Annotated in this window: 97 protein-coding genes, 6 tRNA genes and 5 pseudogenes (2 of these 108 only partly in view); 43 read left to right on the top strand and 65 right to left on the bottom strand. The window is 58.1% G+C overall.

Annotated features, from left to right (window positions below; translation table 11 throughout):
- Positions 1-714 carry the 3' portion of a dienelactone hydrolase family protein gene (locus ACOZK9_RS07930; protein ID WP_421555596.1) on the top strand. 15 nt of this gene lie to the left of the window's left edge, so only the last 714 of its 729 coding nucleotides appear in the window; its start codon lies beyond the left edge, outside the window; its stop codon occupies positions 712-714.
- Between the two features lie 115 nt (positions 715-829).
- Here the strand turns inward: ACOZK9_RS07930 and ACOZK9_RS07925 are convergent.
- The 6 genes and pseudogenes from ACOZK9_RS07925 to ACOZK9_RS07900 all read right to left on the bottom strand — a co-directional run.
- Positions 830-1,119 (bottom strand): annotated as a pseudogene (locus ACOZK9_RS07925) (OsmC family protein); the annotation flags it as partial.
- 219 nt (positions 1,120-1,338) lie between these two features.
- A complete protein-coding gene (gene fabB / locus ACOZK9_RS07920) occupies positions 1,339-2,559 on the bottom strand; it encodes a beta-ketoacyl-ACP synthase I (RefSeq protein ID WP_058411711.1) in 1,221 nt (406 codons plus the stop codon).
- Positions 2,560-2,570: 11 nt separating this feature from the next.
- Complete coding sequence (fabA, locus tag ACOZK9_RS07915) at positions 2,571-3,086, bottom strand: 3-hydroxyacyl-[acyl-carrier-protein] dehydratase FabA (RefSeq protein WP_003210552.1); 516 nt, start codon at positions 3,084-3,086, stop codon at positions 2,571-2,573.
- 249 nt (positions 3,087-3,335) lie between these two features.
- Positions 3,336-5,237, bottom strand: a complete 1,902-nt coding sequence (locus ACOZK9_RS07910; protein ID WP_058411710.1) for an ATP-binding protein — start codon at positions 5,235-5,237, stop codon at positions 3,336-3,338.
- Complete coding sequence (locus ACOZK9_RS07905; RefSeq protein WP_058411709.1) at positions 5,234-6,175, bottom strand: ABC transporter substrate-binding protein; 942 nt, start codon at positions 6,173-6,175, stop codon at positions 5,234-5,236. Before ACOZK9_RS07905 ends, ACOZK9_RS07910 begins: the two co-directional genes overlap by 4 nt.
- A 1-nt stretch (position 6,176) precedes the next feature.
- Positions 6,177-8,297, bottom strand: a complete 2,121-nt coding sequence (locus ACOZK9_RS07900) for a TonB-dependent receptor plug domain-containing protein (protein WP_341869427.1) — start codon at positions 8,295-8,297, stop codon at positions 6,177-6,179.
- Between the two features lie 195 nt (positions 8,298-8,492).
- On the opposite strand from ACOZK9_RS07900, the gene ACOZK9_RS07895 reads away from it, so the two are divergent.
- The 8 genes from ACOZK9_RS07895 to ACOZK9_RS07860 all read left to right on the top strand — a co-directional run bounded on the left by ACOZK9_RS07895 (position 8,493) and on the right by ACOZK9_RS07860 (position 14,657).
- Positions 8,493-9,518, top strand: a complete 1,026-nt coding sequence (locus tag ACOZK9_RS07895; RefSeq protein WP_058411707.1) for an NAD(P)H-dependent glycerol-3-phosphate dehydrogenase — start codon at positions 8,493-8,495, stop codon at positions 9,516-9,518.
- A 10-nt stretch (positions 9,519-9,528) separates the two neighbouring features.
- Positions 9,529-9,876 (top strand): DUF4389 domain-containing protein, encoded by a 348-nt coding sequence (locus tag ACOZK9_RS07890; protein ID WP_421555595.1) that lies wholly within the window; start codon positions 9,529-9,531, stop codon positions 9,874-9,876.
- Positions 9,873-10,331: a phosphohistidine phosphatase SixA gene (gene sixA, locus ACOZK9_RS07885; protein WP_058411705.1), complete on the top strand. Its 459-nt coding sequence runs from the start codon at positions 9,873-9,875 to the stop codon at positions 10,329-10,331. Before ACOZK9_RS07890 ends, sixA begins: the two co-directional genes overlap by 4 nt.
- A 70-nt stretch (positions 10,332-10,401) precedes the next feature.
- Positions 10,402-10,845 carry a hotdog fold thioesterase gene (locus tag ACOZK9_RS07880; RefSeq protein WP_421555594.1) on the top strand — a complete coding sequence of 148 codons (444 nt, stop codon included), beginning with the start codon at positions 10,402-10,404 and terminating at the stop codon, positions 10,843-10,845.
- 97 nt (positions 10,846-10,942) lie between these two features.
- Positions 10,943-11,746: an alpha/beta fold hydrolase gene (locus tag ACOZK9_RS07875; protein ID WP_152750649.1), complete on the top strand. Its 804-nt coding sequence runs from the start codon at positions 10,943-10,945 to the stop codon at positions 11,744-11,746.
- Entirely contained in the window at positions 11,743-12,597 is an 855-nt protein-coding gene (locus ACOZK9_RS07870; RefSeq protein WP_152750647.1) for an alpha/beta hydrolase, read from the top strand. Before ACOZK9_RS07875 ends, ACOZK9_RS07870 begins: the two co-directional genes overlap by 4 nt.
- 108 nt (positions 12,598-12,705) lie before the next feature.
- Complete coding sequence (locus ACOZK9_RS07865; protein WP_058411701.1) at positions 12,706-13,524, top strand: DUF4892 domain-containing protein; 819 nt, start codon at positions 12,706-12,708, stop codon at positions 13,522-13,524.
- Positions 13,525-13,595: 71 nt separating this feature from the next.
- Positions 13,596-14,657: an AI-2E family transporter gene (locus ACOZK9_RS07860; RefSeq protein ID WP_058411700.1), complete on the top strand. Its 1,062-nt coding sequence runs from the start codon at positions 13,596-13,598 to the stop codon at positions 14,655-14,657.
- On the opposite strand, the gene ACOZK9_RS07855 is transcribed toward ACOZK9_RS07860, so the two are convergent.
- Both ACOZK9_RS07855 and ACOZK9_RS07850 read right to left on the bottom strand, forming a co-directional pair.
- Positions 14,654-15,691 carry a sensor histidine kinase gene (locus tag ACOZK9_RS07855; RefSeq protein ID WP_058411699.1) on the bottom strand — a complete coding sequence of 346 codons (1,038 nt, stop codon included), beginning with the start codon at positions 15,689-15,691 and terminating at the stop codon, positions 14,654-14,656. The genes ACOZK9_RS07860 and ACOZK9_RS07855 overlap by 4 nt on opposite strands.
- Positions 15,691-16,455, bottom strand: a complete 765-nt coding sequence (locus tag ACOZK9_RS07850; RefSeq protein WP_058411778.1) for a response regulator — start codon at positions 16,453-16,455, stop codon at positions 15,691-15,693. The genes ACOZK9_RS07855 and ACOZK9_RS07850 overlap by 1 nt, the downstream gene beginning before the upstream one ends.
- A 259-nt stretch (positions 16,456-16,714) precedes the next feature.
- Here ACOZK9_RS07850 and pyrF point away from each other — a divergent pair, with 259 nt between their 5' ends.
- Complete coding sequence (gene pyrF, locus ACOZK9_RS07845; RefSeq protein WP_421555593.1) at positions 16,715-17,413, top strand: orotidine-5'-phosphate decarboxylase; 699 nt, start codon at positions 16,715-16,717, stop codon at positions 17,411-17,413.
- 182 nt (positions 17,414-17,595) lie between these two features.
- Here the strand turns inward: pyrF and ACOZK9_RS07840 are convergent, their stop codons facing one another.
- A complete protein-coding gene (locus ACOZK9_RS07840) occupies positions 17,596-18,600 on the bottom strand; it encodes an NADP-dependent oxidoreductase (protein WP_099239182.1) in 1,005 nt (334 codons plus the stop codon).
- Between the two features lie 227 nt (positions 18,601-18,827).
- Here ACOZK9_RS07840 and ACOZK9_RS07835 point away from each other — a divergent pair, with 227 nt between their 5' ends.
- The 3 genes and pseudogenes from ACOZK9_RS07835 (at position 18,828) to ACOZK9_RS07825 (ending at position 23,286) form a co-directional block, all read left to right on the top strand.
- Positions 18,828-19,589 carry an SDR family oxidoreductase gene (locus ACOZK9_RS07835; RefSeq protein ID WP_058411696.1) on the top strand — a complete coding sequence of 254 codons (762 nt, stop codon included), beginning with the start codon at positions 18,828-18,830 and terminating at the stop codon, positions 19,587-19,589.
- 202 nt (positions 19,590-19,791) lie between these two features.
- Positions 19,792-21,204, top strand: a complete 1,413-nt coding sequence (locus ACOZK9_RS07830; RefSeq protein WP_122249579.1) for an aminotransferase-like domain-containing protein — start codon at positions 19,792-19,794, stop codon at positions 21,202-21,204.
- A gap of 113 nt (positions 21,205-21,317) precedes the next feature.
- Positions 21,318-23,286 (top strand): annotated as a pseudogene (locus ACOZK9_RS07825) (methyl-accepting chemotaxis protein).
- A gap of 38 nt (positions 23,287-23,324) precedes the next feature.
- Here the strand turns inward: ACOZK9_RS07825 and ACOZK9_RS07820 are convergent.
- Both ACOZK9_RS07820 and ACOZK9_RS07815 read right to left on the bottom strand, forming a co-directional pair.
- Positions 23,325-24,137 (bottom strand): alpha/beta fold hydrolase, encoded by an 813-nt coding sequence (locus ACOZK9_RS07820; RefSeq protein WP_421555592.1) that lies wholly within the window; start codon positions 24,135-24,137, stop codon positions 23,325-23,327.
- Positions 24,138-24,251: 114 nt separating this feature from the next.
- Positions 24,252-25,022 (bottom strand): hypothetical protein, encoded by a 771-nt coding sequence (locus tag ACOZK9_RS07815; protein WP_058411692.1) that lies wholly within the window; start codon positions 25,020-25,022, stop codon positions 24,252-24,254.
- Between the two features lie 358 nt (positions 25,023-25,380).
- Between ACOZK9_RS07815 and ACOZK9_RS07810 the strand changes: the two genes are divergently transcribed.
- The 5 genes from ACOZK9_RS07810 to gltS all read left to right on the top strand — a co-directional run bounded on the left by ACOZK9_RS07810 (position 25,381) and on the right by gltS (position 27,205).
- A tRNA-Glu gene (locus ACOZK9_RS07810) sits at positions 25,381-25,456 on the top strand.
- Positions 25,457-25,459: 3 nt separating this feature from the next.
- Positions 25,460-25,535: transfer RNA gene (locus ACOZK9_RS07805), tRNA-Gly, on the top strand.
- A 105-nt stretch (positions 25,536-25,640) separates the two neighbouring features.
- A tRNA-Glu gene (locus ACOZK9_RS07800) sits at positions 25,641-25,716 on the top strand.
- A gap of 3 nt (positions 25,717-25,719) precedes the next feature.
- A tRNA-Gly gene (locus ACOZK9_RS07795) sits at positions 25,720-25,795 on the top strand.
- A gap of 198 nt (positions 25,796-25,993) precedes the next feature.
- On the top strand, positions 25,994-27,205 hold the full coding sequence (gene gltS, locus ACOZK9_RS07790) for a sodium/glutamate symporter (RefSeq protein ID WP_058411691.1): 1,212 nt from the start codon (positions 25,994-25,996) through the stop codon (positions 27,203-27,205).
- A 78-nt stretch (positions 27,206-27,283) separates the two neighbouring features.
- Here gltS and ACOZK9_RS07785 read toward each other — a convergent pair whose 3' ends face one another.
- The 6 genes from ACOZK9_RS07785 to ACOZK9_RS07760 all read right to left on the bottom strand — a co-directional run bounded on the left by ACOZK9_RS07785 (position 27,284) and on the right by ACOZK9_RS07760 (position 34,683).
- Complete coding sequence (locus ACOZK9_RS07785; protein ID WP_421555591.1) at positions 27,284-29,023, bottom strand: dipeptidase; 1,740 nt, start codon at positions 29,021-29,023, stop codon at positions 27,284-27,286.
- Positions 29,024-29,287: 264 nt separating this feature from the next.
- Complete coding sequence (locus ACOZK9_RS07780) at positions 29,288-30,505, bottom strand: phospholipase D-like domain-containing protein (RefSeq protein ID WP_421555590.1); 1,218 nt, start codon at positions 30,503-30,505, stop codon at positions 29,288-29,290.
- A 56-nt stretch (positions 30,506-30,561) separates the two neighbouring features.
- Entirely contained in the window at positions 30,562-31,209 is a 648-nt protein-coding gene (locus tag ACOZK9_RS07775; protein WP_421555589.1) for a MotA/TolQ/ExbB proton channel family protein, read from the bottom strand.
- 17 nt (positions 31,210-31,226) lie between these two features.
- Positions 31,227-33,506, bottom strand: coding sequence for a TonB-dependent receptor (locus ACOZK9_RS07770; RefSeq protein ID WP_152746589.1), 2,280 nt, complete (start codon positions 33,504-33,506; stop codon positions 31,227-31,229).
- Positions 33,507-33,529: 23 nt separating this feature from the next.
- Positions 33,530-34,273, bottom strand: a complete 744-nt coding sequence (locus ACOZK9_RS07765) for an energy transducer TonB family protein (protein ID WP_421555588.1) — start codon at positions 34,271-34,273, stop codon at positions 33,530-33,532.
- Between the two features lie 2 nt (positions 34,274-34,275).
- The gene (locus ACOZK9_RS07760; protein WP_005786670.1) at positions 34,276-34,683 is read right to left on the bottom strand and encodes an ExbD/TolR family protein; all 408 of its coding nucleotides are present in this window, start codon (positions 34,681-34,683) and stop codon (positions 34,276-34,278) included.
- Between the two features lie 190 nt (positions 34,684-34,873).
- Between ACOZK9_RS07760 and ACOZK9_RS07755 the strand changes: the two genes are divergently transcribed.
- Positions 34,874-35,428: a GNAT family N-acetyltransferase gene (locus ACOZK9_RS07755; protein ID WP_058413520.1), complete on the top strand. Its 555-nt coding sequence runs from the start codon at positions 34,874-34,876 to the stop codon at positions 35,426-35,428.
- Complete coding sequence (locus ACOZK9_RS07750; protein WP_421555587.1) at positions 35,425-36,999, top strand: alkaline phosphatase D family protein; 1,575 nt, start codon at positions 35,425-35,427, stop codon at positions 36,997-36,999. The genes ACOZK9_RS07755 and ACOZK9_RS07750 overlap by 4 nt, the downstream gene beginning before the upstream one ends.
- A 91-nt stretch (positions 37,000-37,090) precedes the next feature.
- Here ACOZK9_RS07750 and ACOZK9_RS07745 read toward each other — a convergent pair whose 3' ends face one another.
- Both ACOZK9_RS07745 and ACOZK9_RS07740 read right to left on the bottom strand, forming a co-directional pair.
- On the bottom strand, positions 37,091-37,498 hold the full coding sequence (locus ACOZK9_RS07745; RefSeq protein ID WP_058413522.1) for a PA2817 family protein: 408 nt from the start codon (positions 37,496-37,498) through the stop codon (positions 37,091-37,093).
- A 75-nt stretch (positions 37,499-37,573) separates the two neighbouring features.
- Positions 37,574-40,021, bottom strand: a complete 2,448-nt coding sequence (locus ACOZK9_RS07740) for an acyl-CoA dehydrogenase (protein ID WP_421555586.1) — start codon at positions 40,019-40,021, stop codon at positions 37,574-37,576.
- A 170-nt stretch (positions 40,022-40,191) separates the two neighbouring features.
- Between ACOZK9_RS07740 and ACOZK9_RS07735 the strand changes: the two are divergent.
- The 4 genes and pseudogenes from ACOZK9_RS07735 to ACOZK9_RS07720 all read left to right on the top strand — a co-directional run.
- Positions 40,192-40,350: pseudogene (locus ACOZK9_RS07735) on the top strand (hypothetical protein); the annotation flags it as partial.
- Between the two features lie 63 nt (positions 40,351-40,413).
- Entirely contained in the window at positions 40,414-41,031 is a 618-nt protein-coding gene (locus ACOZK9_RS07730) for a glutathione S-transferase family protein (RefSeq protein WP_421555585.1), read from the top strand.
- A 134-nt stretch (positions 41,032-41,165) separates the two neighbouring features.
- Positions 41,166-42,098, top strand: coding sequence for an ABC transporter ATP-binding protein (locus ACOZK9_RS07725; protein ID WP_058413525.1), 933 nt, complete (start codon positions 41,166-41,168; stop codon positions 42,096-42,098).
- Positions 42,095-42,874 carry an ABC transporter permease gene (locus ACOZK9_RS07720; RefSeq protein ID WP_099238269.1) on the top strand — a complete coding sequence of 260 codons (780 nt, stop codon included), beginning with the start codon at positions 42,095-42,097 and terminating at the stop codon, positions 42,872-42,874. Before ACOZK9_RS07725 ends, ACOZK9_RS07720 begins: the two co-directional genes overlap by 4 nt.
- Before the next feature lie 93 nt (positions 42,875-42,967).
- Here ACOZK9_RS07720 and ACOZK9_RS07715 read toward each other — a convergent pair whose 3' ends face one another.
- On the bottom strand, positions 42,968-43,513 hold the full coding sequence (locus ACOZK9_RS07715; RefSeq protein ID WP_421555584.1) for a TetR/AcrR family transcriptional regulator: 546 nt from the start codon (positions 43,511-43,513) through the stop codon (positions 42,968-42,970).
- 91 nt (positions 43,514-43,604) lie between these two features.
- On the opposite strand from ACOZK9_RS07715, the gene ACOZK9_RS07710 reads away from it, so the two are divergent.
- The 3 genes from ACOZK9_RS07710 to ACOZK9_RS07700 all read left to right on the top strand — a co-directional run bounded on the left by ACOZK9_RS07710 (position 43,605) and on the right by ACOZK9_RS07700 (position 48,012).
- The gene (locus ACOZK9_RS07710; protein ID WP_421555583.1) at positions 43,605-44,792 is read left to right on the top strand and encodes an MFS transporter; all 1,188 of its coding nucleotides are present in this window, start codon (positions 43,605-43,607) and stop codon (positions 44,790-44,792) included.
- 114 nt (positions 44,793-44,906) lie between these two features.
- Positions 44,907-46,055 (top strand): TDT family transporter, encoded by a 1,149-nt coding sequence (locus tag ACOZK9_RS07705; protein ID WP_421555582.1) that lies wholly within the window; start codon positions 44,907-44,909, stop codon positions 46,053-46,055.
- Positions 46,056-46,137: 82 nt separating this feature from the next.
- Complete coding sequence (locus ACOZK9_RS07700; RefSeq protein ID WP_421555581.1) at positions 46,138-48,012, top strand: MFS transporter; 1,875 nt, start codon at positions 46,138-46,140, stop codon at positions 48,010-48,012.
- A 108-nt stretch (positions 48,013-48,120) separates the two neighbouring features.
- Here ACOZK9_RS07700 and sugE read toward each other — a convergent pair whose 3' ends face one another.
- From sugE to rdgC, 3 genes are all read right to left on the bottom strand, one after another.
- Positions 48,121-48,435, bottom strand: coding sequence for a quaternary ammonium compound efflux SMR transporter SugE (gene sugE / locus ACOZK9_RS07695; protein ID WP_099238259.1), 315 nt, complete (start codon positions 48,433-48,435; stop codon positions 48,121-48,123).
- Positions 48,436-48,541: 106 nt separating this feature from the next.
- On the bottom strand, positions 48,542-49,507 hold the full coding sequence (locus ACOZK9_RS07690; RefSeq protein WP_058413532.1) for a bile acid:sodium symporter family protein: 966 nt from the start codon (positions 49,505-49,507) through the stop codon (positions 48,542-48,544).
- 83 nt (positions 49,508-49,590) lie between these two features.
- Positions 49,591-50,511, bottom strand: a complete 921-nt coding sequence (rdgC, locus tag ACOZK9_RS07685) for a recombination-associated protein RdgC (RefSeq protein WP_058413533.1) — start codon at positions 50,509-50,511, stop codon at positions 49,591-49,593.
- 159 nt (positions 50,512-50,670) lie between these two features.
- Here rdgC and ACOZK9_RS07680 point away from each other — a divergent pair.
- From ACOZK9_RS07680 to ACOZK9_RS07660, 5 genes are all read left to right on the top strand, one after another.
- Positions 50,671-50,746, top strand: a tRNA-Val gene (locus ACOZK9_RS07680).
- 19 nt (positions 50,747-50,765) lie between these two features.
- Positions 50,766-50,842, top strand: a tRNA-Asp gene (locus ACOZK9_RS07675).
- Positions 50,843-51,075: 233 nt separating this feature from the next.
- Positions 51,076-52,389: a tyrosine-type recombinase/integrase gene (locus ACOZK9_RS07670; RefSeq protein ID WP_054092853.1), complete on the top strand. Its 1,314-nt coding sequence runs from the start codon at positions 51,076-51,078 to the stop codon at positions 52,387-52,389.
- 607 nt (positions 52,390-52,996) lie between these two features.
- Entirely contained in the window at positions 52,997-55,165 is a 2,169-nt protein-coding gene (locus ACOZK9_RS07665; protein ID WP_421147787.1) for an nSTAND3 domain-containing NTPase, read from the top strand.
- Positions 55,152-59,204: an nSTAND3 domain-containing NTPase gene (locus ACOZK9_RS07660; protein WP_421555580.1), complete on the top strand. Its 4,053-nt coding sequence runs from the start codon at positions 55,152-55,154 to the stop codon at positions 59,202-59,204. Before ACOZK9_RS07665 ends, ACOZK9_RS07660 begins: the two co-directional genes overlap by 14 nt.
- A gap of 941 nt (positions 59,205-60,145) precedes the next feature.
- Here the strand turns inward: ACOZK9_RS07660 and ACOZK9_RS07655 are convergent.
- The 4 genes from ACOZK9_RS07655 to mobH form a co-directional block, all read right to left on the bottom strand.
- Positions 60,146-62,902: an AAA family ATPase gene (locus tag ACOZK9_RS07655; RefSeq protein ID WP_421555579.1), complete on the bottom strand. Its 2,757-nt coding sequence runs from the start codon at positions 62,900-62,902 to the stop codon at positions 60,146-60,148.
- Positions 62,895-63,464, bottom strand: coding sequence for a hypothetical protein (locus ACOZK9_RS07650; protein WP_421555578.1), 570 nt, complete (start codon positions 63,462-63,464; stop codon positions 62,895-62,897). The genes ACOZK9_RS07655 and ACOZK9_RS07650 overlap by 8 nt, the downstream gene beginning before the upstream one ends.
- Entirely contained in the window at positions 63,454-65,862 is a 2,409-nt protein-coding gene (locus ACOZK9_RS07645) for an ABC-three component system protein (RefSeq protein ID WP_421555577.1), read from the bottom strand. Before ACOZK9_RS07645 ends, ACOZK9_RS07650 begins: the two co-directional genes overlap by 11 nt.
- Before the next feature lie 666 nt (positions 65,863-66,528).
- A complete protein-coding gene (mobH, locus tag ACOZK9_RS07640) occupies positions 66,529-68,253 on the bottom strand; it encodes a MobH family relaxase (protein WP_421555576.1) in 1,725 nt (574 codons plus the stop codon).
- 218 nt (positions 68,254-68,471) lie between these two features.
- Between mobH and ACOZK9_RS07635 the strand changes: the two genes are divergently transcribed.
- On the top strand, positions 68,472-68,669 hold the full coding sequence (locus tag ACOZK9_RS07635) for a DUF7740 domain-containing protein (RefSeq protein ID WP_007901093.1): 198 nt from the start codon (positions 68,472-68,474) through the stop codon (positions 68,667-68,669).
- A 131-nt stretch (positions 68,670-68,800) separates the two neighbouring features.
- Here ACOZK9_RS07635 and ACOZK9_RS07630 read toward each other — a convergent pair whose 3' ends face one another.
- Both ACOZK9_RS07630 and ACOZK9_RS07625 read right to left on the bottom strand, forming a co-directional pair.
- Entirely contained in the window at positions 68,801-69,760 is a 960-nt protein-coding gene (locus tag ACOZK9_RS07630) for an ArdC family protein (protein WP_421555575.1), read from the bottom strand.
- A gap of 132 nt (positions 69,761-69,892) precedes the next feature.
- Positions 69,893-70,222 (bottom strand): hypothetical protein, encoded by a 330-nt coding sequence (locus tag ACOZK9_RS07625; protein WP_421555574.1) that lies wholly within the window; start codon positions 70,220-70,222, stop codon positions 69,893-69,895.
- Positions 70,223-70,662: 440 nt separating this feature from the next.
- Here ACOZK9_RS07625 and ACOZK9_RS07620 point away from each other — a divergent pair, with 440 nt between their 5' ends.
- The 3 genes from ACOZK9_RS07620 (at position 70,663) to ACOZK9_RS07610 (ending at position 72,547) form a co-directional block, all read left to right on the top strand.
- Complete coding sequence (locus ACOZK9_RS07620; RefSeq protein ID WP_011334428.1) at positions 70,663-71,394, top strand: hypothetical protein; 732 nt, start codon at positions 70,663-70,665, stop codon at positions 71,392-71,394.
- Entirely contained in the window at positions 71,394-71,984 is a 591-nt protein-coding gene (locus ACOZK9_RS07615) for a hypothetical protein (RefSeq protein ID WP_421555573.1), read from the top strand. Before ACOZK9_RS07620 ends, ACOZK9_RS07615 begins: the two co-directional genes overlap by 1 nt.
- A 179-nt stretch (positions 71,985-72,163) precedes the next feature.
- A complete protein-coding gene (locus tag ACOZK9_RS07610) occupies positions 72,164-72,547 on the top strand; it encodes a DUF3742 family protein (RefSeq protein WP_421555572.1) in 384 nt (127 codons plus the stop codon).
- Between the two features lie 9 nt (positions 72,548-72,556).
- Here the strand turns inward: ACOZK9_RS07610 and ACOZK9_RS07605 are convergent, their stop codons facing one another.
- The 5 genes from ACOZK9_RS07605 to ACOZK9_RS07585 form a co-directional block, all read right to left on the bottom strand.
- On the bottom strand, positions 72,557-74,101 hold the full coding sequence (locus tag ACOZK9_RS07605; protein ID WP_421555571.1) for a conjugal transfer protein TraG N-terminal domain-containing protein: 1,545 nt from the start codon (positions 74,099-74,101) through the stop codon (positions 72,557-72,559).
- A 10-nt stretch (positions 74,102-74,111) separates the two neighbouring features.
- Positions 74,112-74,420 (bottom strand): hypothetical protein, encoded by a 309-nt coding sequence (locus ACOZK9_RS07600; RefSeq protein WP_421555570.1) that lies wholly within the window; start codon positions 74,418-74,420, stop codon positions 74,112-74,114.
- Positions 74,421-74,423: 3 nt separating this feature from the next.
- Positions 74,424-75,770, bottom strand: a complete 1,347-nt coding sequence (locus tag ACOZK9_RS07595) for an integrating conjugative element protein (protein WP_421555569.1) — start codon at positions 75,768-75,770, stop codon at positions 74,424-74,426.
- A 32-nt stretch (positions 75,771-75,802) separates the two neighbouring features.
- A complete protein-coding gene (locus tag ACOZK9_RS07590; RefSeq protein ID WP_421555568.1) occupies positions 75,803-76,759 on the bottom strand; it encodes a TIGR03756 family integrating conjugative element protein in 957 nt (318 codons plus the stop codon).
- Positions 76,760-76,864: 105 nt separating this feature from the next.
- A complete protein-coding gene (locus tag ACOZK9_RS07585) occupies positions 76,865-77,119 on the bottom strand; it encodes a helix-turn-helix domain-containing protein (RefSeq protein ID WP_421555567.1) in 255 nt (84 codons plus the stop codon).
- 169 nt (positions 77,120-77,288) lie between these two features.
- Here ACOZK9_RS07585 and ACOZK9_RS07580 point away from each other — a divergent pair, with 169 nt between their 5' ends.
- Both ACOZK9_RS07580 and ACOZK9_RS07575 read left to right on the top strand, forming a co-directional pair.
- Entirely contained in the window at positions 77,289-77,561 is a 273-nt protein-coding gene (locus ACOZK9_RS07580) for a LasR-specific antiactivator QslA (protein ID WP_421555566.1), read from the top strand.
- A 249-nt stretch (positions 77,562-77,810) separates the two neighbouring features.
- A complete protein-coding gene (locus tag ACOZK9_RS07575; RefSeq protein ID WP_421555565.1) occupies positions 77,811-79,094 on the top strand; it encodes a hypothetical protein in 1,284 nt (427 codons plus the stop codon).
- A gap of 157 nt (positions 79,095-79,251) precedes the next feature.
- Here ACOZK9_RS07575 and ACOZK9_RS07570 read toward each other — a convergent pair whose 3' ends face one another.
- From ACOZK9_RS07570 to dhaL, 13 genes and pseudogenes are all read right to left on the bottom strand, one after another.
- A complete protein-coding gene (locus ACOZK9_RS07570; RefSeq protein WP_421555564.1) occupies positions 79,252-82,047 on the bottom strand; it encodes a conjugative transfer ATPase in 2,796 nt (931 codons plus the stop codon).
- Positions 82,047-82,463 carry a TIGR03751 family conjugal transfer lipoprotein gene (locus tag ACOZK9_RS07565; RefSeq protein ID WP_421555563.1) on the bottom strand — a complete coding sequence of 139 codons (417 nt, stop codon included), beginning with the start codon at positions 82,461-82,463 and terminating at the stop codon, positions 82,047-82,049. The genes ACOZK9_RS07570 and ACOZK9_RS07565 overlap by 1 nt, the downstream gene beginning before the upstream one ends.
- Positions 82,426-83,943, bottom strand: coding sequence for a TIGR03752 family integrating conjugative element protein (locus ACOZK9_RS07560; RefSeq protein ID WP_421555562.1), 1,518 nt, complete (start codon positions 83,941-83,943; stop codon positions 82,426-82,428). The genes ACOZK9_RS07565 and ACOZK9_RS07560 overlap by 38 nt, the downstream gene beginning before the upstream one ends.
- Positions 83,933-84,745, bottom strand: coding sequence for a TIGR03749 family integrating conjugative element protein (locus ACOZK9_RS07555; RefSeq protein ID WP_421555561.1), 813 nt, complete (start codon positions 84,743-84,745; stop codon positions 83,933-83,935). Before ACOZK9_RS07555 ends, ACOZK9_RS07560 begins: the two co-directional genes overlap by 11 nt.
- Entirely contained in the window at positions 84,742-85,383 is a 642-nt protein-coding gene (locus tag ACOZK9_RS07550; protein WP_126589263.1) for a PFL_4703 family integrating conjugative element protein, read from the bottom strand. The genes ACOZK9_RS07555 and ACOZK9_RS07550 overlap by 4 nt, the downstream gene beginning before the upstream one ends.
- A complete protein-coding gene (locus ACOZK9_RS07545; RefSeq protein WP_421555560.1) occupies positions 85,380-85,793 on the bottom strand; it encodes a TIGR03750 family conjugal transfer protein in 414 nt (137 codons plus the stop codon). The genes ACOZK9_RS07550 and ACOZK9_RS07545 overlap by 4 nt, the downstream gene beginning before the upstream one ends.
- A 7-nt stretch (positions 85,794-85,800) precedes the next feature.
- On the bottom strand, positions 85,801-86,172 hold the full coding sequence (locus tag ACOZK9_RS07540) for a TIGR03745 family integrating conjugative element membrane protein (protein ID WP_421555559.1): 372 nt from the start codon (positions 86,170-86,172) through the stop codon (positions 85,801-85,803).
- A gap of 17 nt (positions 86,173-86,189) precedes the next feature.
- The gene (locus ACOZK9_RS07535; protein WP_421555558.1) at positions 86,190-86,429 is read right to left on the bottom strand and encodes a TIGR03758 family integrating conjugative element protein; all 240 of its coding nucleotides are present in this window, start codon (positions 86,427-86,429) and stop codon (positions 86,190-86,192) included.
- Positions 86,426-86,761 carry an integrative conjugative element protein, RAQPRD family gene (locus ACOZK9_RS07530; RefSeq protein ID WP_421555557.1) on the bottom strand — a complete coding sequence of 112 codons (336 nt, stop codon included), beginning with the start codon at positions 86,759-86,761 and terminating at the stop codon, positions 86,426-86,428. Before ACOZK9_RS07530 ends, ACOZK9_RS07535 begins: the two co-directional genes overlap by 4 nt.
- A 198-nt stretch (positions 86,762-86,959) precedes the next feature.
- A pseudogene (gene eno, locus ACOZK9_RS07525) lies at positions 86,960-87,682 on the bottom strand (phosphopyruvate hydratase); the annotation flags it as partial.
- Positions 87,675-87,845, bottom strand: coding sequence for a hypothetical protein (locus tag ACOZK9_RS07520; RefSeq protein ID WP_421555556.1), 171 nt, complete (start codon positions 87,843-87,845; stop codon positions 87,675-87,677). The gene ACOZK9_RS07520 and the pseudogene eno, both read right to left, overlap by 8 nt.
- Positions 87,846-87,859: 14 nt before the next feature.
- Positions 87,860-89,308 (bottom strand): pyruvate kinase, encoded by a 1,449-nt coding sequence (gene pyk, locus ACOZK9_RS07515; RefSeq protein ID WP_421555555.1) that lies wholly within the window; start codon positions 89,306-89,308, stop codon positions 87,860-87,862.
- Positions 89,309-89,441: 133 nt separating this feature from the next.
- Positions 89,442-91,163, bottom strand: a complete 1,722-nt coding sequence (gene dhaL, locus ACOZK9_RS07510; protein ID WP_421555554.1) for a dihydroxyacetone kinase subunit DhaL — start codon at positions 91,161-91,163, stop codon at positions 89,442-89,444.
- 1,097 nt (positions 91,164-92,260) lie between these two features.
- Here dhaL and dhaK point away from each other — a divergent pair.
- The 5 genes and pseudogenes from dhaK (at position 92,261) to ACOZK9_RS07485 (ending at position 97,791) form a co-directional block, all read left to right on the top strand.
- The gene (gene dhaK / locus ACOZK9_RS07505) at positions 92,261-93,250 is read left to right on the top strand and encodes a dihydroxyacetone kinase subunit DhaK (RefSeq protein WP_421555553.1); all 990 of its coding nucleotides are present in this window, start codon (positions 92,261-92,263) and stop codon (positions 93,248-93,250) included.
- Between the two features lie 111 nt (positions 93,251-93,361).
- Positions 93,362-94,072 (top strand): MIP/aquaporin family protein, encoded by a 711-nt coding sequence (locus tag ACOZK9_RS07500; RefSeq protein ID WP_016974312.1) that lies wholly within the window; start codon positions 93,362-93,364, stop codon positions 94,070-94,072.
- Between the two features lie 255 nt (positions 94,073-94,327).
- On the top strand, positions 94,328-95,347 hold the full coding sequence (locus tag ACOZK9_RS07495) for a LacI family DNA-binding transcriptional regulator (protein WP_421555552.1): 1,020 nt from the start codon (positions 94,328-94,330) through the stop codon (positions 95,345-95,347).
- 440 nt (positions 95,348-95,787) lie between these two features.
- Positions 95,788-96,930, top strand: a pseudogene (locus ACOZK9_RS07490) (HAMP domain-containing protein); the annotation flags it as partial.
- Between the two features lie 15 nt (positions 96,931-96,945).
- Entirely contained in the window at positions 96,946-97,791 is an 846-nt protein-coding gene (locus ACOZK9_RS07485) for a methyl-accepting chemotaxis protein (RefSeq protein ID WP_421555627.1), read from the top strand.
- A gap of 1,088 nt (positions 97,792-98,879) precedes the next feature.
- Here the strand turns inward: ACOZK9_RS07485 and ACOZK9_RS07480 are convergent.
- The 18 genes from ACOZK9_RS07480 to ACOZK9_RS07395 all read right to left on the bottom strand — a co-directional run.
- Positions 98,880-99,611 (bottom strand): TIGR03747 family integrating conjugative element membrane protein, encoded by a 732-nt coding sequence (locus tag ACOZK9_RS07480; protein WP_421555551.1) that lies wholly within the window; start codon positions 99,609-99,611, stop codon positions 98,880-98,882.
- Between the two features lie 90 nt (positions 99,612-99,701).
- Entirely contained in the window at positions 99,702-101,807 is a 2,106-nt protein-coding gene (gene traD, locus ACOZK9_RS07475; protein ID WP_421555550.1) for a type IV conjugative transfer system coupling protein TraD, read from the bottom strand.
- Positions 101,808-101,815: 8 nt separating this feature from the next.
- Positions 101,816-102,331, bottom strand: coding sequence for an integrating conjugative element protein (locus tag ACOZK9_RS07470; protein WP_421555549.1), 516 nt, complete (start codon positions 102,329-102,331; stop codon positions 101,816-101,818).
- Positions 102,328-102,876, bottom strand: a complete 549-nt coding sequence (locus tag ACOZK9_RS07465; protein ID WP_421555548.1) for a lysozyme family protein — start codon at positions 102,874-102,876, stop codon at positions 102,328-102,330. The genes ACOZK9_RS07470 and ACOZK9_RS07465 overlap by 4 nt, the downstream gene beginning before the upstream one ends.
- Positions 102,858-103,577 carry a TIGR03759 family integrating conjugative element protein gene (locus tag ACOZK9_RS07460; protein WP_421555547.1) on the bottom strand — a complete coding sequence of 240 codons (720 nt, stop codon included), beginning with the start codon at positions 103,575-103,577 and terminating at the stop codon, positions 102,858-102,860. Before ACOZK9_RS07460 ends, ACOZK9_RS07465 begins: the two co-directional genes overlap by 19 nt.
- A 9-nt stretch (positions 103,578-103,586) precedes the next feature.
- Positions 103,587-104,258: a chemotaxis protein gene (locus ACOZK9_RS07455; protein WP_421555546.1), complete on the bottom strand. Its 672-nt coding sequence runs from the start codon at positions 104,256-104,258 to the stop codon at positions 103,587-103,589.
- Positions 104,255-104,797 carry a PFGI-1 class ICE element type IV pilus protein PilL2 gene (pilL2, locus tag ACOZK9_RS07450; protein WP_421555545.1) on the bottom strand — a complete coding sequence of 181 codons (543 nt, stop codon included), beginning with the start codon at positions 104,795-104,797 and terminating at the stop codon, positions 104,255-104,257. The genes ACOZK9_RS07455 and pilL2 overlap by 4 nt, the downstream gene beginning before the upstream one ends.
- A 106-nt stretch (positions 104,798-104,903) precedes the next feature.
- The gene (locus tag ACOZK9_RS07445; protein ID WP_421555544.1) at positions 104,904-105,641 is read right to left on the bottom strand and encodes a DUF5983 family protein; all 738 of its coding nucleotides are present in this window, start codon (positions 105,639-105,641) and stop codon (positions 104,904-104,906) included.
- Positions 105,642-105,693: 52 nt separating this feature from the next.
- Complete coding sequence (gene radC, locus ACOZK9_RS07440) at positions 105,694-106,188, bottom strand: RadC family protein (RefSeq protein WP_421555543.1); 495 nt, start codon at positions 106,186-106,188, stop codon at positions 105,694-105,696.
- A 100-nt stretch (positions 106,189-106,288) separates the two neighbouring features.
- Positions 106,289-106,546, bottom strand: coding sequence for a hypothetical protein (locus tag ACOZK9_RS07435; protein ID WP_421555542.1), 258 nt, complete (start codon positions 106,544-106,546; stop codon positions 106,289-106,291).
- A gap of 71 nt (positions 106,547-106,617) precedes the next feature.
- Positions 106,618-107,199 carry an STY4534 family ICE replication protein gene (locus tag ACOZK9_RS07430; protein ID WP_421555541.1) on the bottom strand — a complete coding sequence of 194 codons (582 nt, stop codon included), beginning with the start codon at positions 107,197-107,199 and terminating at the stop codon, positions 106,618-106,620.
- Between the two features lie 905 nt (positions 107,200-108,104).
- Entirely contained in the window at positions 108,105-110,072 is a 1,968-nt protein-coding gene (locus ACOZK9_RS07425) for a DNA topoisomerase III (RefSeq protein WP_421555540.1), read from the bottom strand.
- Positions 110,073-110,297: 225 nt separating this feature from the next.
- Positions 110,298-110,768 (bottom strand): single-stranded DNA-binding protein, encoded by a 471-nt coding sequence (locus ACOZK9_RS07420; protein WP_421555539.1) that lies wholly within the window; start codon positions 110,766-110,768, stop codon positions 110,298-110,300.
- Entirely contained in the window at positions 110,765-111,283 is a 519-nt protein-coding gene (locus ACOZK9_RS07415; RefSeq protein WP_421555538.1) for a DUF3158 family protein, read from the bottom strand. The genes ACOZK9_RS07420 and ACOZK9_RS07415 overlap by 4 nt, the downstream gene beginning before the upstream one ends.
- Positions 111,280-112,035 carry a PFL_4669 family integrating conjugative element protein gene (locus ACOZK9_RS07410; protein WP_421555537.1) on the bottom strand — a complete coding sequence of 252 codons (756 nt, stop codon included), beginning with the start codon at positions 112,033-112,035 and terminating at the stop codon, positions 111,280-111,282. The genes ACOZK9_RS07415 and ACOZK9_RS07410 overlap by 4 nt, the downstream gene beginning before the upstream one ends.
- 217 nt (positions 112,036-112,252) lie before the next feature.
- Positions 112,253-113,443 carry an STY4528 family pathogenicity island replication protein gene (locus ACOZK9_RS07405; protein WP_421555536.1) on the bottom strand — a complete coding sequence of 397 codons (1,191 nt, stop codon included), beginning with the start codon at positions 113,441-113,443 and terminating at the stop codon, positions 112,253-112,255.
- Complete coding sequence (locus tag ACOZK9_RS07400) at positions 113,440-113,988, bottom strand: DUF2857 domain-containing protein (RefSeq protein ID WP_421555535.1); 549 nt, start codon at positions 113,986-113,988, stop codon at positions 113,440-113,442. The genes ACOZK9_RS07405 and ACOZK9_RS07400 overlap by 4 nt, the downstream gene beginning before the upstream one ends.
- Positions 113,985-115,343: the 3' portion of a ParB family protein gene (locus ACOZK9_RS07395; protein WP_421555534.1), read on the bottom strand. 228 nt of this gene lie beyond the right edge of the window; 1,359 of the gene's 1,587 nt are visible here — the last part of the coding sequence; its start codon lies off the right edge, out of view; its stop codon occupies positions 113,985-113,987. Before ACOZK9_RS07395 ends, ACOZK9_RS07400 begins: the two co-directional genes overlap by 4 nt.

Genomic DNA, 115,343 nt, shown 5'->3' with positions numbered 1-115,343 from the left:
GTGCGTTCCGTGGTCTATCAGATTGATGGCCAGTCTTATGAAAGCCGCCTCGCGTTTGATGCCAGCCATAAAGGCCCGCTGCCTGGCCTGCTGATGGCACCGAACTGGATGGGTGTGAGCTCTGGCGCCGAAGAAATCGCCAAAAGTGTTGCCGCCAAGGGCTACGTGGTGCTGGTCGCCGACCTTTACGGGCAAACCGTGCGCCCCTCGAATGGCGATGAGGCGGGTGCTGCAATGATGCCGTTGAAGGACGACCGCGCGTTGCTGAACACACGCATGCAGGCCGCTTTTGAGCAACTGCAGGGCCAGACCGAAGCTGCCGTCGATACCTCGAAACTGGCGACCTTTGGTTTCTGCTTTGGCGGTTGCTGCTCGCTGGAACTCGCCCGTACCGGCGCACCGTTGAAGGTCGCCGTGTCGTTCCACGGTACGCTCGACACGCCAAACCCTGCGGATGCAAAGAACATCAAAGGTTCAGTGCTGGTGCTGCACGGCGCCTCCGATCCCTTGGTGCCAAAAGAACAACTGCCGGCGTTTGAAGATGAAATGAATGCGGCCGGTGTAGATTGGCAGTTGCTCAGCTACGGCGGTGCCGTGCACTCGTTTACCGACCCGCACGCCAATGTGCCAGGCAAGATGATGTACGACGCGAAGACCGCTGCACGGGCCTTCCAGTCGATGCATAACTTGCTGGATGAAGTGTTCAAGGGCTGATTTCAACGCCTGTTCCGGCCATAGCGCAGGCAAGTCAGCGCTATGGCTAACTGACAATTCCTGTTTGAGCGGCTTAGCGGCTGCCGAGCACAACCCGCTCGACGGCGCGTTGCCGCTATTGGCTGAACGCACCTTCGGACAGCTGCGTCTCGATGGTGATGTCTGCGGTGGTCATCAGCTTGTGCACCGGGCAGCGATCCGCCACACGGTGCAGTTCGTCGCGCTGTTCGTCGGTGAGCACGCCCTTGAGGGTCAGTTGAGCCTGTACTTGCCCTTTTGCTCCTCGGCGCTGTCGTGGGTGACCTCGACCGTCACGCCGGTGAGGGGGATGTCTTTCTTCTGGGCGTAGAGCTTGACGGTCAACGCCTTGCAGGACGCCAGCGCGGCATCGAGGCAGGATGAAGGTCTCGAAGTTATAGGGCAATCTGCCGCTTAAGTGTTCCGCGCTTTTGTGGGAGCGGGCTTGCTCGCGATGGCATCAACCTGGCAGGCCTGATAGACCGAGGCGCCTGCATCGCGAGCAAGCCCGCTCCCACAGTTGGGCGCATGGCTCCTCACACACCGGCCGCGCATAAAAAAGCCCCGAACCATTCGGGGCTTTTCACATGATCAACCTGCAGGGGTTTACTTGCCCTGCCAGCGTTTCAGTACCAGGGTGGCGTTGGTGCCACCGAAGCCGAAGCTGTTGCTCATCACGGTGTCGATTTTTACGTCTTCAACGGTCTTGGTCAGGATCGGCATATCGGCGACGACCGGGTCGATCTCTTCGATGTTGGCCGAACCGGCCATGAAGTTGCCTTCCATCATCAGCAGGCAGTAGATCGTCTCGTGAACGCCTGCGGCGCCCAGCGAGTGACCGGACAAGCTCTTGGTAGAGCTGATGGCCGGAGCCTTGTCGCCGAAGACCGCGCGCACGCCTTCCATTTCCTTGGCGTCGCCAACCGGAGTCGAGGTGCCGTGGGTGTTCAGGTAGTCGATTGGGGTGTCTACAGTCGACATCGCCATCTGCATGCAACGAATCGCGCCTTCACCGCTTGGCGCAACCATGTCGTAGCCGTCGGAAGTAGCGCCGTAACCGACGATTTCCGCGTAGATTTTGGCGCCACGGGCCAGCGCGTGTTCCAGCTCTTCGACCACGACCATACCGCCGCCGCCGGCGATGACAAAACCGTCACGCTGGGCGTCGTAAGCGCGCGAGGCCTTTTGCGGGGTTTCGTTGTACTGGGTGGACAGCGCGCCCATGGCGTCGAACAGGAACGACTGGCTCCAGTGTTCTTCTTCACCGCCGCCGGCAAACACGATGTCCTGCTTGCCCAACTGGATCTGCTCAACCGCGGTGCCGATGCAATGTGCACTGGTGGCGCAAGCGGAGGAGATCGAGTAGTTCACGCCCTTGATCTTGAACGGCGTGGCCAGGCAGGCCGAAACGGTGCTGCCCATGGTCCGCGTTACACGGTACGGGCCAACACGCTTCACGCCTTTTTCGCGCAGGATGTCCAGCGCTTCCATCTGGTTCAGGGTCGATGCGCCGCCGGAGCCGGCGATCAAGCCGGTGCGTACGTTCGATACCTGGTCTTCGCTCAGGCCGGAGTCGGCGATCGCGTCTTTCATGGCCAGGTAGGCATAAGCTGCTGCGTGGCCGACGAAGCGGAAGATCTTGCGATCAATCAGTTCTTCGAGGGGCAGGTCGATGGAGCCGGAAACCTGGCTACGCAGACCCATTTCGGCATATTCCGGGTTGAAGCGGATGCCAGGGCGACTTGCACGCAGGTTAGCGGTGACGGTCTCTTTGTCATTGCCCAGGCAAGAAACAATGCCCAGACCAGTGATAACGACGCGGCGCATGCGGATAACCCTTAAAAGTTGTCAGTGGAAGTAAATACGCCGACCCGAAGGCCTTCGGCAGTATAGATCTCGCGACCGTCGACAGTGACCGAACCGTCGGCGATGGCCAGGTTCAGCTTGCCCTTGAGGACGCGCTTGATTTGAATGTTGTAAGTGACTTTTTTGGCGGTCGGCAAGACCTGGCCAAAGAACTTCACTTCGCCCGAACCCAGGGCGCGACCGCGGCCTGGCAGGCCTTGCCAGCCCAGGTAGAAGCCGACCAGTTGCCACATGGCGTCGAGGCCCAGGCAGCCTGGCATCACCGGGTCACCTTCAAAATGGCAGGCGAAGAACCACAGGTCCGGGGTTATATCCAGCTCGGCGACCAATTCACCTTTGCCGTACTTGCCACCTTCTTCACTGATATGGGTGATGCGATCCACCATCAGCATATTCGGGGCGGGCAGTTGCGCGTTACCTGGGCCGAACAGCTCACCGCGACTGCAGCGCAGCAGGTCTTCCCGAGTAAAGGCGTTTTGTTTGGTCATGCGAGCTCCTCAATAATCCCATGCGGCAGGGTAGGGCAAATCTTCCCGAACCGAATGAAGCGTTCATGCCTCATGTCGGCAGCCTACACATAGACTATTGCGTTGTAGTGAAAGTCACAGCGTCAAGGCACTCAATGTACACTTGTTCACTGAAATTTTAAACCGGGCCTGTTTATCGGCCCGTTTGGGTGCCTAAGACTGCCGCACTTTCGCCTTTCACGCCAGTCGCAGTTGGTTAATGGCGCGGCGCTACTGCACCCATCGCTGCAGGATTTGCTGCAAATCCGTACGTTTGAACGGCTTGGCCAGGTAATCGTTCATTCCGGCTGCAAGGCACGCTTCGCGATCGCCCTGCAACGCGTTGGCGGTCAACGCGATGATGGGCAGGTCAGCGCAGCCGGGCAGTTGGCGAATCTGCCGGGTGGCTTCGTAGCCGTCGATCAACGGCAGGCGGCAGTCCATCAGAATCGCGGTAAAAATCAGGCTCTCGGCGCTGCGGATCGCCTCGGCGCCATCGGTCGCCAGGCTCACTTCAAAACCCAGGCTGCGCAGCATGGCTTCGACCACGGTGCGGTTGACCGGGTTGTCCTCCACCAACAGCACATGGCGGCCATCGCCAGCGCCGGTTTTGCCTTCGGCGTGCTGAACAATTGCCGGCAAACTGTGCTGATCAATCGCCAGCGGGATTTCCAGGGTAAACACCGAGCCGCGGCCTTCTTCACTCTGCGCGCGCAGTGTGCCGCCCATGCGTTCGGCCAGCGTGCGGGCGATGGGCAGCCCCAGGCCAGTGCCGCCGTAACGTCTTGAAATGGAACTGTCGGCCTGCTGAAACGCGTCGAACATCGAGTCCAGGCATTCGGCGGAAATGCCAATGCCGCTGTCGCGCACGGTGCAGGTAAACCACACCAATGCATGGTCCAGCGTCTGCCAGTGCGGCTCGACGGTGATCGTGCCGTGTTCGGTGAATTTGAGCGCGTTGCCGATCAGGTTCACCAGGATTTGCCGGATGCGCGTCGGGTCGCCCTGTACCCGCAGGGCGCTCATGCCCGGCGGGATCGGCAGTTCCAGCACCAGCCCGCGTTGCTGGGCGCTGTGCTGGAAGGCTTGGGCGCAACTGCTGATCAAGTCGGCGAGGTTGAACGAAATATGTTCCAGCTCCAGCGCCGCGCGCTCGATGCGTGAGAAGTCGAGAATGTCGTTGATCACCTTGAGCAAATGCTCGGTGGATTCGGAGGCGAGTGCCGCGTATTCGGTCTGCTCCTCGGTCATCTCGGTGGTTTCCAGCAGTTGCAACATGCCCAGCACGCCGTTCATGGGCGTGCGCAGCTCATGGCTCATCATCGCCAGAAAGTCCGACTTGGCATTGTTTGCGCGCTCGGCTTCTTCGCGGGTTTGAATCAACTGGGCCATGGCCTGCTGTTGTTCGCGGCTGGCGTGGTTGAGGCCTTCGGCAAGGTTATTGATATGGCGCGAGAGGTCGCCCAGCTCGGAGTCATCAACGATCGGCAGCGGTGTTTTGTAGTCACCTTGCTGGATGGCTTTTACTGCGTGGCCCATGGCGCTGATCGGCTGCGACAGGCTCGCGGCCAGGCGACGCGCGAGCAGGAAGGTGAACAGCAGCGCGAACAAGGCGAGGATGCCGGCTTTGAGCAGGATCTCTTGTTGGCGTTGGCTGAAGGCGTCGTTGGACATGCCGACGATGACCCGGCCCAAGTAATCCGCGCGCGGCACCTTCGGTTCGTTGAGGTTGTCCTGGAAAAAGTCGCTGCCCAACTGAATGTGTTGCAGGCGGATGGGGGCCTGGAACACTTTCACTGACAGTGAGCGGTCATGTTTTTCCGACGGTTGCTCGACATACACCAGAATGTTTTCAGCGCTGTCCTGAATTTCCAGGAAGCGCACGTGGGGCGTGGCCAACGTGGCGCGCAGCAGGCTTTCAAGCACGTCGTTGTTGCCGGATATCACCCCGTATTCAGTGGCGGGCGCGAGTTGGTTGGCGATCAGTTGGCCGGTGTGGTCCAGTTCCTGACGCAGGTCCTGCAGACGCACGAAGGTAAAGAAGCTGATCAACAGCAAGGTCAACAACAGCGCCGGGCCCAGCGTGATGAGCTGGGTGCGGGTGTTGATGTCCCAACGACGACGCAAGGTCATGGGCGTTTTTCTCCTTCGGCCAGTCGGGCGGCGACGGCGCTGTCGTCAACCTGTTCAATCCCCAATGAGCGCGCGACTTGGGGGTTGCCCACGACTTTGAAGTGTTCCGGGTACAGCGCGCGCGGCCAACTGGCCGGCGGGTGGTCGAGCAAGCGGTCGAGTACATTCAGCCAGTCGGCCTGGTCGCTGTAGGTGCTGGCCAGGCTGCCGGCTTTGACGAACCCGGCGTTGGGGCCAAACAGCGGCAGTTGCTGAGCGTAACTGCTGAGTAACAGGTTTTTCACGGTTTTTGGGTTGTACAGCCGCGGGTCGTCGAGCCCAAGCAACACGTCACTGTTTTTGAGCAGGTTTTGCAATGGCCGACTGTCATTAATGTTGTCCCAGAACTGCGGCACGATTTCCAACCCCATGGGCGCCGCATACCGGCGCAGCTCCTGCAGCAAGAATTCACTGTCGACGTCGTAGAGCACACCGATGCGCCGGGCCTGCGGCAAGACATTGGCGATCAGTTGCAATTGGCGCTCAAGCGGCGGGTCGCTCCACAACAGGCTGATTTTGGCCGGGTGCAGGCCGCCCAGCCGCTTGCGCGCTTGCAGGCGGCTGATGCGCAGCACCAGCGTGGGCGGGCCTTGAGTATCTTGCAGGCGCCAATCAAGGCCGGGCAGGTCCAGCAAGATCAGGCGCGTGTTGGCCGGCAACTGGCTCGGGGCTGGCAGGTCGTGGAGCGGGGTAAAGCTCACGCGGTCTTCGGGGCGCTGTTGGGCCAGCGCCTGGGCGAAGGCTTGCACGCCGGCAGCGTCTTCGGCGGCGGTCAGCAAAATGTCTGCGCCCCTGGCCGGCGCCGTCAGCAAGAGGCACATTGCCAGGCATGTGCGCAGCCCGCCGCGCCGCCAGAGCTTTAAAACAAACACAAAGGTCATCCGTGACTGATCGCCCATGTCAGAACTCTAACTCCGCACTGAAGTAGAGGACGTGGCGGCTGTCGTAATTGTTATCGGCCCAGGTGGTGGGCTGGTTATCCAGGCGTTGTTGCAACATGCCGGCCAGCTCCACGTTGGCTTTGCCCACGGCAATGCGCTTGGCCACGCGCAAGTCGACGCGTTCGAAGCGATATTGGTTGAGTGCGTCGTCGCCATAGTAGAACAACGCACTGGACCAGCCTCGGCCCCATTCTCGCAGCCAGCCGGCCGAGCCGCTGTTACGTGCGGTTTGCGCCTTGTCCAACGGGTTGCTGGACGTCGCATCGACGTAAGCATAGGTCAGCCGCAAGCGGTCAGCGCTGCTCATGCGCCAGTCGAACTGCGACTCGGCACCGGTAAACCGTGCGTTGTTGGCGTTGCTCGCGATGTATTGGTTGTTGCGCAGCGGCGAGCTGATCATGTCGGTGATTTCGTCGTAGAACAGTTTCACGTCGACATTCAGTCCAAGGTCGGCAAAGAAACCGTTGTAGCCCAGCTCTCTTGAGCGCATCAACTCTTTATCGAGATTGCCGGGGCCTCGTGTCACCACAAAATATTGCCCGGCGTTTTGCCCATAGGCCGGGGAGCTGAGATTGGTGACGCGATAGCTCCAGTTGACGTTGTTCTCGAACATGTCCGGCGAACGAATCGCTTCGGAATACACCGCGCGCAAGCCGTGACGCGGGTTGATCAGGTAGTTGACCGCCACCCGTGGTGTCAGCGAGTTGCCGCTCAACTTCGTGTCTTCGTACATGGCGCCGCCTTGCAGCAGCCAGTGCTCGCTGGCGCGCCACTCCAGGTGGCCGAACAAACGCCAGGTGGTGTCGTCGAGGGTGCCATTGAAATAAGTATCGGAGTCGGCGCGGTCGTAGCGGTAGTTCATGCCGCTGACCAGGCGCAGGCTGTCGGACAGGCTCAGGGTGTCCTGTACCTCGAGGTCGTAGCGGCTCTCGCGGGTGCTTTGGTCGATGTCGCCGCATACGCTTTGGTTGGCGCCGTCGCGCCACTGGTCCAGTACCTGGTTGCCCAGCGCTTGTTCAGTGGCGCTACCCGGTGGTGCAGTGGCTTGGCTGAAGGTGTCCATGTGCCGTGCAAGCAATTCGGCATAGTTGGGGTTGAGCTGCCACAGCTGGGTCAATTGCGGGCTGAACGAAACCTTGGCGTCACAGGCTTTCCAGATCTGCTGGCGGTTCCATTGCTGGGCTGAGCCTTGGATATACAGGCTGTGTTCGGGGTTAAGCTCGAAGTTCCAGCGCAACGAACCGGCGTAGTCCTTGGCGGCGACGTCGGAATTGGTACCGCCTTCGGTAATCCCGGCGAATACCGGCGTGTAGGTATAAGGGCGCTGATTGGTGCCTTCCTTGGCATTTAATTGCAAATCAATGCTCTGCTGCGCGTTCAGGGTTTGGCTCACCGCCAGGCTGAAGCGGCTGAGGCGGCGGCCGTCACGGCGGTCGGCGCCGACGGCATCGCTGTCAAACCCATCGTCCTGTTGCCCGGACAAGGAGAGGCGCAAGTCGCCGGTCTCCCAGCCCACGCCCTGGCTTGCATAGAAGTCGTTGATCCCGCGTTCGCCACGCACCACTTTTACCCGCGAGCCATGGCTGTTGGCCGGTGAGCGCGTGAGGATATTCACCACGGCCATTAATGCATTGGCGCCGTAGCTGACCGTGTTGGGGCCGCGAAACACCTCGATACGCTCGATGTCTTCCATGGCCACCGGAATATCGCTCCAGTCCACCGTCGCCAAGCCTGCGCGGTACACCGAACGCCCGTCGATCAACACTTGCATGCGCCGCGCGTCGCTGGCGCTGGTGCCGTGGTAGTTCACCGCGGCCTGGTTGCCGGTGGTGTAGCCGACCATCATTCCCGGCACCAGGCGCAGTAGCTCGGCGATGTCGCGTGCGCCGCTGGCCTTGATCAGCTCGCTGTCGATCACGGTCATGCTGCCGGGCACGGCTGCCGCCGATTGCTTGAGGCGGGTGGCGGTGAGCACTTGCGGCAGCGGCTGGCTGTCGAGAAACAGGTCATCAGCCTGCGCAGGTGCGCTGCACAACAGCATCAACCACAGAAAGGGGCGGGTAGGAGGGCCTGGGTACACGGCACGGCCTTGATAATTACGGATAGCCGCCCATGTTAACTGAGGTCAGGCCATTTGCCATTCACCGTACTGGCAATTAGTTCACAGAACGGTAGCATTTTCCGACAGGCGCGCGAATTGATACGGGGGCTGGCCGCAAGCGGGTCGCCCCGTATAATGCCGCCATCGTCACTGGTATGGATTAACGGATTGCATATGACTGAACAGCGCCCAATTGCGGTCCTTGGAGGCGGAAGTTTTGGTACCGCCGTGGCTAACCTGCTCGCTGAAAACGGGCATGCGGTGCGCCAGTGGATGCGCGATCCCGAGCAGGCCGAGGCGATTCGCGTGCACCGCGAAAACCCGCGTTACCTCAAAGGCATCAAGATTCACCCGGCGGTCGAGCCGGTGACGGACTTATTGGCCACGCTGACCGAATGCGACCTGTGCTTCGTTGCGCTGCCCTCCAGCGCCTTGCGTTCGGTGCTGGCACCGCACGCCGAACGGCTGGCGGGCAAGTTGCTGGTCAGCCTGACCAAAGGCATCGAGGCGCAGACCTTCAAGCTGATGAGCGAAATTCTCCAGGAGATCGCCCCTCTGGCGCGTATTGGTGTGCTGTCCGGGCCAAACCTGGCACGCGAGGTCGCCGAGCATGCGCTGACGGCCACCGTGGTCGCCAGTGAAGACGAGGCGCTGTGCGAGCGCGTTCAAGCGGTGCTGCACGGTCGCACGTTCCGGGTGTATGCCAGCAGCGATCGCTTCGGCGTCGAGTTGGGCGGGGCGCTGAAAAACGTCTACGCGATCATTGCCGGCATGGCCGTAGCCCTTGGCATGGGCGAAAACACCAAAAGCATGCTGATCACCCGTGCTCTGGCCGAGATGACCCGTTTTGCGGTTAACCAGGGCGCCAACCCGATGACGTTTCTGGGGCTGGCGGGCGTAGGCGATTTGATCGTGACCTGCTCGTCGCCAAAAAGCCGTAATTACCAAGTCGGTTTTGCCTTGGGCCAGGGCCTGAGCCTGGAAGACGCGGTGACGCGCCTGGGCGAAGTCGCCGAGGGCGTCAATACGCTTAAAGTGCTGAAGGCCAAGGCACAGGAAGTCGGCGTGTATATGCCGCTGGTCGCCGGGCTGCATGCGATTCTGTTTGAAGGGCGCACGCTGAACCAGGTCATCGAGTTGCTGATGCGCGCTGAACCGAAAACCGATGTCGACTTTATTTCCACCAGTGGTTTCAACTGAGGCACGCGTTATGAACGATCCGAAAGCAGCCCCCACATACGAGTCCATTTTGCTGCGTATCCTGTGGATGCTGGTGTTTGCCCTGGTGTGGCAGGTGGCGCAGTTCCTGCTAGGCGGGCTGGTGGTGGTGCAGTTGATTTATCGCCTGGTCTACAGCGCGCCGAACCTTGGCCTGATGAACTTCGGCGACAGCCTCAGCCAGTTCCTCGCGCAGATCGGCCGCTTCGGCAGCTTCCACACCGAACAAAAGCCTTGGCCATTCGCTGATTGGCCCACCCCGCGCGCACCCGAAGGCGAAGCCGCGCACAGCGTGCCACCGGCGCCGCACCCGGTGCGTGATGAGGAGCCAAAACTGTGAAGCTGTGGATTTTGCGCCACGGTGAGGCGCAGGCCCAGGCGCGCACCGACGCCGAGCGCAACCTGACCGAACACGGGCGCGGCGAAGTGTTACGCAGTGCCGCCCACCTCATCGGCCAGCCCATCAGCGCCATCCTCGCCAGCCCGTACGTGCGTGCGCAGCAGACCGCAGAGCTGGTGCGCGACGCGTTGGGCTTTGAACCAGCGATCAAAACCGTGCCTTGGCTGACGCCGGAGGGCAACCCGTTACAGGTGCTGGCACAGCTCGACACCGATGGCGCCGACGACAATGTGCTGCTGGTCAGCCATCAGCCCTTGGTCGGCAGCCTGATCAGCTTTTTGCAACACGGCCATCAACGTCAGCCGCAACCGATGCACACCGCCAGCCTGGCCGAACTGGAAGGGGACTTTCCGCTGGCGGGCCTGATGAGCCTGATCAGCGTAAAACACCCGTAGGCCAGCGCAGCCCACCCGCACAATTGTGTGGCAGGATTAGGTTCATCATAAAACCAGGAAGGACCTTCACATGAGCCTGTGGCGCACCCAACCGAATATCGAACAACTCAATGCCATGCAGAAAAACACCATTGGTGAGCTGCTCGATATTCGTTTTGAAAGCTTCGATGACCACTCCCTGACGGCCAGCATGGTGGTCGACGCCCGCACCCATCAACCTTACGGCCTGCTGCACGGTGGGGCGTCGGTGGTGCTGGCGGAAAGTGTCGGCTCAGTGGCGGCCTACCTGTGCGTTGATTCCAGCAAATTCTACTGCGTGGGGCTGGAGGTCAACGCCAACCACCTGCGCGGTGTGCGCAGCGGGCGGGTGACGGCGGTGGCGCGGGCGATCCACATCGGCCGCACCACGCAGGTATGGGATATTCGCCTGGCCAGCGACGACGGCAAAGCCAGTTGCGTGTCGCGCCTGACCGTCGCCGTGGTGCCGCTGGGCGAGAACCCTCCGGCACGATAGGCATGGCGTGAGTGTCATCATTCCTGGCAGTTACAGTCATTGCGGCGCTGCCTTGGCGTGGCGACAATCAACCTCTGTTCTTGTAGAGGGGTCCGGTATGTCGCAGCCCGTGTTTTTTGCCCACGCCAATGGCTTCCCTTCGGCCACCTACGGCAAGTTGTTTGCCGCCCTGGCGCCTGAGTTTAAAGTGGCTCACCTGCCGCAGCACGCTCACGACCCCAGGTTTCCGGTGGACGACAACTGGCAGAACCTGGTTGACGAGCTGATCCACCATCTAGAGCAGCAGCCGGAACCGGTGTGGGGCGTGGGCCATTCGCTCGGCGGCGTGTTGCATTTGCACGCGGCCATGCGTTGCCCGCAGCTCTACCGTGGCGTGGTGATGCTCGATTCGCCGGTGCTGACCCGCGCAGACCGCTGGCTGATTCGCGCCGCCAAGCGCTTCGGCTTTATCGATCGCCTGACGCCGGCCGGGCGCACCTTGGGCCGCCGCGAAGAGTTCGCTGACCTGGACACTGCGCGCAGCTACTTTGCCGGCAAGACGCTGTTTCGGGGTTTTGACCCGGAGTGTTTTGACGCGTACCTGCAACATGGCCTGCAACAAGTCGGCGACCGCCTGCGCCTGCGCTTTGATCCGGCCACCGAAATCAGCATCTACCGCGGCATACCGCACACCAGCCCCGGCCAGGTTCGCCAGTTGAAAGTGCCGCTGGCGGTGGTGCGCGGGCGCCAAAGCCGCGTGGTGATGCGGCACCATGTCAGTGGCGTCGGCCGCCTGCCGATGGGCGAGATGCTCACCTTGCCGGGTGGGCATATGTTCCCCCTCGAATGCCCTCAAGCCACCGCGACCCTGATCAAAGACCTGTTCTGCCGCTGGCAAGCCCGCGAGCGCAATTGCGCATGAGCGCGCCGGTCGAGGAAGTGCGCCTGAGCCTGGCGCATATCGAGTTGGCAGCGCACCTGTTTGGCCCCGAACAGGGTTTGCCGGTGATCGCCCTGCATGGCTGGCTCGACAACGCCAACAGCTTTGCACGGCTGGCGCCGAAACTGCAGGGTTTGCGCATCGTAGCGCTGGACCTGGCGGGCCATGGGCATTCTGCGCATCGTCCTGCCGGGGCGGGTTACGCCTTGTGGGACTACGTGCACGATGTGCTGCAAGTCGCCGAACAATTGGGCTGGAAACGTTTTGCATTACTTGGTCATTCGCTCGGCGCCATCGTCTCTTTGGTGTTGGCCGGTGCCTTGCCTGAGCGTGTCACGCACCTGGGATTAATTGATGGTGTGCTGCCGCCAACCGCCTCCGGCGACAGCGCGGCCGAGCGACTGGGCATGGCGTTACAAGCGCAATTGAACCTGCAGGGCAAGCGCAAACCGGTTTACAGCACGCTTGATGGTGCGGTTGAAGCGCGCATGAAAGGCCTGGTGGCGGTGAGCCGTGAAGCCGCCGAACTGCTGGCCCAGCGCGGTTTGATGCCGGTGCCGGGCGGTTATACCTGGCGCACGGACAGTCGCCTGACCCTGGCGTCGCCGATGCGTCTGACCGATGAACAAGCCATGGCGTTTGTGCGGCGAGTGGCTTGCCCGACGCAGTTGGTGGTCGCGGCTGACGGCATGCTGGCGAAACATCCCGAATTGCTTTCTCAACTACCCTTCACGGTGACCACGCTGCCAGGCGGCCATCATTTGCACCTGAACGATGAGCCCGGCGCAGCTCTTGTTGCAGACTGTTTCAATCGGTTCTTCTCCATGCCTTGACTTGGCGGGGTCAACTGCCGAGGCTGGGCGGATTGAAAGGGAGTCAACCATGCACGCGTTCAACATCAACACCGCAGCGACCTCCAATGGCCAAGGCTCAACGATCCGATGAGCCTGCGTAAAGGATGTATCCGTGCCCTCGGGCTGTGCTGTTTCAGCCCCTTGGTGTTCGCCGCCGATGTGCCGGGAAGCCAGGACCTGCCTGCCGTGGCCCGTCAGGTCGACGCGCAAATCGTCGATTACCGACCCGCTGAAGAAAAGGAACGCGTCTACCCGATGGGCGCGATTCGCAAGATCAGCGGCCAGTTGCGCTACGAAGGCCAGGCCACCGCGCGCGGCCAAGCCACTGCAATCACCTATGAACTGCCTGCCGAACACACCTCCAGCGCCGCGTTTACCGCCACGCGCGAGGCCTTGCAGGCCAAGGGCGCGCAGTTGTTGTTCTGGTGCCAGGCGCGTGATTGCGGCGAAAGCAGCCTGTGGGCCAATGAAGTGTTCGGCAATGCCAAGCTGGTCGGCGCCGACGGCCAGCAGGAGTACCTGTTGTTGCGCCTCGCCGCCCCGCAGGACAACTCACTGGTGGCGCTTTACGGCATCACCCGAGGCAATCGCCGCGCCTATCTGCATGTAGAGCAACTCGACGCCAGCGCACCGCTGGGGGATGTGTTGCCCACCTCGGCGACCTTGCTGCGTGAACTGAAAAGCACCGGTGAGCTGGACTTTCCGGCGCTGGGCAGCGCACCTGAGGCCAACTGGCTGACCCTGATTTCACGTGGCTTGAACCTTGACGCCACCTTGCGCGTCAGCTTGAGCGGGCCTGCGGCCGATGCCTGGCGCCAGGGCTTGATCGACAGCGGTGTGCGTGCCGCTCGCCTGGAAATCGGCAGCGGTGACGCTAAGGGTTTGCACCTGCATCTGATACGCTAACCGTAACAAGGCGAACGGACCCGCGCCGTTCGCCTAAGCTCTCTTCCTACAGCCTTCTCTCGAGATACCCGATGCTCAATAACGATCGCCTACTGGTGCAAATCCTGCTGCTGGTGTTGTTTGGTGCCAGCCTCTGGGTGATGGCGCCGTTTTGGTCGGCGCTGTTCTGGGGCGCGGTGCTGGCGTTTGCCAGTTGGCCGCTGATGCGCTTGCTGACCCGCTGGCTGGGCGGTCGCGAGTCCCTGGCGGCCGGCATCCTCACACTGTGCTGGATGTTGCTGGTGGCAGTGCCGCTGGTGTGGCTGGGGTTCAACCTGGCAGACCATGTACGTGACGCCGTGGGCCTGATCAAAGATGTTCAAGTCGACGGCCTGCCTGCTGCGCCGACCTGGCTGGGTTCGATCCCGTTTATCGGCGAGCGCCTGGTGGCGACGTGGGACAGCATCGACCAACAGGGCGCGGCGCTGATGGTCAGCATCAAGCCGTATTTGGGGCAGGTGGGTAATTGGCTGCTGGCGCGCAGCGCGCAGATCGGCGGCGGCATCCTGGAGCTAACGTTAAGCCTGGTGTTCGTGTTTTTCTTCTACCGTGACGGGCCACGCCTGGCGACATTTGTGCATCGCTTGCTGGAACGCCTGATCGGCGAACGTGCCGGTTACTACATCGAACTGGTGGCCGGTACGGTGCAGCGTGTGGTTAACGGCGTGATCGGTACAGCGGCCGCGCAAGCCGTGCTGGCGCTGATCGGCTTTTTGATCGCGGGCGTGCCGGGCGCGCTGGTGCTGGGCATCGTTACCTTCCTGCTCAGCCTGATCCCGATGGGCCCGCCGCTGGTGTGGATACCGGCGACGGCGTGGCTGGCCTGGAAGGGCGATTACACCTACGCGATATTTCTCGGGGTGTGGGGCACGTTCATCATCAGCGGCGTCGACAACGTACTCAAGCCGTACCTGATCAGCCGAGGCGGCAACTTGCCGCTGGTGATTGTGCTGTTGGGCGTGTTTGGCGGGCTGATCGCCTTCGGTTTTATCGGCCTGTTTATCGGCCCGACCTTGCTCGCGGTGGCGTACAGCTTGTTGACGGATTGGAGTGCAACCCAGGCTCAAGTGCGTCGCGACGACAAAACCGTTTAAGCCCTAGGCAGCCACACCACGGCGGTCAAACCGCCGCCTGGGGTTTCTTCAAGGCTCAGGCGGCCGCCAAGGCGCTCCACCGCGTCCTTGGCAATCGTCATGCCGAGGCCGACGCCGCCGGAGTTGCGGTTGCGTGAGCCTTCCAGGCGAAAGAACGGCTCGAACACCGCCTCACGTTTATCCGCCGCAATGCCGGGGCCGTGGTCGATTACCCGGATGACCAGCGCTTCGCGGCTGTCGCTCAACTCCACACGCGCCGTACCGGCGTAACGCAGCGCGTTGTCGATCAAGTTGTTGAGGCATGAACGCAGGGCCATTGGCTGCACCTGCAACGGCACGCAACTGCCGGCAAACTGCACGTCAGAGCCTTGGTCCTGGGCATTTTCGCTGAGCGATTCGACCAGCGCCTGCACGTCGAGCCAATGCCGGGTCTCGCTGGTGCGCTGTTCGTGCAGGTAGCTCAGGGTGGCGTCGAGCATGCTGATCATGTCGTTCAGGTCCTGGCGCATCTGGCCTTGCAGCTTGCTGTCTTCGATCTGTTCCAGGCGCAACTTCAGGCGTGACAGCGGGGTGCGCAGGTCATGCGAGACCGCGCCGAGCATGCGCGCGCGCTGGCTGACTTGTTCGCGAATACGCCGTTGCATCAGGTTGAAGGTCGACGCGGCCTGGCGCGCCTCGCGCGGCCCGGATTCATTCAGCGGCGGGCTGTCGAGGTCGAGGCTCAGGCGTTCGGCGGCTGCACTCAGGCGCTGGATCGGCCGGCTGAGCAGCTTGGCGCCATACCAGGCCGCAATAATCAGCGAAAAAAACTGGAACGTCAGCGGCACTATCGGGCCACCAAACCACGGGCGCCGGTGCTCCCTGTGCAGCGGCACCATCGAGCCATCCGGCTGCTCGATGAAGGTTTCCTGGCGTTGCGGCGGTGGCGGGTCGTAGTGGTGAAACCAGAAGAAGGCCAGTGCATGGGCCAACACAATGGCCAACAACAACACACCGAACAACCTGCCGAACAGCGTGTTGAAGGCGTTGCGCATCAGCCAATATCCCGCGCGTCGAACAGGTAACCTTCGCCGCGTACGGTTTTGATCAACTGCGGGGCTTTGGGGTCATCGCCCAGCTTCTGGCGCAGCCGCGAGACCAGCAAGTCGATGCTGCGATCAAACGCTTCGATGGAGCGGCCACGCGCGGCGTCGAGCAATTGCTCACGGCTCAACACGCGGCGCGGCCGTTCGATAAACACCCACAGCAAGCGGAACTCGGCGTTGGACAGCGGCACCACCAGGCCGTCGTCGGCCACCAACTGGCGCAACACGCTGTTGAGGCGCCAGTTGTCGAAGCGGATATTGGCGCGTTGCTCGGTACGGTCATCGCGCACCCGGCGCAGAATCGTCTGGATGCGTGCCACCAGTTCGCGCGGTTCGAACGGTTTGGACATATAGTCGTCGGCGCCCAGTTCCAGGCCGATGATCCGGTCGGTGGGTTCGCAACGCGCTGTGAGCATCAAAATCGGGATGTCCGATTCGCCGCGCAGCCAGCGGCACAGCGACAGGCCGTCTTCGCCCGGCAGCATCAGGTCGAGCACCACCACATCAAAGGTCTCGGCTTGCATGGCGTGGCGCATGGCGGTGCCATCGGTCACGCCGACGGCGAGAATATTGAAGCGCGCCAGGTAATCGATCAGCAGCTCGCGGATCGGCACATCGTCATCGACGATCAGCGCGCGGGTGTTCCAGCGCTTTTCATCGGCGATCACCGCGCCTTTTTGCTCGTCGTTCACAGAGACTGAAGAAGTATGCATAGTGCGATCATCTGCCTGGTTGTTGCTGTCAGCATAGGCGCCCAGCCCCATGGCTGGAAGTGCTGAACGGTGGGTCATGCGGGCGAGGCTAGCCTTGGGGCGTGTTGGGGGCATGTCGTGAATGTATCAGCTTTGAAACAATTACCCTGGATCACCGTTGTAGCGCGGTTGGTCAGTATTTACCGATCATCGGATCCCGCAATGGCGCGGCTTGCGCTACAATCCGCGCCGATTTCGACTTGCCTGAGAGCCCATTCCAATGTCCGTTTGCCAGACTCCTATCATCGTCGCCCTGGATTACCCCACTCGTGACGCCGCACTGAAGCTGGCTGACCAGTTGGACCCGAAGCTTTGCCGGGTCAAGGTCGGCAAGGAACTGTTCACCAGTTGCGCGGCAGAAATTGTCGGCACATTGCGTGACAAAGGTTTTGAGGTGTTCCTCGACCTGAAATTTCATGACATCCCGAATACCACGGCCATGGCGGTGAAAGCGGCGGCCGAGATGGGCGTGTGGATGGTCAATGTGCATTGCTCCGGTGGCTTGCGCATGATGAACGCCTGCCGTGAGGTGCTGGAGCAGCGCAGCGGGCCGAAGCCTTTGCTGATCGGTGTGACGGTGCTGACCAGCATGGAGCGCGAAGACTTGGCCGGTATCGGCTTGGATATTGAGCCTCAAGAGCAAGTTTTGCGGTTGGCGGCACTGGCACAAAAGGCTGGCCTGGATGGTCTGGTGTGTTCGGCGCTGGAGGCTGAGGCGTTGAAGACGGCGCATCCGTCGCTGCGACTGGTGACGCCGGGGATTCGCCCGGCGGGCAGCGCTGTGGATGATCAACGACGTATTTTGACGCCGCGTCAGGCGTTGGATGCGGGGTCGGATTATTTGGTGATCGGGCGTCCGATCAGCCAGGCGGCGGACCCTGCGAAGGCGTTGGCGGCGGTGGTTGCCGAGATTGCCTGATCGCTGAGTGTGTTGGTTGAATTGAATACACAGCAGATTTGCTTTTGCTTTTTGTGGGAGCGGGCTTGCTCGCGATGCAGGCGCCTCGGACCATCAGGCGTACCGGGTTGATGCCATCGCGAGCAAGCCCGCTCCCACACAAGCAGCTCCCATACTGGCCCGCCCTCGGTTTGAGTGAGCGGTTAAACCTTCAGCACCAGTTTCCCGAAGTTTTCACCGTTGAACAGCTTCATCAAGGTCTCCGGGAACGTCTCCAGGCCTTGCACGATGTCTTCCTTGCTCTTGAGCTTGCCCTGCGCCATCCACCCGGCCATCTCCTGCGCTGCCGCGGCAAAGTTCGCCGAGTGGTCCATCACCACAAACCCTTCCATGCGCGCGCGGTTAACCAGCAGCGACAAATAGTTAGCCGGGCCTTTGACCGCTTCTTTGTTGTTGTATTGGCTGATGGCACCGCAAATCACCACGCGGGCTTTAAGCGCCAGGCGGCTGAGCACAGCGTCGAGAATTTCGCCGCCGACGTTATCGAAATACACGTCCACGCCTTTGGGGCATTCGCGCTTGAGGGCGGCAGGCACGTCTTCGCTTTTGTAGTCGATGGCGGCGTCAAAGCCCAACTCATCCAGCAGGAACTTGCATTTGTCGGCGCCACCGGCAATCCCGACCACGCGGCAGCCTTTGATCTTGGCGATCTGCCCGGCAATGCTGCCCACCGCACCGGCGGCGCCGGAGATCACCACGGTTTCCCCGGCCTTGGGCGCGCCGGTGTCGAGCAAGGCAAAGTAGGCGGTCATGCCCGTCATGCCCAGGGCTGACAGGTAGCGCGGCAGCGGCGCAAGTGTCGGGTCGACCGTGTAGAAACCACGCGGTTCGCCGACAAAATAATCCTGCACGCCCAACGCGCCGTTGACGTAGTCGCCGACTGCGAATTTGGGGTTGTTCGAAGCAATCACTTTGCCCACGCCCAGCGCGCGCATCACTTCACCAAGGCCGACAGGTGGAATGTAGGATTTGCCTTCATTCATCCAGCCACGCATTGCCGGGTCCAGCGACAGGTATTCATTCTGCACCAGTACTTGCCCATCACCTGGCGTGCCCACCGGCACTTCCTGGTAGGTAAAGGTTTCCCGCGTGGCCGCGCCGACCGGGCGTTTGGCGAGCAGGAATTGGCGATTGGTCTGGGCAGTCATGGCAAGCACTCTTTATAAATGAACCTGAGTGATAGCCCTTCAGCGCGTTGAGGGCAAGGTTTTGCAACCGCTGCGAATGGCCGCCGATAGACGTGGCTGATAGTTGGCCGGGCGGCTTTATCACCGCGATCCATACGGTGCCCACCGGGCTTCTGATAGTGCTGACGCGCGTGCCCTCGCGTTGGCTAGACTCGGCCCACGGCTATTTCTTGCAGAGGACATCTCCCATGAGCATGACGTTTTCCGGCCAGGTCGCCCTGGTGACCGGCGCCGCCGCCGGTATTGGCCGCGCCACTGCGTTGGCGTTCGCCGCAGAAGGCTTGCAAGTCGTGGTCGCCGACCTGGACGCGGCGGGCGGCGAGGGCACGGTCGGGCTGATCCGCCAGGCCGGTGGCGAGGCTGCGTTTGTGCGCTGTGACGTCACGCTGGAAGCGGATGTGCAAGCGTTGATGGCCCAGACCGTCGCAGCCTTCGGTCGCTTGGACTATGCGTTTAACAATGCCGGTATCGAGATCGAGAAAGGCAAGCTGGCCGACGGCAGCCTCGACGAGTTCGACGCCATCATGGGCGTCAACGTCAAGGGCGTGTGGCTGTGCATGAAGTATCAGTTGCCGCTGCTGCTCGCCCAAGGCGGCGGGGCTATCGTCAATACCGCGTCGGTGGCAGGGCTGGGCGCCGCGCCGAAAATGAGTATTTATGCGGCGTCCAAGCATGCCGTGATCGGCCTGACCAAGTCGGCGGCCATCGAGTACGCGAAGAAAAAAATTCGCGTCAACGCGGTGTGCCCTGCGGTCATCGACACCGATATGTTCCGTCGGGCCTATGAAGCTGATCCGCGCAAGGCTGAGTTTGCCGCTGCGATGCACCCGGTTGGGCGCATTGGCAGCGTCGAGGAAGTCGCCAGTGCAGTGCTCTACCTGTGCAGCGACGGCGCCGCGTTCACCACCGGCCACGCGTTGGCGGTGGACGGTGGCGCGACGGCTATCTAGGACACCACGTCACGGCCTATTCGAAAAGGCGAGGGGCGTTGTGGGGCGTTTCCAGGGCTGGCAAAAGGCCGCGCGTGAATGTGTATCAGGAGGTAAATAAGTCAATAAAATCAATACTTTAATGGTTTTTACGGCCAGTTTTTACGGGCTTCTGTGCTTAACTGTTTTGGGTTGAATAACAGACAGTTGAAGTGAGTGGCTCATGGATTTAGGGATCGATCGACAAGCCCTTGTACCGGTGGTGCAGCAAATCGTCAGCGCGGTGGCGCAATGGATTCGCACAAGCGAGGCGAGCCCAGGCACGCGCTTGCCGTCTGTCCGTCAATTGGCCCTCGACAACCTGCTCAGCCAGTCCAGCGTGATCGAGGCCTGTGAACGGATGGTTGCGCAGGGGTTATTGGTGTCAAAACAAGGCTCGGTATTTGCCGTGGCCGAGCCGCGGGTTTCGCATGAAAGCCACTGGTATGAAGGCGCCGAGCTGGGCTGGGGCGTCTATGTCGACAGCCCGTTGGGCGAGTTGAACCTGGGCTGCGGCTGGTTGCCGGATGCGTGGCGCGAAAGCGATGACCTTTGTTATGCCATACGCGAAATCAGCCGCACCGACACTGCCGGCCTTTTCAACTACAGCACGCCGTTAGGGTTGCCGGCGTTGCGCGAGCAACTGCTCAAGCGGCTGACCCGGATCAAGGTGGCCACCAGCCTCGACCGCATCCTCACCACCCATGGCGCCAGCCACGCACAGGACTTGCTGATACGCACGCTGCTCAAGGCCGGTGATACGGTGGTGGTAGAGACGCCGGGGTACGCCAACCTCTATCGCCAGTTGGAGCGCCACGGCGTCAAGTTGCTGGAGGTTCCGCGCACCGTGGGCGGCCCGGATATTCCGGTGCTGGAGACGCTGCTGCAAAGCCATCGTCCCAAGTGCCTGTTCATCAATTGCCTGTACCACAACCCCACCGGCACCAGCCTGTGCCGTGCGGTGGCCGAGCGTCTTTTGCAACTGGCGCGCAGCGAAGACTTCCTGATCGTTGAAGAGGACGTTTACGGCGACTTGCAGCACGCCAGTTGCACGCGGCTTTCGGCGCTGCCGCATGATGACCGGGTGATCTATATTTCGAGCTTTTCCAAGACCCTCAGCAGTGCGTTGCGCGTGGGTTACCTCAGCGCCAGCACGGCCATCATCGCGCAACTGGTCAGCCTCAAAACACTCACTGGCATCGGCACTTCACGCTTCGCCGAAGCCGTGGTCGCCACGTTGCTGGCCAATGGCACCTACCGCAAGTGGGTACAGCGCCTGCGCAAGCGCCTGAACACGCAAATGGCGTTTACCTTGCAGGCGCTGGAGGATGAGGAATGGGAAGTCTTTGCTGTGCCTGCCGGCGGCATGTTTGTGTGGGCACGCCCTGGCGTGGGCGACCCCGCGCGGTTGCAGGCGTGCGCACGGCGACTCTGCGTTTTGTTGTCGCCGGGGGCGCTGTTCAGTCCCAAGGGCGAACACAGCCACTGGCTGCGGATTAATGTGGCGTATGCCGCCGATCAGCGTGCGCTGGCGCTGTTCCGCGCGCTGGGGCCAGCCAAATCGACCTCGACCATTCTGAAAACGACGGGAGTGTAGCTTTTTGCCATTATTGTGGCGCCAACGTCTTGTGTCGGTGGCCTGTGGTTGCGAATCTCGCGGCACGCAAATCAGGCTTGATGGCATCCGCCATTGCAAGAGGATTCCAGGCAATGATACCGGCCGTGCAACGACGTTTCGCCAACCTCGGTATGGCGAAAAAACTGGCCTTGGGTTTCGCCCTGGTGCTGCTGCTGACGGCCTTGGTGGCAGCCATTGGTGTGGGCTCCCTGGAAACCATTGGCCAGCGTTTCGAAGGCCTCAACGCGATGTCTTCGCTCAACAGCGGCCTGTTCAAGGTGCGCTTGATCGAACAGGATTACGCGCTGCACGCTGACCCCAAAGCCGTTGAGGCGCTGCATGCAAGCGTCGACGCCTTGGCCGCGCTGGCCGCCAGCCTGAAAGCCCAGTCGTCCGCCAATGTGCCAGTGATGAGCGAGGTTGAACAGGCGCTGGCAGCTTATCGCAAGGCGTTCGACGAGTTCGTCGAGCTCACCCAAGCCAAAGAGCTGGCGCTGGAAATGGCCAGTTGGTCGGTGTCCAGCGTCGCCAATAACCTTGACGTGTTGCAGGCCGGCCTCGCCGACGATGGCACCTATGCGCTCAAAGAAAGCCAGGGTAAAGACGGCGCCGAATTTATCCTGCAGTCGGGGCAGATCAGCCAGGTGTCGCGGTTGATGTTGCAAGCCATGAACCAAGCGCAGGTGCGCCTGGATCAAAGCCGCAAGGCTGATGCAGACGACGCCGGGCAAGGCAAGATCGAACAGGCTGACCAGGCGCTGGCTCAGGTTGGAACGACTGAAAACGTCGGTAACGGACGCGGGTTATCAGACTGTGCTCAACGAAGTGTCCGGGCACATCGCCGCGTTCAGCGAAAAACTCGGCGAATACACCGGGTTGCTGGCGCAGGAAAAAGGCGTCTACAAACAGCTGCATGAGCGTGCCGATCAAGTGGTCAGCCGGGTTAACCAGGCGTATGACGCCGAAGATCAGTCGATGCAGGTGCAACTGAAAGAAAGCGCGTTGTTGATTATTGGCTCGTCAGCCCTGGCGCTGTTGGTGGGCTTGATCGCGGCGTGGGTAATAACCCGCTTGATCGTGACGCCGCTGCGCAGTGTCATCGCAGTGGCGCAACAGATTGCGGACGGCGACCTGAGCGGGCGCATGCAGGTCAGTCGTGGTGATGAGATCGGCCAATTGATGCAGGCCATGCACCAGATGGGCAGCGGCCTCAGCCACATGGTCAGTGGGCTGCAGGCGGGAATCGAGCAATTGGCCAGTTCGGCGCATTCGTTGTCCAGCGTCACCGAACAAACCAATGCCGAAGTCAGCAGCCAGAAGGAGGAGACCGAGCAGGTCGCCACGGCGATGAACCAGATGACGGCCACCGTGCATGACGTGGCGCGCAACGCCGAACAGGCCGCGCAAGCCGCGCAGACAGCGGATCACAAAGTCGAAAGCGGCCAGCAGGTGGTGCGCCAGAGCTTGCAGCGCATTGAGCAGCTCGCTACTTCCAGCAGCAATGCCAGCGTCAGCATCGAAAGCCTGAGTGCAGAAATCCACAACATCGGCAGCGTGTTGAGCGTGATCAAAAGTGTGGCCGAACAGACCAATTTGCTCGCCCTTAACGCGGCGATCGAAGCGGCGCGCGCAGGCGAGCAAGGCCGTGGTTTTGCGGTGGTGGCCGACGAGGTGCGGGCGCTGGCCAAACGCACTCAGCAATCGACCGAGGAAATCGAGCAACTGGTGAGTACCTTGCGCGGCGCGGCGCAGTCGTCGGTGCAGCAGATCCAGCAGAGCGGCGAGCTGGTGAAACTGGCGGTCAGCGACGCGCTGGAAGCCGAGAGCGCGTTGGGCAGCATTGCCGCAGCGGTGTCACTGATCCAGCAGATGAACCAGCAGATAGCCGCAGCGGCCGAGCAGCAAAGCTCGGTCGCCGAAGAGATCAACCGCAGCGTCACCAGTATTCGCGCGAGCGCCGATCAATCGGCGTTGAGCATGCAGGGCAATGCCGCGTCGAGTATCAAGTTGGCGCAGTTGGGGGCGGAGCTCAAGGGCATGGTGGGGCACTTCCGCCTTTGATCGCCGCAACTGGCGACGATCAAAGGGCAGGGCGGCTATCAGGCGTTGTTGGCGAGGAACGTCAACAGCGCTTCGTTGACGAATTCCGGGTTCTCGCGGGAAGAGATGTGCCCTGCGTCGGGAATCAGGGTCAGGCCGCAACCAATCAGGTCCGCCATTTCTTTGGATTCGGCAGGTGGTCGTGGCTTGTCCTGCTCGCCGCACATGACCAGCGTGGTGTCGGGGTCCAGGTTCGGCAATTGGTCGAGGATGTCGGTGCGGCTGAATATCAGACGGCCCAGCGGCACCACGCTCTGCCGCAGGCGCTCTGCGGAAAAGGCCTGCAACGCCTTGCGATAGTCCTGGTACAGCGCCGATTGACGATCAATCTCGGGGCGGAAAAAGATCGGTGCGATCACATCCAGCAGCGACTCAGGGATAGTGCCGGCGTCTTCGATCATCTTGAACAGCGAGAAATAGTACTGCCGCGTAGGCTCGGGTTCGGCGCCGAGGTAGGTGTCCATCAGCACCAGGCTGTTGATGCGCTCAGGTGCCAGTAACGCCAGGCGTGCGCCCCACATGCCGCCGACCGACAAGCCGACCAAATTGATGTGCGCAAGGTCGAGGTGGTCCAGCAGCGCCAGGGTTTGGCGCGCCAAGTCATCCAGGGATCGGGTGTGAGCCGGCAGCGGGCCGGATTCGCCATGGCCCCACAGCTCGGGGGCGATCACCCGATACCGGTGCGACAAGGCTTCAATTTGCGGGGCCCACATCTCGCTGCCCCACAGGTAGCTCGAGCCCAGCACGACAACCGGGCCAGTGCCCTGGTCAACATAGTGCAGCGGTTGTCCATCAATCACGGCGACAGGCATAGCAGGCCTCTAACTTCATGGAGTGAGGTGCACTTTTTTACGCTAGTCGGCAGCGGGAGGATAGATGCAAAGTGATGGCATGTGGCGAGGTGGCTCGCCACACAAGGCGCGGGGTCAGTCGTAGATGGCTTTCTTTTTCCACTCGGCGTCGGCGTCGACCACCTTGAGGCCTTCGGTCAGTTCGTTGACTTCGTCTTCGACGGGCTCGCTGTTGGTCAGCACTGTGGAGTTGGCGCGTGCCAGTTGGTTCTCCAATAACTGCAATTGCGCACTGTAGAACACCGGCTCCGGCTGCTTGCGCAGGTACTGTACGCCGCGCTCAAACGCCAGACGTGCCTGGCCAGGCTGGCCTTGCACCAGGGCGTGTTGGCCCAGGTTGGTGAAGAATTCGATGTGCAACAGCACCAGGATATGCCGAATTTCCTTGATCCAGTGCTTGGCCTCATTGGCCGGCAGGAAACCGTCCTGGGCGGCGCGGGTGACTTGACCGTGCAGGGCTTCGAGCAAAAACCGCACATCCTTGGCCTTGGCTTCGGTCTGGATCGGCGCGGGCGGGTTGTTCACCGGAATCGATTCGCCTTGCGCGATCAGTGCATTCAACTCAGCAATACGCGCCTTGAGCGGTGCGCTGGATTTGTTGATGTTCAACAGTCGCTGATTAACGTTGAGTTCCAGGCGCGTCAACAACAGCTTGAGCTTGGTGGTCATTAACTGGCCAGGGAATGTCTCGGTGATTTCACCGCAGCGACGCAGCCGATCGTTAAGCTCGATCTCGGTGCGCTTCTTTTCCAGTTTGTTGTTTTCCACCACGTGGTTCATATAGCCAATGGCGATCAATATTACGATCCCGACTATTACCAGCAGGGTGATCATGAGTGGTGTCACCGGTGTGACCTCTTTATAGGGTTTGTGGTGGAGTGTAGTGACTGGGCCATCCGGCGGATAGAGTTGTTCGACCAGTTGCCCAGGTAGTTTCTTCTATATAGGTAATCATTGGCTCGATAGGTGCACATTGCCATCATTTGCCTGCGGCAACTATAGCGTCTTGTTGGACGCCAGAATATAGGCGCCAAAGCCCGGGCGGGCGGAATGCCCGTGCAGGCCGGTAAAGCTGGGCGAAGTCATTGATTTAAATAAATTTATCCATGGGGGTTGACGACCTTTAAATCCATCCATAGAATGCGCGCCACTTACAGCGTAAAGCACACAGCGAAACGCGGTAGGGAGTGAATGTTGTACGTGTGTCCCCTTCGTCTAGTGGCCTAGGACACCGCCCTTTCACGGCGGTAACAGGGGTTCGAGTCCCCTAGGGGACGCCATATGCGGGAATAGCTCAGTTGGTAGAGCACGACCTTGCCAAGGTCGGGGTCGCGAGTTCGAGTCTCGTTTCCCGCTCCAATTTTTAAGCAGTGTTGCCCTCGGGCGGCATTGAGTGAAACCAGGGTAACGTCTTCGGACGAGGCCTCTGGGCACTGAAATACACACCATGTGTTTCAGTAGCGTGTCCCCTTCGTCTAGTGGCCTAGGACACCGCCCTTTCACGGCGGTAACAGGGGTTCGAGTCCCCTAGGGGACGCCATTTGCGGGAATAGCTCAGTTGGTAGAGCACGACCTTGCCAAGGTCGGGGTCGCGAGTTCGAGTCTCGTTTCCCGCTCCATATTTAACGAAAACGCCGATCAGTGATGATCGGCGTTTTTGTGTGTGCGGCTTTTTCTCCCGGCGCGTAGGGCAGGTTGTGAAGTGCGTAGGAATTGTCTGTAGTTTCCTCTGAGTGTCGTCGAGTGGGTGTTTACCCGTTCAGCGACCTCTACTCTGGCCAGTCCTTTTGCCCTGTTCACTTCAGAGAACTGCCCAGATGCTTCAACTCGATTTTTATTCCACGCTGGTCGCCGCCTCTTTAGTGCTGTTGCTGGGGCGTTGGCTGGTGGCCCGAATCGGCTTTTTGCGGACTTACAGCATTCCAGAGCCGGTTGCCGGTGGTTTATTGGTTGCCGCGTCACTGCTTGTGTTGCGCGCAGTGGCGGGTATCGAAGTGCGATTCGACGCTTCATTGCAAACGCCATTAATGTTGGCGTTTTTTGCCTCCATCGGCCTGAATGCCGACTTTGCCAGCTTGAAAAAAGGCGGGCGTGTATTGGGTATGTTTCTGCTGGTCGTGACGGCGCTGCTGGTGTTGCAAAATGCCATGGGCATCGCGTTGGCCAAGGCCTTGGGGCTGGACCCATTGATGGGCTTGCTGGCCGGCTCCATCACCTTGTCGGGTGGGCACGGCACGGGCGCGGCGTGGGGCGCAGTGTTCAGTCAGAAGTATGGCGTGGCGTCGGCGTCTGAACTGGCAATTGCTTCGGCGACGTTTGGCTTGGTATTGGGCGGGTTGATTGGTGGTCCGGTCGCGCGCTTGCTGATCAAGCGTGTGCAGGTGCCGGCGATTGAGCAGGCGCAAGCGCGCCAGCCGGAAGGTTTTGAGCGGCCCGATCAGGAACGCACGATCACCGCGTTCTCGTTTATCGAGACGCTGGCGTTGCTTGCGATCAGCCTGCAGGTCGGCACCTGGCTGAGTGGTTTGATTCGGGGCACCGCGTTTGAGTTGCCGACCTTTGTGTGTGTGCTGTTCGTCGCGGTGCTGTTGCGCAACGGCCTGTCGGCGATGGGCTGGCGTCAGGTGTTTGAGCGTGAGGTGTCGTTGCTGGGCAATGTCAGCTTGTCGTTGTTTTTGGCGATCGCGTTAATGTCACTCAAGCTGTGGGACCTGGCGGCGCTGGCATTGCCGATTGTCATTCTGTTGGCTGCACAGGCGTTATTGATGGCCCTGTTCGCGATTTTCGTGACGTTTCGGGTGATGGGCAGCAACTATGATGCGGCGGTGCTGGCGGCAGGTCATTGCGGTTTCGGGTTGGGCGCCACGCCCACCGCGATTGCCAACATGCAGGCGGTGACTCAGCGCTTTGGCCCCTCGCAGATTGCCTTTCTGGTGGTGCCGATGGTCGGCGCGTTTTTTATCGACATCACCAATGCGGTGGTGATCAAGCTGTACCTGGCGCTGCCGTTCCTTGGCGCGGCAGGCTGATGCAGGTGATCAATGAAAACGCCGATCAGCGATGATCGGCGTTTTCATGCAGCGCGCAACAGCAGGCGCAATGGTTAGTCAGAGCGTCGGCAACTGCCCGACACGGCCCATCATTTCGGTGACGATCTGCAAATCGAGCAGGAACTGCTCGACGGTCTTGAACTCACCGTCGGTGTGCCCGGTGTACTTCACCTCCGGCCGCGCCAGGCCAAATTGCACACCGTTGGGCAGGTCATGCACGGAGGTGGCGCCGGCGGAGGTGCCGAACGTGTGTTGCATGCCGAGGTTTTCGCTGGCAACCGCCAACAAGGCTTTAACCCACTCACCTTCAGGGTTGCGGTACATCGGCGCCGCCACCGAGTAGGTGAAGTTCACCTCGATTTTGGAGGTTTTGTCCCAGGCGCTCAGCTTGTCGGCGATTTCGGTTTTGAGTGTCTCTGGGGACTTGCCCTTCGGCACGCGCAGGTTCACGGCCAACTTGAAGGCTTTGTCATCCTGCCCGACAAAGGTCAGCGAGGCGGTCAGCGGCCCCATGAATGCATCGGAGAAGCCCACGCCCAACTGGCCACCCAGGTAATCCAGGCCCCAGTTGTCGGACGCATAACGCGCGGCGTCGGTGATGTGGTTGTGCTTGAGCGCGATCTTGCCATCGACGCTGTGGATCAACCCGAGCATGCGCGCCACCGGGTTGACGCCCGATTGCGGCGCCGATGAATGCGCAGATACACCGGTGACCGTCAACGTGACGTCTTTGCCGACCACCTTGGCGGCCACCTCGAAATCGCCGCCATTGCGCTTGGCGTACTCGGCACCGGCAGTTTGCAAGCTGGCCGCCAGCTCGGCCGGTGTGTCGCTGACCAGCGTCGCGACTGACGCCGATGGAATCTGGTTGGTGGCCATGCCGCCCGTCATCGCGATGATTTCCGCGCCGTTACCGACGCCCTTGCGCACCGGGAAACTCGCCATAACGGTGCCGTAGCCTTTCTCGGCGATGACCACCGGGTAGCCGCCATCCAGCGCCAGGTTGTATTGCGGCGTGGGGTTGCGTTCGAAGTAGTAGGGGATCGCGTCGCCCATGGTTTCTTCGGTGGTGTCCACCAGCAGCTTGAAGTTACGCGCCAGCGGCAGCTTCTCTTCCTTGATCACCTTCATCGCGTACAGGGCAACCACGATGCCGTTCTTGTCATCCTCGGTGCCGCGGCCATACATGCGGTCGCCGATCAGCGTGACCTTGAAAGGGTCGAGCCGCGTACCGTCGTTCAGCACCCAGTTTTCCGGGGTTACCGGCACCACATCGGCGTGAGCGTGGATGCCGACCACTTCAGTGCCGCTGCCTTCCAGGGAAATTTCGTACACGCGGTTGTCGATGTTACGGAAGTTCAGGTTGAAGGCTTTGGCCAGGCTCTGAATCTTGTCGGCGATCTTGAGGAATTCCGGGTTTTTGTACTGCGGCAGGCCATCGATATTGAAGGTCGGGATTTCCACCAGTTCGCGCAGGGTTTCGAGGGCGGCTTTGCCGTACTTCACCCGCGTGTAAATGCCCAGTAGACGATTGATTTCGTTCTGCTGGTCGGCGGTCAGGGTTTGATGGGCGAGAAAGGCGCTGATGGCCGGTCCCGCGTCGCCGGTTTTGCCCAGGTCGCCCTTGGCCAGAGCGCCGAGGAAACCGCGAAAATCAGTGACCGAGGTATCGCTGAAATGTTTGACGATGGTGGCGCTTTGTTCTGCGCTGATGTTGGCAAATGCTGGGGTGGCGACTGCCGAGAGGCTGGCGCTAAACAGTGCGATAGCCAGGCTTTTTTTGATAGGGAAGTGCATTGCTGACGGCATTCCTTTGCGAAGTTAGAGTCGGAGATTTCTGATCAATATGTCAGAAATATTTCCACACACTACCATCACCAGGCGTGGGATAGGGAGGCCTTGAAGCAGGAAAAATTCTCCGGGCTGTAGCGATTCAACTGTGGGAGCGGGCTTGCTCGCGATAGCGGTGTGTCAGTTGAACAATACTTGTCTGACCCGACGCTATCGCGAGCAAGCCCGCTCCCACAAGAGAGGTTGGGTGTGTGGGGGAGCTGGTATCGGTCAGGGCTTGCCAGGATGCGGCTCCGGGTAGTGCGCCATCACTTCCAGTGGTTTGGCATACGGCCCGTCCCACAATTGCTGATGCAGTTCGCCGATGCGCTTGGCCATTGCGTCGTCGTGCATCACTACTTCCAGGTTGCGTGAGTTATCCAGGTAACCGCCGAGCCAATTACTGGTGCCGACCCAGGCCACGTGCCCGTCGATGTCCATGGTTTTGCTGTGGATCACCCGCGCATACGGGATAAAACCTTGCCTGGCCTCGGGCAGCGTGACGATTTTGACCTCTACGTTGGGCAGCACGGCCAGGCTTTTGAGGTAAGGCAGTTCCAGCGCGTCGGTGTTCCAGTTGGACACCATCAGCTTGATCGACACCCCACGCGCTGCGGCCGCGCGCACGGCGTTGTCGATTACCGCGTAGTACGGGCGGGTTTTGTCCGGCCCGTAGGACAGCGGTGCGTAATCAAGCAACTGCACTCGCACCTCTTTTTTCGCTTCGCTGAGCAAGCGCGGCAGTTCCAGTTGTGAATCGCCCACGCCGGGCGGGTTGTAGCGTTGCGGGCTGGCGACCAAGTAGTTGCCGGTGCGCGCAGGCTCTTTGCCGGCCGCCGGTAAAGGCACGGGGGTGTGTTCGGCGAGCGCCTGTTGCGCTTGCCAATCTTGATCGAAGATCGACTGGACCTGGCTCACCACCGTCTTGTCAGTGATCAGCAGACCGGTTTCGTGGATGTGTTCCAGCGAGCGCCAGTCGAAATTCTGGCTGCCGATAAACGCCTGGTTGGTGTCCACTACCATGTATTTTGCGTGGATGATCCCGCCACTCAGTTGCGCGTACGCCAGCACACGGAAGGTCAGGTTGGGGATCGCGCGCAAGCGTTGCAGGGTGGCGGCGTCCGACAGCTTGATGCCTTTTTCTTCGAGCAAAAAGCGAATCTTCACACCGCGTTTGCCGGCGGCTTCGAGGTGCTCGATGACCTTGTCCATCACCGAACCTGGCTGGTCGGCGGCGTAGAACTGGCCGATATCGATGCTGCTTTTGGCGCTGTCAAACAACGCGGTCCATACCGGCCCCGGTTGGCGCAAATCGGCGGTGCCCAGCGTGGTGTCCACCGGCACGGTGTGCACCAGTTCAAACCCCGCAATTGAAAAGTCCGCCTGGGCCAGCGGACTGAGCAGCAAGCCGGCAAGGCCTGCGATACGCAACTTCATCGAAAGGGGCATGGGCGTCTCATCGGGCAAAAAAATGGCGGGCGCAGGCAGCGCCCGCCAGGGGAGGGTCAAGCCGTGCGGCTGTGCAACACGGTCGGCACCAGGTGCGGTACTTCACCCTGTACACGTGCGCCGGTGGCGGCGCGAATCAGCAGGATTTTCAGCTGGTCGTTGATGCGCTCCAGGCTGTCCTGGAAGAAGTTGTGGAACACCACGCAGAACAACGCGATGGCGATACCCAAACCGGTCGCGAACAAGGCCGTGCCGATACCACCGGAGATCTGGCCCGGGTCGGACACGCCGGCACTGGCCAGCGCCTTGAAGGTGTCGATGATGCCCAGAATGGTGCCCAGCAGCCCGAGCAATGGCGCGGCAGTGGTGATGGTTTCGATGATCCAGAGGCTGCGCGACAACGGCGCGCGGGTCTTCAGGTACTGGGTTTCGATTTCGTCGTCCAGGTCCTTGCGTGAACCCTGCGACGCCTTCTGTGCCAGCACCGGCAGCACCATTTTCAGCGGCAGGCTGTCACGGCGCGTCAGGCTTTGCGGCAAGTCGCGCTCACTGTGCACATTGGCGCCGAGCACGTCGGTCAAGGCCCGCGCTTGACGGCGTACGTAGGCGAAGTAAATACCGCGTTCGATGCTGATAAAGATCGCAATCGCCATCGCGGCGTACATCACATAAAAGGTGATGTCGTGAAGCAGGTTCATGTCCATGATCTATTACCTCGCAGTTAGAAATTCGCTTCCAGGGAAACGGTTACGGTGCGGTCCAGGCCAACGATGTACGCCGGGTCGCCATCGCGAAAGCCGCTGTAGCTGGCCGCGTTGGTCTTGGTGGTGTACACGCCGTCGAGGTACTTCTTGTCGAACAGGTTGTCGACGTTCAGACGCAGGGTCGCGTCCTTGACCACTTTCTTGTCCACCGGCAGGTAGATACCGGCGCCAAGGTTGAAAACGGTGCGGCCGGAAATGGCCTCGTCGTTGGTCAGGTCGCCGAACAGCTTGCTGGTGTATTTGCCGCCGAAGGTGCCGTAGAAGCGCCCGTCGTCATACCCGATGTTGGCCGCCAGCATGTTCTTCGGCACGTTGGCGAACTGCTTGCCGCTGGTTGGCAATACGATGGCTTGGCCCGCGTTGAACACGGTCAGGTCATCCTGTTGCTCAGCTTTGGTGTAGGTGTAAGAGGTGTAGTAGTTGAAGTGGTTGGGCAGCAGGCCGCTCCATTCCAGTTCCAGGCCGCTGTTGTTGACCGAGCCTGCGTTGATGTCGGCGAAGTCGCCGTTGATGTCGCGCGACGACACTTGACGATCCTTGAACTGCATGTAGAACAAGGTGGCCGCCAAGGTCATGTCTTCATCGGTATAGCGCCAGCCCAACTCGTGGTTCCAGCTGGTTTCCGGCTTGGCATCGATGGAGCCGGCGCCTTTGTCGTACAGCACGTAGTTTTGCGGAATGCGCATGTTGCGCGACAGGCTGTAGAACAACTGGTCACGTTCATCCAGTTGGTACTTGAGGCCCGCGTTGGGCAGCAGCTTGTTGTAGGACTGGTTACGTTTTTCCGGCTGCTCGGTGAGGCTGCCGTTATTGGTGCCGTCACGCTTGACGTTCATGTAGGCCAGGCCTGCCACCAGGGTCCAGTCCGGGTTGATGTACCAGGTGTCCTGCGCCCAGACTTTTTGCGCCGGGGTGACGGTGAAGCGATCGCGGCCCTGCACGGTGTTGCCGTTGGCGTCGACCACCGAGTCGCCGTCCGGCCAGGTGTCGCTCGGCTTGCCGTTGTTCTTCAAAGCAATGAACGGTTGGGTCTGGCTTTGGCGCGCACGCTCATACCAGTAGCCGAACTGCAGGCTGTGATCGCCCAAGTCCCAGTTCAATTTGGTGGTGATGCCCGGGCGCCAGGTCTGGGTGCGCGAGGGGCGGTAGTACACGCCGGTGGTCGAGGAACCGTCGGCGTTGTATTGGGCGGCGGTGGGCAGGTTGCCCAGGTCGAACACTCCGCCCTGGTTCGAGCCACGGTTCAGCGCGTAGCTTGAGGCCCCCACGCCGCTGCCGTTGCCCCAGTAGTAATACGGGATGACCGACAGGGCCAGGTTGTCGGCCAGTTTGAATTGGGTATTGAGCACGCCGGTAAAGGTTTGGAATGGGTTCTGTGCCAAGGCGTAGTAGTTATTGACCTTGCCGTTGCTGCCCACCGCCGGTGTGGCCGGGTAGGGGTCGTACTTGCGACCGAACTGCTGGAACTGGTCCTTGGTCAACTGGCTGTAACTGTTGTTGTCTTGCTCGTGGTACTTGAGGATCAGGTTGGCAGTGTTGCCGTTGCCGGCATCGAAGAAGCTGTTCCATTCCACCTTGTCTGCGCGTACCGCACCCGAACCGCGCCACATATCGCCTTCGGTATGCGACACCGACAGCCAGTTGCTCAGGCCGTTGACTTCGCCGGTGTTGAGCCGTGCGAAGGTCTTGCGGGTGGCATTGCTGCCGACGATCTGCTTGACGAACGCCCCGGTTTCCTTGGTCGGGCGAGTGGTCACGATGCCAATGTTGCCACCGCTTGAGCCGATGTGCGGGCCGTCGGCTTCGGACGCGCCCTGGGTGACGAATATCTGGTCGATGTTTTCCGGGTCGCCGAGCAGGTTGGAGTACAGCGCATAGTTACCGGAGTCGTTGATCGGCATGCCGTCGATCGACATGCCCACCTGGTCGGAATTGAGCCCGCGCATGGTGAAGCGAAAGCCCGAAAGCCCGGTGTTGTCTTCGCTGGAGATGTTCAGGCCCGGCGTATATTTGAGCTTGTCGATCGCGTTGCCGGTGCCGGTCTGTTTATCCAGCGCTTCCTTGGTCACCGTCGAGCGGCCCTTGATGCTTTCTTCCTGCACCATATAGCCGCCACCCGCTGTGGCCTTGCCCTGAACGCCAATCGTACCGACATCACTTTCGCTGGTGTCTGCCATGGCCATGCCGTGGCCCATGCTCGCGGCAACGAGTGCCAGATGAATCCTTGTGAACCTCATCACTGTCGTCCTGGTGTGGGGTGCTATTGCACGCTGTAGTTGAAGGTGGCGGTGAAGCGCTGCTCGTTGCGCCCCCCGAAGGCTTGCTCGGGGAACGGCTTGACTTGCTTGATGCGACGCAGGCTGTTGGTGGCGGCTCGATTGAGCAGCATGCTTGAGGCCGGCGTTTGAATGCCGCTGTCGAGCACGCGGCCTTGCCGGTCCACCCTCATCCAGACCACCACCTCGCCGCTCGGCCGTTCAAGCGATGCCTGGCGCCCGGTGGGGTATTGCTTGTAAGTGTCCAGCTCGTTGCGCAAACCTTTGAGGTAGCCGCCTTCCAGCGCCTGGCCATCGACCTTGGGTGGCGCGGGAGGGGCGGGCGGCGCTGGGGTTGGGGCGACGGCGGCCTGTACCGGTTTGGCTGCCACTTGCGGTGTTGGTGTCGGCGCCGGTGCGGTTGTCGGCTTGGCGGCCACTGCTGGCTTGGGTTTGGGCACCGGCTTGGGCTCGGGCTTTGGCACCGGCTTTGGTGGAGGCGGCGGTGGCGGTGGCGGGGCGGGCTCGGCCTCTTCATCCTCGATTACCGGCGGTGGCGGCTCCTGTTCCACTACCGGTTGCGGCACCACTTCCGGCTCAGGCTCGACCAGTGCCAACTCGACCGCCGACTCGTCGTACACCGGCTCAACCTTCAACGTCTGTGACTGGATGCCCATTGCAATCAGCACCAGGGCGATCAGGGCCGGGACACTGCCCAGCAGCTGACGCGCACGAAACAGTACATACATGATCAGGACTTACGCGTGGCGATGGAGACGGAGGTAAAGCCACCCAGGCGCAGGGTGTCCATGACTTCCACCAGGCGCGAGACTTCCACACCCTTGTCACTGTTGACGATGATCGTCGACTTGGTATCAGGCTTTTCAGCCGCCTTCAGTGCCGGCACCAGGGCATCCACCGTGAGGTCCTTGCCGTCCAGTTGCAATTGGCCTTCGAGGCCCAGGGTCAGGATGAATTTGTTCTGCGGCTTGAGCTGTTGCGAGCTGCTGGCGCTGGGCAATTGCGTCTTCATGCCGAGTGCGGGAATCACGTTCAAACTCACCAGTACGAAAAACACCAGGAGGAACATCATCACGTCGATCATCGGGATCAGTTCGATGTGCGCCTTGCGTTTCTTGGGTTCGTCCCAGGTTCTCATTCCGTTACCCCATCATTGAATTAGGGGCGATACGCTATCAGCCGAAAATGACCGATTGGTTAACTTTAATTTACGTTTTGAAGGCTCTGGAACGCGTCTTTCAGGTGATTATTCTTGCAGTTTTATGACGTAATGTAATTGACACGAACGGCGTACATTGTTGAGAAATTTATCTTCAGAGCCGCTTCTTATGCCGACTGAACTGCCTCAGTTACTCACACCACGACTGCTGTTGCGCGCGCTGGAAATGCACCAGGCCGAGGTGCTGTGCGTACTCGGCAACGGGCCGAACATTGCTGACAACACCGCCAATATTCCCTCGCCTTACACCCTGGAAGTCGCGCAAAGCTTTATTAGCGCAAGCGCAGAAAAATACCGCGCGGGCGATTTGCTGAGCCTGGGTATGCACGTGCGAGAAACCGGCGAATTAATCGGTATCGTCAGCCTGCGTCTTAACGCTCGTCATCACTATGGGCACTTGGGGGGTTGGGTGGCGGCACACGTTCGTAACCAGGGCTATGCGGCTGAGGCGGCGAGTGCGGTGATGGACTTCGGCTTTGCCGAACTGGGCTTGCAACGTGTCGGCAGCCAGTGTTTTGGGCGCAACAAAGAGTCGGCGCGGGTCATGCAGAAAATCGGCTTGAAGTACGAGGGGTGCCTGCGCGAGGCGTTTCTCAAAAATGGCGTTTATGAGGATTTGTTGAGCTTCGCCACGGTACGCGATGATTGGGAGCGCGCGTTGTGAGTGGGGTAGTCGACCCTGGACGACGTCGAGTCCTTGCGGGGCTGGCGGTGGCGACGGCGTTTTCGATTCTCAGCCCGTTTGCACGCAGCGCCGGGGTGGATTACCCGTTTACGCTTGGGGTGGCGTCCGGCGACCCGCTGCCGGATGGGTTTGTGATCTGGACGCGCCTGGCGCCACTGTTCAACGCAGCAGATGGGCGTGGTGGCTTGAGCCGCGCAGTGCCGGTGCGTTGGCGCGTGGCCAGCGATGCGGCGATGACGCGCATCGTCAAGCAAGGTGAAGTGACGGCGACTGAGCGTTTCGCGCATTCGGTGCATGTGGAGGTCGCGGGGCTGGAGGCGGGCAGGCCTTACTGGTATCAGTTCGAAGGGCTCGGCGCGCAGAGCCCGGTGGGCCGTGCAATCACAGCGCCGCTGCAGCATGCGCTGGCGGCAGCGCATTTTGGGTTTGTGTCGTGCTCGCACTGGGAGCGTGGTTACTTCAGCGCCTATCGCCACTTGGCGGCGGAGCAACCCGACCTGGTGTTTTTCCTTGGCGACTACATCTATGAAAACTCCTACGCGGCGGACTCGGGCAAGATCATTCGTGCGCATGGCAGCGGCAATGCGGTGAGCTTGAGCGACTATCGCAACCGCTATGCCCTGTACAAAACCGACCCGGACCTGCAAGCCCTGCACGCGGCGGCACCCAGCGTTGCGACGTGGGACGACCACGAGGTGCAAAACGACTACGCCAACCAATGGTCCGAGGACCCGAAAATCCCGGTGGCGCAATTTCTTCAGCGGCGCGCGGCGGCGTACCAGGCGTTTTACGAACATATGCCACTGCGCGCGAGCAGTGTGCCGAAGGGCCCGGATATGCGCATTTATCGGCGCCTCGACTACGGCCGACTCGCGCGTTTTCATGTGCTGGATGGCCGGCAGTACCGTTCCGAACAACCGTGTATCCAGGCTAACGGCAGTCGGCAGGGGCATATCGCAGACGCCAGTTGCGCAGACTTGCTCGACCCGCGTCGCAGCATGCTGGGCTGGCAGCAGGAAGCGTGGCTGGACCGAGGGTTTGCCGAGTCGACGGCGCAATGGAACGTGATCGCTCAGGATTTGCTCGTGGCGCCGTTGATTCATCGTGATCTGACTAGCCAACACATTGGGCATTGGACCGATGGTTGGGACGGCTACATGGCAAACCGCTCACGGATGCTGGCGTCCATCGAACGTCATCGGCCGAAGAACCCGGTGTTTTGGGGCGGCGATATTCATTCATTCTGGACCACCGACCTGCATGCGGATGCCAACAACCCTCAGTCGCGGGTTGTTGGCACCGAGTTTGTCGGCAGTTCAGTGACCTCCGATGGGCCGCCCTTTGAGGCGTTCTCGCAGATACTGCCGCTCAACCCGCACGTGAAGTTTTTCGACAGCCGCCAGCGTGGCTATGTGTCGGTGGCGTTGGAGGCGCAGAAGATGCTGACGAATTTTCGCGTGATCACCGACCCGCGTGACCCGCTGGCGACGGTGTCGACGCTCAAGTCATTTGTGGTGGAGTCGGGGAAGGCGGGGGCGATAGCGGTTTAATGTGTGGCCAGCCGGTGTGCATGGCTGCTGGGCTGGCATGGCGAACGGGCTTGTGTGGCGAGCCGCTCGCCACGCTGGCCCGCCTCTGCAATCAGTGCTTGCTCTGGTCTTGCGGCATGGCCAGCAGTTGCTTTTCCTGGTTCCAGTCGAACGGTTCGTCGTTCAGTTCGGCTTCATAGCGGCGTTCTTCCAGGGCCTGGTACAGGTCCAGTTCTTCGTCGGGCATAAAATGCAGGCAATCGCCGCCAAAGAACCACAGCAGGTCGCGCGGAACCAGGTGGGCGATTTGCGGGTAGCGCAGGATGACCTGGCTCATCAGGTCCTGGCCCAAATACTGGCTTTCGATCGGGTCGATCGGCAGCAGGGCGCGCAATTCGTCGAAACGCTCCAGAAACAGAACGTGGCTTTCCTCAGGCACCTGTTCGGCTTCGCCGACGGCAACCAGGATGCTGCGCAGATGGTCGAGCAAGACGAGATGATCGGCAACGACGTTGGACACGAGATAAGTCCTCTAAAGCAAAAACGGGCGCGAGAGTATATAGCTCAAGCGCCCGTAATTATATGGCCCAGCAGATCAGCGGACTTTACCCTCAGCCTGGGTCAGTTCTTCCTTGCTGAAATCATCCACGTCGATCACCTTGCGTCGCGCCGCTTCTGCATCACGCAGGGTTTGCGCTTCGGCCGGTTGCAACACGCCGGCCTTCAGCGCCGCGTCGATAGCGTGTTCGCCGGCAGCCGGTTTGACCTGGCCGCTTTTGAGCGCGCCGTGCAGCGTTTTCTGCAACGCATGGCTCGCACCCAGCAGGTCGTAGGCACGTTGCAGCGCGCCCACCGGATCGTCCGCCGATTGCGGGCGATAGCAGCCGGCCAGCAGTTCCTCAAGGGTCGGGTCGCCTTTGGCGCGACCGATCACCGCGGCCACTTCGGCATCCAGCGCATCGGACGGCCCGGTATGGCGACGCCCGAACGGGAACACGATTACGCGCAGCAGGCAACCCAGTACCTTGTTCGGGAAGTTGCTGAGCAGCTCATCGAGGGCACGCTCCGACTCGCCGAGACTTTCTTCCATGGCCCACGCGAACAGCGGTTGCAGGTGGTCCGGTGAATCCAGGTCGTGATAACGCTTGAGCGCCGCCGACGCCAGGTACATGTGGCTCAGCACATCACCGAGGCGCGCCGACAGGCGTTCGCGACGTTTCAACTCGCCACCCAACAACATCATGCTCAGGTCGGCGAGCAAGGCGAACGCAGCCGCCTGACGGTTCAGTGCACGGAAATAGCCTTGGCTCAAGCGGTTACCCGGTGCTTTTTCAAAGTGGCCAATGCCCAGGTTAAGCACCAGCGTGCTGGCGGCATTGCTCACGGCAAAACCGATATGTTGCATCAGCAGGCCGTCGAATTCCTTCAGCGCCTGATCATGGTCTTCACGGCCGGCCAGCGCCATTTCCTTGAGCACAAACGGGTGGCAGCGAATCGCGCCTTGACCAAAGATCATCAGGTTGCGCGACAGAATGTTCGCGCCTTCCACGGTGATAAAGATCGGCGCGCCTTGCCAGCTACGGCCCAGGTAGTTGTTCGGGCCCATGATGATGCCCTTGCCGCCGTGCACGTCCATGGCGTGGCTGATGCACTCGCGGCCGCGCTCGGTGAGGTGGTACTTGAGGATCGCCGACAGCACCGAAGGTTTTTCCCCCAGGTCGACGGCATTCGCGGTGAGCATGCGCGCGCTGTCCATCAGCCAGGCGTTGCCGCCGATGCGCGCCAGGGCTTCCTGAATACCTTCAAAGGCCGACAACGGCACGTTGAACTGCTCGCGCACCTGAGCGTACTGGCCCGTCACCAAACTGGTGTATTTGGCCGCGCCGGTGCCCACGGCAGGCAGCGAGATAGAGCGGCCGACCGACAGGCAGTTCATCAACATCATCCAGCCCTTGCCGAGCATTTCCTGGCCACCGATGAGGAATTCCAGGGGGATGAACACGTCTTTGCCGGAGTTGGGGCCGTTCATGAACGCGGCGCCCAAGGGCAGGTGGCGGCGGCCGATTTCCACACCGGGGGTGTCGGTCGGGATCAGCGCCAGGCTGATACCCAAGTCTTCTTCTTCGCCGAGCAAGTGGTCCGGGTCATACGCCTTGAACGCCAACCCCAACAGGGTCGCGACCGGGCCAAGGGTGATGTAGCGCTTTTCCCAATTCAGGCGCAGGCCGAGGGTTTCCTTGCCTTCCCACTCGCCTTTGCAGATCACGCCGGTGTCGGGCATGGCGCCAGCGTCGGAACCGGCCAGCGGGCCAGTCAGCGCAAAGCACGGAATATCATCGCCACGCGCCAGGCGCGGCAGGTAGTGATTGCGTTGTTCGTCGGTGCCGTAATGCAGCAGCAGCTCGGCGGGGCCCAGGGAGTTGGGGACCATCACGGTGGAAGCAAGGTCACCGCTGCGGGTGGCGAGTTTCATCGCGATCTGCGAGTGGGCATAGGCCGAGAAGCCTTTGCCGCCGAATTCCTTGGGAATAATCAGCGCAAAGAAGCCGTGGGTCTTGATGTGCTCCCACGCGGCGGGCGGCAGGTCCATGGCCTGGCCGATTTCCCAGTCGCTGACCATCGCACAGAGTTCTTCAGTAGGGCCGTCGATAAACGCCTGTTCTTCTTCGGTCAGTTGCACCTTGGGGTAGGCCAGCAACTTGTCCCAGTCAGGGCGACCGCTGAACAGTTCGCCGTCCCACCACACGGTGCCCGCGTCAATCGCGTCGCGCTCGGTTTGTGACATCGGCGGCAGGACTTTCTGAAACCAGCTGAACAGCGGTTTGGTGAAGTATTCGCGGCGCAGGTCCGGCAGCAGTAACGGCGCGGCCACCACGGCGATCAACACCCAGAAGATCAGCAGCAACCAACCCGGTGCGTGGCTCCAGGCACCCATCGCCAGCAGGTAAACAGCCACCACGCCCAGGGCGGGCAGGGGCGCGATACGGCGGTGTGCCAGGTAGGCAATGCCTACCACCAGCACCAGTATCCACAACAACAGCATATTCAATCCTCCGTGAAACCAGGGCGAAACCACCATGGAGCTTAGTCGGCATGCGAACAAGCGCGGTGGTCAGGGTGTAACCAGTTGTACTGGAGCGCGCAGCGGTGGCTGATCGCCATTTGGCAGAACTGTCGTTATCTGTAAGGCAAATTTGTCGTTAAGCTTCAGGCCTGAGTCCCCGCCGCCTCATCGATAGTGACCACCCTGAGGTGGTGGAGTTCGCCGAAAAACATCGCGGTTCCAGTGCGGGTTCACGTGACCAGGCAGTCAGTATTTTTGAGCGTCGCAATGCCGGATCAACTGAGCGACAGGCACACCGATTCAAGCCGCGCGCAAACCGGCGTATGCTGCGGCGTTCATCAAGCCATGTTCATCAACGATAAGGCGCGGTCATGCTGAAAATCTGGGGTCGTAAAAACTCATCAAACGTCAGGAAAGCCCTGTGGTGCGCCGAAGAACTCGGCCTGGACTACACGGCGATTGATGCGGGCGGAGCGTTTGGTGTGGTCGACACACCGCACTACCGCGTGATGAACCCCAATGGCCGCGTGCCGGTAATCGAAGATGGCGACTTTGTGTTGTGGGAGTCCAATACCATCGTGCGTTACCTCTGCGCCAAGCACGCGTCGAGCTGGTACCCGAGCGATCTGCAAGCGCGGGCGAATGCCGAAAAGTGGATGGACTGGACCACCTCAACCCTCGCCGAACCGTTCAAGGCGGTGTTCTGGGGCATTTTGCGCACCCCCGCGGAAAAGCAGAATTGGGACGCCATCAATGCCGGGCGCCAGGCCTGTATCGATGCCTTGAGCACCGTGGATAAAGCCCTGGCCGAGCAACCTTACCTGTCGGGCAGCGAGATCGGCATGGGCGACATTCCCTTGGGCAGCTTTATCTACGCCTGGTTTGAAATGCCTATCGAAAGGCCCGTAATGCCCCATCTGGAGGCCTGGTATCAACGCCTGCAACAACGCCCGGCCTACCGCAAAGCGGTGATGACCGCGTTGACTTAATACCGACTATTAATACGCGTGACTGTACTTGTGCGGCGCGGGCAAGCACCATGCTTGTCATGCGCCGCCGTTGAACTACGTGCGCTGCGCCCTCGTCTACTCTTTTCATTCCCTTCTTTGGTGCGTATTCCGATATGAGTTCCGCTCTGTCCATCCGGCAGTTAACCAAAACCTACGGCAACGGTTTCCAGGCCCTGAGTGGTATCGATCTGGATGTTGCCGAAGGTGACTTCTTCGCCTTGCTCGGCCCTAACGGTGCAGGCAAATCCACCACCATCGGCATCCTTTCCACGCTGGTCAACAAGACCAGCGGCACGGTCAATATCTTCGGTCATGACCTGGATAAATCCCCGGCGGCGCTGAAGCGTTCGATCGGCGTGGTGCCGCAGGAATTTAACTTCAACCAGTTCGAAAAGACCTTCGACATTGTGGTGACCCAAGCCGGTTACTACGGCATCCCGGCGAAAATCGCCAATGAGCGCGCCGAGCAGTACCTGACCCAATTGGGCCTGTGGGACAAGCGCGACGTGCCTTCGCGTTCGTTGTCGGGTGGCATGAAGCGCCGCCTGATGATCGCCCGGGCGCTGGTGCATGAACCGCGCCTGTTGATTCTCGACGAGCCCACCGCCGGCGTAGACATTGAACTGCGCCGCTCGATGTGGACCTTTCTCACCGAGCTGAACGAGAAGGGCATCACCATCATCCTCACCACCCATTACCTGGAAGAGGCTGAGCAGTTGTGCCGCAACATCGGCATCATCGACCACGGCACCATTGTCGAGAACACCAGCATGCGTAACCTGCTGGGCCAGTTGCATGTGGAAACCTTTTTGCTCGACCTGAAAAACAACCTGTCGGTGCCGCCGCAGTTGCTCGGCTACCCGAGCCGCCTGATCGACAGCCACACGCTGGAAGTTCAGGTGGACAAAGCCATGGGCATCACCGCGTTGTTCAGCCAGTTGGCAACCCAGAACATCGAAGTGCTGAGCCTGCGTAACAAAACCAATCGCCTTGAGGAGTTGTTCGTGTCACTCGTGGAGAAAAATCTGGCGAAGGTGGCGGTATGAATTCCGAACTGCAACCCAACCTTGTCGCGCTGCAAACCATCGTCTATCGCGAAGTGAAACGCTTTACCCGGATCTGGCCGCAAACGTTGCTGCCGCCTGCGATCACCATGGTGTTGTACTTTGTGATTTTCGGTAACTTGATCGGTCGCCAGATCGGCGACATGGGTGGTTTCACCTACATGGAGTACATCGTGCCGGGCCTGATCATGATGTCGGTGATCACCAACTCCTACGGCAACGTGGTCTCCAGCTTCTTCGGCAGCAAGTTCCAGCGTTCGATTGAAGAGCTGATGGTGTCGCCGGTATCGCCACACACGATTCTGATCGGCTACACATTGGGCGGTGTGCTGCGTGGTTTGATGGTCGGCGTGATTGTGACCTTGCTGTCGCTGTTCTTCACCCACCTGCAAGTGCACCACCTTGGCGTCACGATTCTGGTGGTGGTACTGACCGCGACGATCTTTTCGTTATTGGGTTTTATCAACGCTGTGTTTGCGCGCAACTTCGATGATATTTCGATCATCCCGACGTTTGTGCTGACGCCGCTGACGTACTTGGGCGGGGTGTTTTACTCGATTACCTTGTTGCCGCCGTTCTGGCAGACCGTGTCGTTGGCCAACCCGGTGTTGCACATGGTGAACGCGTTCCGCTACGGCATTTTGGGTGTGTCGGACATCAAGATCAGCGTGGCGATCACGTTCATGCTCGTGGCCACGGTGGTGTTGTATGTGGGATGCGCGCGGTTGCTGGTGAGTGGGCGCGGGATGCGCACTTAATCAGTCGAGTGTGCTGATGTGAAAAACGGCCTCTTTATGAGGCCGTTTTTTTTGGGGGTACATATCCGTTACCCAAATAACGGATACGCACCTTCAGCCCCCAAGCGCCAACTCAATCAGCACGTCCAGCTCCTCAACCTTCAGTGGCACCGTCGAAAACAAAATACGAAACACCGTCGGCGCCGCGAGCAGATTGATCAAGTGGTCCACGCTCGGCGGTGGCGGCGTAGCGTGCGGGTAACGATCAACAATCGTCTGCAACTGCCCACTCAAAATGCTCACGCAATAGCCGGGCGTCTGGCTGCATTGCACATCGCGCATCATGTTGCGACCCGGCTCCGAATTCATCTCATCCAGATACTGCTCCGCCCAGGCGCGCAAATCACCGTGCAAGCTGCCGGTGTTGGCCGGCTCACTGTCCGGGCGCAAACGTTGCAGGGCCACATCGGCGAGCAGGGCGGAAAGGTCGCCCCAGCGCCGGTAGATGGTCGACGGTGTGACGCCTGCGCGCGCAGCAATCATCGGCACGGTGACGCTGGAACGCTCGCAGGCTTCCAGCAATTCGCGCGTTGCGCTGTGGACTGATTCTTGAACCCGGGCACTACGGCCCCCCGGGCGGAGGCCTTCTTTAATCGCCATGCCTAAAACCTTAACACAAAGAATTTGCTTTAAGCGCTCGCCGGTAGCACACTGCGCAAAAGCAAAATATTAGCTTTAGCGGAGTGTGTGCATGTCTAGCGTAGCGTCTCAACGTTCCAATCTGGCATTTCTGGTGATCACGGTGTTGACCTTCCTCGCCGCGTCCAGTGCGCCGACGCCGCTGTATCAGGTGTATCAGGACCACCTGCAGTTTTCGGCGGCGATGCTGACGGTGATCTTTGGCGTGTATGCCGTGAGCTTGCTGGCCGCGCTGTTGACCGTGGGTTCGCTGTCGGATTACGTGGGGCGCAAGCCGGTGATTTTCGCCGCTTTGCTCCTGAATATGCTGGCGATGTTGCTGTTTATCAATGCCGACAGCAGCGCCTGCCTGATTGCCGCGCGCGCCCTGCAAGGTTTCGCGACAGGCATGGCCACGGCGGTGCTGAGTGCGACCTTGCTCGACACTGACCGCCTGCGCGGCCCGATGCTCAATAGCCTGGCGCCGTTGTTGGGCATGGCCAGTGGCGGCCTCGGCAGCGGATTGCTGGTGGAATTCGCGCCAAGGCCGACTCAATTGATCTACTTCACGATGCTCGGGTTGATGCTGCTGCAAATGCTCTATGTGTTTCGCCTGCCGGAAACCGTCAGCCGTATACCGGGTGCCTTGAAGTCGCTGGCGCCGACCCTGCATGTGCCCGCGCAAGCACGGCGTGCATTGTGGTTGGCGATGCCGTTGAATGTAGCGGTGTGGGCGCTGGGCGGGTTTTTTTCATCGCTGGCGCCTTCGCTGGTGCGGGCGGCCACCGGTTCGACCTCGCACCTGATCGGCGGCGGGCTGGTAGCGGTCGTGACCTTGAGTGGCGCGGTGATGATCTACAGCCTCCGCGACCGCCCGGCAGACAAGGTCATGCGCCTGTCGGCCGTCCTGTTGGCCGCAGGCGTGGCGTTGTTGTTGGTTGCCGTACAAAGTGCCAGCCTGTGGCTGTTCTTTGTCGCCAGTGTGATCGCCGGTTTGGGTTTCGGCGGCGGCTTCATGGGCAGTATTCGCAGCATCGTGGGGCTGGCGTTGCCGCATGAGCGGGCAGGTTTGATGTCGGCGTTTTATGTGTTCAGCTACTTGGCGTTCTGTTTGCCGGCGCTGCTGGCCGGGAACCTCAGCCGGATGTTTGGCCTTATTGTCACGACCGATGCTTTTGGCGCCGTGCTGATCGTGCTGGCGCTCGCAGCCCTGGCCGGTTTACTGCGGCAGGGTTCGACGCGGCGCAGGGCGGCGGTGTAGTCACTGTCTGTATATTGGTAAAGTAGATAACGGTTAGAGATATTACCCGTTATATAGATATTCGATCGGGTTCTATGATGCTCCCAACCTCATGCGAGGAAGAGGATCGTCATCATGACCTGCATCAACAGCATCAGTTACAAACCCTTCAGTCACCTGACCCGTCCGCGGGAAGTGATTCGCCAGTTCACCCCCAACTGGTTTGCCGCGACCATGGGCACCGGCGTGCTGGCGCTGGCCCTGGCGCAGTTGCCGAACCGCCTGCCCGGTGTGCACGCCATTGCCGAAGGGTTGTGGCTGCTCGCCCTCGGCCTGTTTGTGTTGTTCAGCGTGCTGTATGCCGCGCGTTGGGTGATGTTCTTCGACGAGGCGCGACGCATTTTCGGCCATTCCACGGTGTCGATGTTTTTCGGCACGATCCCCATGGGGCTGGCGACCATTCTTAACGGCTTGCTGGTGTTTGGTTTGCCGCGTTGGGGCAGTGATGTGCTGCCGTTGGCTGAAGTTTTATGGTGGCTGGATGTGGCGATGGCCATGGCTTGCGGTGTGCTGATACCGTTCATGATGTTCACCCGCCAGGCGCACAGCATCGACCAGATGACCGCCGTGTGGTTGCTGCCGGTGGTCGCCGCCGAAGTCGCCGCTGCCAGCGGTGGCCTGCTCGCGCCACACCTGGCCGACGCCCATTCGCAACTGGTCATGCTGGTGACCAGCTACGTGCTGTGGGCGTTTTCGCTGCCGGTGGCGTTCAGCATCCTGACCATTCTGATGCTGCGCATGGCCTTGCATAAACTGCCGCACGCCAACATGGCCGCGTCGAGCTGGCTGGCCTTGGGGCCTATCGGCACCGGCGCGCTGGGCATGTTGCTGCTGGGTGGCGACGCACCGGCGATCTTTGCCGCCAACGGCTTGCCCGGCGTGGGTGAAATTGCCAATGGCCTGGGGCTGGTGGCGGGCATCGCCCTGTGGGGCTTCGGCTTGTGGTGGATGCTGATCGCGGTATTGATCACCCTGCGTTACCTGCGCGGCGGTATCCCGTTTAACTTGGGCTGGTGGGGTTTTACCTTCCCTTTGGGGGTTTACGCGTTGGCCACGTTAAAGCTCGCGAGCGTGTTGCACCTGAGTTTCTTCAGCCTGTTGGGCAGTGGGCTGGTGGTGGTGTTGGCGCTGATGTGGCTGATCGTTGCTACGCGCACCGTGCAGGGTGCGTACAAAGGCGAGCTTTTTGTATCGCCTTGTATTGCAGGACTAGGGAATAAGTAAGCGGGATTAGGTAAAGTCGCGGCTGACTTTCTATAACAGCCTAAAGGCAATAACAGTCTCGGGCCACCCAGGAACACGGACGATGAGCCACCCCTCGCAATTTACCTTGCTGCGTACACGGCGCTTCCTGCCGTTTTTCATCACCCAATTGCTCGGCGCCTTCAACGACAACATCTTCAAGCAATCGCTGATCCTCGCGATTCTGTACAAGCTCACCATCGACGGCGATCGCTCGATCTGGGTCAACCTGTGCGCCTTGCTGTTTATCCTGCCGTTCTTTCTGTTCTCGGCGCTGGCCGGGCAATTCGGCGAGAAATTCAACAAGGACGCGTTGATCCGCGCGATCAAGGTCGGTGAGATCGTGATCATGAGCGTGGGCGCCGCAGGCTTCCTGTTCAATCATCTGGAATTGATGCTGCTGGCGTTGTTCGCCATGGGCACTCACTCGGCGCTGTTCGGCCCGGTGAAATACTCGATCATGCCGCAGGCGCTGCACGACGATGAGTTGGTGGGCGGCAACGGCCTGGTCGAGATGGGCACGTTTTTGGCGATTCTGGCCGGCACCATTGGCGCCGGCATCATGATGTCGACCACCGATTACGCGCCGGTGGTGGCGGTCGCGATTGTCGGCGTGGCGGTGTTGGGTTATGTGGCCAGCCGCAGCATTCCACGCGCGGCGGCGTCGACGCCGCAACTGCGCATCAACTGGAATATTTTCAGCGAATCCTGGGCCACCTTGCGCATGGGCCTTGGGCAGACGCCCGCGGTGTCGCGCTCGATTGTCGGCAACTCGTGGTTCTGGTTCGTTGGCGCGATCTACCTCACGCAGATCCCGGCGTACGCCAAGGAGTGGTTGTACGGCGACGAAACCGTGGTGACGCTGATCCTCACGGTGTTCTCGGTGGGCATCGCGTTGGGCTCGATGCTGTGCGAAAAGCTCTCCGGTCGCAAAGTGGAAATCGGCTTGGTGCCGTTCGGCTCGTTTGGCCTGACCGTGTTTGGGCTGTTGCTGTGGTGGCACTCCGGCGGCTTCCCGCAGAATGTGCAGGCTAACGACTGGCTCGCGGTACTCGGCTACGGCGAGGCCTGGTGGGTATTATTCGATATTCTTGGTTTGGGCGTGTTTGGCGGCTTCTACATTGTGCCGCTGTACGCGCTGATCCAGTCGCGCACCGCCGAGAACGAGCGTGCCCGCGTGATCGCCGCCAACAACATTCTCAACGCGCTGTTCATGGTGGTGTCGGCCATCGTGACGATCTTGCTGCTGAGCGTGGCCAAGCTGTCGATTCCCGAGCTGTTCCTGGTGGTGTCGCTGCTCAACATCGCGGTGAATACCTACATCTTCAAGATCGTCCCCGAGTTCAGCATGCGCTTCATGATCTGGCTGCTCAGCCATTCCATGTACCGCGTGGAGCATCGCAATTTGGCGCTGATTCCGGATGAAGGCGCGGCGTTGCTGGTGTGCAACCACGTGTCGTTTGTGGATGCGCTGTTGATTGGCGGCGCGGTGCGGCGGCCGATTCGTTTTGTCACGTATTACAAAATCTACAATTTGCCGGTGCTCAACTTTATCTTCCGCACGGCCGGCGCGGTTCCGATTGCCGGGCGTCACGAAGATATTCAGATCTACGAAAAGGCCTTCACGCGAATCGCCCAGTACCTGAAAGACGGCGAGTTGGTGTGCATCTTCCCGGAAGGCAAGTTGACCACGAATGGCGAGATGAATGAGTTTCGCGCTGGCGTGACGCGCATTCTGGAAGAAACGCCGGTGCCGGTGATTCCGCTGGCGTTGCAAGGGTTGTGGGGCAGTTTTTTCAGCCGCGATCCGAACAAGGGCGTGTTTCGTCGTATCTGGTCGCATGTCACGTTGGTGGCGGGTGAACCGGTTGGGCCTGAGGCGGCGACGCCTGCGCACTTGCAGGAAAGGGTAGGGGCGTTGCGCGGGAGTGTCAGGTAGTTTTTTGCAGGCTGGCAGGGCCTCATCGGGAGCAAGCCCCCTCCCACTTTTGATGTGTGAATACATTCAAAATGTGGGAGGGGGCTTGCTCCCGATGACGGCAGTGGCCTAAGTGCTGATCTTGAGCCCGATAAGCCCGCAAATAATCAACGCCACACTCGCCAACCGAAACAACGCCATGGATTCGCCAAACAGGATAATCCCGGCGATCACGGTACCCACGGCACCCACGCCGGTCCAGATGGCATAGGCGGTGCCCAGCGGCAGTTCCTTCATGGCCAGCCCCAGCAGGCCGAGGCTGATGGCCATTGCGGCAATTGTCAGGGCGGTGGGCAGTGGTTTGCTGAAACCGTCGCTGTACTTCAAGCCAACGGCCCAGCCGACTTCAAACAACCCGGCAAAAAACAGAATGATCCAGGACATGATGACCTCCTATCGATAGGTGGGGTCGTCCCCTGAATAAACGGTTTAGAGCATCGCGGGGTCGTCCCCGCGACGCTCGGTAGAGTGCCGACTATTGATCAAACGATCAAGTTTCAGGCGTGTTCTGCAAAATGCGGCGGTCTTGTTTTTCGCTCATGCGGCGGAAATAAGTCGACAGCAGGGCGCCGGAAATATTGTGCCAAACGCTGAACAGCGCACTCGGCACCGCCGCTAACGGCGAAAAGTGCGCGCTGGCCAACGCGGCGCCCAGCCCGGAGTTCTGCATGCCAACTTCCAGCGCCAGTGACTTGCGCTGCGCCAATGGCAGCTTGAACACGCGGCCGGTGAAGTAGCCCAGCAGGTAGCCGAAGCTGTTGTGCAGTATCACCACGGCCATGATCAGCAGGCCAGACTCGGCAATCTTCGCCTGGCTGGCGGCAACCACCGCCGCAACGATAATCACGATGCTCACCACCGATACCAGCGGTAGCACGTCCACGGCATGGCGCACCCGCGCGCCGAGCACACGTTGCGCAGCCACGCCGAGTACGATCGGCAGCAGCACCACTTGCAGGATCGACCAGAACAGGTCCAGGAACGACACCGGCAGCCAGGCCGACGCGAGCAGCCAGATCAACGCCGGCGTCAGCAGCGGGGCGAGCAAAGTAGTTACGGCGGCGATGGCCACCGACAACGCGAGGTCGCCACGCGCCAGCCAGGTCATCACGTTGGAGGAAGTGCCGCTTGGGCAGCACCCGACCAGGATCACGCCGACGGCAATTTCCGGCGGCAGGTGGAAGGCTTGGCAGAGCAGCCAGGCCACGCCCGGCATGATCACAAAATGCGCGACCACGCCGAGGGCCACACGCCAGGGGTGGCGGGCGACCTCGGCGAAGTCTTCAAGTTTGAGGGTCAGCCCCATGCCGAACATCACCAAGCCCAGCAGTGGCACGATGGCGCTTTTGAGGCCACTGAACCAGCCGGGTTCGAGGAAGGCCAGCACCGCGAAAATCAACACCCAGTAGGCGAAGGTATTGCCGACGAAGCGGCTCAGGGCGGCGAGTGCGCGCATGGGCATGTCCTTGTTATTGGTTAAGTTACAAACCCAATCAACTGTGGGAGCAAGCTGCTCCCACCTGTTGAACGTCACATGACTTAGATGCCTTGCGGGGTTTCTTCGCCGCCCAGTGCTTCGATCAATGCCGGCAGGAACTCGCCGAACGTCAGCATCATCAGGGTAAAGCTCGCGTCCAGTTGGCCCAGCGCTTCTTCACCGCCGTCCTGTTCCGCCTGGTCTTGCAGCAGGTCTTCGAACTTCAGGCGCTTGACGGTCATTTTGTCGTCGAGCATGAAGGACAGCTTGTCCTGCCAGGCCAGCGACAATTGCGTCACGACTTTGCCGGTGGTCAGGTGCAGCTGGATTTCTTCGCCGGTCAGGTCCTGGCGTTTGCAGCGCACGATGCCGCCATCTTCGTGGGTGTCGCGCAGTTCGCATTCGTCGAGGACGAAAAAGTCATCGGCGGGTTTCTGGGTGGTGACCCAGTCGGTCATGATCGCGGTAGGTGCGGTTTTCACCGTGAGTGGGCGTACCGGCAGGGTGCCGATCACTTCACGCAGCGTCGACAGCAGGTCTTCGGCGCGCTTTGGGCTTGCCGAGTTGACCAGGATCAAGCCTTGTTTCGGCGCAATGGCGGCGAAGGTCGAGGAGCGACGAATAAACGCGCGCGGCAGGAAGGCCTGGATGATTTCATCCTTGATCTGGTCACGCTCCTTCTTATAGACCTTGCGCATTTGCTCGGCCTCGATCTCTTCGACTTTCTCTTTCAGTGCGTCACGCACCACGCTGCCCGGCAGAATGCGTTCTTCCTTGCGCGCGGCGATCAGCAGGAAGTCACCGCTGACGTGAACCAGAGGAGCGTCTTCACCTTTACCAAAAGGCGCGACAAAACCGTAAGTGGTCAACTCCTGGCTGGCACAAGGGCGCGCCAGTTTGGTGGCCATTGCCGCTTCCAACGCCTCGGCATCAACAGGCAGATCTTGGGTCAGGCGATAGATAAGCAGGTTCTTGAACCACATGGGGTGAGTCTCTCCTTTATACAAAGGGGGGCATTATTCTCTTGATAACGCCTGAGGCCAACCCTGCCTAAGCCATTGGAAGGGCTGAAAAAAAAGATTTAAGAAAGTGCTTGCCAGAGCTTGGGTCGCTCCGTAGAATGCGCGCCACACCGAAACGAAGGGTGATTAGCTCAGCTGGGAGAGCATCTGCCTTACAAGCAGAGGGTCGGCGGTTCGATCCCGTCATCACCCACCATTCGCTTCATGTGTTACGCGCAGCGGTAGTTCAGTCGGTTAGAATACCGGCCTGTCACGCCGGGGGTCGCGGGTTCGAGTCCCGTCCGCTGCGCCATATTTGCTTCCACTAAGGCCCACTGAACGCCTGGAAGCTACGGAAATAGCGGCCTTGAGCCGCTTTTTTCGTTTTCTGAATTCCACTGGAATCCATCTCCAGCCACGGTTTTTAAGTACACATTTAAGTACACCGCTGGCACAGCCTTTTACGATTCCTTGCGCATCAATTTTCGTATTGGTGCGTCTACCGCTGGGTTGTATTCCCCTCCTTGATCCAAAAGGAGGTGTCTGATGGCTCTGACAGATACAGCGATCAAGCAAGCCAAGCCCGCCAGCAAGCCTTATACGTTAACTGATGGGGATGGCTTATCTCTGCAAGTGCCTACGACGGGTTCGAAACGCTGGCATTTCCGTTTCTATTGGCATGACAAGCAATTGCGCATTTCCCTCGGCACCTATCCTGACGTTAGCCTCAAGGAGGCTCGCCAGCGGAGAGAGGCTGCACGTGCGCTGGTGGCCAACAATATCGATCCCCGCTCACATCGTCGCGCCGAGCGCCAAAAAGCCTCTCACGCCGCCAACAACACGTTTGAAGCGGTTGCTGGTCGCTGGCATGAGTTCCGAAGTAAAAAGCTGACGAAAAGTAAGAAGGGCAGTGCAGGGCAAGCCAGTAAATACCTGAAGAAGGACATGCTGCCGTGTTTGGGCAATCTTCCGATCTCAGATATTTCTCGTGGTGACGTGCTGGAGCTCATTAGGCGAATTGAGCGCAGAGGGGCGCTGGTTTCTGCTCGAAAGGTACGCACCTGGCTCAACCAGATCTTTCGTTTTGCCATGGCGGAAGGGCTCGTTGATGTGAACCCAGCAGCAGATCTTGATATCGTTGCCGAGACGCCGCGGCCAGTTCGCCATAATCCCTTCCTCCAGGTAAATGAACTTCCAGGACTGCTCAGGACCGTTACCCACTATGGGTGTGCAGAAGCGACACGGCTTGGTATTCGGCTATTGCTGCTGACAGGGGTGCGTACAGGAGAGCTGCGGGCGGCGACCCCAGACCAATTCGATCTCGACAAGGGGATTTGGCTGGTACCGCCGGAGGGTGTGAAGCAACTCCGGAGTCGTGTTCGAACACAGGGGAATGAGATCCCACCTTATGTGATCCCACTGTCTATTCAAGCAATTGCAATTGTGCGGCGGCTGGTGCAGTTAAGGGCGCGCGGTGCGCGGTATCTGCTGGTTCACCGATACGAACCGCAGGAAATGATCAGTGAAAATACCCTTAACACCGCGATCAGCCGGATGGGTTACAAAGGAAGGCTCACCGGTCATGGCATCAGGGCCACCATCTCAACGGCGCTCAACGAGGTTGGCTTTGTAGAAGAGTGGATTGAGGCGCAGCTTTCACACGCTGATAACAACCAAATTCGGGCTGCATACAATCATGCAGAATACGTCGAGCCGAGACGTAGGATGATGCAATACTGGGCGGACTTATTAGATGCCCTAGAGGTCGGCGTTCCGCTCCCTGCGCCTGAAGCTTACATGCCGCAAATCGGGCGACCTTCAACGGATTTTCTGAGCGTGAAGCGGGTGGCTGCTGATTAGCAGTCCGAAGTCAGGCTATGCGATCAAGGTCGGACAGGATAGATTTGAGGAGACCAGGGAGTGACGCATTGCGGCATCACTCCTTCGATCACTGATCAGGGAAGAAGGGCTTTGAGAAAGCCAAAGTGAGGGACAACGGTGAGTGCTACTAATTGGATCAACTGGATCGACGAAATCGCAGCTGAATCAGGTAGGCGAGATATTTCTCCGTGGGGGTTTGCTTGACGCCTGAGACAATCACTCGACTACTAGCCTCAATGGACGCCGCCAGCCTCCTACTGATGTGCGGTGCTAGGCTTTCCTTGGATCCTCCTTATTGTCTGCCGTCAGCTACAGAGGTGGCAAAGCGCTGCTTCTATAAATACAAATACCGTCTTGATTTGGGTGCAAATTGCGACCTCACAGATGCGAAGATCCCTCCTGCGCCGGTCGGCGTTCCACGTGTTGTTGCCACTGCATGAAGGGCGAGACTGTGTTAATCAAGTCTTCTGTGCTGGCCGAACGTAGAGCAAACGGCCCTTGGAGCGATCTAGCGCTTCACACCATCGGTTGGCGCGCATTTCAGGATCTATGCTCCCAGGTATGCGAGGTCGTGCTTGGCCGGCCCGTGGAAATCTTCCGCGAAGCTCAAGACGGCGGTCAGGATGCGGTCTTCCTCATTTCTGCAGAAAACGACGCCCTGCTGATCGGAACCGTGCAATGCAAGCATACGTCCGATGCCGCAAAGGCGTTGAAGCTCAGTGATCTCACCGCCGAGATTGCTCATGTCGAGGAACTGGTCAAAGCCGGTCAAGCAGAGACCTACGCCTTCATGACGAACATGAGCGTAGATGCGCCCGTCGCATCCGCAATGCGTGCCAAACTCCGCGCGCTTGGCGTGCGTAAGCCGCACATTCTCGGTCGTCAGTATATCGTCCGTGTTATCAGGAGCAGCGCCCGCCTCCGGGCCCTCGTTCCGCAGGTCTACGGCCTAGGCGACCTCACATCGATCGTAGATGAGCGGCTCAGCGAGCAGAGCCGGGCGTTGCTTGACAGCTGGATTCCAAAGCTTCGCACCTATGTACCTACACAGGCTCATCGCGATGCAGTCAACGCGATCGCTGAGCACGGCGTAGTGTTGCTACTCGGTAATCCCTCTAGCGGTAAATCGGCGATTGGCGCCATCGTGTCGACCATAGCGTCGGAGAATCCAGACAACACGGTACTTGCTTTGACCAGCCCGCGCGACTTTGAGGCGGGTTGGAATCCTAATGATCCGGGACGCTTCTTCTGGATCGACGATGCCTTCGGCTCCAATGTGCTACGCGACGACTATGTGCAGGATTGGACGTCTGCCTTCTCCAAGCTGCGGGCCGCGATCAAACATGGCAATCGATTTCTTCTAACTTCCCGAAAACATATCTATGAAGCGGCACGGCGCCGGCTCGGGCAGCGCAACCTTGCCCAATTCGCAGACGGTAGCGCGGTGGTGGATGTCGGCGAGTTGACGTTCGAAGAGAAGACGCAGATTCTCTATAATCATGTGAATTTCGGTGAGCAGAGCCAGAGCTGGCGATCGAGCATCAAACCGCATCTAACCGCTGTCGCTGCGGTTCGCGATTTTCTCCCAGGGATCGCCGAACGTCTCGGGGACCCAAACTTCACCAAGGGCCTAGCGCCCCGCGAAAGCTCACTCGTACGCTTTATGGAGGAGCCGACAGAGCATCTGATTGATACCGTCAACGCCTTAGATGATCAACTGCAGGCCGCGCTCATCCTTGTGTATGTCCATCAGGCCGGATTCGATCCTAACGATCATGACGCTTCGGCCGCACAGGCGGTCGCCGAGCTGACTGGGTACACTCTCAGTAAGATTCAGGATTGTTTCGCTGAGCTGAAGGGCTCGTTCCTGAAGCTTTCCGGATCAAAATGGACCTTCGCCCATCCGACGATCTCCGACGCCCTAACGGAGATTCTGCGCCAGAAGCCCCATATGATGGCGGCGCTCATACGAGGCGCGACTATCGACACCATTCTCAGCAGTTTCACGTGCGAGGGCTCGCCGCTCATTCGAGATGCGCTTGTCATCCAGACAGCCCTCGACGACGCTCTGGTCGCACGACTTGGCCGCACGCCCGACGAATTGCACCGCAATTGGATGCTGTTCCACTTCCTCTCCTATCGTTCGAGCGAGGCCGTGTTCGTCAAAGCCGTCGAGCAATTTCCCAATCTACTTCGACGGTCCTGCTGGCAATCTGATCTAACTAGCAACGATCCCCGGATCGCCACCTATGCACGTGCTCATCACCTCAGCGTCTTGCCTAACGATCTGCGCTCTGAGGTAGCCGACAGGCTGGAATCTGCCGTGCTCAACGGTCTCGACGTCTCCTTCTTCGACGAGCCACAGATGCTAGCGATCATACCGCCGCTAAGGCTTATCGGTGTGGGCTTGGCGCTGCGGACAACTGTGCTGCCGTCGCTCGAAGAGAGGATCGATGAGATCGCCGCCGACGCTGACTTGGACGAAGAGCCTGACAGCCATTTTAAAAAGCTTCTCGGCGTGCTTGATCGCATTGAGACGATTGGTGTCGACGCGGACGCCACGGCTTTGATCGACGACGCGCGAGATCACGTGAAACGCTCAGTCGAGGCGCTTGAAGAGCGCAAGCGCCAGCATGATGAAAGCTCTGAAGACGAAGCGGATTGGACGCACATCGTGACGCAAAAGAAGGAGGAAGCTCCGCCTTCCACCCCCGTAGTGACAAAGCGCTCGGTGTTCGACGATGTCGATAAATAATAGTCGAGACATCAAGCAATCGCAGTCCGACGCGTCGGACACATCCTTCTCCTATAGCGCGGATGCAAGGCGTCCCCTGCGGGGCGCGGCCGCCGCTCAAGCCGGCTTCGACTATCAGCTAGACGTCTCGATCCTCGCAGCCCTGCAACTCCTCCTCATTTCCAAAGCGGCTACGCGCCTGGTGCTGGAACCGGCAAACGAGGAAGATCTGGAGGCGGATCTGGAGCCCAACGTGCCAGGACGCGTACAACCCAGTGCGGCTGTCTCTGGCGGATATAAGCTTGTTATCCAAGTCAAAATGGACAACGGCGAGCCCTGGTCGGTCGAAGATTTCGAGGATCTGCTCAAGCACGGTTCCGACAAAAAAGGTGGACGCCGAAAAGCACTGCATCATCTCGACGATCCGAACACCCGCTATCTGCTCGTGACCAATGCCGACACCAAGGGTGTCGCGCGTAACCTGCTGGTCGAAGGCTTCGAAGAGGTATCCGACAAGGTAAGCTTCCCTCCGAGCCTTCATGCCATACTGAAAGCTTCGCCCGAAGGTCGCGTCGCGATCTGGGGCAAGCTCACCGAAAAGCAGCTGGCATCCGATATCCGGGAACTGATGTCGGACCTGCTGCATGTCCCGAAGGTCGAGCAGCCAAATCTGATTGCAAAGCTGCGTCTCGAAGCCAAGCGGAGGACCCGAGGCAGCACGCCTGGTCTATGGACGAGCGACGATCTTCTCGCGACGGTAAGGACGCACGGCGGGTTCCTGGCCAGCTCTGCCAGCCTCGAGCATTTCGTGGCGCCTGCGAACTTCGATGAGATGCTCAGAATCCTAAACGACAAGAATGCAGTCGTGATTATGGGCCCTTCAGGTACGGGCAAGACGCAAGCGGCGCTCAAGCTATGCGATATCGCGCGACGGCGCGATGGTGCGTTGGAAGTCGTTACGATCGGCGCGGACGATTCGCCGACCAGCGCGCGTAAGGTCGTTAACAACGGATCGACACTCTTCTATGTCGATGACCCGTGGGGCCAATTTAGCCTTCGCGGGGGCAGCGAAGCATGGACCGAGCAGCTACCGCGCCTACTTGCCAAGGCCACGCCGGATCACCAGTTCGTTATCACGTCCCGCAGCGACATGATGCAGAGCGCCAAGGTCGGGGTGAGTCTCAACACCTGGTCAGTCGAGTTGGATGCCGGCCAGTATCGGGATGGTCAACTGCGCGACATTCATGACAATCGCATGGATCAGCTACCGGCCGCTCTGCAAACCACGGCGTACGCGTTTCGCAATCAAGTGCTAGACAAACTTGGTACGCCGCTCGAGATAGAGCTGTATTTCGCCCACATGCAAACCGGCCCCGATGCCGGGGAAGAAGACCATATCTTCTTTCGCCGGTTGCTCGAGTTGGCGCAGCGCGATGCGGTGGAAGGTGTCGTCGTCAGAGCTCTATCATCCATCGACACTTGCGGAACCTCAGCCATCGTTTGGGCGCTGCTGGCGGCGCGTGGCCAGTTCGACCGCGGCCAACTTCACGCTCTTCAACGCGCCCTACGTGGACTTGATCGAGCACTAGGCGATGGCCTGGATCGCCTCGTAGACCGTATGGTCGCCGCCCGCCATCTGCGGCAGCCGGCCCGCACGATCGCCTTCGCTCACCCGAGCGTCCGCCAAGGCTTTGAGGCCTTCGCAAGCAGCAACTGGGGGCAGAGCGAGTTTGCGATCGAGACCCTGATCGCCGCGCTCGTTCAGCTGCCGTCAACGCATCGCAACTGGGGCATGGAAACGGCAGCACGAGTTTATGAAGTTGCTCGCACGTTCGCTTGCCGACAGGACGTTGACCAAACCTTCGCAATTGACTCCGACAGCCAGGAAGCGATCGATGCCTGGCTGGACGAAAGCCTCATGGACCCCGGCTCCAAGTTCGCGCCATTGCTGGAGCTAGCGTCCGAGGTGGGTAGCGATGCCTCGATACCAAGTCGCGTGGCGCGATGGCTATTGAAAGGTACACAGCGGGGGGCTTCCTTCTTCACCCGTAACTGGCAGCCGCCGATCTTTGACGATGCCTGGTACGACACTGTGTCCGCGAGCCCCATCGGGTCCAAAGTCGCCGCGCGATTTATTCGTGAGGAGCTTGGCTTCGACCGAGGGGACTACGGAGCGGACTTCGCTAAGCGGCTCGATCGCTTCGCCCACAACCTGACCACCGCCTATCTCGACGCCGCGCACGAGATGGTCGGCCACGGCTTCGAGCTTAACGCTAACGCTGTCGCGGCCGGCGCCGTGCGTGATCTAGCGGGATTCGAGAGGATAGTGCAGGCTGCGTTGGATGACTGTGTGAGCATCCACCGTCAATACGCTAAGAGTGGCCGAGAGGAATGGCGTGCAATTGAGGATGGCGAACGTGACCATGCCGCTGAAGAGGCCGCGCAGTCGAGCCATGAAGGCGACGGTTACACATCCGGTGTCTTCATCGATGCCTACATCCGCCAACTTCGCGTAGAGGGTCGCTGGCTGGTTCTTGCCAACCATCCGCGCGTAGCGGAATTGGTCCGTGCCTGGGCGCAGGCGCTCTCAGCCTCCCCCGGACCGGTGGGTGAAGGCGAGCTTCGAGCCATTCTTGTAGCGGGCAATGGTATGGATGAGGAGTCAAATGTTTGGACGGCAGCGCGAGAGCACTGGCGCGAAGCGCTGGAACCTACGCTTACGGCGCGGATTAGCTCAGTCCCCTCCGAGGTGGATCTGCTTGACGAGCTTGCGTCCACAGCTTTGAAAGTCGCACCAAATTCCTTGGTCGCCGCATTCCAGGTGAATAGTGGACAGCCTGATCGACAAGTCACCCTGCTAACTGCCATGCAGCGCGCCTGCCGACAACTCGGAAAAGACAGCCCCGCGGCCACACTAAGTCTGATTACGGACGCGCTTCCAAGGGAACTAAAGGAAATCTACAAAGCGCTCCCGACTAGGAAGCGGAAAGCTCGTAAGGTCCAGGGTCAGACGCTCTTATTCCTGACGGCTTGTGCCTCGCAACTCGAGGCGGATGCGCTCGACCTTGTCGTGCCGGTCATCATCGCAAGCGGTGGCGACGCCTCGCCAGCGATCATCCAGTGGCTGACCATTGCCAGCCGTACAGAGCATGCCGTCAGTGCGACCGAGGCGGCGATTGCGATTGGCGATACCGTCCTTGTTGAGGCTGCGCTTCGCCACCAGCGCGCCGATGCGCGCCGTACGGCGCTGTTACATCTGGCGCCGACATTCCCGGACCCCTTGCCGCCTGCAATCCTCGCAATGGCATCCGATCCTGGAAGCCGCGTTCGCCGCGCCTTAGTCGCCCTGCTTGCAGAACGGCCGCACCCGGATCACCTCAAAACGCTGTTGTTTCTGATACATGACACTTGGTCGAGCGCCGAACCGCACTACGACGAGCCCGAGAGCTTTGATATTGCGCAAGAGGCGGTCGTTGCCCTTGCAGTGAACGGTCCCTTATCCGATGCAATCGGCAATACTCTTCTCGATCTTGCCACCACAACGCTCGACCGCGCGCTTAGCCGAAATGCCCTGATCGTCGCAGCGAATTGCTGCAGTGCGAGAATCCAGCAGAAAATATTGAACCTCGTCAATATTCCGGAAGCCCGTTGGATACGTCTCGACGCCATCGAAGCCCTGGCCGACGCCGATTTCGTAGACCCTAGCATTGTCGCGCATCTGACATCCGCGTTTCTGCTGAGTACGCCGCCAATCCTTGCCGCGTCAGCGGCTCATCTCGTCGGGGCCCATGCTTCCGCGGAAAATGCCCTTAAACTCTTTGAGCGGGTCGCCAACTCGAACAAGCGACGCGCTCTGCTGCTGGTTGGCGCCAACGCTATGGCCAGGGGTGATCGTACGACTGCCGATCGAATCCTCGATCTGCTTGAACCGGATCATCCTGGACGTCAATTGTTGATGGCTTCCGAACCTCTTTCAGCCTCAATTCTCGACGATCTCGGCAAAGTCCAGTTGAGAGAAGCCGTACGAAAGCGGCTTGGAGATCGCATTGTCGTTCCTTGACCAGCGCAGTGAATCGGCAACACGGCAAGCACAAGCTTGCTAGCTGATCACCCACCTGAAGTCTGAATCGCCCCGGGTTTCGTGGACACCTTCATAAGCGGGCTTGTGTGCCAGCAAGTCCAATTGCTGGGGATTACTCACGAGGAGGTAGCCAGCTTGGATTCATCCCCAGTCTCCGAATCGCTCAGCGCCGCCGTTCATTCCCGTTGAGAACATGGCACGGCCTGCATACGGCTTGGAGGATCGCAGTCTGATGAGCATCATCAAGAAGCTGCAAAGCAGCGTGCCCTAGCGGCAAAGAGAATGGCTTTTTGTCCAGCCAGTTAAAGCGAGAAAATATCTCCTCGATCTGAGGAGGGCTAAGCGTCTGAATGATCTGGGTGACCACAACGTTGAACTCAGGAGAAACGTGGTCAACTTCACTTGAGGGGTTGTTCCCGCACCGTTCGCATATTGGGTGTGTCGACCTATAGCTGGAAATTATAGGGTGTGCGGCATCCCTGAGCGCGCGATCCAACCAGGCCATTTCATCTCGAGAGTCGAGGCATTGCGTCCATGAGACTCCGTGCCAGCCATGGGCTGGAAAGTAGCCTTGGAAATCGTAAGCTGCTCCGTGTCGGGGTAGTTTTCGAAAGAGACTAGGGCGAAGGCGTTGCGCTGCGCAGTGGTAATGTTTCAGGAGTATGAGGTCGGAAATGAGGGAGGACTCAAATTCCTGCCCGAAATCAACCGCTGCAACTTCCTCCCGAATCACCTCCTTTAGACGGGTTTTCGTCATCCCTCGAAAGAACTCTTTTCCTCGGCCCATTTTTTGATCCTTGGAGTTAGGCTTGTCAGGCCAACTATGTGCTTTCATTTTTTAACGGGTGGTATCAGTTTCGGCTGCTGAGTCAGGAAATGCTTAATCTCCCGGGCCAGTGGTTTCTCCAATTCCTAGAAAACTACGCCGCTGTATCGGTTGGAATTCCATTTACAGTCGCTTTCACGCCCGTACGCGGGTTTCCTTCCAGATAGATTGTGTTCAATAGCTGCTTATCTGAGATGCTGGAAAATTTCTGCATCAGGTGTCGGGCTAAACTGTCGCTTGCGGTAGTAAGGATCAAACTCATGTTCGGCATTGACGTTGCGGCGAGTCTGAAAATGTCCAGCATAGCTACGCGGTTCAGGTCATCCAGGTGGGCGATCGGCTCATCTAGCAGGAAACTGCCGCCGGTACTTTTTGCTCTGGCAAGGTAGAGCGATAGCGCCAGGTCTTGCCGCTGTCCTTGGCTCAATTTTTCTTGAGCTTCCAACGGTGTGTCGTGACCTTCAGCGAGTACCATCCAGTTCAAATCGTCCCCAGAGACACTCAGCTTGTGATAGACCTCGTTGGCGTGCATCCGCGAGAACAATTCAGTCGCTGGGCCCAAAAGGGGGGATAGACTCGAAACGGTCGCGTTACGAACATGATCGCTGTATCTACCGATCGCATTGTCAGCGGCTGTTATGTGGCTTTGGCCTGCCTTGAGCTTCTCTGTTACCACCTGCTTTTCTTTGTGAAGGCTCCTCAATCTCTCGGAGTCGTCATCGACACTCAGGAGGATTTTGCACTCGCTAATATTAAGTTCATATCCCTCCGCTCTCGCGAGTTCTCCTTCCACGCGAGTTTGTGTTGCGGTGTGCAACTCCACTGAAACTGGGAGACCGCTGTTGACTTCGTTCCATTGGCTTTGGAAGCGATTTACTATTTCAGAAACCGCCGCAATGCTGGCGTTGACCTGGTGAGATTCTTGGGTTTTGGCCTGAATACTTTGGAGCTTCTCGGCCACGGAGCGGGTGAGAGCCGGTTGCTCTGCACCGTCCGACTTAAGTTGTTGCTCGAAATGCTTTGTGTAATGAATCAGGGCCTTCCGTGCAGCAGGTACCCCATCTCTTGCGTTGACTGAAGACGGCAGCTGAAAGAACTCATCAATCCTTGGCATTGCTTCTGCGATTTTTTTTGCATCAAGCGCGATTCTGATACTGGTTAGCAGGTATTCAAAGCTGTTGACGTCAGACGCTGAGAACTCAGCTTTATTCATGGTTGCTAAATAGCTTGTTTTCTCGTCAATTGACTTCAGTTTGTCGGCTACAGACTTAAGCTGGGCAGAATAATTTTCAGCTGAAGATTGCTGTAGGTTAGCGGTTTGTAATGATGAGCTCCACAGCTGCTCGGTCGCCTGAGCCGTTTCCAGGTTGCTTTTGGCCGCCTGCAACTCTGGTGTCGCAGCAGCGTAAGTAAGGTGCTCGTGCAATGCGTCAGCCGATTTCCAGTCATGGCTGCACAAGGGGCAATGACCACTCGTGAGAGCTTTCATCGCTTCATGTCCGAGAGCTCTTAGACGATCTATAACGCTTGATAAAGCGTCGAATTCGGCTTGAGCTTTTATTCTCGCTTGCTTGGCCTCATCTGCAGATTTTGATGTCTGAACGAAGTTTGCTGGTGGTAAGACAGGATTGCGTAGCAAATCTTCTTTTCGTTGGAGGAGATCCAACAAGGTGCTCTTCTGGCTGATCAAGTATTCGAGAGCATTCAGCCATCGCTGTTGCCGGTCTGCATCCCAGCCATATTCAACGAAGTTTTGCTGCAAAAGTTCGAAGGAAATATCGGGTTGAGGGAACCGCTGGACGAAGACCGGATCGGCAATGATTGTGTCCCAGCGATCCAGAATTTCGGTATTTTTTCGCGCCCAGTCAACATTAATCTTGGCTTGGCCCATTTGTGCATTGAGGGCAGAGAGCTTCTCAGCTAGCTGGCTGTGCTCATTGTTCAATTTCGCGATGGTTTCAGTAATCTCTTTCAGCAAATCCCGGTTGATTCCCAATTGCTGAAGACCGGATTCGTATTCCGCCCATCCCTCCTGCAACAAACTCAATACGGTCTTCTGACGCTTAGCCGTCTGCAGTAGCCCGGCCACCTTCAATTGAACAGTTTTGAAATCATGCAGAAGGTTTCCTGTTGACTGAGTGTCTGGAAATCCAGCTAGCACCTCATTCAGCTTGAGAGCGACTTGGTCGCGCTCATGCCGGCTTTCAGAAAGCCTTGCTTCAAGCGCTTCGATTTCTGTCACAAGCGCCTGCAGCTTTGTCTCCAAACCTTGGGTTTTGGGAAGCTCAGTCCGGTATTCTTTTAAATTGCTGAGTGTGCTCGCAAGGTGGCCCAGCCCCAATATGTCCGCAAATATCTGTTGTCGGAGCGCCGATTCACTGTTGTCTACCAGAAGGGCCAAGGAGTTTGCGTATAGCCACCTGCAATTGCGTAGCCAGTCCCGACGTGCCTTGGTCGTTGCTTGGGTACTGCTACCGGAAACAGATGCTGGCGTGAGCATTTCGAGTAGAGCCGCGTCTCTAATCTGCCGCTTTCTGCGATCATCATGTTTCTTGATTGCGGCTTTGCCATTGGCCCGCTCTAGCTGATAGATCTCACCATTTATCTCACAGACGGCGCTTACGGAGGTGTCTCCCGATCCCCACTGACAAGAAAAATCTGTGGTTGTTGGAAGGTCGCCTACTTTATTTGTGAGCAGCCATTCTAGTGCATAGCATATGGTGCTTTTACCGGTGCCGTTGGCTGCGTGAATAATCGTTAATGGTGCGCTCAGCGGGATTCGTAGAACATCCGGCACGCCGCGAAAATTTTGGATCTCTACCGAAATAAATTTAATAGATAAGTTATTCATTCAAATCCCACTTCTTTCCATGAGTGCGTGCGAGTTCCTTTCCTTTTGATGTCGCCAGAGATGCCAGCAGATTAGTCATCTCTTGATTTTCAGGGACGAATTGAGAGTAGTCAGCTTGTTCAGAGGGTCCTGCCAAACCAAGGGGGGTGATACGTTGGCAGCGCTGCCAGCCTTCGACATCCTGGTAAACGACGTGCTTCCTGACGAACCTCGTGTCTTTCTCAACGTCGATAATGAATCGCTTGAGCTCTTCATTTGAATGAGTCAGCGCTAGAACCAAGTAGCCATCCACCACGGATCCTTTTTTTTCCAGCCGTAGGAGTCCTGCGTCTAGAAACGCTTCAGCATGCTTTGTTTCTATCCAGGCTTCCTCCGCCGTAGCGCTGTCGACGCGCACAAGCAAAACAGATGCAAAAGTAGTCGACCAATACTTCAATTGAGTCATTGGAGGAGGGCCCGGCCAGTGAGGATCGTCTATAAACGTCAAGACACCATTCTCCGGGGATGTGAACCCGGCTTCGGTTGCCCGCTCATCCAAGAGCTTAATCAGGTCACTGAGCATCTAGTGTTTTCCTGCGAGTAGATATGTCATCCATAAAATCTTCAGCGGGTATAGCCTTTGCCTTGTCATACATAGACTCGACCCCGTCGAGAGCGAAGAAGTAGACCTTATTCACCATTGCTACATCGGTGATGGAGTCTTTTCTGTTCGGTGGAGCTGAAATGTCGAAGCGCTCTGGACTGGTTTCCTCATCTTCGGTGGTCTCACCGGGCTTGGCATCCTCAACGCGACCAATGCAATTGGCGAAAACAACAAGTTGTGGATGATTGGCAGTACCTCTAGCCCATCGGTAAAGGTCGTTCGCCATATCTCTTACACCGAAATCGTCATTTGCCCACGCCAGCACGTTGTACTCGCCTTCAGCGTTGCTGAACTGCAGGTGGCCTTTCGTCCCAGACTCGCTGATCCAAGCAGAGTCTTTGTGAGACTTGAGGTAGCTCAGCGCTTTCACAGCTCTCATCACATATTTTCCGGAGGAGGCCATCTCCTCTAACGTAAAATCGTTATCGTGCCTTACTCCGTACCTGGTCTGATAGGCAAAGCCCTGCGAGTCTTTAATGCTTCCTGCTTGCACGAGTGTGTCAAGCCGCTGGAATTCTTCCTTTACCACGTCAAGATAATAAGCGTCCGGCGGATGACGGTCGAAGAGTTCGTGGAACTCTAGCGCAGCTGGTTCCAGGTCATCTTCGACTACACCATCTTGCAATCTATGGCCCTTCACACGCTCCAGAGACCCATTCGCGTCCCATGTCAGCGTGAGCGTCATCCCACCACTGGTGCTCCTGCGCATGACACGGCTTGGAGGCTGTATCCCTGGTAGGCTCGAGCGGGTGCTGTGTGCTCCGTCTGCAGCTGGAAAAATCCCGGTTGCGCTGTGAATCTTCATTGCACAATTTCGCAGCTGCTCACTGTTGGCCGCCGCAACTACAACCGAAGAAGCCAGCCGTCTTGCGTAGTAATCCGGCAGAGATTTAGCGATCCCCTTGAGGTCGGAGATGTGTTGAGAGGCGAGGATTAGATTCTGTCGGCGTTGCCGATCGTCAGCTTGGCTCGCGATAATTCTCCGCAATTGAGAGTTTTTATTCTGGAGTGGATTAGTGAAATCATTTCCTAAGGTAGGCCAGACGATAAGATCCTTGAAAGCAAGTCTGAGAGAAATGTTACCTCGATCAAAGTCAGTATTATTGGGTTCGTTTTCGACCAGAACATAGCAGTTGATAAGCCCTTCGACAGGGTCGGTTACCCAGCACCATCCCGCCCTGAATTTCTGTGCGGGTGCCGGCTTCCAGGAAGGGTCTATGGACGACATTCCGTCGGTTGCAGTCCAGTCGATCAACATAGCGCCGGTGACCTCTCCGCATCCGACTACGAATACGAGAGGATTTGGGTAGGCTTTTACAAGGGCGTTTATGTCGCTCCACTGCCCAGGAGCAGCGCCTGCCGAACCTGCCGCGAGCACTACCGGGCGGTTACCAAAAGTTTGCTCGAATATCCCCACTTCTGGAGCAAGCATGGTCTGTAGAAAAGGAATTAAATCCTTACCTTGGATGAGTCCGATATTGAGTTGATCGCCCTCACGCAGCTCCCGATCAATGTACTCTGTACGGATCTTTTTCAGGTACGGTTCGTCAGCACCTGAAAGCGCTCCACCTTGAGATACTAGATAGTCACGAATGCTTTCGATAATCGCGGCGCTATCGGATTCTAGTTGGAAATAGGTACGTTTTACTGTTGGGTACTTTGTCACGAGGCTTGAAAGGCTATCTTTCTTGAAAACCGCAGTCCGTAAGTGCGGTATCCATTGCCAGACAATATTGCACAGCTCAGCTTTTGAGAGGTCTTTGAGCAGTGGGTGTTTTTTTAGGGTTTCAGACCTGGTGCGCACAGTGCCGCATTTGGTCTGGAAGGTCGCACGCAAATCATCAAAGCGCGCCTGCCCCGTGCCTTGCATAAACTCAAAAAGCTTGGTGCTGACGCTATCGGCAACTGCCACGTAATATCTAAAGGGAGTTCCCGGAGCCGAGCAGATTTGAGGTCTGATGTGAGCATATAAAAAGAATTTACAGATCTCATAAATCAGTGCTTCGAGCTCGAGTGTTGTCTTTAAGCGCTTGCACTGAATTACGCCGACGGGATTGCCATCGTTGAACAAAATTACGTCACGCCCTTGGTCTGCGCCGTCATTTAGACGACTTACAGTGTCGAACCAGTCCCCTGAGCCAGCTTTCAGTTCAGCGCGAAAGACATCAGCGACCAAAAGCTCAAAATGAGCATCACCCATTCGTTCGAAAGGTAGCTGACCGGAGTCGAGGGTGAACAGTTCGGGAGCTTGAGTTCTGTCCTCTCGAACAGCCGCTTCGTCTTCTGGGGAGATGAATGATACTGCTTCTTCAGCCAATTTTTGCTCCTAGCATTGAGTGACTGACATTGTGCGGGAAGCGTACTTTCCTCTTGAATGTAAGTCCTGACGACCATTTCGCGAATCGCGGAGCCCAGGATCCATCCATTGTTAGAAAAGCTGCGTAGCTCCGAAACGCTCCGACAAGGAAGCGGGGCAATGCCAAGCTGCCATCATCATAAGCCGTGCGGCGATGAGTAGCTAGAATGTCCAGACGAAGAGGGCGTGGCCAGCATTGCTGCGGTTCAATTGGTGACGTTCGGACTTTACCGTAGCAGGACTTATCTTCCACTACCCACCGCGTAACGCTCTCTAGCGCTAGGCGACCCGAAGTGGTGATCGAGCGACGTTCCTACCCGCCCCTGAAGAGGGAGCGAGATGGCAGAGTCTCATCACAGCCGCTCTCCGGGTTGGACAAGCGGTCGAGGTGGATGGCCGCAGTGGCGATTCGCTACAGCCTCGGGCACGAGCGGTTACGGTGCTTGACGACTTGGGGGATGTGAGAGTTCGAAAGCAGGTGCAGTTGTGGCTAAAGCGTCGAATTGAAAAAAATATGAGGCCGCAAAGACCGTTATTGATCGTGAAAGTACTGAGTGCAGAGGACGAAAGCTGGCAAGTACTCGCGATACAGAACGTCGTAGGGATCCAATAGCCTGCTATGGAAATTTAAGCACTGACGATATTAAGAAAAGGATTGTCGGCAGGCACAATGTTGAGCAACAACGCCGGTGTCTCGAGTAAGTAACCTTTGAGATTTGCTTTCTTCCGAGGACCTTCGACCTGACAGATCCATATGTTCAAGCCATCGTCACGTTTTCTGTGGGCCTTCAGTTTCTCAAACTGCTTCTGCACCCAACGCCATTCTTCAATCTCTCGAGTGGCACCCTGTGAGATACCAGGAAACTCCTGAGCGTAGCGTTGGAAGAGGCCAGGTGTTACTAGAAACACAGTTCCGCTTACGGTATGGATTTTTGCCTTACTGTCGTTGATGATCAGCTTGTGGCTCAGGATGCCTTCCTTGACCCAATTTAGGAAAACCTGACCAGGGTTATTCGAAGGGGGATTTGAGATTTCGAGAGCGCTTTCTGACGGTGCGCCACTGGCCTCGGGGTCTGCCAATTCGAACATGTCCAGCAACGTTCCGAGGTAGTCGGCATCCTCCATCGCCATAGGATCTTCCAGCGATTGGTTTTGATGCGATCCTGCTCCGCCTGCCTTGGGGGCCAGTGCAGGTGCCGGAACGTCAGTCGGGTGGTCATCGACTGCAATGCTCACTGTTCCGCTGAAAGCTTCTGGGCGGTCTTCGCTTCCCCATATCAATGCCGGTTGAATGCGCAGAAAGGTAAAGCTCTGCTGCCAGTTTCCCTGCGCGATAAGCGCGGTCCAGACGGCTTTGCCTTCTGGTGTGGACTCGACCAGCCCATGCGATTGCAGTTCGTCGAACACCGCGATGTTGGAGGAGGGAATGCCCTCAATCGATTGCGACAGCAGGTAGGCTCGCAGCTTGTCGGTGACGGTCTTGCTGACCAGCCAGAGTGCGTCCTGGGTCAGCCATCCCGCGGCACCCGGCTGGTTGAGTTTCAGCTCGTGCTGAACCAGATGACGTAGTCCGCTGATCAAGTGATGTTGCAGCGAATGAATCGGCGCTTGCAGCGCCTTGCTCGGGTTACCACCGATGTTCTGTGCGGTGGAAACACGGTCTGCCTGCATCACTAACTCGCCGAGCACGCCGGCACGTTCGTACTGACCCGCCAGGACATACAGCAGACTCGCCCACAGCGTCGGAAAACCACTGAGCCAATCGAGGATCGGGCGGTCAAGAATCTGGGTGTAGAGCAAGCCTGCGGCGGCACCGTGCAGGTGGTAGTCCCTACCTTTGAGATAGCGAAAACGGTAGGGCTGATCCAGGGGACCCTGCCAAGGATGCCAAAGGCGGCCATCTTGGCGCTCAACCAGCAGGTCCACAGCGATCTTGCCGATATCATGCAGCAGGGCGCCATAAGCGATACCCGCCGACCAGGCATCGGTCTGGGCGGCTTGGTCTTCGGGCGCAGCGCCGGTGGGCAGCAGATACGACTGACGCAGTTTCAAACTGCAAGCGACCAGTTCCAGTCCATGGTCGAGCATACCGCCGAGATACGCATGGTGGTGGGTCTCGCTGGCCGGGAGTTGCTGGACCTGTTCGGCGTAGCGATGGATCGGGTTTAAATAGAGCTGGAGGAACTGCGTGTGGGAGAGGGCGGTGTACTGCCAGATGCGATCGAGCAACTGGCGGCGGTGCTCCGCAGCTAACAAGCTGTGAGCCGACTCGATGGGCAGGTAACCTTCGGCGACGTTGACGGTCAGTGGCGGAGAGGGCTTCTGCCTTTTGCGGCGAAACAGGCTGAGCATCGTGACCTCCGGGAAGTGGCTGGTCAGTGGCCTTTTAGCCTTTTCGGATAGGGCTCTTACCCTTGCCCCCCATTCCTTTCCAACCTTTACCGTCCTTTTGGCTCGTGTCCCTTTGCGCGGCAATCGGAATATGGATACTGCTAGGCATCGTTTTGTTGGGGCTAGTACGGCAAAGACAAGAGTCGGTACACTGCGGTGCCTATTTTTTGGGTCTGGCCATGAACCTCACTGACGCCACGCTCGTGCTGCTGCTCGCGGCACGTATCCATGGGACCGACGAAGCCGTCCGGGCCTCGGCGAAGAGCGTGGTCAAGAAGTTGCCGCGCAGTAAGCGTGATCTGATCTACAAGGTGATCGACAGCCGAAGTCCGCTCGAACTGGTGGATTTTCTTGCGCAGAACCTGGATGCGGAATGACAGGCTGCGGGTGTGTGCCCATCCCTGACTCTTTGCATCAGAGCCCCGCGGCATGGGGATTTTTCTGGGCGCAGGAAAAAGGCCCAACTCGCGTTGGGCCCTGTGATGCGATTGCAACGGTGAGTTAACGATCAAACTCCATCGTTCATGCATCGTGAGTCATCCATTACCATCTGCTTCCGTTGCTGCTCCAGGTTGAGTACATAATCAGAGGCGCTTCGGGCCTGACCACTGGCGCGAAAGATCGCGCGTTTGTCAGCCTTGAGCAGGCCGAGCCAGGAGTCGATATAGCCCTCGTGCCGCACCTCTCCCTGAATGCCGGCGTAAGCACATAAGAAAGCAGCGCCCATTTCGGCGATCAACTCCTCAAACGCGTAGCCTGGCGAGCCGAACGGACAGGATGAAGTCACCCCCTCGCGCTGCAACCGAGCGTGATGCCCGGTCCAGTGCGTCAGCTCGTGAAGTGCGGTGGCGTAGTACCCACCTTCATCGTGAAATTGCGCTTTTGTCGGTAGTTGGATGAGATCCCTGATCGGGTGGTAAAAGGCTTCGTCGGCAGATCGATGAACGATGTGTGCACCCGAACTTAACAGCAGATTCTCCGCGGCGCCGTTGGGCTGGAAGGGATCACTCTGTTCCGTCTCGATCAGGGTGTCATTGAGCATTTCGAGCCCTTCCGTTTGCTCGATATTGAACAGAAAATGTGTCCTGAGAATGCCGAAGTGAGCGACCTTGGGCTGACCGTTTTCATCGAGTACGGGTTGGCCTGACTCGGTCTGTTCCTCGCGCTCCATCGGCTTGTAGAGCACTGCTAGGGCACTGTGTTCACCCTTACGGATGTGCCCGCCGGCTTTTTTGGCTTGGTTGAAGGTCAGCCAACGATCTTGAGTGAATCCCTGCAGCCTGGCCTCGGCCCAGAGCAACGATAAATTGATACCCGAATAGGGACGATGCGTTATTGCGTTGATGGGGTAAGGGTGATGACCGACGTAAGCTGAGCCACTTGAGGACCAGGGTTTGATCCAGGGGACAACGCCTTGGTCTAACGCGGTAACGATCTTGTCTGTCACGTCTTGGTAGATATCGCGCATGGCAATTTCCTCGAGAGAAAAACGGAGGAACGCCTTGCCCGTCGGGGGAGGGTTCCCCGGTTGGGTGATGGGTTGGATTGATGCAGGTCTTGCATGCCGTCCGAATGTGGAGGTGGGCGCCGCCCATTGCGCTTAACGCTGGTGTTCTCCTGCAAGCGCTATCAGCAAAGCGGCAGGCTGACCCGGTTCTTGGAGTAAGCTCAGACTCAATTGCAGCAACGGGTCGTGGTCTAAGTGATCGGTTGGTTCAATGTGGATTACCTCGAACAGCACGTAAGGCTTGTGCGGAAAGGCCAGGTGGGCTTCGAAAGCTGCGCGCAATACGTGGCTCAACCGATCGACCTGCAGCTTCTCAGCGTGATCGGATTGCTTGAGCAGTACTGCGCGTTGCCACGCGCCAGGGGTGAACACGATGGGCAGCCGAAGGGTGTTCAGTGTTTGCGGTGTAAGTGAGTCGGGCATGGTATGTCTCCGTTGAAAACGCGAAGAAACCTGCCCTGTGCGGGGAAAGATTTCCCCGCAGCGGGTTGAAGAAAATCAAGAGGGCTTATCTCACGAGCAGCGCTCGAAAGGCGCTCAGGAGAGCAGTAGGCGTTCATCACCGTAGCAACGGTCACCGTGCGAGCCACCGAACGCTAATCGCACTTGGGGAGAACCATCACCGAAGTGACGTAGCCTTGAAGATTCTGGCTACCTGGGAAAATGCTGTCGATAACAGCGATCCGTACCTCGGGTTTAGCCGAGCTGTTTGCGAATAGCAACGAGATAAACCAACCCGTTAGACGAACTGAGTCTACTGAAAACCAGCCTTGTTTTTTCGACCGGATTGACTGACAAACGGTTAGGCTTGGAGCGCTACCGGCAAGCTTCTAAAGGGCGTGATACTAGGGTGATGATGTTCAATGAAGTTGTATGAAAATGTGGTTATCGGAAATTTTCTCTACGGGCTGGGGTTCGCTCTTGGTTCACAGCTGAGATCCGGTCAGTTACCAAGTATGGTGAACTTGCTTCAACAAACGCCAGACGATAAACGATTGGGGGATTTGCTGATGGCATTCCCTGGCACAGTACGTTTGATCGAGTTTAAGACTGAGGCTAACAAGTCAAAAAAAGAGGCTGGTCGTCACCAGTTTCTATCTCGAATTTTTTCCGAAAAATTGGACGAATTGCCTGACCTGCCAGGTACTTCGCGGCGGGTGCATTGGTACATCGAAACGGCGCCTCTTCCCAGCGCTGCACTGTCGGCACGCATTGAGCCCTATCTCGATGCATTTGGCGAAGGCGCCAGGCAACGGCCTAAGTCAAGCGAGAGGTTCCAAAATTTTATCGAGGAGCTGGCTGCTGGCATTCTGCAACGCAGATCGGCTGAGATCACAAGGGCTGAGCGCGACTACATCGATCTGGTGCGGCTTGCTCAAGGGCCAGAGGAGACCGGAACAGGCGGATTGGTGCTGGTGGCCGGCAGCGGTGGAGGTCTGCATTTCGCCGCCTTACAGGATTTGATGGATTTGAACCTGTCCCACAAACAATGGATCGAGTACAGCCAGGAGCGATATCTTTCCCTTCAGAGAGAGATGAAGCAACCAGATCACGAGATGCCCGATCTAAAAGGTCCAACTTTAGGAAGATATTGATGGCCGGAACAATTCAAGAGCAAGCGCACGATCGAAATTTTCAGGCCCTCTTTGGCGCGGCTCGCAAAGTTCTCGAAGCTGTAGAGATCGATGAGAGCAAGTCTCGACGGGCTACTGATGCGTTGCGTGAGCTGCAGGATAGCGTCGAAAAGAAGCTGGTTCGACTGGAGGCGGGCGTCAAACAGAGCATCGAGAGTTCTGCACAGTCAACTGCGAATCAAGCCGCTGAGCTGTTGAGCAAGAGATTCACGGAGGCAGATGCTGCCGCTCAGCGGGCTGCTGAACTGTACAACATGGCAGCAAAGAAATTGAATAGCAGGCGTTGGCTCTACTTCCTGTCGGCGCAGGCTACGATCCTTACATTGGTAGTAGTGTCTCTCTATCTGTGGGTGCCGTCGTTAGACGAAATAAAAGCGCGTCGAGGCGAGGTGGCGAGGTTGGACGAATTAGGCAGTCGGGTTGAGTGGTCGAAATGCAATGTTGGGAATGGTCAGACGCGCGATTGCATACGCACGGACGAATCGGAGCATACGGACATTTTCGGAGACCGCACAAAGGGCAAGACCTATCGCATACCAAAAGGTTACTAGCCGTTTACAGGTCCTATGCCTGACGGAGTGCGATATGGGTGCGGCGCTCAACGCGACGCCCATATCAAAGCTCGCGGTGCCGTCTGAGCAAACTGATAAACGGTCAGGCACGGGCCGTTTTCAGTAGTAGGCTATTACTTTTGTCTCAACCATGAAAACGCTCAGAAGAGGGCGAGACCATGCTGACTCAGCAACCTGTTCAGAGTTCACGTGCCCACCGCTGGGCGTATGCCTGTGGTCTGTCGGTGAAGCGTGGTTACCGTAGGTTGAAAACGTTTGAATCCCGCGTGGTTGAGCGTGCGGAGACGGCAGGAATGCCCGCAGGTAAATTACTTGTTCGCGGGAGTTTTCTAGTCATCAAGTTGGCAGTAGCCGCCGGACTCCTTCTCGTTAGCTTATGGTTCACAGTGTCGGTGATGATCCTTATTGCCTTGTGTTGGGCCATCGCCAATGGAACGTCTATCAAACCTAAGGATGCTCTCCGGTACAAGGCATATGGCGACCCATATGGTGAGTATGAGTATGGACGCGCACCCGGTCAGCCTGATTTAAAAGACCTGTAGTCGAGTTCTTCACCCCTTCCTTAAGGTCTTTCCAGCAGACATGAGAGCTCCAGCGCCCCTTGCACCCGCATCCTGAGCTTGAGCTGCTCCTTTGCTAAGCATGCCTTCGGCAATTGAGCCAACGCTATATCCTGCCCAGCTCATTGCAGCCAAAAACAACATCGGTAGCACGATGAACATCGCCCCCATTACATACTCGATCACCTGCGCCGTGACCGTTCCATCCATAAATCCAGATGTGGGCAGCGATAACAGAACCTGATTGGACGCCGAAACCTGGTTGTACAGGGTATCGAGCATGCTGGAGTCGACCCAGCGGGCCAGCTCCCACCAGAAGCTCAGCATGTGCAGCGTGAACAGCGCGAATGTCACCGTCATGACGGTCTTCAACTGGTAGGTACTGACCAACAGAATTAACGGCAAGCTGATGATGACGCCCATCATCAGGAAAGCCTGCACCATCGGCAGGGCGGCGCGTAGTGCATTCATCGCCGGAAAGTTGCTGAAGGAGCCGAGGGCCAGCCCGGTGTTGGTGGCCAGGTTATTGAGACCCTGATTGATTGAGCCCCCGCGGGCGCTGGAGCCATAGTCCTGGTACACCTGTCCGGGCGACATGGACATCGTTTGCTGGCGCGGGCTGACCAGTTCGCGCAGGGTGGCATCTTCGATCTCGTTGCTCGAGCGGCCAGTCAACCAACCTTTCAGCTGAGTCAGCAGCGATGGATCGACCTGCTCGATCAAGCGCTCGCGCAACCCGACACCGCTGTCGCTCCACCACTGCTTGCAGGTGGGGTAGCCCGCACCATTTTCTAACCGCGGCAAGGATACATCGCGGTTGTCGTCATACGGCCAATTGACGCGCGGTGTGCGTGAACGATCCGTATCGTAGTAGCCGGGCGTATCGAGCAAATAGCTTGAGCCGATCCAGGAGGCGTCATGACTTTGTGCCTTGTCCAACTGCGGACGGTTGGTGAACAGCCGAGAACGGGAATAGCCGTAGCAGTCGCGGGTGAAATCGGCGACCTCTTGCAGCAGCACCTGGCTGTCGATGCGCGAGCTGTCGATCTCCATGCGCATTTGCCGGATATCCGGTGCGCAGGGGATGGAAGCGGTGGCCGCCGCGGTCACGCCTTTGCTCAAGGCATGCACCAGAAACCACCAGATCGGTACGTTGGCGGAGCGTTCGCCGATAGTATTGAAGGTCATCCCCCAGGCGGTTTCCGTCGGTTGGGCCACACTCACGCCGCAGCGCTGGCTTGCCGCATCATCGAACGCCATTGATGAGAGGCTCAACGGAAACACAGGCGCGCAACCGAACAAGACGACGATGTAGGCCAGCCACAAACGGTTCTCTATCCGTGGCACCGAGAGCAGCCCCTTGTTACCTTCGTCCGCGCCTTGCTGACGGGCCGACAACCATTCCTGGAGGATGATTGCACCAAAGGGCGCGGCGAACAGCCCGGTGTCGGACAGGACACTCCAGAGGCCGTTGTTGATGATCCAGGCCAGCAGAGAGAGGTAAAACTCCAGGTAGCTGTTGGTGCTCATGAGCATGGTGCTGACCTCACAGTCGGGTGAGTTCGACGCAGGTAAAGAGCACGAGCCCTATTGTCCCGATGCGTTTCACGCGCAATAGATCCAGTGGTCGATGTCGGTAGCGTCGAAGCAGGTCCCACCAGAGCGCAAAGAGGGCGGCGTAGAGCAGGGCGCGCCACCACCGCAGATAAGGTCGTGCGGATTCGAATGCCTGCTGCCAGACCTCGAAACTACCCAGCGCAGTGCGGCCAATCCAGGCGACCAGTGCGGCGGTCAGGATCATCGCCGCGGCAATCCCCAGACTCGAAAGCAAAGTGAATAGCGGTGAGCGTTTCATGGCTCACTTGCGCCTGGCGTCGGCGTCATTGAGTCGGCTGGGCTCGGGATCACCTTGTTCGACGGTGCGTGATGCGTCGGCACCCCCGGCATGCCGATCGAGCACCAGGCTGGCGGTATTGGTCGTCAGCATCTGCCTGACCTGCAACTCGGTCTGCAGCAGGCGAATTTCGCGCTCCAGGGTGTCGATATTTTTCGTCAAGGCGGTTTGGGCTGGCTCGGCGGAGGCGATGTTCGGTTCGTGACTGCCTGCCAGCAGCGTGCGCAGTAGCAGCAGTGCTTTGTCGAGTACACTGGACAAGGCCGTCTCGCTGGCCAAGCGCCGTGTCAACAGATCCTGGTCGGGATCGTCGCGCATGGCTTCAATCACGCCACGGGTCACCGGCAGCATTGGGCTGGAAGCTTTAGTCAGATTGTCAGAAGTAGGCGGCAGCGAGCCAGACAACAGCCCTTGCAGGGCCTTGAGGCGCTCGTTATAGGCCTCCTGGATCAGCGGCGTCAGTCCGCTGCCAGCGGTCGCACGCAGAGTTTCGCAGCTGTCGCAGGTCGCGACTTCGTTCTCGCCCAACACCCGAACGGCCCAGTCGGACTCCTCCTGGGGCGAAGCCCATGTCTGACAAATAGCCCCTCCCAGGCAATCACTGCTACTGATCGAGGCACTGTCATCTACCGTACGGTTATGCAGCAGGTTATAGCCTGCGCGGACCACGTCGGCGGTCACCCGAATGGGTGTCTGTCCGTTACCTCCGGCTTTCGAACCGCCGACCCAGGACACCCCATTGTTGCCGTTATGGGCCTCGGTGTTTTTCACCGCTGCCACCGCATCACCGCCGGTTTGCTCCAGATTGCCCTGCATCTCCTGGTTTTTGGCCAGCGCACCCCAACCGGCTTGACCGACCTTATCCGCCATCTTTTCGGCCATGGCCTGGCAGGTTAGCTTGGAGCGGTCGAAGTCGATCCGACCTTGCATCACCCCGTTACTGAGTAACTCATAGAGACCGGGGTTGGCGCGCTGGATGATCAACGCCGGCAGTGACATCACCGCTTGGGTCGCGTTCTGCACGATGCTGCCCATGATCTGCTGGAAACCTTCGGTGACGCCGTTCAGTTGGTTTTGCAGGGTGTTGGTGAGGCTCATGTTTCCGCACATCATGTTCGCTCGCCATGACCCGCCGACACCGAGACCACTGGGTCGGTAGAGCGAACTCGGAGAGCCGACTGCCGAGCCGCCACCAATGGTGTACATCACTCGGTCGTCGAGTACTTCGCCTTGAGTGCCCAGGCGGTAATCGCCCTCGGCGGCGTGGGCATGAGTGGCCATGGCGAGCAGTCCACAGAGCAACAGACTCATCACACACAACCATGGTCGCGTGAAAAACCGACTCACGACGCGCCTCCTTCGAAGTCGATGCTGAACAGAAAGGTCTGCCCCTCACGCTTGCAGCAGCTATAGGGACGCCACAACGACCAGGCGTAGCCGCCATCCGCGCTCTGGACTGGATTGCTGGGGAAGATGGCGCACGTTGGCTGAATTTGGGGGGAGAGCAATTGCCATTTGTGGGTCGAAGCGTCGTTTTCGACGATCGGGCCAGGCGGCCAGTAGCCGTCGCGTTTGGCGGGCGTGAGGGGTAAGTACACATGCGGCTGCCAGTTGCGGGTAATCACATCGCCCGCCCGTTGCGCCATGACTGCGGCCGCCTTGAAATCGTCGGGCTGTACTAGAAAGCCCTGCCGGGGATAAACGTTGCCCCACATGTTTCCCGAGGCCTGACTACCGATTTCACGGATCCCCGGCATGAGCGACTCCGGGTAGAAACTTTCCGGGATGCCATGGCGCCAGGCCAGTGAGTCCAAGGTACTCAGGTAGTAAGGCATGAATGCAGTTGCACCGCTGGCGCAGGCATAGCCGGATTGCGAAGCCAGTTGCGTTGCGACCCAGCCACCGGGGTGGCCGATGCCATCGACGTTCTTGAAGCGGAGCAAGTTGTCGCGGTGGGTGTTCGGGGTGATCAGGTTGCCGCCACCTTCCGCACCGCTGATGGGAGAGGAAAGGGTGGCCATCTTGGTCCAGGGGTTATTGCCGGTGGTGGCGTAGCTCGAGACCACCAGCTCAGGAATGGAATGACGAACCTTGGTTGAGGTTTTGACTGTGCAGCCGAAGGGCGTGCAGAGGAGCCAGAAACAAATGCCGACGACCCTGTATTCGAGACAGTTTGGCGAAAGCACGGAGGACGTGATACTGCCGATGTCCAGCGCCACGCTTGGGCCGCACGCCAGCAGGACGCTCAGTGCCAAAGGCCGTAGCTTTGTGGGCGGGATTGACGAGCAGGCAATAGGCATGATCCAGGCTCTCGGTGTATGGCCTGGGCAGGTTCGGTTAGGGACTGAAGACTGTCAGTGGAAATTATGAAGGCGGATCTATCGGGTTTGTGAGACGTGAGACTATTATTTGACGTGAAGGGAGCTGCGCAGGATATCGTGTTCCACAAGTAACTGATCTGCGGTAATTTCGAAAATATTGGCGAGCTTGCACAGGACCAACAGCGACGGATTGCCTGTGCATCGTTCGATTTGACTGACGTAGGTGCGATCCACCTCGGCCATGAGCGCCAGCTGCTCTTGGGTAAGGTTTTTAACGCGTCGCATCAAGCGGATGTTTTCCGACAGCTGCAGACGAAGTTGTTCGTAGTCTTGAGTCATGCGCGCAAATTGCGCCTTGAGGGACTCTCAATCCACGGGATATAGTCTACATTGGCGTTGATCTAGGCCATTTGATGCTCATACCTGCTATCGAGCGTTCATTTGGTTTCGTTAAGCTTTTCGAAGCTGGGCCCAGCGTCTAACAATAAATCAGAAATCTAGGGTGTGTATGGACGAAAACTACATTTCAATTCCAGCGGCGGATGGTTGCCCAAGTCTTCTGACACCCTGGGGCAACGAATTTGCTCCGATGATAGAACGTGGTGTGCGGTGCGCTCAGGCTTGGCTTGATGCGCCCGACGAGATTCCCCTGTGGTGGGAGCTGGCGCAAACACGCAAGACCTTTCCTGCCGGTGACTGCCAAGACGCGTTTGAGGCCGGATTTTTGTTGAGGATTCAGCAGCGGCTTCAGCGCGGTACACGGATACCTGTATCGACTTGACCACTCGTTTGTATTTAGCCTGGCCTATCGCATTGGCACAGTCCAGCAGGTTGCGGTCCTAAATCACTTTTGGTTTTTAGGTGCGGCGTTTTTGTCCCGATGTTTGCTCTGCGACTCACGCTGCCCTCGACGAAAGCGAGCGGGCGTCAGGTTGCGCAAGGAGTCCAGATATGTGGCAGCAACCCACCGATCTCTCTCATTTTCTGCGTCGGTAACAGCACCAGCATATCTTCAAGAGGACACATCACTATGGCAAACAAACTCGATCTGCATCACGAAATGAAAAAGATGCTACGCGTAAAGACTGCCATTCTACGTCGCTCACCAGGTGATTCCCTCGCAGACATCGTCGCTTCTGATCGTGAAGCGTTCTCGGGCATTCGTGTGTTGTTTGCGAGCGATGAGGGAGGGGTTCCACTGCAAGCTTTGGGCCGGTCAGATAATCCAAATGTGCCCGTGGTTCCTCTATTTGCTGGAAAGGGCCTTTTTGCGTTTTCCGATGCAATCGAGAGGCAGATGAGGAGCGGTAGTGCGCCTTTGGAGTTTCCCTTTTTCTCACTACTCGATACAAACTTTCTTACTGAGTTACCTGGGTTTTTTCGTCATGAAAATTCGAGTCACCGCGAAAAGGTGCGGGCGACCTTGCAGTTCATTGAAGATCAAGGCGGACGTGGTTTTGATTGGATGTTTGCGGCACTGGAAAACCTACGTGAGGTTGTAAAACCTAATAACCCTTGGCCGTACCAGAAAGTTGCGGCGGCAAAGATGTTTGATGCCATGATGCATATCCCCGAAGTTAGGGGAAGGGTGCTGAACGGGCATGCCGAACAGATTCAGGACTACATACCGGCAGCTGAGGAAATGTGGGATGCATTCTTGACCAATCGGGAGGTATGGGCCTGTATCCAGCGGCGAGATATGATGCACTCGATAATTTTACGCGCGATGCTAGAGTGCTGGAGTGGCCAAAGCGTAGATGATGGTATTCGCTGCTTGGTGGATTTTTGTCTTGATAATTTTGACGTCATACCCCTAAAGGAACTTTACTTCGGATGGAAGGCCCTGAGCGGATTCGCTGATAAGCAGAATAGAATGCCTATCTTTGACGAGCCAGCATTGCGGAACCCGAACGGGGATTCGAATAATAGGATTTCCGCGCTTGCGTGGGACCTTTATATGTTTCGACATTGCGAAACGCTTATGACAGAAAAGAAGGGTAATCAATTCATGATTCCTGTTGTAACTACGCTTGATGATGGTTTGTTAAAAGCCATTAAGAGCTGTCCTCTGAGGGCACTTTTGATTCATGATGAGGCTCGAAAAGTAGAAGCTATATTTGACGATGAGATGGAATTTTCCACTTGTCTAGATCGCGCGCTTTTGGATAAAACAAAAGCGCGAATAAATGACCCAGCACGTATGGCCAGACCGAAGCGTATTTCGAAGCATGATTTGAGTTATCTGATAAACAGCTTGGAATCAGAAGTGAAGAAGGCTGCTAAAGCAAGGTCACAACCAGGGTCGCATCATTAATAATAGAAAGTGGTGTTGCATTTGGCGGATATAAAAAATATTTGAAGTGGCCCCGCGCGGGCGATGCCCAGCAACAGACCGCCCGGCTAAGTGTGGAATACGAATGCAATCAACTGTTCAGTTGCCGTGCAAACGTCTGGTCAGTTGCGATGCAATTTCAGAGTTCACGCTCTGGAAGAGCAATGCCTGAATAGCTATTCCTATGTTGATCTATTCCTCGCGCTCTATCGATCCGTTCAGCTACCCGGTAAGCCGCTTCCAGCTCTGAACAGCCGTTCTCTTGCATCAGTGTCCAACGCTCGGCCTTTTCCTCGGGCTCCGTCATGGCCAGGGCGAGATAGAGGCTGGGTGGCACGGCCCGAAACAGCGTTTCGAGCTTCTTCGATAGCACGACCCCTTCGGTGTATTTACCTGGTTCCTTGCTGGCGGAGAGCAACAGGGCTTTCTGTGCCGGCGTGAGCTTCTTGAAGCGAGCGATTTCTTCGATTTCCGCCGGCGGCATGTTCAAGCAAATCCACCATTCGATCATGTTGAGCATGGTCTGCGCAGCAGTGGGAAAGTCGGCAAGGTTTTGTGTCGCCAGCCAGAACCAGGCGCCGAGCTTGCGCCACATCTTCGTCCCCTTGACCACGAAGGGCGCCAGCAGCGGGTTTTTGGTGATGATATGACCTTCGTCGGTAACCATGATGATCGGCCTCCCCAGGTACTGGTCGCGTTCGGCGAGGTTGTTCACGGTGTTCATCAGGCTGATATAGCTGATGGACATCTGTGCCTCGTAGCCTTCGCGAGCGTAAGTGCCCAGATCGACAATGGTTACATCGCTCTCGGGCCAAGGCGTGCCCTCGCGATCGAATAGTTCACCCTCGAAACCTTGGCAAAACAGGTCGATGGATTCGCCCATTTCCTGGGCGCGCTCGCGGCGTTTTTCCGGCAAGTGCAGATCGGCGGCGACGCGCAGCAACGCGTCGCGCACGTCGCGGGTCAGTACCTGGCGACTCCCCGCGACACACGTCTGCGCCGCATTGAGAACGCACTCGCGGATCAAGCTGCGATCGGCTCGACTCAGGCGCGCCTCTTCCTTGGCCTCGCCGCCGGTGATCATCAGTCGGGCAGTGATTTCCAGCTCACCGAGTACATCGCGCTGGTCCTCGTGACTGGCTACCGCCTCATCGTCCCACTCATCGATCGACAGACTCGCCACTTGATCCGGTTGCTCGACCAGGCGCCAGGCATCGGCGAAGGGCGCGAGACTGACCGAGGCGCCAGGTTTCAATGGGACCTTGTTGACCGAAAGGCCCTGTGTCGCGAAGTAGTCGCCCTGCAAGCCGAATGAGTTACCGGCCTCGACGATAAACAGGCGAGGGCGGTACACCGCCATGACCTGCATCAGTAGGGTGACCAGGGTGGCCGACTTACCGGCGCCGGTGGGGCCGAACAACAGCAGATGGCCGTTCATGGCCCGGTCTAGACGTGACAACGGATCAAAACTCAACGGCGAGCCACCACGATTGAACAGGGTGATGCCCGGGTGGCCGGTGCCGGTACTGCGGCCCCACACCGGAACCAGATTCGCCAGGTGCTGGGCAAACATCAGGCGGGTGTACCAGTTTCGCGTGTCGCGGGCCGGGTTGTAAGCCATCGGCAACCAACGCAGGTAGCTGTTGCAGGCGGCGACCTCATCGCCTTCACGTACCGGTTGCAGCCCCGCGCCCAACAGCGCGTTAGCCAGGCTGACCGAGCGTTGGTGCAGTTGCTGTTCATCGTGACCGCGCACGTAAAACGCCAGGGTGCCCCGATACAGCTTGTGCTGGCGGCCGATGATCGCGCGAGCCTCTTCGACATCCTGACGGGTCTGGGTCGAGGCCAGATTTTCACCGATGGCTTTGCGCGCCAGGCGGTTCAACTGATCCTCGAGTACATCCTGTGGTTTGACCACTAAAGTCAGACTCATTACCGTACCTTCGGGTAACTGGTCGAACAGGGCATTCACCGCGTCGCCTTTGCGGGTTTCGCCAGTGAGTTGACCAATCAAGGGCGCTCGGCGCAGCTTGTCCACCACCATCACCCGGTGTGGCTGATCGTCGAAAAACCAGAGTCCGTGTTGTACATCCGAGAGCGGCTCATTGAAAAATAGCCGCTCGGCGAAGTCATGGTCGAAGGGCAGTTCCAGCGACTCACCGTCGCCCGAGTCCGGATAGGCCACGCGGCGGTAGAAATCCTCGGGCGCCTCATCGGTGAGCGTGGGTGCCGGATTGAACCAGGGCAGTAACCAGGCATACAGACCTCGGCCATCGACTCGCGTCGATTGCACCCCGCACGTCTGCAACGAAGACACGATCCGTTCGCAAGCCTGTTGCAGGGATTGCATCGGGGTGAGTCCCGTCTCCTCAGCATCAGACTCAAGCCAGCGATAGACGACCAAGCGTACTCGTCGGTTATTGCCACGCCAAGGCAGGCGTGTCACCACTTTATCCTCAAACAAACCATCGGGCTTGGCGATGGCCTTCAGATGATGGCGGCTGAGCTCCAAATAGGCTTCGGTGAAGACCGTGCCTCGTGCTCTATCTTGGATATAGTCGGTGAACCGGGTCAGGTAGGGGGTGAAGTCGTTGTCGTCCTTGCAGAAAAACTGCGCCACCCAAGGCGCTTGATCCAGCTCGTCAAAGCTATCCTGCAGGGCATCCTCAAGGGCATCGCGGGCCGCCATCAACCAATCGGGTTCGCGCCCTTCAGTGCCGATGGGCAGCAACTCGAATACCGCACCCACCGAGCGATTGTCATCGAGCAGAAAACACTGCTCGGTGTCGAGGTACTCGACCCACGGCAGGTGATCGGTGAAGCTAGGGTTATGCGTATAGAGTGCGGCATCATCGGCCAACGTGGCGCGTGGGCGTAATGGGTTGCGCAAAGCTTTCCACGCAGGAATACGGTTCCCCGAATCGCCGGTACGCACTACAAGTCTTCCTGACGTTCACCCGGCAATGCGTACTGCACCCGTTGGTAAAACGGAAAGACGGTCGAGTAGCCCGGGACCGGTGCCTGCTCGGTGCCACTTAAATGCGGATACACGTACAGCACCAGATCGGGATTGGGCAGGCGAGGGAACAGGTTGCGGATCTCGTTTTCCGCGGTGCGAGTGTAGGGTTCCTGGAAAGAAGCGGAAAAATCTGCCGGGGCCAGCGGACGACGTAACTGCTGCCGAGCATCCAGCAGTTGCTGTTGAGTGCCTTGCGAACCGGCACCGTTCCAGATGTCCAGCATGGTGTGCTCGCCATGGGGCAAAAGCGTGTCCTTGTCGGTGGAACACCCCGTCAGGACCCAGCAGAACACGCTAATCCAGGTCAGGCAGAGAAGCATGGTTTTTTTCATGGCGAACGCTCCGGCCCTTGGGCTCGTAGTCGATGGTGATCTCATGGTCGAGGTGCAGTGCGATCTGTGCTGCCGGTGGCACGTACACGGCAGCAAAGGCTTCGCCGTACAGTTTGTTGACCCACTCGCGGATGTCGCTGACCCCACCACTGAGAATTGAATTCAGTGCGCTATTGCCACTGCTGCTGGTGACACCGAAGGCACTGCCGCCCGAACTGATCACGCTGCTGTTGTTTTGCTCCTTCCCGAGCAAGGCAGCGACACCGGCGCCGGCCGCAGTGATCAGGCTCTGGCTACCGAGGTACTGCTGGGCGTTCGAGCGGCGCTCGCCGGCGATGCAAGGAATGCCATACGGATCGGACAGGTAACCGAGTCCACCGCGGATCTTGTCGGTGTTTGAGCTCTGGGTGGTGGAGGCATTGCGGCTGGCTACCACCTTCGGCTGAGGCACCGTGCGGATGGTGCCATCGGTAAACACAAAGGTGATTGACTCGACCTGTCCGCGTACGCAAGACAGGGTCCAGTCACCGGAGGCTGTGCCGCTCATCACGGCCCCCGCGACATCCGGCAGGTCGATGCCATTGGCGGTCAGGTTCTCCGGACCGACCAGCACCTTGAAGGGATAGGGATCATTCACTGTGCCGTCCACCGGGACTCGGCCGATCAGCGCGGTCATGGCGACCGAGCCCATCAATGTCGCGTTTTCGGGAATGGTGTAGATCGGTTTTGCTCCGTCGGTACGATCAACGGATCTCGTCAGCTCCCGCTCACCCTTGGTGACTGCACGCAGCTGTTTCTGGCTGCGATCAATCGCGTTATCGTTCAAGCCTTCCAGGGAGTTGAAAGCGGTAGGCAGACTCAGTGCGGAGGAGGTCGTGGTCTTGCCTCGGGCGTCGGCGGTCGGAGCATCCGAGGGTTCAATCCACTGCAGCGCATCATTGGCAGAATGCTGCTCGTTGAACTGAGCCCCATCGCCCGGCTCAAGCCCCAATCCGATCGGCATATCCTTGCCTTTGCCGGTCAGCCCAGACAACTGTTCCTGCAATTGCGTCAGCAGACCGCGAGCCTGACGACTGTCTTGTTCCGCTTTGAGTCGGGCCTCGTTGGCTTGGCGGCGGCCTTCGTCGACCTGCTGGGTCACGCTGCCTAGTGCCGTCTGGATACGCGAATCGACACTGTTTTCCCGCTCGCGCAGGCGGTTGTTCTCCGTCTGCAGTGAATCATTGTGTTTCTTCAGACCGAGCATGTCGCTGCGCATGGCCTTCACTTGGCCGACCAGGGTGGCAACCGTGTCGCGGGGGGTATCACCTGCGATGCCGAGCGACTTGGCTTGCTCGGCGGATAATTGAATATTGCCCTGATCAACTGGGTTTTCTGGAGCGCGAGTGCTGCCACCCGCGACCCAGGTTTTCAGGATGATCAACACTACGGCCAGCAGCGCAGCCGGTACCAGCCATTTGAGCAAGACGTTAGCTTTCATCGTCAGCACCTCGCGCAACGGGCGGGAGCAGCACGGCTTGCTTGAGGCCTGCGCCGCGGGTGACAAGATAGGCAATCGTCGTGTCTTCAGCATCGCCGACAGGTCCGAGGAAGGCGTGCTGGAAGGTGGCGGCAAACAGCTTGGCCTGAAGCCGACGCGGATCGAGTTGTACCGTTTCTGAACCACGATTGCGCAACTTCACCGCCGTCACCCAGTAATCACCGAGTCGCCAGGCGGCGATGGGGGTGCTGGACACGTTTTCCGTCGGCAGTAGGGTCGGGAGTTCAGTGCGCAACTCAAGCGGTGCGCGGCGTATGCCGGGCAGGGACTCCACCGTGCGCAGCGGCGCGTACAGGCTCTGCGCGGCGTAGCGCGTCAACGCGACCGGGATCGGTGTACGTTCTGGAACAGGGACGGTGCTGGATTCAGCCTCGGTAGCTTGCACCTGAGCATTCTTGAGAATACGCACAGGCTCCAGCGGTTGATCGCCAGGCGTGGCCGCGATATCCAGAAGGATGATCTCGCCCGTCGTGACCGATTGCAGTTGCAGTCGGGTCGGTGCAATGGCTTCCGACGCGCGCAGGTACAGCGTGCCGCCGGTTGATTGCACGCGCAGCTTGCCGGACAGGGTTGAGGGCACACCGACTCGAACAGCCTCATCGACAAAGACCACCCGTTCCTGGTTAATCACCAGTGGCACCGCGAGGGGGAGGCGTTCCCAGTGCATCAGTTCGACGGCCTGCGCTGCAGCTCCCCATAGGATCAGTACGGCGGTTAGTCCCAGGGTAGACATCCGCTTCATGGTTCACCTCCAGGCAGGGAGATTTTTTGCGGAGTGCCCTGATAACAATCCAGTGCCAGCCCCCACTTATTGCGTTCGGGGTCCAGGTCAAAACGCACCACGCGTAATGGATAACGCACCACCACCCGTTTCACGGGTTCGGCGGCGTAATACTCATCGGCGTTGAGGTCGAGCTTGACCAGCCAGCTGTCACGGTCGAGTTGCTTGACCCTGAGTTCCGGATCTTCGCTGTAGCCTCGGCCGAGAATTTCGTAGACGCCACGCACCCGCTGGCGCAGTTCGCCGGCAGCCTTGCGGTACTCGTAGTCACCATCGAGGAAGGCCTTGCAGGCGGGTGTTAGATAGGACTGCAAGCCATAGATGGCGCGGCGATAGTCCTGCTCGCCATCCGAGGGCCAGCGGTTGAGTTGGCCAAAGATGTATAGGGCAAAGGCATAGACATTCTCTGAGGGGATATCCCACCACTTGCGCGTGCTGCCCGAGCGCAGATCTGGCGGTACATGCACGGTCAGATCGGTCGGTGCCGAGCGCCAGCCGTACCAGAGCCCGGCACAGACCAGGGCAAGGATCATTACCGCCAGACGCAGGCTCAAGATATGCGCCTGTTGGGCATCGACCTTGTTTCGAAATCGGCTCATGGCTGCCACCGAGATAGGGCAGGGCACAGTCGACGTGAACGGCGAACCGTCCAGGCGCCGGAGTGGAGGATCAAATTTCCGCGGCCCAGGCGCCAACGGCTGGCGAGTATCCATTCGAGCTTGCGGTACAACCAGGTCTCGGGGCGAGCCCGTTTGGCCCGACGCAGTAGTGTGCCACCGGCAAATAACATCACCGCCATGCTTGCGATCATGCTGGTCGGCGCCACGGCAATGGAGGCGGTAGCAATCGCCAGAGGAACGCCCAGCACCAGGCCGGCGAGTGCGCCGGAACCTAAAGCAATCCACATTTCATCATTGGTTAAACCGCGCAATACGGCGGGATCACGATTGAGTCGCTCCGGCAGAAAGACCAAGGTGCCGTCGGTAAGGCGTTCGATGGTGTCGTTCATGCCAACCTCATAGAATCGCGGCAGCCTTGGTCAGAAACCAGATGATGATTACCACCAGCAGGGCGCCGATGCCAACCACCGCGCCGAGGTCTTTCCAGGTCTTGCGCTGGTTCTGCACGTCGGCATACACGGTCAGGGAGTGCCAGGCTACACCGAGAAAAGCGAGCAGGGCGATCAGCAGGCCGAGCAGGATGCCGCCGTCGTAGGCGTAGTTTTTGATGGTTTCGATCAACCCGGAACCTTCACCGCGTGAAGGAGCTTCCATGGTCGGTAGTTCGGCAAAAGCCAAACTTGGGCCGAGCACCAGCAGCAGACCGATCACGCGCTGGCTGGCACGATCACGCAGGTTGTTTTTCAGGGGGACAAAGCACTTGAGCATGACGGCGATCTCCAGGGTTAGGACAGGGTGAAGAACATCAAAACCAACAAGGTGAGAATCACGCGTGCGGTACTACCGCCAAACGCACCGAAGCGCACACTGCCGGTCGCCCACCCGCGGTAAGCCGTCCACATCACCCAGGCGCACCAAAGCAAAGCCAGAACGAGAACCAGGGATAGCCAGAGCGTCGAACTGCTCTGCGGTGAGAAACCGGAGGCGTTTTGGAACGCTGAGGTTTGGGCGTCAGTCATGCTCATGGCGACTGCTCTGGGGAAAGAGTGTCGAGGCGGTAATCGCCAGTTATTCCACTGGAGTCACGAGGCTGGGCGCGGGGCGGAGACAAGTAATCCTTCACACCTTGACGGATTCGCTGGATGTCCTGAGTCAGCCGGGGGTAGTCGAAGAGATAGCGTTCGTAGTGTTCAGTCGCGCTGGTTGCCGCAGCTTGAGTTGCAAGGCGTTCGATAACGTCGAGCTGCTGCTGGACTAGGCTGAGCTGATCCTGCTCATGAGCAGATGCGGCATAGCAGATGCCATCGACGACAGCCAGCGAGAGTAGTAACAAGCAGCGAAAGACGGTAGTTGGCATGATGCGGGCCCATATGGATATGGGAGCAGAGTCAAGTCAAAGGTCGAATTCTTCAGTAAGAAACCTGAGGTAGGATAAATCGCTTTTTCTGGAGAGATACTGGAGATGAGAGCTTACAGCTATGTGGCCCTTCAACCTTTGGATAGTGGTTGGGGCATTAGGGCGACTCCGCTCTCAATGAGCTTCGTTGATGACGATACCCAACTCGTAATCCGCATTGCTCACCGCTTCCTTGATAACGATCAGTGCTTCTTCGTTGGAGGCAAGCGAAGGAGCAAACCCACCCTCATCCCCCACCGCAGTACTCAAGCCTCGTTCCGACAGAACCTTCTTCAAGGAATGGAACACTTCGGCGCCCATGCGAAGCCCTTCACGGAACGAAGTTGCTCCGACGGGCTGGATCATGAACTCCTGAATGTCGATGTTGTTATCGGCATGCTCACCACCGTTGATGATGTTCATCATGGGAACCGGCATGCTGAACTTGCCTGGCGAGCCATATAGCTCGGCCAAGTGTTCGTACAAGGGAATGTTCTGGATCTTGGCAGCCGCTTTGGCGGTCGCCAGTGACACGGCGAGAATCGCGTTGGCTCCCAGGAGACTCTTACTCTCGGTTCCATCCAACGCAATCATGACGTTGTCGATTTCGCGCTGGTTCAGAGCATCAAGCCCAATAAGGCACTCGCGGATGGGGTTGTTAACATTCTCGACCGCTCGCATTACGCCTTTGCCCATGTAGCGCGATGCGTTGTCTCGCAATTCGAGCGCTTCACGTGAGCCGGTCGAAGCACCAGAGGGAACGCTGGCGGTAGCACTGACTCCATTCGCGAGTGTTACCACTGCTTCGACAGTCGGATTTCCTCGCGAGTCCAGAATCTCCCGAGCCGTGACTTGTTGAATAAGGCTTATTTTATCAAGCATGGTTTTCCCCCTTCGGATGGGTCGGAGCTGAAGCATCGTCGCTTTGCAACTTCAGCAACTCCTGCTGCTCCGCGTACTGCTCACGAAAATCGAAATCTCTTGGCCACGATTCGCGATCACAGTTACTCGTCGTGTCTTGGTCTATTGAATTGATCACACTCATCAATGCTTCCTCACTCAGCGAATGGTTTTGCCGACGCAAACCACTCGTAGAGAATTAGTGCCACCCTGCGCGTTGGCGTAGTCGCCTTTCGTGATTAGCACGTGATCGCCAGCCTTTACGACGCCACGTCGGGTCAGTTCCGCAACGGCCTTCTCATTCACCAACTCAGGGGTGAAATCATCGCTGTCGAACGGAATGGTGGTGACACCACGGAAAAGCGCGACTCGGTTCTGGGTAGCCAGGTTGCGAGAGAACGCGAAAATGGGCAGGTGCGAGCGAATGCGCGACATCAAACGAGGGGTATCGCCGCTTTCCGTCATGCAGATGATGGCTTTGACGCCATGCAAATGGTTCGCTGCGTACATGGCCGACATGGCGATTGATTCGTCAATCTTGTGGAATACTTGATCGACACGATGCTTGGAGCGATGGGACTGAGGGTGTTTTTCGGCACCGATAATGATCCGATGCATGGCCTCAACTGTCTCGACGGGATAGGCACCGGCTGCGGTTTCAGCGGAGAGCATCACCGCATCGGTACCATCAAGCACGGCATTGGCCACGTCAAACACTTCAGCGCGAGTCGGCATCGATTGAGTGATCATCGACTCCATCATCTGAGTCGCCGTGATCACTACTCGATTCAGTGTACGAGCACGGTCGATAATCAGTTTTTGCACGGCAACCAATTCAGCGTCGCCAATCTCAACACCCAAATCGCCGCGAGCGACCATTACGCCTTCTGATGCTTCGATGATCGCATCCAGAATACGTAGGTCATTTACAGTTTCCGCTCGCTCAATTTTGGCGATTAAACCTGCCTGCCCTCCTGCCTCATGCAGTAGTCGACGTGCCAACTCCATATCGGAGGCATCTCGCGGGAACGAAACCGCCAAGTAGTCCACCTGCATTGCTGCGGCAGTCTTGATATCTTCAAAATCCTTTTCAGTTAGCGCCGAGGCCGACAACCCCCCACCCTTTCGGTTGATCCCTTTGTTATTCGAAAGTGGCCCGCTCACCAGTACTTCGCAAATCAATTGCGTCGCCTCGACTTTCAGGACCTTGAGCTCAATTCGCCCATCATCGAGCAACAAAATGTCGTCCGGACAGCTGTCGGTAATCAACGCTTCGTAATCGATTCCGACCTGCTGTTTATCCCCTGCATTCTTGTCCAGGGAAGCGTCGAGTACGAACTGCTGTCCCTTGTCGAGGGTTACTTTTCCTTCCGCGAAACGCGCGATTCGAATTTTTGGACCTTGCAGATCAGCCAGTACCGCTACAAATCGGCCATGTTTAGTAGCCAACTCACGTACCAACCTGGCACGGGCGATATGGTCTTCGGCCTTGCCGTGGGAGAAATTCAGACGCACGACATCCACGCCTGCTTTGACTGACCCCTCGATGGCTTCGAATGATTCGGTTGCCGGCCCCAATGTAGCCACAATTTTTGTTCTGCGTTGCATGACAGCCACCACTTCAAACACGTTCGTATGAATAGCGCCCCGTATAAATCCGAAGCCCTGCTTCGCTAACCCATTGAAGGTGCCGAGGGCCTCTAAACGATTTAACGGGCGCTATGGATTTCTCCCTGGATTATCAACGACCGAAGCTTTCCAGTGCCGATACGATGGCTTTAGTCCAGACGGTCACGGCGTAGGCGCCGGGATCCACGTGCCCCAGAGCTCGTTGACCGATATACGAAGAGCGACCTTTTAGGGGCATCATATTCCGTGTTTCTTCTGCACCTTTCGAGGCGGCGGCGTCCGCCTTTTTTGCAACGTCCACAGCCTCAAGCTCATCGGCGCATGCATGCAAAGCCAAGGCTGTTGGCAATAGCGCATCCAACATCGTCCTGTCGCCAAGACTGGCATTTCCGAGGTTGACGATTCCGTCGCAGCCCGCCTGGAAGGCGTTGGCCCAGCTTGACACCGCGTTCAGATTACCGGCCCCGGATAACGCAACTCCGGCCCGCAAAACAAAGACCGCATACAAGGGGCCGGACGTACCACCCAATGCACGGCGCAGAATGGCCGAAATTTGTTGGAGAGCAATTGCGGGCCGTTCAAGGTCCAGGGTGCCGAGTGAATCTTCAATAGCGCGTGCGCCGCGGGCCAGGCTGATACCTATGTCGCCATCACCGACCACGGAGTCCAGCTGCGTCAAGACTTCTTCCTGTTGGCGTAAGGCTAGGGTGACCGACTGCAGAATGGTCTTGAATTGCCTGGCATTGTCGGAGGACCAGGTGCCTCCGATCGAAGCGGATTCTGCAACGGGACCTCTACAAGGCTGACGCGAAATGGTCCGGGCCGGCTCTGTCATTCCGTGCCAAGCCGTCGCTTCAGTAGGCGCTTGCAGACGTAACATAAGGGGGTCATTGACACGCATAAGGGAAATCGAGCAGCCCGCCATTTCCAGTGCGGTGAGAAAGGTGCCGACCATGACCCCTTCTACCTTGATACCGTGCTCAATGCATCCCAAGAGTGCCCGACGGGCGACAATGTCCAACTCCTGTGCAGGCGTGGCACCCAGGTTATTGACCATTAGCACCACGCGCTCATCCCCCTGCAAACGCCCTTGGTCAATAATTCTGTCCAACAGCGTCTTAACCATTTCATCGGCACGCTGGATAGGACCTCGGCGTACACCGCTTTCGCCGTGGATACCAAGACCATACTCAACTTCGTCGTCTTCGATTTTGAAGCCAGGTTTACCGGCGGCCGGTACGGTACAGGCGCTTAAGCCCAAGCCCATGCTGAACAGCCCGGCGGCGGCTTTTTCAACTTCACTCTTCACCTGAGAGAGGGAAAGCCCGGCTTCGGCGGCGGCACCCGCCACTTTATGAATAAATACAGTGCCTGCAATGCCTCGACGACCAACCAAACCGCCATCATTGTCCAAGGCGACGTCATCACCCACCACGACCATCTCAACCTGGACGCCCGCCGTACGAGCAATTTCCGCGGCCAGACCGAAGTTGAGTCGATCGCCAGTATAGTTTTTGATGATTAACAACACGCCAGCAGGGCCGGCGACAGCCATAATTGCGCTGAGAACTGCGTCCACGCTCGGCGAGGTAAACACGGGCCCGGCGACCGCCGCGGTGAGCATGCCATGCCCCACGTAACCGGCATGAGCAGGCTCGTGACCCGCTCCGCCACCCGAAACAATACTTACCTTATTGGCAGCTGCAAGCGCCTGAAAGTCTCTGCGGACTACGATGTTTTCACCTTCCAGGAGCATTAGATTCTGGTTGGCCAACACAGCGCCTTCCAGCATGTCCTCGACGACGGAATTTGGGTCATTGATGAGTTTTTTCATGGCGGTTATCCGGTTGACTGTCACTCACCTGGTTATGCCGATCCGGGGAGCTACGTAGGCAGTCGCCGGGCAGAGCAATCACCAGAGGTGACCAATTTTTTATTAGTCGGCGGGTTCAACAAACCACTGCTGATCCTGCAGATACCTTAAAGCGATGCAAGCCTGAGCATGGCAAGATGCATCGACCAACGACATCCGCTGCAAAGCTAGCCACAGCGCGCGATGAGGACTGGAAAAAAACGCCTACTACTCGACTCGAGGTTCGTGCAGCGTTCGAATTGAGACAGGATCATGTTCGAACTTGCCATCGCCAAGAGACCTAAAGGAGATCTCCACAGCCAATCAAGGTGTCGCCGAGAACAACCATGACGCATTTAATTTAGAAAAACAAATCATTTTAGATGCAAACACCATCGTTCAGTCATCATTGGCGTCATCATCTCCTTCGGACCTACTGTCTACCCACGCAAACTCCTGGGCAACCGGTTCGTTTCAGGGCGGGTCATCGACGTGGATGTGCCACCTGCGAAACGAGGGTGAGCTTTGCTGTGAGGCAGGACGCGCCGCCAATCGTAGGCTGATCAGCTAGACCGCAGTGGCACCTGAGCGCGAGCTACTCAGACAGCCGCTTCACCCAATCCACCCGACGACTCTTGACTTGACCGGTATCGGATCTGTATCAGCCAAACAAACGCCCTCCAAAAAATCAGATCCGCGAGATTGTATTTGATGACAAATGATGTAATATCGAAAAAACTAAGCCATCATTACACGGCAAAGGCAGAGGCTCGGAAGCCCAAACAGTCGCAGCAGCGCTGTGGGGCTGATAGAGGCGCAGGAAAGTAGTTAAGGCATCACCAGGATAATCAGCGCATTGCCTCCTCGTCTTAGAACGACTGGGATGAGGTGGCGACCAACGGCGATTTTCTTATGTGAGGCCTTGCTGAGCAGGCTATGGAAGTGAAACACGGCATGTGGTCAATGCGAGACATGCTTGTTAAGAAAGGGAGTGCATAATTTCTCGGTGAGCGGTCGCTCGGCTGCCTTTCAGTCGTGCGTCAACAGATGACGAAGTCACTCCAAGGATAAAAAAAATAATGAAAAAATTTATCAACAACGTCGACGATTTCCTCGTCGAAACCCTATCTGGCTTCGCGTCTGCACACTCGAACCTGATCGCCCTGAACTTGCAGCCGACATACCTTGAACGCAAGGTCCTGACCCCCGGCAAAGTCGCCCTTGTTTCGGGTGGAGGATCCGGTCATGAACCCCTTCATATCGGCTTTATCGGCCGCGGCATGCTGGATGCTGCGTGCCCTGGCGAAGTGTTCACCTCGCCCACCCCTGACCAGATGATGGCAGCTGCTCAAGCTGTCGATACCGGCGCTGGCGTTCTATTCATTGTGAAGAATTACTCCGGCGACTTGGTCAATTTTGAAATGGCATCCGATATGTCCGATTTGGCAACGGCCACGGTACTGATCAATGACGACGTCGCTGTAGAAAACTCAAGCTACACGACCGGTCGGCGTGGTTTGGCCGGTACCGTCATCGTGCAGAAACTAGTCGGAAGCCTAGCCGAAACTGGAGCGGATCTGGAGCACTGCAAAGCGTTTGGGGACCGAGTCAACAAGAATACGGCATCAATGGGTGTTGCTCTGACAAGTTGCATCGTCCCGGAAGCAGGAACCACCACATTCGAAATCGGTGACGATGAAGTCGAAATCGGTGTGGGCATACATGGCGAGCCTGGGCGTCGTCGCGACAAACTGATGTCTGCAGACGCCATTACTGCCGAGCTACTGGAAGCCATTTGCAATGATCTACAACCCGCTCAGGGCTCTGAAGTCTTGCTGATTGTCAACGGACTCGGCGCTACCCCCCTCAGCGAACTATATCTGCTCTTCAACTGCGCACAGAAGTGGCTCGACAAAAAAGGGCTGTCAGTGAGCCGCTCGCTTGTTGGTAACTATACGACTGCTCTCGAAATGGCTGGCGCATCGTTCACGCTTTGCATATTGGATGAGATGACCAAGGAACACTGGGACAGTCCGGTGCATACCGCTGCGTTGCGATGGGGTGCTTAGGCTTTTAGCCCAGCTCCTCTCCGTAAAAGTATATGGCGCCTTCGAGTAAAAACTAATTAGCGCTAGAGATATTTAAACCCGTAAAACAACAACAATATTGGAGATATCGACATGACATCCTTGCTTGGAGAATTCATCGGAACCGCACTGCTCGTGCTTCTCGGTAACGGCGTCGTTGCTAGCGTGATATTGGCTCGCTCGAAAGCGCTAGGGGGTGGCTGGCTCCTTATCACGGTTGGCTGGGCAATGGCTGTATTTATCGCGGTATTCTGCGTTGCACCTTACAACAGCGGCGCGCATCTCAATCCAGCGGTAACTGTCGCACTCGCCATGACTGGCAGGTTCCCTTGGGCCGAAGTTCTGCCCTATATCGGTGTACAAACAGTTGGCGCGGCGTTTGGCGCATTGCTTGTCTGGGCCGCGTACTACAAACAGTTTGGCGAGACCGAGGATGCAGGTACAAAGCTCGCGGCATTTTCTACCGGCCCCGCAGTGCGTAACCTCCCTGCAAACATCATATCGGAAGCGGTAGCCTCGTTCGTTCTTGTCTTCGGCATTCTGCAACTGGCGAGTGCCAGTATCGGGCTTGGCGCACTGGATGCCTTGCCTGTTGCGTTACTGGTGATGGGAATAGGCGCATCTCTCGGTGGGGCAACAGGTTTTGCCATTAATCCAGCCCGCGACCTCGGGCCTCGCATCTTGCATGCGCTGTTACCGATCCAGGGTAAGCAAGGAAGCAACTGGAGTTATGCCTGGGTCCCGGTTGTGGGTCCGCTCGTAGGTGGTGCGCTGGCGGCCCTGCTGTACCAAGTGCACATTTAGACATTGGTAAATGGCGGCATTTCCATGCATCGTTGCGCTCCCCACTTGATCAGTTCCTGATGGGGGGGCCTGCGATGCTGTCGCGCCACACGATGGTGTTATATTTGAATATTCATCATTTCCACATCAGCCCACGAAAGTCCGAGCGAACACAGCTAGCGTTTCGATCACTTTCAGGCCGAATAACCGAAGCCTTTTAATGAAAATGCAACCAATCGACAAATCCCTCTCAACCCCGACAAAGCAGGGGGACTGATGGCAGCCACTCGAGTGAGCATTGCCCGGCTTGCTGGCGTGAGCGTGGCAACAGTCGATCGGGTCATTCGCAACGACTCTGCGGTCCGTCCAGAAACTGTTGAGCGTGTCCAAGCTGCTTTGGACAGTTTGCGTAATACCCGAGCCAGCCGAGGACGACCCGCCAAGCACACGTCCATAAAAGTAGCGTTCGTTGTGCCTGTTATCAGGTCAAAATTTGTCGACAAGGTTGAACGCGATATTGCCCTCTCAGCCAGCTTCTTTAGAGAGCACCGGATTACGCCATCCTTCTACCGTTGTGACTTCTCCGATAATTTGAAGACCGCACAACTCTCAGAGTCCTTGCGCGGATATGACTCCGTCGTGCTTTTACCACTGGATTATCCGTGGGTGGATCAGTTCATCGACACGTGTTGCGAGGTAGGAATACCGGTGATAACGGTTTTTTCGGATCGACCGGCGAGCCGACGCGCACTGTTTCTAGGCGCTGACAACCGGATGATGGGGAGAACCGCTGGATTGCTGATGGGCAAGTTCACTGCAGGCAGATCTGGCACCGTCATCATTCTGTCTGATTCATCACGTCTTCCGGACCAGAGCGAACGCAGGACCGGTTTCGAACAAATTCTGGAAGAGGATTTCAAACATTTGCGCTGGGCCGTGGAACCCGACTTCCCCACGGATGAAGAAGAAGCCTATGTAGCGTTAAGAGACGCGCTTCCCCGCTACTCCAACGTTACCGGGGTCTATGTAACAAGAGATGGCGCAGCAGGTGTGGCAAAAGCGTTGAAAGACTTGCCCGCAGAACCACCGATCGTATTCATCGGGCACGGCATTTCTGACTCGACACGTGCATTACTGACGGCTGGCGGGATGGACGTAGTACTTGATCAGGACGCCCGCGGGGTGGTGCATGCCGCAGGACTTGCTGCGCTCAATCTGGTTAATGACGTCCGTGGCTTGGCGGGCTCTGTTAGACAACCCATCCAAATCTACTTCCGTGAAAATGCGAATGCTTGAAGATTGTGGCCTGAACTCGCCCTAGAAATTTCACTGTCATAGGAACGATGAATACACAACCGCCTCGCCACCGCTGACAAGTGTTTCATAACAGGAAACACCTCGGCAGCTCCCCTCTAACTCCTGGGGGAAGCCCATAAAACGTGAAACAGCCGGTTTATTCTCGCGGACCGGCCTCGCCGACGTTTTGGAAAACGCGTCAACTTAGATTGATTTTAAACTTAGATTCTGCTTAACGCACCAAGTCTAACTACAGACAAGACATAAAGATCACTCGTCTAACCCGGTACAGTCGTTGCTGGCGACTGCCTTCCGAGCTTTGACAAGCCTTGAACAATATCGGAGCGATATCCCAGCCAACAGCAACACACTTTCTTACTGCCAAAAGGAAGCCTTTTACAACCAAGGCCGATCAAACCAACAATATAGAAGACGACATTATGAGTGTATTTAGAACAATTCAGGCCCGTTATACTTTTACATTGATTTTTTTCATCATTTCTATCGTCGGACTCACTATCGTCGGGATAAAGCTTTTCATAACACCGCAATTGATGACGACTGACCAGGAAGTATTGATCGCCAAGGTTGAGGAAATCAGCAATAAAATCACCATGGAATTGTCTAAGGTACAAGCACAGTCGCGCAGTATCACCCAAGCCACAACGTTGTTAGATAGCGACACCATAGATAAGGTACTACCGGCCTTGCTTGATCAGTACGGCGATATAAAAATTGTTGGCGGAGGCATTTGGCCACTTCCCCAGAAGCGAACTCCTGGCCGAGAAAAGCACAGTACGTTTTACGTACGCGATGCATCGGGAGAGATGATCGCCAACCACTTTTGGAATACCCCTGAGTCCCCCCCATACTTTAACCAACCGTGGTACCAAGGTGGTGTGCAGGCTCTGCGAGGGCAGTGCGGATGGTCAGCAGCCTTTGATGACGCCGCCAGCCCAGAACCGCGCACTGCCTGCGCCATGACCATCTTCAAAAATAACGAGGTGTATGGTGTTTCAACAATAAATGTCACTTTGAACTTCTTCAATCAACTGGTCGCAGATAAAGAAAAAGAGATCAGCGGTCATGTAATGGTGGTCGAATCCAATGGCACGATCCTTAGCAATGAGTCGAGTGGAAACAGTAATATTGTACTGAAGAATGTTTCCGACCTGGCTGGCAAATCGCCGTTCATCGCAACGATCCAGTCTGCCCTGAAAGCCCCACCAAAGAGCTCAGAGCTGGTCCAGAACCACTACATAGGAACAGAGGGGGAGGACCACACATTCCTTCTGATCAGAATATCCGGCACGCCCTGGTTACTGGCCGCTTCTCAGCCAACTCGTCTTTTGACCGCGCATGGTGATGCCTTACTCAGGACCTTGAGCATGCTCCAGGTACCAGTAGTGCTCTTGTTGTTGCTGCTGATGGTATTCGCTTTAAAGAAACTGATTAATCGCCTAGCGATTTTGAAATCCAACATTGATTCATTATCAGCTGGTAATGCTGATTTGACTCGGCGAATTCCAGTCAAGGGACAGGATGAAGTGGACGACGTGGGGAACTCCGTCAATCGCTTTATTGCTTACTTGAGCGACATGATCAGCGACGTATCCAGCGCCACAGAGCAGATTTCCGATGAGATCGCTCTACTCAAGCAGCAATCGCAACACTCCAACGAAATTCTCGCGCAGCACGCTTCGCAAACAGACCAAGCAGTAACAGCGGTCACCGAGATGAGTGCAACTGCCGAATCTGTTGCCAAGAATGCTAGCGACACGGCGAGTTTTACACAGCAGGTCAACGAGCACGCCAGGGCATCCAAGCTCGTAGTGCAGGAGGCCTCTTCCAGTGTCCTCGCCCTTATCGGTGAAGTCGAAAGTGCCACGGCAAAAGTCCAGTTGATGGAGCAAGACACGAACCGCATCAATGATGTGCTGAGCGTGATTGGCGAAATCGCAGGCCAGACAAACCTCCTGGCGTTGAACGCGGCGATCGAGGCGGCTCGTGCTGGCGAGCAAGGGCGGGGGTTCGCCGTTGTGGCAGATGAAGTACGAGCCTTGGCAGGACGTACTCAAAAGAGCACTTCTGAAATCAATGAGATGCTGTCGCGCCTTCAACAGGGTGTAAGCGCGGCTGTCAACGCTATGGATAAAACCAAAATCAGTTGCCAGATCACCGCCGACAAGACGACCAAGGTCCACTCCGACCTGGATAAGATGGCGAGTTCAGTTACTGATATTAGCGATCTCAGCAATCACATCGCTACCGCAGCTGAGGAACAGAGTGCGGTGTCCGAAGAGATAAACCACAATATGGTTTCAATACGGCAGATAGTCGAAAAATTGGTCGCAAACGGTGAGAGCGCTAATCGCAGCACCGACATGCTGCAAGACTCTAACAATCGCCTCATCTCACTCGTAAATAGCTTCAAGACTCGTTAATCGATAGTACCCAGAAAACTCGGCCGGTGGTGATCTTGTACCTCACAAGATAGCGTTACAACTACGCAAATTAGCTCTTGGTTCAGACCGGCCGAGCAATAAGAAGGGAGAAAATGAAGGTCAAAAGTTGTAAATGGGAAAGTCTTACTAGATTACAACTACCCTTCCGTAATCCTCGACTCTCGATGGCCAAACAGACCCTCGAAGTGATAGCATCAGAGACGCTGTCAGTAGTGGATGAAAGGAATAGTCTCGTCTGGAAATCGGTGAAGATAGGCCGTTTTGAAGCGAATCCGTGAATGAACTGAACGACCAGGCACCAGATGCGTAATTGCACGGACTTGACCGCCGAATTGCATTGCAACTGACCAAGCATTTGCATTCGTATTGACCACCTGTTTGCATGCGGCTTGACCAATACATATCGTTGCGTCGACCGGTTGATTCCACAACCCAATGCGGACGGTGGGCTTAGAATTCAAAACGCAGGACTGCTCATCCTCTCGCTTGGCATCCGTTACTCACCCCTTCTCAGCTCTGCGTAAGATATTTGTTCTTGTTCGGGGAGGCTTAGGCATTGGTAAGCGCCTCTGCGAAGGAGCTTTTACGAAAGTGCTTTCCTGAGCAGATGGTTGATACCTACGTGCGATTCGAAGCATCCCCCATAGCGATAGCTATCGCCATCCAAGCGGCGATCATGCTGAAGATGGTCATTGCAAGGCTCACAAATTCCCCCACTGCTTTGTTGTCTTCTGACTCTTTTAGTGAGCTCGGGCGATAACCGTTCCGGGAAGACCGCGAGGCGGGGCATAGATGAGCATTGCGAGCAGGAAGCAAATGGGCGAAGTTTTGCATGAGGCTTTTTTCGCAAAAAATGGGATGTAGCTTGCGCTATGGGAACGCGTTGGACTGACTTTGATAAGCCCACCTATGACGTATACATCGGGGCTATCAAAGTCCTGCAAGGAGGGTGCTCGCTCTGGGCGGTAGAAGAGTATTGGAAGAAAGGCAACCGGCAGTAACGCTGCGGCCGCCAAACACGCGCGTTGTCATATCGACTGAAATAAAAATTAGCACTTGTGTTGCACTTAGATATGTTTTTTGAACGTCGCCGCCGTGATTGCCATGGTCACCCCAAGCATCACGGAGCAAGGCAGAAATACGGCCATAGGATTGAGCGAAAAGGGCAGGGACAGGTAAATGATCCAGGGCACGATCAGCAGTGGGATGACCGCTCGCTTGGCCCGGTGATAGACAAAACTGCTTTCGCGCCCTGCGCCAAATTTTCGTAGGTCGCGGCGCATCAGGCCGTCGATAAAACCGGTGAACATGGCCAGCAGAAACAGGGGAGTCGCCAAGGCCAAAATGGTCAGGCGCACCACAAAGGTGAAGCTGACATACACCGCCGCCAGCACAAAGTCCTCAATACTCACATACAGTTGATTGATCCAGCCCCAGGAACCTTTGCCCTGGCTCGACATCCGCGCCTGCTGGGCAAAATCCGCAAAACCGGTTTTGACCAGCAGCCACTGATTGAGGAGCTCCAACCACTGGCCAATCGTTAACCCAGGCTGTTGGATGAGAAGTGAGGACTTGAAGTGCTCGCTGAGCCAGCCCAGTTCACTGGTCAGCATGGCCTGGCTATGCCGCCAGCCCTGATCACCCCAGAACAGCAGCAGGCCAGCGAACTCGATGAGGATCGAGAACAGCAACGAGGCAATCAGCAAGCCGATGATGCGCAACATTAGGCTGATCGCTGAGACGATTAATCCTGGGCGCTGGATCGGTTGTGGCGACGTATTCTGGGCGGAAGTCGCCATTGTTCACTCCATTGCGCGCTGCAGAGTTGATGTGGGCAATACGTCTCCTGGATCGTTTTCTGCTGAATCGAAACCTGTGGCAGGGGCGGGCTACCCCACCTGATCCAGATCGAAGTTGGTGGTTGGGCCGCCACCGCTTGCGCTCCACCACTGTCCCGCCTGCGCGTTGTAGGCCGCCCGCATCCGTTGAGTGAGTTCCTGTAGGTCCTTGGGCATGGCATCGTCGTTGGAGGGTTTGGGTAAAGGCATGCGGACTTTCCAGAGCTGGCCACCGGCCTGGAAGGAGAACATCTGTCCCTTGGGTAGACTGACGATATGAGCAGGCTCGATCAGCGGCACACTGGTGCTGCTGACACGGTCCTGTGACGACGAGGTGAAGTCTGTGTTGGCCTCAGGATCAGACGTGTCGGTGGCGCCCGACACCAGGGTCTTGGTCAGCACGTTAACCTTAGGCAACTGTTGGGTGAGCAGTTCCGCAGTGGCGGTTTCGCGCACCCGCAGCATCTGCAGGGTGTTGAAGTTGCCAATAACCTGGCCGGCCTTGGCGCGGTTGCCGATACGTGCTTCGATATCGCTGAGGGTCTGGGTGTAGGCGGTCACCTGGATGCCGGCGCCACCGCCCTTATTGATCAGTGGGATGAATTCATCGCCCATCAACTCGTTGAACTCATCGGCGTGCAGGTTGATCGGTAGCTTGACACTGCTGCTGCCCGACGTGGGCAGGCCATGGTCAATGCCATGTTTGTAGATGTGGCCGGCGACCGAAACCAAGTCGGCGAACATGGAGTTGCCCACCGCGGCGGCTACCTCGGCGTCGGTCAGTGCATCCAGGCCGACGTAGACGATGCCGCGTTTTCGGATGATCTGCATCCAGTCGAAGATTGGCCGCGGGTCATCCAGGTCGGTGTAGTTTGGGGCCAGTAACTGGGCGGTCTTGCCGGTGGTGAGTTTCTCCAGCAGCGGCAGTAGCGAGGCCACGATTTTGTCGAAGTAAGTACGGTCATATCGCACAGCTGAACGCAGTCCGTCCATTACCGGATCAAATACCCGCTTCACCGCTAGGTACTGCTCGATGGCCACCACCCGCTTTTCGCGTCCCACCATATGCCGGGGAATGTTCTTCTCGGTGAGCTTGCCTTCAAGTTGGACGATCACTTCCCACGCCTTCGGGTCGGTCTTGGCGAAAAACTGCTGGGCGTACTCGATGAACAGGGCGTCGATGTTGACCACATGTCGCTGGATCTGCAGGTAGTCCGGACGCCGGCCCAACTCGATCAGAGCGCGGGCGATGATGTTGACGAAACGCCAGGCGAACTCACGAAAGGCCGCGGAGTTGCCTTCACCGCTGAGCTGCCCGGCGATGCGCGACGCCACTTCCGAAATGCGCCCGAAACGTCCTACGGCGTTGTAACGCGCGGAGATCTCTGGCCAGCCTAGATGGAAAACATAGAATTCCTTTTCCCGACCGGCGCGTTTTGCTTCGACGTACATGCGTTTGAGCAGGTCGGCATCTCCCTTAGGATCGAAAACGATGACCACCTCATGTTCGACACGGTGAATGTCCTGGGTGATGTACACCTCGGCGAGTCGCGTCTTGCCGACGCGAGTAGTGCCTAGCACCAGGGTGTGTCCGACCCGTTCGCCCAGTGGCAGACTGACCTCCGTTTCATTGGGCTCGACCCCATGCAACAGCGGCGAGCCACCTACCGAGGGCAAAGGGCGCAACGGATTGAAGGCACTGTCCCAGGCGGTGACACGGACCAATGTCGAGAGCGGAAACGGTGCATGCTCCAGGCGCCGTTCGAGTCCACGGGCCAGACGGTAAGAGGTCGGTTGGTCAACATAGTGGGCGACCGCCGGATCCTGGGCTTCGACCAGGCGCTGGGTGTGCAGGCGGGTCCAGCGAAAGCCGCGGCCCATGAACAGACGCTTGCGGCTGATCGGAATCTGTCGACTGGTCAGCTCGTAACGGGGCAGCCGACGGATATTGCGCCGATAGCGCAGCACCTCCCAGGCTTGTCGAAGCCGGATAAGGCCGAACAGGGCATAGGCCAGCGCCGCAACCAGCCCAATCTCGGGTGACAGGGCCACAGCCCAGGGCGAGTGCACGCACAACACTGCGGCGGCGATGCAGATCGCTACGGTGTACAGCTCCACCGCTGGCCGGAGCTTGGACTCCATCGCATGCTCGGCCATGACCTGACTCACTGTTCCAATGAGGTGGCAGTGATCAAGACGGGGTAGTGCTTAATCTGCAGGCGGTCGGCGATGTCGTTGCCGTTGACCGGCAGGATGGTGATGTTCGGAGCGGCTGCTCGAATCCGGGCCAAAGCTTCGGTGTCGATCACTTCGACGGCGAGGCCAGCCGCGCCCATTTCCTGCAGTTCAGCCGCGCGTTGACGCAGCCAAGTCAGCGACTGGGGATCGTCACCCACTAGAAAGAAGGGTTGCAGGCCGGGCATTTTCAGGGAACGAGGCGTGACCGGGCCGGGGCTCAGCCGGGAACTACTAATCGGCAGTATCCAGGCCACATCGGCAAAGGTGGACAGGTCCGCATGCACGGGCCGATCAGCCTGAACTCTGTTATTTATCGGCACGCCCATGGCTGGGAAATCGGGTTGTGTGAAGTCGCCAGGCTGATCCCCTGCTACGGTCAGTTCCGGCTGGGCGAAAGGAGCCAAAAGCAGGATGAAATAGCAGGTAAGGGGTATTCGCGTCATAGTGGTGTGCCCTGTTTGAACGCAATCAGCAGTCGTTCGAGTTGCCGGGAAAAACCCGCGCGGTAACGTGCGGCCGGTGCTCCTCCTGCCGGGCGGTGATAACGTCCGGCAGCCAACACCCAATCACCGGTGGTAGCGTGATGCTCCTGCAACAGCGCCGCGGTGACGGCGAGATTTCGGTAGGGGTCGAGGGCTTCGCAGGGACTGGAAAAATGTTGTCCGTGGTAACCCAAGTTGGTTTGCCCGAGTCCGGCATCAACCCGCTTGGCGTCATGTCGCGCGAGCGCCTGAAGCAAGGCGTGACAGGCAGCCTGGCGAGTGGCGAAGCGGTAAGGACTACCGGCGATGTTCAGGGTCCATGGCCAGGGCAGCAGTCGACCACGGACGCGGAGTCCACTCTCCTGCAGGGCAATCGCGAACAGCACCGTAGAAGGGATGCTGGCGTCATGCGCCGCAAGTTGATAGGCCGGAGGCGGAAGTTCGTCAGCCTGGACGGCGAGCATCGTCAGCACGAGCGCAAGACCACTCAGTCGAGGCGTTGCCATTGTCCATTCACCTGTTGGTAAGTGGCGGGCAATGGCCCCAAGGCCCCCAGGCTGAACCAGCGACCACGGTCATGGTTCAGGGTGATCTGCCGGCGTTGAACCTTGGCCGGATCGATGTCCGCTTGCCGAGCCCAGCGACGGACGCGTTCATCCTCGCCTTGGCTGCCCACCAAGTAGATATCGAACGTCGTGTCACTGTTTTGCAAACGTTGTGCTTCAGCGGTGCATGCAGGGCAGTGGTCCTCCACAAACAGGGCTGGGCGCGGCGCGACCGATGAGCTGGTAGGGGACGAAGATGCCATGCCTTGGATCGGCAGCAGCCCGGGAAACAGCTTGGTCCAGGCCGCGGTGTAAGCGTTTTGGTAGGCCAATTCACGCTCGGCGCGTTTGGCTTCCAGTGCTACCTGTAATTCGGCATAGCGCTGGCGTTCTTGGTCGGTCTGGGCCTCAACCCCGAGTGCGGTCAACGGATCAAGGTTCGGGCTCCAGAAACCGCGCGGGCCGGCTTGGATCTGTTCGAAACGCGTCCACTCCTGCTCGGTCAGGCCCCAGCTCGCCGCCTGTTTAGAGTCAGAGCGGCCAAGTGGAGCAGACTGCGTGTCCTGGGTCCGTGACGGTGTCGTGACGGGGTTGCTCATCGCAGCGCCCATAGCCAGTAGCGAAGCGAGACAGACGACGGGGAGTAGTGGCGCTCTGTTCATGATCGCTTCTCAAGGGAGGTGCACGTTCTGGTCTGGCCGAGCGGCCACCGCGAAGATGGCTGAGTTCGGCTCCAGTGCTTTTAGGTGCCAGGCGCCGAACTGCTCACCGCTGTGCAGCAGCCGAACATCCATGAGCGAGCGACTGTCAGGAGGTGCGACCGCCAGAAAACGCTCGCCCCCGCGGGACTCGACACTCAACACTGAGAACGGTGGGGAGAGCGGGATGGACTTGGGACGAGCGGTCGTTTTCGGCTTGGTCGTGGAAGACGTCGGTGGTGGTGGGGATGGCTGAGTCTTGAGCTCCAGGAGCTGCTGCTCGACGTGCTCAAGGCGTGCGCGTAGCGCGGTCATGTCCGCCTCGGTGGCGCGGGCTGCGAGACCATCGCGCAGTTCCTGTATCTCTTGCGCCCACTGATCCAGCATCGGATCGAGGGTATTGGCCTGTCGCTCACCAGTATTGACCATCTGCTTCAGGTCTTTCAGCGCGTACTGCAGTTTTTCCTGTGCACCCTTGAGGGCGTTTGCATCACGTTGCAGGGTGTCCAGGGTTTGTCGGTATTGCGTGTTGGTGCTCTGCAGTTCTGCCATGCGCTGATACTGGTTATACAAACCGCCGCTCAGGCCGGCGACCGCCAGGCAAAGCAATCCAACAATGAGGGTTTGAAACGTTGAGGCTTTCATGGACGCGCCTCCGATTGATAGAGCAAGGCGGGTGTGGTCAATGCAACACCGGCATTCGTTTTCCGCTGCTCGAAGCAGACCGAACGGCTGACTTCATCAGTCGTGAGCTGCCAGGCGGATCCAGCCAGCACTTGTAGCGCGCTGCGCAAAGGGATAGGGCCGAGCCGGTAATGGGCTGCTGGCAGGGGTCGGGTAAATAGCACCTTCACCGACGCGGTAACGGGGCAGAGCGAATAGCCCGAGCGCTGCAATACGTACTGCAACGCGTGCTGCACGGAGGGAGTCAGGCTGGACGGGATGTTCACCTCAATGATTTGAGAGAGAAGATCGCGTTGTTCGGTGGTGGGCTCGGTGCTGACCAGCGTATAGCGGCCATAGCGAAGTTCTGCCGGCTGGTTTCCTTCGGCTGTACCCTTCGAGAGCTGGGCCCGATTGGAACTACTGTCGATCTCTGGATGGGTCGGCAAAGGGTTGGGGATTTGCGCGGTGCAGGCGCCCAACAAACCCAGCACGCAGACAGGCGTGAATAAACGCTCCATGGAAGAAACCTCATGTCAGATTCAGTGCAGAACCTGACATGAGGTGAAGGAGCGATTCAGTGAGAAAGTTGATTCAAGACGGGTCGTGTTAAAGCCGAACGCGTTGCTATTCATCAAAAATGGCGAGCCCATCCAAGACGGTAGCGTCGGGGTCGAAGATCAACAATCGCACATCCGCCAATGCCGCCAGATACAGTACGTTGACCAAGGCTGCCGGCGTACCGGCATCGAGTTGCTCTTGCCTCAGCGATGAGTAAGGACAGCCCTCGATTTTCTCCAGGTTATCGTCGGTCCAGGGTGTGCCGATCAGTTTGCAACCGATGCCGTGGCAATCCGGCAACGCGAAAAGCTCGAACAAAAGGCCGGTTCGCCGCGGCGCGGAGTGATTGACCCACCCTTCCAGATAGAACATCGCTTCTTCAGAAAGGTGTGCGGTACTGATCTCCAAGGTTCGACTGTAGTGTCCCGTCTCGAAGCTCAAGCGATGGATCATGGCTTGTGCCTCTTCCAGGGAGTACAGATCGCCGACATGATGCCGCTCGTTGAGCATTTCGCCCATCACGGCGTAGATCACTTGGCGCACCAGTCCGGTGGATTGGCAGCGTTCATCCAACTCCTCCGGAATGGGTCGGCCTTCGCTGATCAAGGCGAAATCGTCATTGAACAGGCAGGGGAACAGTAGCAGCTCATTGTCGGGCAGATGGGCTTGTGCGTCGTGTAGGGGGCGAAAGCAGGGAGGGCAGTCGTCTTCGTAGGTGATCAGTAGCAGCCGTTCAATACGAAGGTTGTCGTAACCGCGAACAAATGGGTTTGAGGCTGGCAGCAGGGCTGGGGTTTGGTTCATGAGGGGTCTCCAGAATGGAAATGAACAAGGCGCCCGTAGGCGCCTGTGAGGGTTAAAGCCAGCCGTATTCGGCAAGGGAGAGCGGACGACCTTCACCCACGATGAAGTGATCCAGTACGCGCACTTCGATCAAGGCCAAGGCCTCTTTCAACCGTGCGGTCAAGATGCGATCCGCCTGGCTGGGCTCCGTACACCCTGAGGGGTGGTTGTGAACAAAAATGGCGGCCGCAGCGTTATGCGCTAGGGAGCGCTTAACGACTTGGCGGGGGTAAACGCTGGCGCCATCAATGCTGCCGTGAAAGAGGACTTCGAACGCTAGCATGCGGTGCTTAGTGTCGAGAAAAATCACACCGAAGACTTCATGCTCTTGTTGCGCAAGGTGCAGTTTTAGGTATGAGGCCACAGTGTCAGGCGACGTCAGGTTAGGGCCGCGGGCGAACAGCCGACGATCCAGAATATGCAGTGCTTCGTCGATCACCTGGTTTTCTTGGACGATACGATCAGCCTCGAAATCCGAGGTCTCAATCAGTGTGAGTTGGGTGCTCATGGTGGTACCTCCGAAGGGAACAATCAGGGGTACACGCCCGAGGGGAGTGGTGTCCCCTAGGTGGATAAAGCGTCGCGGGTATTAGCCGATGACGCGCTGTTTACAGCCGAGTGAATCGATGGCGTTGTCCGTGCAGGTGTGAGTCACAACCGTCGCAGGGCAATGGGGAGAAGGCTTTTACTCCCCAGTCGGCGTCGGGATCGAAGTCGGCACTCATGGGCATTAAGCGAACCAGTCCACGATGAATGCCGGCGATGCGTTTCTCGATTTCATCCGTCGTGTAGTAGAGCGATAACGTGCTGTAGTCCTCGTAAGCCGCAGCAAACAGGCAGTCGTCGCAAAGCCAGAAGGATTCCATGTTGGTTCTCCTGTGCGGATTGAAGAAAAGGCGCTCGATTGAGCGCCTTGATGTAAAACATCGTGGATTGTTCAGGCGGACTGAACAGTACGCGTGGCGACACGGCGGGCCGTGCGGGGAGTGGGTGGAGATTCAGGTTCGACCTGAGCCTCTTTTGGGGTTGCGGTCTCCTCGGCGTCGACATCAGCCGACGTTGGAGAGTATTCATTGATCGGCGCTTGCTCAGCAGGTGCTGTTGCTTCCTGCCTGGCGGGCGCTTTGTACTCGAACCTGCCGTTGACCTTGATCCAGTCGATGAACAACAAACGACCTTTCAAACTGGCGCCCGGTTGACCCTGCTTAGCGCCTTTCTCGTAGAGAAACGGATCGATCCACAGGTCGCCGATACGGAACGACAGCAAGACCTTTTTCTCGGCTTTGACGGCGTCCATATAGAGACGAATCAAACGTTCAGCTTCGCCTCCAGCGACCTTGCAGTCGAAGCGGGTGTACTCCACCGCATCGGTGGCACCGTGCAGGGCGGCGATATCGCAGGCCATGAATGGCTGGCCCCGGCGGACTTGGACTTCACGAACACGGTTGAGGTAGCCGATACCGACGGTGTGCAGGTTGAAGTAAGTGGTCGCTTCTTGGGAGTGGTTGGCGTGGGCCATGGTGGTTCTCCTGTTTCAAGGGAAAACGGCGACGCACAGTCCCTGACGGGGAAGTGAGCCCCCGTCAGGGTGGGTAAGGTAAAGGCGAGTAATGAACGACTCGCCACCGGCAAGCCGATGACGATCAGAACGATGCGCCTTGAGGGAATAGCGGTGCAGCAGAGGAGCGTCTGCGGTGGTGATCCGCAGGCATGGGGTAGTGGGCATTCATCACCGCTGAAGCGGTAACCGCGCGAGCTTCCGAACGCTGATCGCACTTGGGTAAACCACCACGAACGTGGCGTAGCCTTGAAGGTTCAAGCTACCTGGGCTGGGCTGTCGACGACAGCGAACCACGCCCTTTGTATAAGCCTGTCACAGGGGAGCGTCAAGACGCTGCAACCCGATTTTTTAAGGCCGGAATACGGTGGCAGTCACTGGAATTAAGAAAATGAAAAAAATGAAGAGTGGGCCTGGCGGGATGCCAGGCGAGGAAGAGAAAAACCACCTTTGGCGGTCTTACGCAGTCGACAAGCGCCTCGCAACACTTGGTTGAACTGCGCCATGATTCGCCAACCGACCCTTGTCGTGGCCTGGGTCGGAACCTGCTGGCACGCATCCGCGCACAAAGGGTGCCCCGTATTTCCCCGGCGGGCTCCGGGACTGAATACGATCGCCGAAGCGGATGACCAGTGTTGCCCTAGAGGCAACACTGGTCATCCGCCACCACGATCAGGTCGAGCACAAAACGGGAGCGAAATCCCACAGAAGAGAAGGCTCCGAACTCAATGAGTCCGACCGAGCTACCCGGAGCGAGTCGGTCTTGGGTCGCCATTGGCGATGATCCTGAGGCACTAAAGCAGAGAGGACTGGACGACGTCAAGGCAGCGCGTACACCGTTCTCATGATGATCGTCTCATGGCATATCATGAGCGACGCGTATCTTTACTGATCGACACAGTGCCCTTGCAATCCGGATAGCGGGAGCATGACCAGAACGGCCCTGATTTGCCCTTTCGCCTGAGCATTGACGCGTTGCACTTGGGGCAGCCCGGACTCGTTTCGACCGCTATTGCCAAAGTGAGCGAGCGGCAGTGTGCGACCAACTGCGCAATCCAGCTCGCCTGCTTGGCAACGAACGCATCCAGGGTCAGGCGTCCCGCTTCGATTTCGTCCAGCGCCTGTTCCCAGATGGCGGTCATACCCGGATCTGCGACTGCGGCGGGTACCGCCTCAATCAAGGTATGGGCAGCGGCGGAGGCCATCAAGGCGCGCTTTTTCTTCAGCAAATAACCGCGATCAATCAACCCTTTGATAATTCCGGCTCGCGTGGCTTCAGTACCGATACCGGTGGTGTCCCGAAGTTTCTGTTTCAGGCGCGGGTCGTTGACCAGCTTGGCGACGTTTTTCATCGCCTTGATCAGATCGCCCTCGGTGAGAGGTTTGGGAGCGGCAGTGCGCATGGATTTGAGTTCGACGTCGTCCACTGCGCACTGCGTGCCTCGTTGCAAGACGGGCAATACTTGCGACTTTTGACTGGATTCATCCGCTTCCGCAGCGTCGTAGAGCAAGTGTTTCCAGCCCTGGACCAGGATCTGTTTGCCAACAGCGATCAAACGCTCTTCGCCGCACTTCAGCTCAACCTCGGTTCGATCAAACTCATGATGCGGCAGAAATTGCACGAGGTAGTGGCTACGAATCAGTTCGTAGACTTGGCGTTCTTGTTCAGACATCCGCGCCAGGTTTGTCGGCTCGGTGGTGGGAATGATGCCGTGGTGCGCGGTGACCTTGGCATCGCTCCACACGCGGGAGCGCAATGATCGATCGAGGCTCCCGAAAGCAGGTCTGAGAGCCGGATCCGTTTCGAGCAGGGCGTCGAGTACTGCGGGAGCCTCGTTGAACATACTCTCTGGCAAATAGCGGCAATCGCTGCGCGGGTAGGTGGTGGCCTTGTGGGTTTCATACAGAGCTTGGGCGATGTTCAGGGTTTCCTGGACGCCGAGCCCCAGCTTACGCGAACAGACTTCCTGCAACGTGCTCAGGTCGAAGGGCAGGGGTGGTGCTTCGCGGGAATGTTCAGTCTGCAACGAGAGCACCGTGGCGGACTTACCATTGGTGATTGTTTGGGCCGCCTGATGGGCAAGCGCCTGTTGCAGGCAACGCCCCGCTTCGTCCCGTCCGGAGCGTGGCGGTAACCACGATGCGATGAATCGCTGGCCCATCGACGATAGGAGCGCTTCAACGTTCCAGTAAGGTACCGGGACGAAGCCGGCAATCGCACGATCCCGATCAACCACCAGACGTAAGGTGGGTGTCTGGACGCGCCCCACTGACAAAACGCCGTCGTAGCCTTCCCGCCGACCAAGAAGGGTAAACAAACGACTGAGGTTCATGCCGATCAACCAGTCGGCACGGCTGCGGGCAAGCGCCGAGTGATAGAGCGGGAAAGTCTCCTGACCAGACTTCAGCGAGGAAAGGGCTTTACGAATCGACGCCTCGTTGAGGGCGGACAACCAGAGGCGCTCGACAGGGCCACGATAGTTGCAGAGCTCCAGTAACTCACGGGCAATCATTTCACCTTCGCGATCGGCGTCGGTGGCGATGACGACGTTGGTTGCTTCACTGAGCAGCCGTTTGATGACCTTGAATTGTGCCGCGGTTTTGGGTTTGACTTCGACCTGCCACTGCACGGGAATGATCGGTAGATGGTCCAACGACCAGGATTTGTACTGATCACCATAAGCTTCAGGTGGGGCTGTCTCCAGCAGATGGCCGATACACCAGGTGACGGTTGAATCGGCGCCTATCAAGCAACCATCACCACGCCGAGTCGCCCCGAGCACCTTGGCGATGTCACGACCCTGGGACGGTTTCTCGCAGAGGAAGAGACGCATAGAACTGCTCCGGATTGAGTTCGGAGCAGCGTTGGTGAAAACAGCAGGGTCGAGATATGAGAAACCTGAATGGCAGGTTCCTCATATTAGTTGGTGAAGGCAGGCTTGAATGGACCGAGGCTGCTAACCCGTTGCGGGTGGACGGCAGTGTGGATCTTCACGAGCAGCGTGTAGAAACACGCCAGCACCTTCGCGCAGAGGCGCAATTTTTATGCCTGAAGTCTGTCAGTTCGCAGGTGGCTGCCCACTGCGCTTTCTGGGTTTCGACGCTGGTGAACTGGCCTGTTCTGTACTTTTCCCGACGTGTGTCGCAGATGCCGCGGGTTCACTGGATCGTTCTCGCATGACTACGCTGCGAACCCGATGAGGCAGAATACCGACACGACGGGCCTCGATTTTGAAGGTCACCCGCGCGTTGTCTTCGCTATCCTCCCACTCATCGCGCACCGTACGACCTTCGACCAGCACGCGCATGCCTTTCTGGTACAGCGTGCTCCAGTGTTCAGCCTCACGGTGCCAGAGCTCAACTGGCGCCCAATAACCGCCTCGATCTTCATAGCTGCCTTCGCGTGGGATGGGGTTGTCGAAGTACACATTCAGCCGTAGCAAACGCCGTGGCTCGTCATTGCCTGATGGGAACTCCTGGAACTCTGGCGCACTGCCGATATTGCCTTCGCCAACGAAAAAAGTACTCATGGTGATACCTCCACTGCGGGTGTGAACTGGCGCAGCAGCCGTTCGGCGCTGTCCATTTTGATCGCACAGGTCGTGGCCTGGCGGTAGAGCGAATGCACTACGCTCATCTGCAGGTTCAGTGCAATGCGCTCGCATTCGAAACGGTGTAATCCCTCGCGCACGACCTGGGGCAGGGCGTTGTTGCAGATCTGGCGTTCCCAGACCGCAACCCCCATGCGGGCAAAATCACGGGTGCGCCAACGCAAAAAAGTGCTGCCCGCGCTGGTGTTCTGCAGCACCAATCGGATATCCAACAGTGAATAAGGAGGCTGTCCGGCCTGCTGCACCACAGACTCCATCAGGCGACATAACTGCGCCTCAATTTCCCTCGCCACCTGCGCCAGATGCTCCAACTCCCCCTTACCCTTAAAAGGTTTTAAAAGGCCTTTTAGGGAGGCTGCGTGTTCGAGCTGTCGATAGGCATCCGGTGTCAACGCGTCGAAGGGCATTGGGTGAGCCGAGGTCAGGGGACTCATGCTTCGTCTTCCGGCTCATCCACTGTCGCAGACGGTTCTTCCGCGTCCTCTGCCAACGCGTCGACGTCATCCACTGGCACAGCACCACGGCGAATGATCGGCGGCGCGAACTGGGAGCGGCGATGCCCCTCCAGGATGTCCATCGGGGGCAAACCCATCTTCTCGATGGCCGCAATGGCGCGGGCGTTGTTCGCCGCCATATCATCGCGTGTGACGCCGGCATGCCGATAGCGCTGGGCCTGGCCGAATAGGCTGCGCAGCAGATGGGCGCCATCATCGATCCAGGCTTCCATGTCGACGCGGCCGATCAGGGCGGTGTGATGGGCCAATAGGGTACGACGCACCAGCGTGTCGTAGTCGGTCAGTAGGTAGACAGCGAGAAAGCCCAGCTGGCTGCCGATAAACAACGGCAAGGTGACGGGGTGGATATTGAGGTTGTCGCCCATGTCGATCTGTGTCGGCAGGTCCTGCCTGATCCGATCCAACTGTTGGGTCAGTTCCCGCATCCCAGCCTTGGCCTGCATCAGTTTTTCTTCGAGTTGCACGATGGCCCAATCGGCATAGGGATCGTCCTGAGCTGCGGTTTGTTTGATCAGGTTGGTCACGCTGATGTACCCCGCCATGCCCATGATCGAGTGGACACCTTCGCGTGCCGTCCGACCTTGCCAGATACGCGCGGCGTGGTGAGTGTGCAGGGTCAGGGTGATGCTGCTGCGCAATGAACCTAGGTTGAGTTGATAGTGATCGGCCACAGTGTTGTCCTCGCATAAGCTTGGACGGGAACGTTGCGCCAGATGAGGGGCAAGGACAGCCAAAAAGCTGAACGCGGTCTGTTCGGTTTGGTTTAAGAGGGCTATCTATGGAGACGTCAGTGGAAGGGTGTCCCGGCTTTTCCCTAAGAGTTTCATAGTTTGGTCCGACGTGTTCGTAGAGTGGAACTCCATGGATTTGATGCCAGTGGCATCAAATCTACTGACGTCCACCGCGTTTGCCGCGCAGTTGGCGCAGCTCATTCAGGCACGCTTGGGCAAGGGCAGAAGCGGGTTCGCCCTTTTGTCGACACGGCCGCGAGGGGGCGGGTGGGGGCGGTTCTGCAATGGGTGATGGTTCGGCCTGACCTGCCCAAGGCCGAAAGTCGCCTTTCAGTGCACGCTGGATCAGGCCCATCAGATACGCCGCTGGCTTGCGGATTCCACCGGCCGCACAACGTGCCCCCGCTTCGTTGAGCACCGCCTGCCGATCCACTGGTTTGAGCTTGTTCAGCGCCACGGCGACGGCCTGACGCTCGTTTGGACTCAGGTGCAGCGCAGCGGGCCAGCGCAGGTTATCCACCGCTGGGGTCGCGCGCGGTACTGTACAAATACTTTCTTTTAATACAGTACAGGCGGCGTTCGGATTCCGAACGGTGCCGGAAAGACTGGCGTTCAGACTCGGTTCGGAATCCGAACGAGGGCCTGCACGATTCCGAACGAGGGCATCTTCCCCCCGTTCGGAATCGTGCAGAGCGGCATCGGTTGCCGGATCCAATCCTTGCTGCGCCCAAAGTTCGCCCCAACTGTCGAGCCGCGTCGGTAATCGATCCCGATCAATATTCGTGTCTTGGCGGACTTCCTCCACAACGTGCTGGGCGACAATACGTACCGCCTTGGTGGCATGACCGAGGGCATGTCCGACCAGCGCCAGGTAATCCTGATCCAGTTCCATGGCTTCGGCGGGAGTTAACGGCTCATCGTGCAGAACGTACAGCGAACCTTGAAGACGTCCGCTGTGCTGATCGCGTCCGCGACTCACCAAACTGAGCCAGCGCGTCAACCTGAGCATCGTCAACACCCGAGCAATGGTTTCACGGGAGGCTGACGCACCGTAGGGCACGCTTGATAGGTAAGGCTGCAAATCCTCATAGCGCGGTGTGACCACGCCCTGACCCTGCAGCATGAGCCGAAACACCTGCCAGGCATTGCGTTCCAATGGCGTCAGCCGACTATCCAATAGCAGCCGACGTGGCACGACTTCGTGAGATTGGCCACTGAACAAAAAGCCCGCCTGCAGGGCCTGGTTGGAGGGATGTTCAGTGGTGGGGCGTGCGGGCCAACGTTCACTCAGCTGCTGGGTGCATTGCTGCAGGACACGCTGCCAGCGACTGGCAGGGGCAGTGTTCATGTTCCGTTGCTGTACTGGTCGATCTGCTGCCAAACGATGGTCAAGCTGATCTGTTGCTCCTCCGCCAGCATCATCATGGCGTCGAGCTGATCCTCGGTACCATCTTGCGCGCGCAGTTGGCACCATCGCTGCCAGAGCGCATGTTCCTGGGCTTCGCTCAAATGCTGAGGACGGCCCTTACGGGTTTCTATCTTGAGCAGACGCCGACGCAGGGCGGTTTCCGAATGCGCCAGGCCGAAGCACTGATACATGATGGTGCTGCTGGCGCCGAGCTTGAGCGCTCGATTGATCAATCGCTCGTTCTGCTCGTCGCGTTCAGATTGTTCGATCAACCGATGCAGCACCGGTGAGTCAATCTTGACCTCAACCCAGGGTACAGTGGCATGGGCCAGGCGTGACAGCGTGGTGGGTGGTAAGGACTGCAACAGGTATATGTCGTCCTCACCCAGTCCGAGTGCTTTGCAGCGCTGCAGGTTGCCCTGGCGCAACTCGTGTAGCACCTGGGTCAGCATGGCTTGGTTGAGCACATTGAAAGACAGATTCATAGCAGCTCCTTCGGTGAGTTGCCTTCCTGGTTGAGCGTTAAGTCGATCAGGCGGCGGGCCAGGCGGATCAGGCGATACAGTTTGATGAGCAGACTGTCGGGTAATCGCTCCAGTCCCACATCCATGGCGGGACGATCTGTGAACGGAAGTTGATAGACCCCCAACAGCAGCTGCCCGAAAAGGGCTGAAGGCAGTTGCTTGCGATCCTCCCAGTTCACTTCGTCTTGAGCACGCAGCAGGGCCAGGAGCATTAAGTGAACGCCGGCCGCGCGAGGCGCTGCAAGATCAACTCGCTCGATGTTCAGGGCGAAGCCCAAGCCAAGCTTCTGATCGATGATGCTCTCGGGATGTCCAGCATAGGCCGCCATTTCCCGCGCCAGTGTGGCAATGGCGGATCGCAGTTGTTCGGGGCTATCCAGTGCTGGTGCGATGGTCCAGATGTCGTCGATCGCATAGGTGTCGACCGAAGATGCCGCGTCGGTGGCGGTCTCGCGATCGATCTGTTCACGAATCTGTTGAACGCGAGACGGAGGGCTGACTGCTGATACGACGTTCGTTTCAGGTGGCGAAAGCAATTCCTCTCTCGTTGGTTCGGTCTGGGGTTTGGCATCCGTTGATTTGGAATGGTGCTCGGAAGAGGGAGCCCCTGCCGCGGCGACATCAACGCTTGGCAGATGGCTGTTCTCTGAGGGGGTGGTCACGACGATGCCCGGCGTCGAGATGAGCCGTTGGGTGTCGCTCAGTTCCAAGGCCAACATACGGTAGGACTGTCCGAGTAAGCGGCTCATCCGTTCGAGCAATTCATCCTGGATTTGCTCAAGATCGAAGGACTCGGGTTCTGCATCGAAGTAGCCCAGGGTCTCGAGCCAGAAATCGACGAACGCAACGGGGGCGGTTGGATATCGGTTCCAGGTTCGTTCTGCCTGGCTGCGTAGGCCGATCAGGCGTTCGATCTGGGGCTTACCCAATCCGGCATACAGAGTTTGTGGAATGGCGGGCAGTAGGTGTTCGAGGGTGTCGAGCATCCGGCTGATGTGCGGCTGCGAAATCGGATAGCCTCCAGCGGCAAGATGTCGTGCCAGTTCCCGTTGTGAGAACACAGCTCCCTCTGCTTCGAGCATGGTTTTGAGTTTGGCTACCGCCAGAGCCCGCTCGATGAAAGTGAGTTGGCCGTGCAGATCGCTTTCAGCCAGATGGCCGAGTAGGGCGGTGATTTCATTGCTCCAAGGTCGGAACAGGCAATGGATGCGAAAGAAGCGCTCGTCGCGAGTTTCCTGCCACAGTTCGCCGAGAATCGCCAAGCGCGTATTACCGCCGTTGCGGATGATGAAATAGGTTTCACCCGGCCGTCGGGT

Source organism: Pseudomonas kitaguniensis, from assembly GCF_049199985.1.
GTDB lineage: Bacteria > Pseudomonadota > Gammaproteobacteria > Pseudomonadales > Pseudomonadaceae > Aquipseudomonas > Aquipseudomonas kitaguniensis.
The sequence above is the reverse complement of the archived record's forward strand: the minus strand, read 5'-3'. Positions and strand labels throughout refer to the sequence as shown.

Coding starts and splice junctions, on each gene's coding strand:
- ACOZK9_RS07705 (WP_421555582.1), top strand. CDS start 44,907: ATGACCTGCATCAACAGCATCAGTTACAAACCCTTCAGTCACCTGACC.
- ACOZK9_RS07465 (WP_421555548.1), bottom strand. CDS start 102,876: ATGGCAACGCCTCGACTGAGTGGTCTTGCGCTCGTGCTGACGATGCTC.
- ACOZK9_RS07880 (WP_421555594.1), top strand. CDS start 10,402: ATGAGCCTGTGGCGCACCCAACCGAATATCGAACAACTCAATGCCATG.
- ACOZK9_RS07835 (WP_058411696.1), top strand. CDS start 18,828: ATGAGCATGACGTTTTCCGGCCAGGTCGCCCTGGTGACCGGCGCCGCC.
- ACOZK9_RS07765 (WP_421555588.1), bottom strand. CDS start 34,273: ATGTATGTACTGTTTCGTGCGCGTCAGCTGCTGGGCAGTGTCCCGGCC.
- ACOZK9_RS07720 (WP_099238269.1), top strand. CDS start 42,095: ATGAATTCCGAACTGCAACCCAACCTTGTCGCGCTGCAAACCATCGTC.
- ACOZK9_RS07530 (WP_421555557.1), bottom strand. CDS start 86,761: ATGCCAACTACCGTCTTTCGCTGCTTGTTACTACTCTCGCTGGCTGTC.
- ACOZK9_RS07875 (WP_152750649.1), top strand. CDS start 10,943: ATGTCGCAGCCCGTGTTTTTTGCCCACGCCAATGGCTTCCCTTCGGCC.
- gltS (WP_058411691.1), top strand. CDS start 25,994: ATGCTTCAACTCGATTTTTATTCCACGCTGGTCGCCGCCTCTTTAGTG.
- ACOZK9_RS07890 (WP_421555595.1), top strand. CDS start 9,529: ATGAACGATCCGAAAGCAGCCCCCACATACGAGTCCATTTTGCTGCGT.
- ACOZK9_RS07895 (WP_058411707.1), top strand. CDS start 8,493: ATGACTGAACAGCGCCCAATTGCGGTCCTTGGAGGCGGAAGTTTTGGT.
- ACOZK9_RS07560 (WP_421555562.1), bottom strand. CDS start 83,943: ATGAAAGCTAACGTCTTGCTCAAATGGCTGGTACCGGCTGCGCTGCTG.
- rdgC (WP_058413533.1), bottom strand. CDS start 50,511: ATGTGGTTCAAGAACCTGCTTATCTATCGCCTGACCCAAGATCTGCCT.
- ACOZK9_RS07455 (WP_421555546.1), bottom strand. CDS start 104,258: ATGAAAGCCTCAACGTTTCAAACCCTCATTGTTGGATTGCTTTGCCTG.
- ACOZK9_RS07650 (WP_421555578.1), bottom strand. CDS start 63,464: ATGCTCAGTGACCTGATTAAGCTCTTGGATGAGCGGGCAACCGAAGCC.
- ACOZK9_RS07715 (WP_421555584.1), bottom strand. CDS start 43,513: ATGGCGATTAAAGAAGGCCTCCGCCCGGGGGGCCGTAGTGCCCGGGTT.
- ACOZK9_RS07400 (WP_421555535.1), bottom strand. CDS start 113,988: ATGAATCTGTCTTTCAATGTGCTCAACCAAGCCATGCTGACCCAGGTG.
- ACOZK9_RS07585 (WP_421555567.1), bottom strand. CDS start 77,119: ATGACTCAAGACTACGAACAACTTCGTCTGCAGCTGTCGGAAAACATC.
- ACOZK9_RS07850 (WP_058411778.1), bottom strand. CDS start 16,455: ATGCATACTTCTTCAGTCTCTGTGAACGACGAGCAAAAAGGCGCGGTG.
- sugE (WP_099238259.1), bottom strand. CDS start 48,435: ATGTCCTGGATCATTCTGTTTTTTGCCGGGTTGTTTGAAGTCGGCTGG.
- ACOZK9_RS07495 (WP_421555552.1), top strand. CDS start 94,328: ATGGCAGCCACTCGAGTGAGCATTGCCCGGCTTGCTGGCGTGAGCGTG.
- ACOZK9_RS07610 (WP_421555572.1), top strand. CDS start 72,164: ATGCTGACTCAGCAACCTGTTCAGAGTTCACGTGCCCACCGCTGGGCG.
- ACOZK9_RS07590 (WP_421555568.1), bottom strand. CDS start 76,759: ATGCCTATTGCCTGCTCGTCAATCCCGCCCACAAAGCTACGGCCTTTG.
- ACOZK9_RS07575 (WP_421555565.1), top strand. CDS start 77,811: ATGGCAAACAAACTCGATCTGCATCACGAAATGAAAAAGATGCTACGC.
- ACOZK9_RS07550 (WP_126589263.1), bottom strand. CDS start 85,383: ATGAGCCGATTTCGAAACAAGGTCGATGCCCAACAGGCGCATATCTTG.
- ACOZK9_RS07780 (WP_421555590.1), bottom strand. CDS start 30,505: ATGCCCCTTTCGATGAAGTTGCGTATCGCAGGCCTTGCCGGCTTGCTG.
- pyk (WP_421555555.1), bottom strand. CDS start 89,308: ATGCAACGCAGAACAAAAATTGTGGCTACATTGGGGCCGGCAACCGAA.
- ACOZK9_RS07865 (WP_058411701.1), top strand. CDS start 12,706: ATGAGCCTGCGTAAAGGATGTATCCGTGCCCTCGGGCTGTGCTGTTTC.
- ACOZK9_RS07690 (WP_058413532.1), bottom strand. CDS start 49,507: ATGCGCGCACTCGCCGCCCTGAGCCGCTTCGTCGGCAATACCTTCGCC.
- ACOZK9_RS07635 (WP_007901093.1), top strand. CDS start 68,472: ATGAACCTCACTGACGCCACGCTCGTGCTGCTGCTCGCGGCACGTATC.
- mobH (WP_421555576.1), bottom strand. CDS start 68,253: ATGCTCAGCCTGTTTCGCCGCAAAAGGCAGAAGCCCTCTCCGCCACTG.
- ACOZK9_RS07755 (WP_058413520.1), top strand. CDS start 34,874: ATGCCGACTGAACTGCCTCAGTTACTCACACCACGACTGCTGTTGCGC.
- ACOZK9_RS07430 (WP_421555541.1), bottom strand. CDS start 107,199: ATGGCCCACGCCAACCACTCCCAAGAAGCGACCACTTACTTCAACCTG.
- ACOZK9_RS07700 (WP_421555581.1), top strand. CDS start 46,138: ATGAGCCACCCCTCGCAATTTACCTTGCTGCGTACACGGCGCTTCCTG.
- ACOZK9_RS07770 (WP_152746589.1), bottom strand. CDS start 33,506: ATGAGGTTCACAAGGATTCATCTGGCACTCGTTGCCGCGAGCATGGGC.
- traD (WP_421555550.1), bottom strand. CDS start 101,807: ATGGCCGAGCATGCGATGGAGTCCAAGCTCCGGCCAGCGGTGGAGCTG.
- ACOZK9_RS07555 (WP_421555561.1), bottom strand. CDS start 84,745: ATGAAGCGGATGTCTACCCTGGGACTAACCGCCGTACTGATCCTATGG.
- ACOZK9_RS07485 (WP_421555627.1), top strand. CDS start 96,946: ATGATCAGCGACGTATCCAGCGCCACAGAGCAGATTTCCGATGAGATC.
- ACOZK9_RS07660 (WP_421555580.1), top strand. CDS start 55,152: ATGTCGATAAATAATAGTCGAGACATCAAGCAATCGCAGTCCGACGCG.
- dhaK (WP_421555553.1), top strand. CDS start 92,261: ATGAAAAAATTTATCAACAACGTCGACGATTTCCTCGTCGAAACCCTA.
- fabA (WP_003210552.1), bottom strand. CDS start 3,086: ATGACCAAACAAAACGCCTTTACTCGGGAAGACCTGCTGCGCTGCAGT.
- ACOZK9_RS07655 (WP_421555579.1), bottom strand. CDS start 62,902: ATGAATAACTTATCTATTAAATTTATTTCGGTAGAGATCCAAAATTTT.
- ACOZK9_RS07615 (WP_421555573.1), top strand. CDS start 71,394: ATGGCCGGAACAATTCAAGAGCAAGCGCACGATCGAAATTTTCAGGCC.
- ACOZK9_RS07625 (WP_421555574.1), bottom strand. CDS start 70,222: ATGCCCGACTCACTTACACCGCAAACACTGAACACCCTTCGGCTGCCC.
- ACOZK9_RS07740 (WP_421555586.1), bottom strand. CDS start 40,021: ATGCTGTTGTTGTGGATACTGGTGCTGGTGGTAGGCATTGCCTACCTG.
- ACOZK9_RS07545 (WP_421555560.1), bottom strand. CDS start 85,793: ATGAACGACACCATCGAACGCCTTACCGACGGCACCTTGGTCTTTCTG.
- ACOZK9_RS07870 (WP_152750647.1), top strand. CDS start 11,743: ATGAGCGCGCCGGTCGAGGAAGTGCGCCTGAGCCTGGCGCATATCGAG.
- ACOZK9_RS07420 (WP_421555539.1), bottom strand. CDS start 110,768: ATGAGTACTTTTTTCGTTGGCGAAGGCAATATCGGCAGTGCGCCAGAG.
- ACOZK9_RS07710 (WP_421555583.1), top strand. CDS start 43,605: ATGTCTAGCGTAGCGTCTCAACGTTCCAATCTGGCATTTCTGGTGATC.
- ACOZK9_RS07540 (WP_421555559.1), bottom strand. CDS start 86,172: ATGCTCAAGTGCTTTGTCCCCCTGAAAAACAACCTGCGTGATCGTGCC.
- ACOZK9_RS07830 (WP_122249579.1), top strand. CDS start 19,792: ATGGATTTAGGGATCGATCGACAAGCCCTTGTACCGGTGGTGCAGCAA.
- pilL2 (WP_421555545.1), bottom strand. CDS start 104,797: ATGGAGCGTTTATTCACGCCTGTCTGCGTGCTGGGTTTGTTGGGCGCC.
- ACOZK9_RS07670 (WP_054092853.1), top strand. CDS start 51,076: ATGGCTCTGACAGATACAGCGATCAAGCAAGCCAAGCCCGCCAGCAAG.
- fabB (WP_058411711.1), bottom strand. CDS start 2,559: ATGCGCCGCGTCGTTATCACTGGTCTGGGCATTGTTTCTTGCCTGGGC.
- ACOZK9_RS07605 (WP_421555571.1), bottom strand. CDS start 74,101: ATGCTCATGAGCACCAACAGCTACCTGGAGTTTTACCTCTCTCTGCTG.
- ACOZK9_RS07840 (WP_099239182.1), bottom strand. CDS start 18,600: ATGACTGCCCAGACCAATCGCCAATTCCTGCTCGCCAAACGCCCGGTC.
- ACOZK9_RS07595 (WP_421555569.1), bottom strand. CDS start 75,770: ATGAGTCTGTTGCTCTGTGGACTGCTCGCCATGGCCACTCATGCCCAC.
- ACOZK9_RS07905 (WP_058411709.1), bottom strand. CDS start 6,175: ATGGGCGATCAGTCACGGATGACCTTTGTGTTTGTTTTAAAGCTCTGG.
- ACOZK9_RS07820 (WP_421555592.1), bottom strand. CDS start 24,137: ATGCCTGTCGCCGTGATTGATGGACAACCGCTGCACTATGTTGACCAG.
- ACOZK9_RS07580 (WP_421555566.1), top strand. CDS start 77,289: ATGGACGAAAACTACATTTCAATTCCAGCGGCGGATGGTTGCCCAAGT.
- ACOZK9_RS07785 (WP_421555591.1), bottom strand. CDS start 29,023: ATGCACTTCCCTATCAAAAAAAGCCTGGCTATCGCACTGTTTAGCGCC.
- pyrF (WP_421555593.1), top strand. CDS start 16,715: ATGTCCGTTTGCCAGACTCCTATCATCGTCGCCCTGGATTACCCCACT.
- dhaL (WP_421555554.1), bottom strand. CDS start 91,163: ATGAAAAAACTCATCAATGACCCAAATTCCGTCGTCGAGGACATGCTG.
- ACOZK9_RS07725 (WP_058413525.1), top strand. CDS start 41,166: ATGAGTTCCGCTCTGTCCATCCGGCAGTTAACCAAAACCTACGGCAAC.
- ACOZK9_RS07860 (WP_058411700.1), top strand. CDS start 13,596: ATGCTCAATAACGATCGCCTACTGGTGCAAATCCTGCTGCTGGTGTTG.
- ACOZK9_RS07565 (WP_421555563.1), bottom strand. CDS start 82,463: ATGAAAAAAACCATGCTTCTCTGCCTGACCTGGATTAGCGTGTTCTGC.
- ACOZK9_RS07520 (WP_421555556.1), bottom strand. CDS start 87,845: ATGAGTGTGATCAATTCAATAGACCAAGACACGACGAGTAACTGTGAT.
- ACOZK9_RS07435 (WP_421555542.1), bottom strand. CDS start 106,546: ATGGAATCCTTCTGGCTTTGCGACGACTGCCTGTTTGCTGCGGCTTAC.
- ACOZK9_RS07445 (WP_421555544.1), bottom strand. CDS start 105,641: ATGAACCAAACCCCAGCCCTGCTGCCAGCCTCAAACCCATTTGTTCGC.
- ACOZK9_RS07415 (WP_421555538.1), bottom strand. CDS start 111,283: ATGAGTCCCCTGACCTCGGCTCACCCAATGCCCTTCGACGCGTTGACA.
- ACOZK9_RS07460 (WP_421555547.1), bottom strand. CDS start 103,577: ATGAACAGAGCGCCACTACTCCCCGTCGTCTGTCTCGCTTCGCTACTG.
- ACOZK9_RS07760 (WP_005786670.1), bottom strand. CDS start 34,683: ATGAGAACCTGGGACGAACCCAAGAAACGCAAGGCGCACATCGAACTG.
- ACOZK9_RS07405 (WP_421555536.1), bottom strand. CDS start 113,443: ATGAACACTGCCCCTGCCAGTCGCTGGCAGCGTGTCCTGCAGCAATGC.
- ACOZK9_RS07620 (WP_011334428.1), top strand. CDS start 70,663: ATGAAGTTGTATGAAAATGTGGTTATCGGAAATTTTCTCTACGGGCTG.
- ACOZK9_RS07600 (WP_421555570.1), bottom strand. CDS start 74,420: ATGAAACGCTCACCGCTATTCACTTTGCTTTCGAGTCTGGGGATTGCC.
- ACOZK9_RS07910 (WP_058411710.1), bottom strand. CDS start 5,237: ATGACCTTGCGTCGTCGTTGGGACATCAACACCCGCACCCAGCTCATC.
- radC (WP_421555543.1), bottom strand. CDS start 106,188: ATGAGCACCCAACTCACACTGATTGAGACCTCGGATTTCGAGGCTGAT.
- ACOZK9_RS07855 (WP_058411699.1), bottom strand. CDS start 15,691: ATGCGCAACGCCTTCAACACGCTGTTCGGCAGGTTGTTCGGTGTGTTG.
- ACOZK9_RS07500 (WP_016974312.1), top strand. CDS start 93,362: ATGACATCCTTGCTTGGAGAATTCATCGGAACCGCACTGCTCGTGCTT.
- ACOZK9_RS07730 (WP_421555585.1), top strand. CDS start 40,414: ATGCTGAAAATCTGGGGTCGTAAAAACTCATCAAACGTCAGGAAAGCC.
- ACOZK9_RS07470 (WP_421555549.1), bottom strand. CDS start 102,331: ATGACGCGAATACCCCTTACCTGCTATTTCATCCTGCTTTTGGCTCCT.
- ACOZK9_RS07775 (WP_421555589.1), bottom strand. CDS start 31,209: ATGGACATGAACCTGCTTCACGACATCACCTTTTATGTGATGTACGCC.
- ACOZK9_RS07630 (WP_421555575.1), bottom strand. CDS start 69,760: ATGCGCGATATCTACCAAGACGTGACAGACAAGATCGTTACCGCGTTA.
- ACOZK9_RS07535 (WP_421555558.1), bottom strand. CDS start 86,429: ATGAGCATGACTGACGCCCAAACCTCAGCGTTCCAAAACGCCTCCGGT.
- ACOZK9_RS07480 (WP_421555551.1), bottom strand. CDS start 99,611: ATGGCGACTTCCGCCCAGAATACGTCGCCACAACCGATCCAGCGCCCA.
- ACOZK9_RS07425 (WP_421555540.1), bottom strand. CDS start 110,072: ATGCGTCTCTTCCTCTGCGAGAAACCGTCCCAGGGTCGTGACATCGCC.